This is a genomic window from Candidatus Vicinibacter proximus (assembly GCA_016713905.1).
Taxonomy (GTDB): Bacteria; Bacteroidota; Bacteroidia; order Chitinophagales; family Saprospiraceae; genus Vicinibacter; species Vicinibacter proximus.
On sequence record JADJOE010000003.1, the window covers coordinates 807,400 to 922,742 of the forward strand.

Consider the following 115,343-nt stretch of genomic DNA (forward strand, 5'->3'; position numbering starts at 1 on the left):
TATGGCAATTGAACAGGCCAAGGGGAGCTGTCTTTTGCATCAATTAAAAATCAGCGCTGAAGAAAAATATGTATTAATTTTTGGAAATGAAGTAAATGGTGTGTCTGATTCAGTTCTAAAATTGTGTGAAGCATGTATAGAAATACCTCAAATGGGTACGAAACATTCTTTAAATGTGAGCGTGGCTGCCGGAGTAGTAACTTGGCACTTTTTTTCTCACTTTCTTTAATATCTTCTCTTTTTACCTTTGTTTTTATTATACAATACTCTCAGGCCAAGGGTAATTTTTTCGTGCGAAAGTTCTGGAAAAGCTAATGTTTCCGGATGTTTATCAAAATGTCCTATTGAATACATTAACATTGGGGTTAATGTCAGATGATCCGAGATGCCAAAATCATTACCAAAACCCAGACCGGTATATAGTAGACCTATCTTTTGTTCTTCAGTGGCATAATTTCGTATATTGTACTGATATGAAAGATTTATGATCAGATGAAGTCCTTTTTTAAGAGTGTTTCCCTCTTTTTTGAAAGTTGGGCAATTACAGTCATTTTTAAAATCAAAAGGATAAAGATTTATAAGACTAAAAACTTGAGGGCCTGTAGATTTAAAATCTAAAGTAGGGGATTGATCATGGGGTAATTTACCTGACTCGTAGGATAATCCTACCCCTGGTAAAAATTCTAATCGATAATTTTTTAATCTAAAAAAATAATTCATACCCACAGACAATCCAAAATAATCGCTAGCTACCTCTGTAGAACTACTGGCAAGCAAAGCAGAAATTATATGCCTTTCTCCATGAATTTGTGCTCCCCATTGCCCTTTAGCATGTGCAAATAGGACTAAATTTAAAACTATGAAGCCTACCAATTGTTTCATCCTGATAATAACGTAAGCTTAAAAGCTTTAATATCTTTGCACAAATATTTTTTTTTGAAAACAAAAACTTATAAAAAGGAAAAAGTTCAATTGATTACCCTAGGGTGCTCAAAAAACCTTGTGGATTCCGAGAATCTCATTACACAATTAGATTATAATCAATATAAAGTAGAGCATAATCCTTCAAACACCGATCCAGCTTCAATTATTATTATCAATACTTGTGGATTCATTGATCGTGCAAAAGAAGAATCTATCGAAACAATTTTGGAATATGCCCACTTAAAAAATACCGGAATTGTATCCAAATTATACGTTACTGGTTGTCTGTCACAACGTTATAAAGATAATCTCGAGTCCGAAATTAAAGAGGTAGATGCTTTTTTCGGAACAATGGAAATGCCGGCATTGCTCGCAAAGTTGAATGCAGACTACAGGCATGAATTAATTGGGGAGAGAATAATCACGACTCCATCACATTTTGCATATCTGAAAATATCAGAAGGTTGTAATAGAACTTGTTCATTCTGCGCTATTCCTTTGATGAGAGGTAAGCACGTTTCTATCCCCATAGAGCAAATTCTTCTCCAAGCTCGTAATCTTGCTCAGCATGGGGTTAAAGAAATAATTTTGATAGCTCAGGAGCTGACTTATTATGGATTGGACATTTATAAAGAAAGGAGTTTAAGTAAACTACTTAACCTTTTATGTGAAGTTGAAGGTATAGAATGGATCAGACTGCATTATGCCTACCCTTCAAAGTTTCCAATGGATGTTATCCATACCATGAAAGCTCAAGATAAAATTTGCAATTATTTGGATTTACCCTTGCAACATGCTTCGGACCCAGTATTGGCCTCTATGAAACGCCAAATTACAAATGAAGAGACCCGTAGGTTAATTGGTGACATAAGAAATATTTTGCCTGAAATAACTTTAAGGACGACAATGCTTGTAGGCTTTCCTGGTGAGACAGAAAAGGATTTTAATGATTTGTGCACATTCGTAAAAGAGCACCGATTGGATAGATTAGGGGTTTTTCAATATTCACATGAGGAAGATACCTCAGCATACCTTTTTGAAGACAATGTTCCGGCTGAAGTAAAGGAAGAAAGGGCTGCCACACTCATGTCCATTCAGGAGGAGATTTCTCTTGATCTGAATAAGGCAAAGATTGGGAAAGAATTTAAAGTGTTGGTAGATCAAAAGGAAAAAGCTTATTACGTTGGTAGGACTGAAGCAGACAGTCCAGAGGTAGATAATGAGGTGCACATTTCTGTAAAGGATTATTGCAGGGTTGGAGACTTTGCAAGAGTTAAAATTATCCAGGCGGACCATTTTGATCTAATTGGAGAACTAATCCCTTGACTTTAATATGGAAATATATCAAAAGCTTAAAGATCAGCCACTTATTCAAGCGGTCATTTGCATTGTTTTGATGTCTTGTTTTGAAATATTTTTTTTTCTAACAAACTTTTTCAAATTTTCCTGGGTTGAAGTTTCTGATATTTGGTTGATTGGCACATCTCTCGTTTTGTTTTACATAATTTTGAATACCATTCTCGGTTTTGGCTCCAGGGATATGATGCGTTATTACAAGGATTCCATTTACGGATTTTTATTAGTAACTTCTTTCATGGTTTTTTCCGGTAAATGGCTAACCGGTAAATCTATTTTTGAAGTAAAAACATATTCTTGGATAATTTTCGTTTTTGTAATTGTATATCTGGTTTTTCTTAGCATACAAAGTCTAATGCGCAAAATAGTTTCAATAGCTCTAAAACAAGATAAAAAAATTCAGGATGAACAATAAATTAATCTTTATTCTATCTGCTTCCCTTACATGGGGCAGTATTTCATGCCAACCTAAATCTGTTCAAAAATCAGGGTCGGCTCAAATTATCGAAAATCAAGTAATTGCTGATACCAATATTGTCATTCCTGAAAAAGTAGATCCCATACAGAAAAGTGAGGAAGAATGGGCTAAATCTCTACCAGAAATGGCTCAATACGTCCTAAGAGAAAAAGGTACAGAAAGATCCTTCACTGGAAAATTTTGGGATCATCATGAGAAAGGAGTTTATGTTTGTTCCGCTTGCAAATTGCCATTGTTTAATTCAGACACCAAGTTTAATTCTGGAACAGGTTGGCCAAGTTTTTATCAACCCATTAGGCCTTATCTTGTTACAGAAAATAGGGATCAAAGTCATGGTATGGTAAGGGTAGAGGTAGTATGCAGTAGGTGTAATGGCCATTTAGGGCATGTTTTTGACGATGGGCCGGAACCAACAGGCCTGAGATATTGCATTAATTCAGTTTCGCTTGATTTTATAGGAACTAAAAAATTACCTAAATAGTAATTTCTATAATTTCATCCAGTCAAAATTAAATCCTGAAATGGCGCCAAATACAAGTAGGCAGATGGCAGAAATAAATATAATGCCCCACAATAAAGGAAAGTACCAATTTGGAATTTTTGATTTTTCTAGTAATTCGGCAATGACGCTGATGATCAATAAAAAAATACAAATTAGAAATAGTAGTCCGGAAATTAAACTTGCTACGAAATCATTGAAATACCATAAAGAACATAAACATAGTGCTACAATCAATAAAATTTCAAAAAGTGGAAATTTTATTGGGGAATTTGAATTATTCATTGGTTTTTTCTTTATGTGGATCTGCGTTAATTAATTTAATATGGAGAACAAATTTAAGTGTGTTTTATTGTTTTGTCTTTTTTTAGATTTTAGCTATGCTCAGAGTTTTGATACAACGGCATATTTAAAAAAATACAATGAAAGAATTAAAATGTCCAGAATTGATGATATCTATATCCCTAAAAATACAGAAGATGCCATGAAGGAACTCCTGCGTCTTACAGATCCGGATGGAAGAACTAAAATATTGTCCGTTCCGGAGGATAGTATTGCCAGTAAACTACATTTTAGTTTAGGACGTTGGATGCTCATTAATTGGGGGTTTGAAGAGGGAAGTAGGATAAGTCATTATTATAAAGAAAATGGGGTATCCAATTTCGATGATATGCTGGATCTTTTAATTCGGAGTTTTTATCGAACCTTAGCCCAAAAGCCAATTAAAGAGATGGAGCTTTTTGAATGGTACATTTCAAAAAGAAAAAAAGAACATGATGAGAAAATTAAGAAATCCAAAGTAATTAAAAACCTTGGACCGGTCAAAAAGCATATGGAATAAAACATATTTGCTAAAATGTTTTAATTATAAAAATGAAATTTCTTTAAAATAATTACATTTTAATCTATTATTCCTCTTTATCAGAATCAACTGGTTTTTGCGTTGTGTCTAGGTTGGGGCCATTCCTTTTACTACCCTTATATAATTCAAATTTAAACAATCTGCATTCTAAGGGACCATTGAACAATTTTATTTTTCTTGTTGGTCTAAGACCAAAATGCTTCAGCGCCTCTAAATTAGAACTGATCACCCAGGCGTTACAACCTGCATAAAAGTGCTTTAATCTTGTACCCATATTTTTGTAGAAATCAATAATTTGATCCACTTCGATCCGTTCACCGTAAGGAGGATTTATTATTACATGCCCTCTTTCACCATTGTAGGAGGTTTCGAAAAAATCCTTTTCTTCAAAGTTTATTAAATCTCTGACTCCAGCTCTTTCAGCGTTTTTAATAGCAATGTCTAATGCTTTTTTATCCATTTCTCCGGCAGTGATTTTTCCATTAAATGTTAAGGTCTGCGCATCTGCTTCATTTTTAATTTCTTGCCAAAGTTTTTCATCATAGTCAAGCCAAGTTTGAAAACCAAAGCTTCTTTTCTTACCGGGAGGGATGTTGTATGCATACATTGCTGCCTCGATAGCTATTGTCCCCGAACCACACATTGGATCCATAAAGTCAGATGTTCTATCCCAGCCAGAAAGTTGGATGATACCAGCTGCTAAAACTTCATTCATAGATGCTTCGGTTTGGTTCAGGCGGTAATTTCTTTTCGACAATATATTCCCAGAGCTGTCAAGAGAAACATGCACAACTTCATTAGAAATGTGAATATTGATTCTTACATCAGGATTCTCTGTATCTACAGAAGGTCTTATATTATATAGATCTCTGAATTGGTCAGCAATAGCATCCTTGGATTTCAAAGCTGCATATTTGGAATGCGTAAAGATCTCTCCGCTAGTACTGCCATCAATTGCAAATGTCATGTTTGGATTAAAGTATACGTCCCATTTTATTTTTTTTACATGATGATAAAGTTGATCCTCATTGAAAGCGCGAAAACTCTTAATTGGTTTTAGAATTTTAATAGCTGTGCGCAACATCAGATTACTTTTGTAAAGCAGAGCAAGATCTCCCCGGTATTGTACAGCCCGATTTAAAACAACAATGTCTTCTGCTCCTAAGATACGCAATTCTTCTGCAAGAATTTCTTCCAACCCAAATAAAGTTGTAGCGGTAATGTCGAATTTAAATGCCAAAATAATTTATTAGTTTAATGATTAATTGTTATTTTTCTTAAATAAAATATTTATATTTTTAGTTAAGGGTTTTTAGATTTTAAATAATACATTCAAATATGGAAGAAACATATAATAAAATATGTGAAAAATTACAGGAATATTTATTTTGAAAGCACATCTTAATAATGAATTATTCGAAGCTCATTCGGCCTTACAGACAATTATTTTAGATAGCCATTTCATATTTCTGCTGCCTCCTTTTAAATCCTTCGTGGATAAAAGTAAAATGCGATTATTCATATCTCCCACCATATTGCCATCCTTTTCTGTTACAATAAAAAGATTGTTTCCGATTTCTGTATTATATATTTCGTTGAAGGAGAAAACTATTTTATAGCCATCTGCTGCAACAAATAAGAAATAGAATTGGTTGAGATTACGAGATTTTTGATAATCATATTCTACACTATCAAGAACCGATTTTAATAATACAACTTTTACATTATTTGATCTCTCTTCATTTTTTGGTGAGCAACTGGTGTTTACATTATTTAGTATTTGATTGGGATATTTTTTTAGGTCCTCTAAGGTAATGCTTTTTTCCTTTTTTACTTTACCTTTTACTGTAAATGAGCTTGTAGGTGAAGATGGGCTTATCTGTCCAAAAATCTGCGAAGAAATCAGAAGTAAAAAAATAATGCGAAGTCCTTTCATTTTGTAATCGGTTAAAATTAATTTATATTTTTGAAATCAATATATTTAAATACCTACATATTTGGCCAAACGAAATGTAAAATTTTCTATTATGATATACACCAAAAACCTTATCTCGTAGTTATCAATTTTTCTTCTTATTCATTTCCATATAATCAAAAACAAGGTTACAAAAAGACGTAACTCCTGTTTTGAAAGCCTTATCGTCAATAAAAAATTCTGGAGTATGATGAGGTCCGGATTTGATTGGGTCTTTTCCTACAGGAAGTCCCCCAATGAAAAAATACAAGCCTGGAACTTTTTGCGCAAAAAATGAAAAGTCTTCCGCTCCTGTAATTGCAGGCTTCAAAATTACATTATCTTTTCCAACTGACTTGTATAAAGAAGGTAACATTGCCTCGGTAAGTCCTATGTGGTTATAGGTAACAGGGTAATGAACCGAGTATGGTATAGTTACCAAGGCCATAGCACCAGCCGACTCTGCGGTTTTTTCTGCGACTTGACGAATGCGTTTGTAAACGAAAGCTTCATCTTCATCACTTAATGTTCTTACGGTACCCATCATTTCTACCTGTTCGGATATAATATTGAACCGGTTCCCTCCATGGATAGAGCCAACTGTTACTACTGCTGGGTTATTAATAAGATTAACATTTCTGCTTACAATAGTTTGTAAATTATTGATAATTTGGGCTGCAACTACAATTGGGTCTATAGATTGCCATGGCGTAGAACCATGGGATGGTTTCCCTGAAACAGTTATTTTGAAATCAGAAGCTGCAGCCATAGTTCCTTCAGGACGGTAAGCGATTTTACCAACTTCCAAATCCGCTTTCATGTGTAATCCAAAAATCGCGTCTACCTTTGGGTTTTCAAGCACTCCTTCTTTTATCATTAATTCTGCTCCAAATTCTTCTCCTTTTGGGGCACCTTCCTCTGCAGGTTGAAAAATAAATTTGACGGTTCCACTTAATTCCTTTTTCATGCCACTTAAGATCTCGGCTACTCCCATAAGAATTGCAACATGGGCATCATGACCACATGCATGCATTACCTCTGTTTCTTTTCCATTGTAAGTGGTTTTTACTTTTGATGCAAAGGGAAGATCATTTTTTTCAGCTACCGGTAAAGCATCCATATCTGCCCTTAAAGCCACGACCGGTCCTGCCTTGTCACCTTTGAGTATTCCGACCACTCCGGTAACTGCTACTCCGGTTTTTACTTGAATGTCAAGTGATTCCAGGTGTTTGGCCACAATGGCAGAGGTTCTGAATTCTCTATTGGCGAGTTCAGGATTTTGATGAAAGTCATGCCTCCACTGGATGACTTTAGGCTCTAATTTATCTGCTTTTTGATGGATGATTTCCTTTAAATCCAATTTTTGAGCATATATTGATTGTAAGGAGCATAGGTAGATTACGCATAATTTTATTTTCATTATTTATGTTTAAAGTACGATCATTATTGTTTTTAAAGATACAAATTAAAAGATCAAAGTTAGTTTAATGTTAGGGACCGACATTGAGGTTTTAAAGATTCATTGGCTATTTTCTCCAACATAAGCAGAAATGTTATTGAATAAAGAATTAATTCAAGTTTTTACGACCCAATTCCCATGATTTTCCTTTCTTTTAGGGCAGGTGATAAAAGTCAACATACTTTTACAATTCCGTTACATCGTTTTACACGTCAAATTTAGCATTGGCTATGGTTGTATTTAGATTTGTTCTATTATTTCACTTTTAAAATTTATTATGCAAGTCTACTTTTTAGTTTTTTTACATTTACTGCAGTCTTTATTTAGTCCGTGTGATACACAATTTAATAACAAATCATCGTCTGCAAACCTGGTTTTTCAATCATTGGATGGTGGCAATACATGGAAAGATGTAAGTGGTAATTTGCCCAAAGGTATTGGAATAAACTCTGCTTTTGAAAGTCATGGAGAACTTCTTTTAGCGACTGATAAGGGGGTGTATGGCGGAGATGCTACATCCGAATTAATTCAGTGGAAGGTTGATCAGGTCCTTGGAAAAAGCATTAGCAATATTTCTAATGGTTGGGCTGGGCCTTACGCTATAAGTTATGGCAACGGTGTATACCAAAAAATTATTGGAACATCAATTTGGGTACCTATGGACAAATCTCTCGGCGACAAAATGGTTAGAACAATTCTTGAAATACCTGGAGGGATTGTATTTATAGCAAGTGACAATGGTATCTATAAATCTATGGATGGCCGAAAAACGTGGAAGAAGGTTTTTTCAGAAGGTATGGTCCTTGGTCTAATGGAAAATGATGGTGTGTTATTTGCCGCTGGTTTTAAAGGGGTCCTAAAGTCAGTGAATGGAGGAGAACAGTGGGATTGGGTATTTACAGAAGATGGCATGGCTTTTTATACAGGAATGATTGATGGTCGGTTAACAGCTATAACCAGTGGAATGGGCCCATGGGGAATGGAGAAATCAGCTCCATTTGGGATAAAAACAAACAGATTGCGCACGTCCGTTGATGGTGGAAGGACTTGGCAAAGAGCGGATGCTGGCCTTTCGAATGCTCTTTTTAATCAAGATTTATTAAAGAAAAATATGCAAAATGGTGTCCAATTCAGGCCTAGTGCGATTAAGGACATTGATCAATTAGGAGAGTATTTATATTGTAGTCTCGATGCAGGGCTTTTTAGATCTGCCGATCATGGGATTACCTGGCAGCTTATTTTTAGTGCAGATGACAATAAATCTTTTGAAACAGTAATCTTCGGAAAATCAATTTATGTGGTTTCCGTTTTTAGTGGATGCTGATAGATTCCTGAAAATACAAAATGAATCAAAATGTTTTAAAAAGAGTAGGATAAAATAAAATAGGGATTAATGTGATTTTGTTTCTAGTAGATAGAATTAAAATGTTCTGAATGGATTGATTTGAAATACTTGATTGTTAAAAAATATCCAAGTCAAAATTTAGATTTCTAAATTCCCAAATTACAATTAAAAAAATATTAATCCCTATTTTAAACTATTAAAAGATTGTAAATAGTAGATCATTTTTCAATTGTTTTGGCCTACTTTTTATTGAGTTCAATTACCGTTATTTCAGGCCAGATTCCCACTCTGCCAGCAAATGCAAGAAAACCAAAGCCACGATTTATATGAATAATTCTGCCAAATTCTTCCTTGAGTCCTGCCCAGTGTGGATAACGGAATTGAACTGGACTGAATTTAAATCCAGGAATTTCTACTCCCATTTGAGCGCCATGGGTGTGACCGGATAAGGTGAGATGTACGTTGGATGGGTGCATTTTTACTTCATTTTCCCAATGTGTCGGATCATGAGAAAGTAAAACCTTGAAATCCTTTGGGTTGGTTCCTTGAAGTGCTTTTTCGAGATTCCCTCTTTTGCCGAATCCTACTCCCCAATTTTCAACCCCCAGTAAATGAATTTTATCGCCTTCTTTCTCAAAAGGATGATTTTCGTCTTGGAGCAATTTGAATCCCATTTCTTGGTGATTTTTAATTAATTGCCGGAGATTGTTGCTTTTAGCTTCTGGAGATTGCCATTCAATATAATCCCCATAATCATGGTTTCCAAGAATGGAAAATTTACCATAAGGAGCATGAAGTGAGTTAAGCATTGCCTTATATGGATTTACCTCATCAGCCGTATTGTTTACAAGATCTCCTGTAAATACTATAACATCGCACTGTTGTTCCTGTAACAATTTTAAACCTTTCTCAACTTCCTGTGGGTCATCAAAACTGCCGGAATGAAAATCAGAAAATTGAGCAATTTTGAAGCCTTCAAAAGCAGTTGGTAAATCTTCAAAAAACAATTTGTGGTAATGTATTTTATAGTTGTATTTTCCCTTAGTCATACCATAAAGAAAGGACACAAATGGGACGCTTGCCACCATTAACCCAACTTGACTAAAAAATAATCGTCTATCTGGAAAAAAGGATTGTTCTTCTGTAGTGTTCTGGCTAATTAATTTTTGCCCTACCCCAAATAAAAACCGATAGATGTCTTCTGAAAAAAGAAAAAAGATGAAAAAGATTTTGGTAACCAGTAAGGTAACGAAAAAATTCAATGTCCAACGGGAAATCCATGTAAAATGATGGGTCTTTTTAAAGCCAAAGAAACCATAAATCATCATGAATACTAACCCCCAAGATATAATCCAAAACCCTATCGAGATTCCGGTCCTGAGGTAACTAGACGATAATCCGGCGGTAAGGATTTTTATTCCCTGGAATACATAAAGATCCAATCCAAGGAAAATGATAAACATAATAACAAAACCCATTTATTTGGAGATTTAGAAATAAGTAACGCTATAATGACAGCATTGGTTTATTAGAAAATGCCAGTGCAGTTACATAATTAGACCAGAGGCATAAAAGTTCCCATAAGGATGCCAAATAACTGGACAAACAATCAGAACAATCGGATTAGTGTTGGTTAATTAAAGAATATCCTGAGGTGTAAGATTCAGATTTACAATGATTTGTATGTTAATTTTAACTTCCTTTATAGGGTTAAGGTGTTCTGGAGTGGAAAAGCTCTAAATTTGCAGCAAATACCTCAATATGGGATTGTCGAAAGAAATATACGTTGATTCAGAAATCATGCCTTTGAAAAAAGTTATTGTCCATGCACCTGATGAAGGGATTGACAGAATCAGCCCCAAGCGAGCAGGGGAGTTGCTATTTGATGACATTGTTTACCTGCCAGCAATGCAAAGGGAGCATAAAATTTTTACCAATGTGTTAGGAATGTTTATTGGAGATGAGAATGTTCTGGAGACAGAGACTCTGATTAGGGAAGCTTTGGATGCCAGTGTACCACTTAAGGAGGAGCTTTTACAGAAGTTGGCTGAATGGGAAGAATTACCTGGCAGTGTCATCAAATCACTAAATGACATGGATCATGGTTTACTGGCAGAGGTTTTAATTTCAGGCTACAATTACCCGGAGGATCACATTTTGTTTGATCCAATACCTAATTTTATTTTTACGAGGGATATTGCATTGACCATTAAGGATCATGTGGTCATCACAAAGGCATCCAAATCAGTAAGGCATCGAGAGAACCTCCTTACACGTTTTTTCATCTATGCCCATCCACAGTTTTCTAACTTGCTAACGGATGACCGTCTGATAAACCTTAATCTAATCAATGATTTTCCGCCTTCACGAAAAGGGGAGCCTATTTCTATAGAAGGAGGAGATCTGATGCTTTTAAATGAAGACTATTTACTCATAGGTAGCAGTGAGCGTACAACGGATCATGCTTTGAATACCTTGAAGAAAATTCTATTTGACAGAAAATTGATCAAAAATATTGTAGAAGTAGATGTGCCCAAAGAACGCTCTTTTATGCACATTGACACACTATTTACGCAAATTGACCATTTAGATTTTGTAGGCTATAAACCCATAGTGAAGGACGGTCTTGGTTCATATGTAACTGTACATCGTTCATCTGGTGAAATGGTCGAGTATCCTTCTGTGTTGGATTTTCTTCATGCAGAAATAAGTCCTGAAATCAATTTTATTTGGAGTGGGGACGGTGAATCTCCTTATCAGGAAAGAGAACAATGGACCGATGGATGTAATTTGTTGACCATTCGTCCAGGCGTAGCATTAACATACGACCGTAATCCTAATACTGAGAAAGCCTTTCGCAATAATGGTTATTCAGTAATTCACGCAAATGAGTTTCTCCGCCAGGTGGAAGGGGGTAGCATTGAGCCATCTGAATTAAAGAAAACCATCATCACTTTGCCATCCAGTGAGCTTTCAAGAGCACGTGGAGGAACACATTGTATGTCATGTCCAGTTATCCGTCAAAAGATCAGCGAGTATGTTTAAACACCAGACACAAGTCAGGGTAAGGTATTCTGAGACCGATCGAATGGCTTATGTTTATTACGGAAATTATAGTTTTTATTTCGAAACCGGTAGGGTAGAAGCACTGCGATCTCTGGGTTTAAGCTATAAATCCGTGGAGGATGAATTGGGTGTTTTTATGCCGGTGATGAATATGAATGTAAGGTATCTGCGCCCATGTTACTACGATGAATTGTTGATCCTGGAAACTACCATCTTGCATTTGCCTGAACGAACCATTGAGTTTGAAACCAAAATTTTTAAGGAACAAAACGAATTAGCCAATCAAGGCAAGGTGACCCTTTGTTTTGTCGATATAAAAACCAAAAAACGGGTTAATGCTCCTGAAGTTATTGTGGACAAATTAAAATCATACTTTGATTAAGGGTGTATATAAAATAAAAAAGGCTTTGTTAGATTTTGGGCCGTTTGCACAAGTGATACAATGGTCAAAGACTCATTCTCTTCCTGGTTTTTATGGTGTAAGTATATATACGACCCTTTCTTTTATAAATTTTGAATTAAAGAAAAATGATCTGGAAACCCGCGCCAGTGCCATGTCGTATAATTTTTTTCTTGCCTTGTTTCCGACATTAATATTTTTGTTCACATTAACTGCATATTTACCAAAGAGTTGGGATTTCTTTACAACTTTAGAAAATTCTCTTAATTCTATAATGCCTGTAGGCGCTAAGGACTATCTTTGGAAAAATATTGTTGGGGCAATACGACCTAAGGCAAACAAAAGTTTTCTTTCAATAGGATTTATTCTGGCTGTTTTTTTTGCTTCTAATGGAATTCTTTCCATGATGAGCGGGTTTGACAAAACGTACCGAAGTAGCTTTCGCAAAAGAAGCTGGATTGAGAAACATTTGATAGCTTTATTGCTCACTTTTCTTTTGAGTATTCTATTGATCTTTTCTATAGTGCTGATCATAATGGGGAGTTATATATTTAATTGGTTATTTGGATTGCTAAAATTGGGAACTTTAGCCGCGCTAAGCATAAAGCTTTTGCAATACGTGATTATCATCTTACTCTTTTATACAGTTATAGATTTGATTTACCGATTTGGTCCTGCATTGCGTAAGCCGATGAAAGGGTTTTCTCCGGGTACAATTTTTGCTACAACAACATCGATTCTTACTTCTGTTGTTTTCGGGTACTTTGTTGAAAATTTCTCCTCTTACCATAAGATATATGGAGCCATATCTGCTCTAATAATAACTTTAGTCTGGATTAGAATAAATGTACTTATACTTATTCTTGGATTTGAATTAAATGCAGGAATCATCATCAATCGTGACATCAAAAGTGACATCGATGAAGCAGCTGCATTAGGATCAAACCAATGAATTTTCTAAAAATTCATTCATTGGCTTGGCATCTTTATACACCTTAAGGATTAACTTTTCTAATCCATCTTTTAGGATAAGTTCGGAATCAAAAGCACAAGTATAATAAAATGCTTTATTGTACAGTAATGGTTCAATGGCTGCTACTTCTTTAAATTCTTTTGATATTACTTTGTTCTTTTCTCCCCTGATTTCACCAAATCTTTCAATAAATGATTTGGATAAATAAAGCTTTTTAAATTCGTTAAGATGGGTAGCTATATAAGTTCTTATTTTATGTAGGATCTCTGGGCCTGGTTCATAAATTCCGGAATAGATGTGAAATCTATCCGCTCTAAACTCCAGATAAAAACCGGGAGCGCTTATCTCCTTCTTGCCAAAAGCAGTTATTAAAGCAGACATATGGGTTTTGTATGGAGATTTGTCCTTGCTGAACCTGACATCTTTATATATCCTAAAAATAGACTCTTTAGCTGTCATTTTAATTCTTGGATCCTCTTTTTGTAATAAAACAATCATTCTTTCAATAAATGTTTGAAATGGAGTCTCAACCTTAGTTTTAAACCTGTTCTTGTTTGCATTGAACCACTCCCGATTATTGTTCACTTCAAGATCGGCTAAAAAATTTAAAAAATCTACTTCAAAAAATATCATGACATTCCGTATTTTCACACAAGATAAGGAGTGTATGAAATTGTTATATACTACATGTTATTAAGCCTAAAAAAAATTACACCACTTGCACATTTATATCAATTGTTATTTTTTCTATATCGGTGACCAGATACATCTGACAGACAATCAAATCCATCCTCTCCAAATAAATTCACAATTTGTGTGCTGACCTATATAAACATTATGATAAATTAAAACCATTTATAAATTTCACCATCATTAACTAATTTTTTTTAGCATGTATTTTTCTTTCAAATCTTTTAAACCCTATGTCCATTCGAGTTCTTTTGTTCATCCTTTAGCTGCAATTACAGGGTGCGTAAGAATTGGCAAAAATGTATATGTAGGTCCGTTTGCTGCGTTGAGGGGAGATTTTGGAGAGATAGTGATTGAAGATGGCTGTAATATTCAGGAACATTGTATGGTGCATATGTTTCCGGGAATAACTGTGCACCTGGAGGAGAATGTGCATGTTGGTCATGGTGCTATTATCCATGGCGCAAGAATCGGAAGAAACTCTCTGGTTGGAATGAATTCCGTGATTATGGATGATTGTGAAATAGGGGAGGAATGTATAGTAGGGGCAATGAGTTTTATTAAAGAAAGATCCAATTTCGGTAGGCGAAGTTTAATTGTTGGTAATCCTGCCAAAAAAGTCAAAGATGTTTCTGACGAAATGATCCTTTGGAAAACCAAAGGGACCGAATTATATCAACAATTGGCGCATGATTGTTTAGAGCACTTGAAAGTAACTGAACCCCTTAGAGAAATGCCAGCTGATTGGAAAATTCCAAATGGTGAATTTAAAAGTTGGCGCCATCGGGATTAGATTTTTACCTTTGCTTTTGTGCATTAATTTGTAGTTATGAGTAATTATGTAAAGCGATACCGTCAAGACCAGCTTGAGATCATTGAATTTTTTACGGAACAAAGCAATTCTTTGCCTTCAGACATATTGAGTCAACTGGTAGATACCATTGACGACATATCTACAACTTCTGATTGTCCTATTATTCTGTTAAAAAGTGGCGGTGAAAAAGTATTTTGCGCAGGGGCTAGTTTTGATGAATTATCCTCTCTCCAAAATATGGATGCAGGCAAATCTTTTTTTATGGGCTTTGCCAATGTAATCCTGGCGATGAGGCGTTCACCAAAAATAATTTTAGGACGCATTCAAGGAAAATCAGTTGGTGGAGGGGTAGGACTTGCTGCTGGATGTGATTATGTTTTTGCAAGTAAATATGCATCGGTTAGACTCAGCGAATTGGCGGTTGGCATTGGGCCATTTGTGATAGGTCCTGCGGTGGAAAGAAAGATTGGCTTAGCTGCCTTTTCTCAAATGGCGCTAAATGCAACGGAATGGCAGACAGCACAATGGGCCAAGGATAAGGGTTTGTATCAGGAAGTTTTTGAAAATACAGAGCAGTTGGATGCTTACATCGACCATTTTTCCAAGCTTCTTTTAAGTTCAAATCCACTCGCATTAAATGAACTTAAAAAAGTGTTTTGGGAGAACACTGAACATTGGACAAAGTTGCTTCCCGCGCGGGCTGAAATTTCCGGCAGACTAGTTTTAAGTGACTACACCAGAGAGGCTATATCCAACTTCAAAAAAATGAACTAAAAACCTATTGTTTAATAACTTCCGACTTAAAAAAATATTTGTTATCGGCAATAGCATAAATAATATATGCGCCTTTAGGATAAGGATTAATGTGAATTACGGGCAAAGTATGGTCAGAATAGTTGTTATAAAATAATAGTTTTCCGTTTGGATCAATAAGCCAAACGGATAGTTGGCTCCAAGTCAGACCATCTATATTTAAAAGACATTTATCCTTAGCAGGATTAGGAGACACTCGAAATAATGCTTTGTTTGGAGAATGCTTTTGAATCCATTTACTGGAATTTGGGTTTGCATTTTTAATCATGTGTACTTTGAGTAAATATGGATTAGCTTTTGTCAAGTGGGCTTTATTATTTTGCCATGGATTCGGATCTGTTGTAGGGTTGTAAATTCCTCCGAAAATGGTACCTAAAAATACTGTGTCGTTTTTGATTTTATCCAAATCTACAATACCAGGAGCGTATAACGGAATATCACGATGAATTAAAAATTCAGAATTTGTACCAAGAAATCCCGGCATTTGGTTTGCATAAAATGATTCTTTATAACTTCCATCATTCAATTTACTTACTTTTGAAATGGTGCTTACAAATGGGACCAAAGGGTCTCTGGCTGAAATTCCAGTAGAATCGATAAAATATTCGGCCATTCCACCAAAAAAAATCTCTGACATTTCGGATGCAGAAAAGCTATAAACGCCCACTTTACTGCAGTGATAATGAGCAAATCTTTGGTTAAAATTCAAAACATCCTCATACCCATTCTTATCCAATAAAGCAATGTTCATGAATGGTCGATTTTCATTAATTAGAAAAACACCTGAGAATATCATTAATTTGACCAGACCCGGAGCAACTACAAATGGAACCATATTGTAATCTCGCCGATGAAAGTTGAATTCATCCCTGTATTCAAATTCAAAATTAACGCTTAAGGAATTAGCCCCCTTTATTAAGCTAAATATAGTGGCTAATTCATAATACTGTTGTTTAACTTGCCCTGAATTGCTTTTATATTCTCCTTCAAATAGGTTTCCACCAACTAGGTAATATTTACCATCCAAGTATTGCAATTGAGCTCCTGCCGTTCTGAATTTTGAATTTGAAATATGTTTAATGGCGTCTGTATAAACTCCCTGATTATTGACCACCTGATCCAGGATTTCCAAATCAATATGGATCAAGCTTGGGTAAGTATCATAAATTCCGGATTCTGACTGGCCATAACCGCCAATAATTACTAATTGGTTTTCATTTTGGACAAAAGAGGTTCCTGTTGCACTTAATGGTAATAATATGGAGTCAGGAAGTATAGATAAATCATAGTTTGAGATATGATTGCTCAGTGTATTCCAAACATATAATTTTTCATTGGCTCCACTTTTTTGGAATCCGGATTCTTTTTCGTGAATGCCATCCATCCTACCTCCAAAAATATACACCTTGTCTTGATATACGCCAAAACTGAAAGAATGCAATGCTGGCCAATCTGGAAGTCTAATTGTATCCACAGTAAATTCAAAAGTACTCTGGGCTTGAATTGCCATAGAATTTATCCATAGAAAAACCGTCAAACCAAGCATTTGAAGGTAGGAAAGATTAAAATGAGGCATAAATTAAATTTAACGAGCCTTGACTATTACCAACTTTCTTTGGGTAATTTGGTCATGCCGAACAATCTTCTAAAACTGTATCTACCTGTGCCATAAATGAGTACGTGAATGAGTCCGCCTATGATTGCAATGTTTTTCATAAAAAAAATGGAATGTAGATTTTGTTTGGCCGGAGGATCATCCCAAAAGGAATAAACTATAAAAGTCACAGGAACCCAATACATAAGTAACAAAGTAACCGCAAATGCTGGCCGGTAACCAATTAATAAAAATAAACCACCCACGGTCAGTGCAATAATGGTGCATATCAGTAAGAAGTCCTGATTCCAGAGAAGACCATACTCTGTCATGGTATCCTTGGTGCGTTCAAAAAACTTAAGGGAAGTAAAAGCTTCAAAAAGAAAAATAGCAGATAAAAATATCCTTGAGATCAGATCAAAAATGTCTTTCATTTGGTTTGGGATGCGGGCTGATTAGGCAGAGAATGACTGTCCGCAACCACAAGTATCTTTTGCATTTGGATTTACAAATGAAAAACCGCGATTGTTTAGACCTTCTACCCATTCGATTTGCATGCCGACAAGGTATAGTGCATGAGCCGGGTCCATGAACACTTTTATGCCATTGATCATATATTCCTGATCATTTTCTTTAAGAGTGTCAAAGCCAAGTACATAACTAAAGCCGGAACAACCTCCGCCTTTGACTCCAACTCTAAGTCCATGTACGTCAGGTATTTGTTGCTCTGTTTTAATTTTCTCTAACTGAATTCTTGCCGAATCTGTAATGATTACAGGCGTTTCTGTTAAGATTTCCATGTCTGCTTGTATTTCAAATATTAACACAAAAGTACAGAAAAATGTTCTCTTGTGTATAGAATAGGACCAATACTGTACCTTCGCATTTCAACTTTGATTATGGAGACTGTATTAGAAATTTTTAAATTAACTATTCCTGCCCTAACAGTTTTTGCGGTGGTATATTACATGTTGAGGCAGTATTTTGAATTCGAAAGGTTTAAGCGTATTTCTGAGACAAAATCTGCTAATGGTGCCCAAAGCCTGCCCATCAAACTTCAGTCTTATGAGCGTTTGGCTCTTTTTCTAGAAAGAATAAGGTTGCAAAACCTGGTTATGCGCTTTTCCACTAAAGATTTTACGCCTGAATTATGGATTAAGACTCTAATGATCAGCGTACATCAGGAATTTGAACATAATATGGTGCAACAGATATATGTCAGCGACAAATTATGGGAAATAATCCTTTTTGCGAAGAATGAAGTGCTTTATGCATTAGACTCATCCATAAATGAGAACACAAAAAACTTGGAGATTTCACAATTTTCTCAAATCCTTTTAGACCAAAAAAATGAAACTGCAGAAGTCGGAATTCAAACGGCTCTGAATGCAATCAAAAAGGAAATACAGTTAATTCTTTGATTTTACTGACACATCAACACTATCCAATCACTAAACTCGTGATTACTTTCGTGGCCGGCACGATCCTTAATGTAAAGCTCGTATCTAATAGAGTCAACAGGAAATTGAGTTGGGTTAGAACAAGGAGGTATGTTATTTGGGAAAAGACAACAAGTTGTAAAAATAAGAATAGATGCATTCCCACTTATTGGTTTTCCACCAGCTTCCGGCAAATCCGGGATCTTAAACGCATCTTGGAGTTGGTTGGTGCGCGTGTCGATAAGGAAAATGTCCTGGTTCCCACTACTTGAGCCAAATCCTAGGTCTCCGTCTCCATCCGAAAAACTAAAGTTCAGCCATATGGAATCCTGATTCAAATCACCTTGTCTCATGATTATCTTATTCGTACTGAGGTATTTTATAGTGGGGATGTCTGAAGTTTGTCCTTCATCCTTACAAGCTATCCATCCACTAAGAATCAACGTAAGCCAAAAAAGAACTTTTAGTTTATTCATTGCCTAAAATTAAATGATTTGGCCAATTTTATACTAAATACGATAAAACTTAACCATCCGAAAGTGCAAGTTTGTATACTTCAAGACATCTTTTTCGAGATTCTGCATGGTTAACTATTGGATTCGGATAGGCTGCAGTGTTGAATTCTGGTACCCACTTTTGAATGTATTCAAATTTTGGATCAAATTTTTTTTGCTGTGCCTCTGGGTTAAATATTCTGAAATATGGGGCCGCATCCGTCCCGCAACCTGCTGCCCACTGCCATCCTCCGTTATTGCTGGCCAAATCGAAATCAAGCAGTTTATTTGCAAAATAAGCTTCCCCCCATCTCCAGTCAATAAGTAAATGCTTTACTAAAAAACTTGCCGTGACCATTCTTACCCTGTTATGCATAAATCCTGTAGCGTTCAATTCCCGCATTCCCGCATCAACCAAAGGATAGCCTGTCTTGCCTTCGCACCATAGATTAAATTCTTCCTCTGAGTTCAACCAGTTAATGCGGTCATATAAAGGCTTAAACGCATGACCTACTACATTTGGGTATGCTTGTAATATCATGGAATAAAAGTCGCGCCAGATAAGTTCACTTAGAAAAGTTTCTGAAATTTTAAAAGCTTTGCGAGCCACCTCACGGATGCTTATAGTCCCAAATCGCAAATGAATCCCAAGCCTGCTTGTGCCATCCACTCCAGGAAAATCTCTTTGTTTAGAATATTTAGACAGGACTCTTTGCCAATCCTTTGCTTCAGGGATATATAGGTCCGAGGGAATAAAACCCATGAATTCCATGGAAGGTAAGGGGGTTGGTTCCAAAGGGAAGAAATGACGACCTTCCATTTCAACAGGGTAATGGATAAAAGCTTCAGAATCGCCAATTTGATTTAGCTTTTCTAACCATTTTCTTTTATAAGGAGTAAAAACTGTGTAAGTCGTTTGATCCTCTTTAAGCACCTCGCTTTTCTCAAAAAGAACGTGATCCTTATAGGCTTTTAATATAATTCCCTTTTTATGGCATATTTCATTTAGTAAATCATCTCTTTGAACTGCATAAGGTTCATAATCCCGATTTAAAAAAATTGTCTCAATATCGAATTGTGTAATCCATTTAATCCAGGCCTTATCCGGGTAATCGTAGGCAATCATTAGGTCAGAACCTATGTTGTTTAATTGTAATTTAAGCTGCCTTACTTGCTGAAAAATAAAATGAATCCTTGAGTCTTTTTTATCAGGCAAACCGTTCAATATGTTGCGGTCAAAAATGAAAAAACAAAGAACTTTTTTGCCGGACTTAATAGCTTCATAAAGTCCATGATTGTCAATAAGCCTTAAGTCCCTCCTGAACCAAAATGCAGATATTTTCATGTGTAAGAAAACAGCATCAAACGCTACATGTTTAAATAGTATGTTAATTTGTAAGATATTGACTATAAATGAGTTGAATGTTTTAATTTTGCTTTAAATACTTTCTTATGCATAAAGCTTTGATCATACTGTTTATACTGGCTTCTATATCATGGTCTTGTAAAAAATCTTCTGGTATCCATGACCCGGCATTGGCAGGTCTTGAAAGTAGTTTTAATACCACACCTAATGAAGAAAATTACGAAAAGCTGGTAACAAAATATCTCGAAATCATACAGACCGTACAGAAAAATACAGATGTAAGTGAAATTTTACTCAAAGCATCAAACGCCAGTGAAAAAATGGCAAAGAAAGATCAACAGGTAATATTTTTAAATAACCTTGTAAAAAATTATCCTGACAGGCCTGATACTAAGGACAATGTATATAAAATGATAAATCTACTCCACGCAACGGGAAGGCATGTTACAGCAGATGTTATGTCCCTTAGTTATTTGAAAACGTATTCCGGTGATGCCAAGACAGAAGAGTTGAAATCAAAATTACCAAAGGTAGTATCGCCAGAAGACTACATTCTTGATATTGGAAGATCAATTTTTGCAGACACTGCTACGGGTTTTAACCAACGAAATGCCATGAATTATGTCGATGCTTGTGAAGCATATGCAATGGTAATGCCTAAAGATCCACAGACACCTGAATTTATCTTTAAAGCTGCTGAGACTTCCAATACCCTCCGAACATTTGAAAAAAGTTTTGCGTTGTATGATTGGTTAATTGAAAAATACCCTAGCCACGAACGATCTCCGGTTGCTTTATTTATGAAAGGGTTTTTGTTTGATGGAACTCTTCACGATTCAGCAAATGCTGCAAAATATTATCAGGAATTCCTAGATAAATATCCCGAAAATCAGTTTGCCAAAGACGCAAAGATGTTGCTCCAGAATTTAGGAAAAACAGATGAAGAAGTTTTAAAAGACTTGATGGAGAAAAATAAAGAAAATAAATAAGGTCAATGGTCAATTTTATTTTGGCCCATATACCAATACCTTAGATCCCACATCAAGCATACCAAATTAAACCATTTTCAAAATTGAACACTCGAAGACCATGAGTAAGGTAGAAGTTTTCAAAGAATTTACCATTGATTGTGCTCACCGACTACCCAATGTTCCTGCAGGACATAAATGTCAGAATGTGCATGGCCATACATACAAGATAAAAATTGTAGTAGAGTCGGAATTAGACCCTCATTTAGGATGGGTAATTGATTTTCAAGATATAAATAAAGCCTTTCAGCCTGTCAAGGATACTTTGGATCACAAATTTCTTAACGATATAGTGGGGCTCGAAAATCCAACTGCAGAACATATTGCCATATGGATATGGAAGCAAATCAAAAAAGAAATAACATTCCTTAAAGAAATATGGGTATTTGAGACCCCTAGTAGCGGATGTGTTTTTAGAGGGTGAGATGGACTTTAGGTAGAAAAATGGATCATTTTAATTTTTCCAATACTTGAATATCCACTGCAGGAACCATCGAGTCTTTGATCTCTGCAAGTACTTCTAAAAAATATGTGGACTGAGTTCCACGTATCATTCTGATAACTCCGGTTAATGGTTTTAGCATCAAATTTTTATCTTCTATTTTATCTAAACCGGACTTGACTTTTTCATAGTTTAATGAATATGGGATGATGATTTGTTCATTTGCTCCAAGGTGAAAAGGTTCATTGATGTACATTTCGCCAAGAATGAATTCTTGGTTTCTTGAATGCCTACTTCTGCCGGAATTGTACTTTTCTTTTAAAACGATCTGGACGTTAAGTATGGTTGACGGGTTTATTGTACTGATAGAAAGACTGCCTATTAGTTGTTTGTCATCATTCAAAACTTCCTTTTGAAACTTTATCTTGGGCCCTTCTATTCCTAGCCAATTTTTAATTCTCTTAATCATGAATCAAAGATCTGTCAAAATGGATAAAAATGGATTTTAATTTCGACAGATTTAGTTAACTGCACTATTAAATAAATCTCTTCTGCCATGAATCTTTTAATGGGACGAGCCAGTTTTCTATAAACTGCCTTTTATCTTGCACCAAAGTATTAAAAAACAAAGTGGAATCATTAATCTTTCCGTTTTGGTACCATTCTGACATTTGCATTGCTGCAACTAGTTTAATTTCTTCCTGATCGATATAATAAAAATTCAATCGGTTAAAAAAATCTGTGTGATAAATTGTTTCAAGATTTTTTATAAAGGATACGGATTCATCAATAGAACACCCGGAGGCCGAAACTTCGGATTCATCAACCACAAGAACAACAAAATAATTATGAAGGATTCCGCCTGTGGCTCTCAATGACTTCTGATGACTTACCCATTGCGCGGTAAATGTTTGTATTCGCAATTGAATGTCCTCTAGTAAGTCATCTTCAAATCTATTGTCAGAAGGATAAATCCAGATTTTGGCATTATCGGGAAAAGATATCAAATCCATCATTCTTGCATTTTTTCAACGATTAGCTCAGAAAGATCATAAACCATAATTTCATCCTGTTGATCTTTGGATTTGATTCCATCTTGTAACATGGTTATACAGAAAGGACAATTCGCAACCACTATGTTAGTTCCGTTGGCAATCACTTCTTCAATTCTTTCTTCATTGATTCTTTTGCTGCCTGGTTCATCTTCTTTGAACATCTGACCACCTCCTGCACCACAACATAAACCATTTTTTTTGGATCGTTTCATTTCACGTATATCCATCTTTAATTGATGAATTAATGATCTTGGTGCTTCGTATTCATTGTTGACCCTTCCAAGATAACAGGAGTCATGATAACTAACAGTTTCCGAATTTGTTTCTTTCAATTTTATTCTTCCCGACTCAATCAGTTCGTCAAGATACTGAGTATGGTGCAAAACCTCATAGCTGCCACCAAGTTCTGGATATTCATTTTTCAAAGTGTTGAAACAATGAGGACAAGTACAAACAATTTTTTTAACCTGATATTGATTGAGTGTCTCTATATTTTGAAGAGCAAGAATTTGAAATAAAAATTCATTTCCTGCACGTCTTGCTGGATCTCCAGTACACTTTTCTTCTTCGCCGAGAATTGCAAATGAGATTCCGGCTTTTTCTAAAATCTGAGCAAAGGCCAATGAAACTTTTTGGGCCCGTGCATCATAGGATCCTGCACAACCTACCCAAAATAAAACCTCAATGTTCTTACCTTGTGTTGCAACTTCCGACAAACGTGGTATTTGTATCATAATTTATTTTCGTTGTAATTGTTTATGAAAGGCTCATGCTTTAGTTGTCCAGGCATCTCTTGATTCAGGGAGCTGCCAAACTGATTGGTTATTTTCCAAACTATTAAACATCGGTAACCAATCAGAAGGACCTCCTGAATTCATAAGAATGTCATAGCGTCTCAGCTGAAGGATAGGATCCATAGGATTGATCAATATGGGACAGGCTTCCACACAGGCATTACATGTAGTACATGCATAAATTTCTTCCTTACTTATATAATCAAATAAGGATTTTCCATCATCATAGGAGGTTGCTTTTTCCATCTTATTTAACTTTATATTGCGCCCAACCTCCTCTAATCTATCGCGGATGTCCATAACAATCTTCCTTGGACTAAGTTTTTTACCAGTTATATTGGCTGGACAAACAGAGGTGCATCTTCCACATTCTGTACAGCTATAGGACGCTAACAATGTCCGACGATCAAGATCAAAAATGTCTTTAGCGCCAAATGATTCAGAAGCTTCAATTTGATCATTTTGTTTCAGTCCAAGCATACCTCTTGCTTCATTTTCAATAACAGGAATGTTTGATATTTTTCCTCGAGATTCCAGATTACTGAAATAACTATTTGGAAAAGCAAGAAAAATATGAAGATGCTTTGAATAAGGCAGATATAGGATGAATCCGTAGATAACAAGCAAATGAAGCCACCATCCAGCCCTTTCTAAAATAACCAGCAATCCTTCAGATTGGGCTTGAAAAACATTCTCTGATAAAATTCCTGAAAGAAATAATGTTCCTGTACTAGGGTAGTGGGAAGGGTTGATTTGTTGCAACAATTGATCTGTTGAATTCATGGTAAATATTCCGGTGATCAATAATATTTCACCAAATAGAATCAAGTTGGCATCCAAGCTTGGCCATCCAATTAGTTCAGGTTTCCTAAAGCGCAGGACTTTAATTATGTTCCTTCTGAACAAAAACACAAACGTAGCAACAAAGGCTAATACAGATATTAGTTCAATGAAATTTATCAGAAAAGTATAAAAGCCTCCAAGAAAGCTGGCAAACATCCTGTGTATTCCAAAAAGTCCATCCAACAAAATCTCAATTAACTCCAACTGAGTGAACAGAAAAGCCACATAAATGAATAAATGGAAAATCCCAGAGACTGGACGTGAAAACATTTTTTTTTGGCCTAATGCAAACAATACCATGTTTCGAAGTCTTTCAGACGATGACCCTCCAGTGGGTTGTGGTTTACCCAAATTAATATTTTGATAAATTTCATAAAACTTACCTGTAGCTTTATAAAATACATAAACACTGATGATGAGGAAAATCAGAATTTGAATCATAATTGCAGTTTACAACGTATTTTTGAGCAAGTTAACCGGGTTACTTTAAGCGCTCAAAATAACATGATAATTTTAAATAAGCAGCAAATAGAGAAAAAAATTAGAAGAATGGCAATGGAGGTTTATGAACGCCATGCCGACCAAAAGTCAATTGTGTTGGCGGGTGTAAACCAAAAAGGCTATTTTTTAGCCAGGATGCTCCAAAAGGAATTACAGGATCTATGTAACCTTTCTGTAATTCTCGCCCGACTAAAAATTAATGCAGCAGCCCCGCTTCAGGAAGAAGTGGAGTTAGATATAGATAAGAATGTAATTGGCAAAAGTGTGTGCATTATTGTGGACGATGTAAGCAACTCCGGCAGGACGATTTTTTTTGGTTTTAAAGCATTTATGTCCACAATTCCTAAAAAAGTAGAGGTATGCGTACTCGTAGAACGGATGCATAAACAATTTCCGATTAGTGTGGATTATTTTGGCCTTCGATTGGCTACTACCATTAAACAAAATATTGAAGTCAAGTTCGAAGATGAATGCGCTTCACTTGCAGAGATGTACTGATGGATAATCATCAAAACTACTTAAACTATTTTGCCTTAGGGATTACAGTGGATGACTTTAATGCATCCATCGTGGCTTTGTAACCCAATTCGTATAATTCGTTACTGAAACTAAGTTCGAAGCGGTTGTATTTGTTGATCAATTCCGATTCTATCAGGATGTCCGCTTTAAGTTTCTCAACATTGGTGTTATTGCTGATTGTGACCTCAAGAACTCTGGTCATTATGTTGCCAAAACTGCTTAAATCATCATCGCTCCTGGGTACTAAAGGAAACAGATTTGAGGCTATAATCATGTCACAGCGATCGATTAAAGGGCTAACTGGAAGATTCATAACAATTCCACCATCAAGATATTTGCTCCCATTCATTGAAACCGGTCTAAACAAAACAGGTACCGAACATGAAGCCATAATCGGCTTATGCACTTCACCTTTTTCAAATATTTCCAAGGCCCCGGAATTCATATTTGTGGCAGTCACCAAGAAGGGAATTTTTAAATATTTGAATTCATTTTCTGGAATATACCGGTTTAACAGATTTTCAAGAAATCCCAGATTAGTAATGCCATCTTTTGCGAAACTTGTAGTTAATAGGTTGTACCACTTGACATTATTTGCCACTTCAAGAATCTGTAAGGGTTTTACGCCAGCAGCATAAAGTGAACCAACCAGGGCTCCTGCACTTGTTCCGGAAATTATGCAAGGCTCGATTTTCAATTCATCAAAAGCGGCCAACACACCGATATGAAATGAACCTCTTGAACCTCCTCCGGATAAAGCCAATCCAATTCTCACAGATTATTTTTGAATCAATAATTTTAGGGAATAACTAATGTTTTGGCCTTTCACCTTTAAAAGATATACACCAGAATCCAAAATAGTTTCAATCTCTGGTTTAAACGCTTGAATGGAAATCAACTTTCCTGTAAGGCTATAAATTTCAATGACTTGTAAATCTTCTGTTTTTCCCTCCAATCGGACGAAGTTATTAGATGGTTGTGGCGTTAAACGGATGTCGTAATTGATTTTTTGATCGTCTGTAGACGTTGTAAAACTCAAATCTTTTTTATACCTTGGATATATAAGATAATCACTGTCAAAAGGAGAATTGCTGTCAAACTGACTACCTAAACCAATTACACTCACTCTGTTTCCGAGTGGTTTGGTATTAGAAATATCTGTATTGTCATCAATCCTCATGACAAAATCTTCAATTCCATTAGAAAGCCTTACGCTAAAACTAGTCCCGTTGCCCAACCATTCAGAAGGATCAACAATGGCAAGATTAGTTAATTTTACTAAATCAGACTCTGTTGCTTCATTGAGGTCAGTTACGTTTTTCGGGCTATTCAAAGTATTGCCGGAAGATACTTTCCATATACTGTCCAAAGTAATTTGGGTCAATCCTCTAAACTGGTCAATTTTACCTTGTACTATTACCTCATCACCCTCAATAACCGTGTAGCCATAATTATTGGTAGTTGAAAATACCCCCACACCTCCGGTACGATCGATAATGGTAAACTGCAATCCACTGTTTCCATTAAAATCTATACCATAAACAGTACCCTTAAGCTCACATTTTACGCCAAGGGAATCGGCAATCCCCATACTATTGTTCCCTTTTACGTTAGCTATATCAAGTCGTCTGTAAAACTTACTCGCAGGCAAATAAGGGCTGATGTCCTGGATATATCTTGGCCAAATCTGATACCCTTCAAGGAATGGTGATGTGTTATCGTTCTGAGACCCTAGTCCTGTAATATCAAAAGTCCCGGAAGGGGCTTCTTTGCTAACCAATTCACAATCATTATCAATGCGAACATCAAATGTATTTAGCCCATTGGTAACCTTCACTGTAAAACCCAATGGATTGTTAGACCATTGAATTGGATTAACCAATTGGACATTTCGGATCTTAACCAACTGAGATTCTGTGTCTTCATTTAGACTAGCAATGACCGAAGGGGGAGAAAGTGTATTGTTTTGGCTGATCCGAATAAGAGTATCCAAATTCATTTGTAACAGGCCATTAAATTGTCCTATTGATCCGCGAATGACTACTCTGTCACCTTCCGAAACAGTGTATGAATAGTTCTTGTTTGCACTGAATACCCCAATACCATCGCCAAAATTATCTATAATCGTAAATTGAAGCCCTGCTGGTCGATAATTGATTCCATATACCAGTCCTTCCAACTGACATTTTACATTTAACGAATCGCCAACCCCGCTTGCATTAGTGGATGTCACCTGTGCAACTAAATACGACGGATAAAGGATGTCATTTGGTTTTACAGTGATTCTACCTTTCATTTGATTGGAATGCGGATCACACTGATATTGATATTCGCCGATTTTATCAAATTTCTTTATGTAGCTCCAAAGACTTCCTGAAGGAATTCCATTTCCAAAACTTTCAGGGTTAGTAGGGTAAGTGGTTTGTGATCCATTGATGTTATGGGTTCCACCCAGATTAGTCCATTCAATAAACTCACCAACATTAATGGTAATATCAGCCGGATTAAATTTAAAATTGGATACTTCTATAGAGTGTTCAGCACATTCCACATTATTTGCCTGTCCGGGAGAACCCTTTAATTCATACCCTTCAATAAATCTACCGGTTACCCTGGTTGAAGGTTTCCAATACTCAAACATTCTATTGTCAGCAGAGGATCGACATAATTCCAGAGATGGACCAAATCCATCAGCAGCTGTTGGCCAGCCATTTACGTCTGAATACCTTACACTATCAACCACTGCGCCATTCTGATCCAATAAAGTAATTACTTCAGAATCGTTTCTAAGCGCTCCCGAGGTCCACTGTAAGGCCTTAAAGCCAAAAGCAGTATCAAAGCTGAGGGTATTTACACAAATTACAAAATAACTTTTAGCCTTGATCACGGTATCTGGAAACACAATATTTACAGCATCGGAGATGGAATAATCTTTGAGCGATAAATTGCTGTTGCCGGTGTTATAAAATTCAATATATTCTAATTTGTCTGTTCCGGATTCCGGAGGATTGTAACTAATTTCATTGATTATAATCTGAGCATTAGCAGAACAGATAAATAAAACAGTAAGGAATGCAATTTGTAGTAGTAATTTTCTCATTTTCAATACTTTGATATGCAAATATACAATGCTTGTCTTACCTGTCTATCAGTGTTTACCCTGATTTTTTTAAGTTCTCATGTTAATTAATGATTACCACCTTGCTAAATGCAATCCTGAATAATGAATTTAAAACGAGTTGCTTAGTAATAGATAAGTCTTCGAAAGTAGCATATTTTGTACCTTTGCTTTAGTAAAAGAGAGATCAATTAACCATACTTCAAGTGCCAAAGAAGAAATCCAGAGTTTTGTTTCAGGAAGATCAACTCCAGAGGACCATAGATCGTCTTTGTTATCAGTTAATCGAAAACTATGGCGATTTTAGTCAGAGTTGCATCGTGGGCATTCAGCAAAAGGGAGCTTTCCTGGCACAAAGAATTCATCTCAGACTTCAGGAATTGGTGAAGCCTCAACATTTTCCTTTAGGAAAGTTGGATATTACTTTTTTTAGGGATGATTTCAGATTGAACAATAAGATCCTTGTACCTCATCATACAGAGCTAGATTTTCTTGTTGATTCGCTCAAAGTCATCCTTGTAGATGATGTTTTGTATACAGGAAGGACCATACAAGCTGCACTACAGGCATTATCGCAGTATGGCAGACCGGCTTCTGTGGAACTATTAGTATTAATCGATCGAAGATTTAATAGAAGTTTTCCTATCCAAAGTAATTATTCCGGGCTCAAAGTAGATGCCCTGGATCAGGCTTATGTCAAAGTGGAACTTAAAGAAGAGGGTGGAAGAGATAGGGTTTTATTATTTGATCCGGAAACCAATGAAGAATGACCGATAAAACCTTATCAACTGAGCATTTAATTGGAATTAAGCCTTTGAATGTGGAGGACATTGAATTGATTCTCCATACAGCCATGGAATTTAAGGAGGTTCTCCAGCGACCGATTAAGAAAGTCCCTTCTTTGAGAGATATTACTATCGCAAACATGTTTTTTGAAAACTCAACCAGAACAAAATTGTCCTTTGAGTTGGCGGAAAAGCGTTTATCGGCTGATATCATTAATTTTTCATCTTCAGGTTCTTCCGTTAGCAAAGGCGAGACTTTACTGGACACTGTTCAGAACATACTTGCCATGAAAGTCGACATGATTGTCCTGAGACATTCTTCTGTGGGAGCTGCTGCATTTCTTTCGGAAAGAGTTAAGGTACAAGTTATAAATGCAGGTGATGGAACGCATGAACATCCCACTCAGGCTTTATTGGATGCTTTTTCTATTCAGGAAAAACTGGGGTATCTGAAAGGCGCAAAGATTGCCATAATTGGAGATATATTACATAGTCGAGTTGCACTTTCCAACATCATTTGCTTGAATAAACTTGGGGCAAAAATCAAAGTTTGCGGTCCTCCAACTTTGATTCCAAAGCATATTGAATCTCTTGGTGTATCGGTGGATTATAATCTCAATAGTGTATTAAATTGGTGTGATGTAGCTAACGTGTTGAGGATCCAAACAGAACGAATGGAGTTGCAGTATTTTCCATCTGCTAATGAATATGCTCAGTTTTATGGCATAACAAAAGCAAAATTAGATAATTTGGATCATAAAATAATTTTGATGCATCCTGGTCCAATAAATAGGGGAGTGGAGTTGAGTTCGGATGCCGCTGATAGTGCCCATTCCATCATTTTAGACCAGGTTGAAAATGGTGTAGCAATTAGAATGGCTGTTTTGTTCTTGCTGGCAAATAAAAGAAAAAAATAAGCTATTTCGGAACTTTAGTCCCATTTCATGTATTTATAATTTACTTAATATTAATCCGTTATTTTAGGATAATGGAATTTTGAGCCTATGAACATAAAAGTCTTATTCCTGAACGTTTTATCTATCCTCTGGTTAGGAGGCACTTTTGGTATTGCCCAAGGATATGAAATAAAAGTGAGCATTAAAGGATATACAAATGATACACTTTTACTTGGCTATCATTACGGAGACAAACAGTACATTAAGGATACGAGCGTTTCTAAAACTGGTAGTTTCGTATTTAAAGCGGATACTTTATTGGAACCAGGAATGTATTTAATTGTTCTCCAGCCAGATCATCAGTTCTTTCAAATTTTAATAGATAGGGGAAAGCAAAAATTTTCAGTTGAATCTGATACCTCAGATCTGTCAGGACACCTTAAGTTCAAAGGTTCTTCACTCAATTCTGATTTTAATAAATATATTGATTTTATCAGTGATAATCGACTCAAAGCTGATTCGATTGGTCGGTTAATCAATGAAAAAACAAACAAGGAAGAAATAACTAAGCTAAAAAAATTGTTGGAAGACATTGATAAGGCTGTAAAAGCCAAACAGAACCATATTATTGAGGCACAACCAAATAGTATTCTGAGTTTGCTTATCAGATGGACACTTGATGTTGAGCTTCCCGAATTTGATGGAACTGAAGAAGAAAAGAATGAAAAAGCCTTTTATTATTATAAGAACCATTATTTTGATTATGCCGACTTTCTGGACGATCGTTCTGTGAGGTTACCACTTTTCAGCAGTAAGCTGGAACGGTATATGCAAAAACTAACGGTACAAATTCCAGATTCAATCAATTCTTCGCTTGATTATATATTGTCCAAATGTAAGTTGGGTTCAGATTTATTTAAATATGTACTCTCTACTCAGCTAAACAACTATGCCAATTCTAAGTATGTCGGCATGGATGCGGTTTATGTTCATTTGGTGGAAGATTATTATGGAAAGGGTAAGGCACCATGGATTGACCCAGAATCATTGGCTAAAATGTCTTCGGACGCAAAGGCTCTTAAACCTTTACTGATAGATAAAATTGCACCTAATATCACCGTGTATAAACAAGATTCGACTCCGATTTCCCTACATGATGTTAAGGCCAATTATACCATATTGCTAATTTGGGCGCCTGACTGTGGCCATTGCAAACAATCTATGCCAAGTATTAAAAAATTTTATGACGAATATAAATCCAAAGGAGTTGAAATCTTTGCTGTTTGCTCAAAGACTGGTCCGGATGAAAAATCATGCTGGGACGGAGTTTCTCAGCTGGGGATGGGCGATTGGATAAATACTTCAGACCCACAACATAAATCCAAATTTCGACTGATTTATGATGTTAAAACTACCCCACAGGTTTACTTTTTAGACAAAAACAAGAAAATATTGACCAAAAAAATTGCTGGGGAGCAATTTAAAGAGGTCATGGACAAAATAATTGCATTAGAAAAAAACGAAGCGAAATAGCCGGCTGGAAGTTGCAAAAATAATTTTATATCAAATACTAACATATTACAAATAATCGTAATATATTTGTATTGATTTTGATTATTTAGATTTAAAAACACAGCCAATGAAATTTTTAAAGACCTACTCCTGGGGATTCTATGCCCTCGTCGGAATGATGCTTATAACTTCTTGTCAAAAGGAAGTTCCGGTAGTTCCATCCCAAAATCTTGATATTGCCGACAATTCTTTTGTCCGCGAATGGTATGGGCTCAGTGTCGATCTCAGTTCTAAATGTAATGGTTATGCTGAGCCAATTGTTGCCAGATCAATGAGTTACATTTCATTTACCATGTATGAAACCTTAATTCAGGGCTTGAATGGGTATCAATCTCTACAGGTGAAATTGGATGGATTTAAGGTAACCTTACCACAAGCTGAGCCTGGAAAGAAGTATAATTGGGGTATTGTTGCCAATGAAGCCACAAGCTTAATGGTGAACAGGATGTATTTACCTTCTGGTTCTTATCTATCTCAAGTGGAAGTGCTTCATAAAAAGTTTGCAGAAAAGTTCTCTTTGGGTGAAAGCCAAGAAATTATTAACCAGTCGGTAGAATTAGGGAAAGCAATAGGAAATGCGATCTGGGATTTCAGTCTAACGGATAATCAATCCGAAGCTTATTTAAACAATTATCCAAGCTCATACATTTTACCAACCGGACCAGGTCAATGGATTCCGACCTCACCGGATTATGCGCCAAGACCATTATTGCCATTTTGGTCTAAAGTAAGACCGATACTTAATAATAATGTTTACAACACTGGTCTCAGCAAGAAATTAATTTACTCTGATGCACAGAATTCAAATATCTATGCCGAGGCTGTTGAAGTGTATAATCTGAGTGAGGCGCTAAGTATTGACCAGAAGGAAAGTATTGGTTACTTCAACAGAGAGATGGATCAATCCGCTAATCCTTTAATTCATAATTTTTTACTGGCCCTTCAATTAGCGAAAGAACAACAACTAAATCTTCCTAAAACATTGGAACTTATGACTTGTCTTTCATTTGCAGCACACGACAGCTATGTATCTTCTTGGAAATTTAAATATGACCAGAATTTACTTAGAGTGTCATCCTATATCAGACAACACTTGAATCGTTTTTATATACCTCAAATGGGATCATTACCTGTACCGGAATTTGTTTCCGAATCTGCAGTGTTGTATAGTTCATCTGCAGAAATTTTATCGAAATATTTTGGGTATAGATTTCCTTTTATGGATTATACTCAAAAAAATAGAAGTGACCTTAGATCTAAAGTGAGAAGATTTGAATCTTTTACAGATTTTGCTAAAGAAGCTGCTTATACAGATATCTTCGCAGGCGTTCATTTCAGAACGAGTATCGACGCTGGTTTTGATTTAGGTTATGATATCTCAAGAAATATTTTAAATATTCAATTTCAGGTTAAAAAATAATACTTGTAGCTGTTGTAAATTAACCTGAAGTGTCCCCTGGTATTTGCCGGGGGATTTTTTTTTATGAATACCAGCAATTACGAATTTAAATAAGATTCCATATGTAATTGACTTAAGTGTTTGAAAAATCCTTTTCTTTGCATTATTTCCAGCATTATGCAAGTATTCAAATTTGGAGGAGCCTCAGTTAAAAATCCCGATGGGATTAAAAATGTAGGCAATATCATAAAACATTATGGCCTTGGCAAACCACTGATGGTGGTGGTATCTGCTATTGGAAAAACTACCAATCAATTAGAAAAAGTGGTTTCTGCTAAATTCACAAATATTGACTTAGCAAAAGGTTTGTTAGATGAAATCCGGTTATCACATGAATCATTTATAATTGATTTATTTGGGAATTTTCCAGTCGTTTTAGAGGATGAGCTTAATGAACATTTCACAGAAGCAGAATGGGTGATTGAAGAAACGAGGGAAATGTCCTATGACTATGTTTATGATCAAATTGTATCATTAGGAGAATTAATTTCTTCCAGAATATTGGCAAATTGGTTAATTCATGAAGGTGTAATTGTGGATTGGTTGGATGCAAGATCGTTAATCATAACGAATGATACCTGGCGAGAAGGCCGTGTGCTTTGGACAGAAACTAATGAAAGGATTAGAACGGAAGTGTTACCAATTATAACTTCCGGAAAAGTAGTTTTGACACAAGGATTTATCGGTTCAACTAAAGAGAATAATACTGTAACCTTAGGTAGAGAAGGATCAGATTATACAGCTGCAATTATTTCTGCTGCATTGGATGCAGAGGCAATGATCATTTGGAAAGATGTTCCTGGTGTATTGACAGCTGACCCGAAAGTATTTGATAATGTGACAAAAATTGATCGGCTATCTTATACAGAGGCTATTGAAATGACGTATTATGGAGCAAAGGTCATTCACCCTAAAACTATTCAGCCATTAGAAAATAAGAATATCCCACTTTTTGTAAAATCCTTTTTAAAACCTGAGGCTGAGGGTACTTATATTTCTGCAGATCCTGATCCGGAATATCCTCCTATAGTTGTAGTAGAAAAATCACAGGCTTTGATTCACTTTTCTTCCAAAGATTTATCATTCATTGCGGAACATCACCTTGCGAGATTGTTCAACCTATTTGAAAAACACAGAATTAAGGTTAACATGATGCGAAATACAGCCATTTCATTTACTATATGTTCCAACCACGATTCCGTAAAAATTAAAAATCTTTTGTTAGAACTAAAGGATGAGTTTAAAGTGGTTGTTGACCCGGACCTTGAACTATATACAGTAAGACATTATAGTGATGCCATGTTGCCAAAATTATTTGAAGAGAAAATAATACTCCTTGAGGAAAGAATTAAAAGTACTGTACAATTGGTTGTAAAATATGCCCCAGCAATCATCCACAGAAAATCAGAACACAGTAATTAAATTCTTTCAAAAGGAATACTATTATCTAATAGTATGTTTTCCGCTTCACATGATTCAACAATTGCTACATTGATTATCTTGGCGTCAGGATCTTCAAGGTTACACAAGGTTTCTGAAGCACAAACTTGATCGAGTAATAATAATAACTCTGTCTTTGCATCCGGATGTAAAGCTATTTCTGATTTCAGAATTTCATCAAATCTATTTATAATTAGAAGAATATCCTGTTCTTCTATCCATGATAAATCTAACAAGCAATCATATAATGCATCCATATTATTTCCAAAATATTTGGGAAATAAAAGGACTTTAGAAAATTCGTCAAATAAAGCTGGAAATGTATCACAGTGATTTCCTTCTATCATTCCTATGAAAGAATATTCGAAATCAAGCTTGTCGAGATGATCTCTAAATTCAACTAATTTCAACTTTGGCATTAGATGCTAATGAATATTTTTCGTTATGGATGCGGATAAATTTTAGTAAAGGTACGATAATGATTATTAGTATAGTAAGCAGTGCCATTAGACCCTGTGATTAATCTTTCCGGACCACGACTTCTTCCTTTTATTTTTGGATAGATATCCCATTCCCGGTAAATAATGGTGTCATAAACTGTTTTTGGCAATTTATTTTCACGATTATAAAATAACCTACCACCCACATATCCAGGCATCGTCCGGTTATTATCTTTTATATAATCTAGTACGATGTAGGCTTGAGCCGGAATCCCGAACTTTCGCTTAAAGTATGTTCCTGATTGATTTAGAGAATCACCGGAGACAATACCAGAATGAGTTTTTTCCTGGGGTGGAGCAACATCCGTTATGGCTTTATCATGTTTGCATGAATAAAAAAACAAAAAGGCCGATAGCCAAAAACAAATTTTCTTTAAATAATTGCTGATATTCACCGATTGTCTAACGTGATAACGTCTTGCGGAACCAAGCTCTGGTATTGTATCCCAGCATATACATGGTAGGTACAATGAGCAATGTAAGAAACGTTGATACTATCAAACCAAAAATTATAGTCCAGGCAAGTGGACCCCAAAACACTACGTTGTCCCCTCCTAAGTAAAACTTTGAATCAAAGTCTGTTAATAGACTACCAAAGTCCATGTTAAGTCCTACTGCTAAAGGAATCAAACCGAGTATTGCAGAAATTGCCGTTAATATTACTGGAGTAAGTCTGGTGGCACCTCCCTCAACGACTGCTTCTTGTACATCCATACCTCTTAATCTTAACTCATCAATAAACTCTAAAAGTAAAATTCCATTTCTCACAACTATTCCGGCAAGTGCAAAAATTCCGACCCCGGTCATAACTACACTTAAGGTGATTTTAAATATTCCAAAACCTAAAGCAATACCAATCAAAGAAAATAGAACTGTACTAAATATAATGAATGGCTTTACCACAGAATTAAATTGAGTGACAAGAATCAGAAACATTAATGCAAGTGCTGCACCAAAGGCTAGACTTAGAAAATCCATTGTCTCTTTTTGTTGTTCTAATTCACCAGTAAAATCTACCTCATACCCTTCAGGAATATCCATTTGAGCAACAACGCTCTGAATTTTTGAAACCACGTCGTTTGGGTTAAACCCGGGATTGACATCAGAAGAAAGATTAATTAATCTCTTCTGATTTTTACGATTAATTGTGCTTATTGAGTTTCCATATCTTACTTTAGTCAATGAAGATAATGGAACTTGCTTGAATTGTTGGGTAGCCATGTCCATAAATGCGATGTTAAGATTTAACATGCGCTCTACATTGTTACGGTCTTCTTCCCTCAATCTTAGTTGGATAGGAGCGTCGTCATTTTTATCTCTAAATTTTGAAACTTCTTTTCCAAATAATGCGGTCCTGATTTCTACAGCAACCTGTGCAACCGAAATACCTTCTCTTTGCGTTTTCTCTTCATCAATATCGATAATGATTTCAGGTTTGCTGATTTGAAAATCCGAAATAAGTTGATCCACTCCCGGGATATTGGCTACTTCAACCTCATCTTTTATTTGTTTGGATAATTTTACCAATACATCAAAGTCATCACCACTAATCTCCATATTGATCGCTTTTCCAACGGGAGGACCATTTCTTTCTTTTTCCACTGTAATTTCAGCACCAGCAATGCCATGTTTAAATTCTTCCTTTAAAGACTTCAACACCTCAGTGGTTGATTTTCCATTTCGCTCAGCAAATCTCACAAAGGCAACTGAAACCTTACTTTTATGCGGGGTAGCCACACGATCTGGATTATCAGGGTCTCCTGCCCCTAAACCAACATTTGAAATTACAGAAGTGACAATTGGATTGCTGTGCCCTATAGTATTGAGTACTCTTCCTTCAATAATTTTAGTTACACTGTCCGTCACCGTTGCATCTGTCCCCATAGGCATTTTACAATAGACGAAGGCAAAATTTGGTTCCCCATCAGGGAAGGTTTCTATAGGAGGATTAGTAGATAAGTATCCAACCCAAGAAATAATCAAAAATGCAAAAACACCCAAAACTATAAACAAGGGTCGCCATCCCTTTATAAAAATGACAAGTGTGTTTTTATAAGAATTTATTACAACTGGCCAAATTTTATCCTGAAACAAAACAATAATTCTTTCAAGAATAAAGTGGTAGAGTAAGATTAATATTATACAGAGCAATGCAAAATTTCCTAATCCTTTGCCTACACCAAAGTAACCTACAAGTGCAGTGCAAATCAAAAAAATAAAAGAATTCTTGTAGGATAACAGAGAAGTCTTTTTATTCGGTTCATCCCTCTTCATGAAAGAGACCGCAAAAACAGGATTCATGACAAATGCCACAAACAAAGATGCTCCTAAGGTTATGATTAAAGTGACCGGTAGATTACTCATAAATTTACCAATAATGCCTGGCCAAAAAAGTAAAGGCACAAAAGGCATTAGAGTAGTAAGCGTCCCGGTGAGTACAGGTATAAAAACTTCACCTGCAGCCAAATTGGCGGCTTTTTGAATGGTTAAATCTTTGTATTTATTGAATATCCTATGTGTGTTTTCAATAACTACTATTGCATCATCTACGATAATCCCTAACGCCAAGAGAAAAGAGAACAAAACAATAACATTCATGGACATATCGAAAACGGGCATTACCAAAAATGCAACAAGACAAGAAAGAGGTACAGCCAAACCAACAAAGAATGCGTTGGTAAATCCCATGAAAAACATGAGAACAAATACCACAAATATAAATCCTAAAATTACTGTATTGATCAAATCATGCAATTGCACCCTGGTATTTTCAGAAGTGTCGCCTGTTACTTTAACGGTGATCCCTTCAGGAAATTTATTCTTCTTAAAATCTTCAATAATCTCATAAATTTTGTCTGTTGCATTGATTAGATTTTCACCACTTCTTTTAATAACATTCAAAGTCAACACAGCCTTATCATCTAATCTTGCAAAGTCTTGCTTTTCTTTAAAATTGTCTCTAACCTCCGCTATATCTTTAATAAATACTTGCGTTCCGGTAAAAGATCTGACAACAATATTCTCTATGTCTGAAGGTTTGCTGAACTCACCAGTGATTCTTAGATTTCTTCTCAGGTCTTGAATCTTTAATTCCCCACCGGAAATATTAAGATTTTGTCTCTGCAAAGCACCTTCAATATCATTGAAAGTTACACCAGAAAGATTCATTCGGTACATATCTACGTTAACCTGAATTTCTCTTTCAACCCCCCCAACAATATCAACACGAGTAATTTCTTTTAGGGTTTCAATTTTATCTTTTAATAATTCAGAATAACCTTTTATTCTGTCCAATGGAAAATCGCCAGCAATATTAATGTTCATGATGGGTAACTCACTAAAATCAAACTCCTGAACCTGTGGGTCATCTTTCAAATCGTTCGGGAGATCTTTTTTAGCCTTGTCAACCGCATCGGAAACCCTCTGTTTACATACTTTTGGGTCTTGATCAGTATTAAACTCAGCGATAACAAGTGAAAAATCTGAAACGGAATTACTGCTGATTTTTTTAATTCCGTTGATTGACTTTAGTTGTTTTTCAATGGGTTTGGTGATTAGATTTTCTATGTCTTGTGGGCTGGCACCGGGATAAATAGTTGCAATGGAAACTGTTGGAATTACAATATCTGGAAAAAGTTCTTTGGGTGTTTTATTGTAGGCTACAAAACCTGCAAAACAAATCAGGATCGTAATTACGTAAATACTGGTCGAATTCTTAATACACCATTTGGTGAATCCCAATTCTTTAATATTGTTTAGTTCCATAAGATTAAATTGATAGTGAGGCCAATCGTTTAATTCTGGATCATTTGCCCATCAACAAGTTCTGAGTATCCAACGGTAATCAATCGATCACCTTCTTGAAGTCCTGACATTATTACAGATTGACCATTATACTGACTTCCTGCCTTGATGATACGTTTTTTGGCTAATAACTGACCGTCTTTTTCCTCAGCTACCAATATATAGTCCTCGCCATTGATGCTTTTTTGTATAATATTGGTTGGAACTACCAGAACATTTTTCTGAATTCCATTATTTATTTTCAATTTAACCAACTGATTTGTTTTTATTGGCAATTTATTCGGTGGAAGATTTGACTCAACAGTAATAGTTCTGTTGTTCATATTTACAGTTTGTCCAATAAAATCTATTTTACTGTTCAACTCTTTTTCTAAATCAGGGAAGTAAAGTCCTACTTTATCTCCTTTGTGAATTTTTGCAGAGTAAAGATCACTGATTTTTGCACGAACCGTTAAATCACTGTTATTGACTATACGGATTCCAGCAAAACCAGGAGCTGCTATCTCTCCAATTTTTACTTTAACTTCATCAACTGTACCATTAACCGGAGCTTTAATGTAAGTCATATTCAATTGTGCCTGAACAGATTTTAATTTCTCTTCTAATTGCTCTTTTTGATTTTTTGCCTGCAAATATTGAGCCTCTGAACCAATGTTTTGTTCCCACAAGGATTTTTGTTTGAGGAACATGGTGTTGGCCATTTCCAATCCTGTTTTAATTTCTTGCATGCCTTGACGAATTGTGCTTCCATCAAGGACAGCTAAAATTTTACCTTTCGTCACGTAATCTCCCTCCTTGACCAAAATAGATGTCACTATAGCAGGCATTTGCGGAGCAACTAAAATATTCAATTTAGCATCTACAACACCTTGAACATCAATATATTCATTAAAATTTTGTTTTTTTAAAGTATCCAATCCAACCAGCTTGGATTTAGATTTTTTGGTTTGAGCAGTGTCGGAACTTGCAATTTGCTTTTCTAACTCTTTGATTCTCAAGTTGTATTCACCCACAAGTTTGTGCAGTTCGGCAAGTTCTGACGAAGGGTCTTTGGATTGTTTTTCTTTAGGATTGCTACACGAACCGAAAAAAAGGATAGAAATGCTTACAAACGAAATGGATAATAAGTTTTTCATAAAAATCAGAGATTATAAGGAACGAAACATAAACGTCTTAAATAAATAATGGTTTTAATTCTGCAGGAATTAATTCAAAAGTCGATTATATGATCAGATTTTAAAGTGATTTTAGGAATCTATTAACAATATTATTAGGGCTATTTAGAAAGAGGATGGAACTTAATACCAAAATTACTCATCAGAATCATCAAAGAAAATAGGATCAAGCATTGGCAGACCAATGTAAATATTTTCGTCGGAATTCACAGACATCATTCTTAAAAAACCACCGGAAGCTTTTGCAATATGTTCGGCATAGGACAAAAGACTATCATAAATTTGAGAAGCAAGTTGAATATTAAGCTTTGCAAGAATGGGGTTTAATTGACTTAACTCTTTTGAAATCAATTGATTCCTTTTTTCTGTATTTTGAGGAAATCTTTGAATAGTACTTTCCAGTAATGAAGAAAAATTTAACTCCAATTCTTGATAAAGTGGCTTTAAATCAATAGTATTTGCAAAGGATCTAATTTTTACAATCTTATTTGCCCATTCTTTTTCTTTAAGGTCAATTTGACCATCCGCTCCAGCAATCAATACTGCTACAAGAGGGACGGAATTAATGAGCAAATTATATTCATTATCTGATAAAGATCGGAAAGCGCCTGATTTTGTCATTGTCCTTTTAATTAATGAAGCTCAAATTTAATAAAAACAGCAGATGTACCAAGGTAGTGGTATTTTTTTTTGAATATAAAATATTTATATACATGTACACCATATCTTTGTCCTAAAGCCTTAAATTGTGGCAGAACAAAATTTACTTTTCGAGGTAAAGACATTGACTCCTTTAATGGAGCAATATTATTCTATGAAGGCTAAGCACCCGGATGCTTTGCTGCTTTATCGTGTGGGAGACTTTTACGAAACATTTGGTTCTGACGCTGAAAAAGCGGCCCAAATACTTGGAATAGTTTTAACCAAACGCAACAATGGAGGAGTCGATATCGAACTTGCCGGATTTCCATACCATTCACTCGATGCTTATTTGCCTAAATTAGTCAGAGCCGGATTAAGAGTAGCAATTTGCGAGCAATTGGAAAAACCTTCAAAGGGTAAAAAAATAGTGGATAGAGGAATAACGGATGTTATAACCCCAGGAGTGACGTTGGATCAAAAAATATTGGATCAGAAAAGAAATAATTTTTTGGCAGCCGTATATTTTGGGGAATCTAAACCTTGTGGAGTTTCATTTGCAGATATTTCAACAGGTGAATTTTATACAGCAGAAGGTGATCAAGAATATTTAAATAAATTACTTCAAAACTTTCAACCATCAGAAGTACTACTACCTAAATCGAAGAAGAATATTTTTGATCAGTTATTTACCGATCATTATTATACCTATGCACTGGAAGATTGGGTATTCAGTCAAGAATATGCCTATAAAAAATTGTTGCATCATTTTGAAGTTAACAATCTGAAAGGATTCGGTGTCGAGAATTTAATATCCGGTCAAATCACCGCTGGAGCGATATTGTATTACTTAGAAAACACTGAAAACAAAAATCCAAAGCATCTTTCCCATTTGAGTAGATTAAATAATGAGGACCACGTTTGGATGGATAGGTTTACAGTTAGGAATTTAGAATTACTTGATCCCATACATCCGGAAGGAAAATCCTTGCTGAACATACTTGACGAAACATACACTCCAATGGGTTCGCGTCAATTACGCAAATGGTTAAGTATGCCACTTTTAGAAATTGGAGAAATTTTATCCCGACAGATGGCAGTTGAACATTTGATATCTCAGGATGAATTTGCAGATTTGCTTAAACAAAATCTAAAATTATTTGGAGATCTTGAACGACTGGTTTCCAAAATTCCCTTAAAGAGAATAAATCCAAGAGAATTAAAATTTATTCAAGGTACTTTGTCAAAAGTGTACAAAATAAAATTAGCACTTAAAGATTTTTCTAATGGTTTATTAAGTAAAATTGAACAAGCCTTAGACCCTATTCAAGAGTTGTATGAAACCATTGACAGTCAAATTTTTGATGACGCTCCCCATACTGTAAATAAAGGAGGAATCATCAAAGATGGATTTAATTCTGAATTGGACGATTTACGTTATGTGTTAAAAAACAGTAAAGATTTGCTTCTGGATATTCAAAAGCAAGAGTCAATTAACACCGGAATAAATAATTTAAAAATAGGTTATAATTCGGTTTTTGGTTATTTTCTGGAAGTGACCAATAAGTATAAGAATATGGGAATGGTCCCGGAACATTGGATCAGAAAACAGACCATGTCTACAGGGGAGCGTTACGTTACGGATGAACTTAAAAAATTAGAATCAAAAATTCTTGGCGCTGAAGAACGTATTTTACTTTTGGAAGAAGAGTTATTCTCTCAATTGGTATTACACCTTCAACAATTCGTTTTGCCACTACAAAAGAATGCTCATTCTATTGCAGAATTGGATTGTTTATTAAGTTTTGCAGAGGTTTCTAAAAAATATAATTACACAAAGCCTGATGTAAATGATTCCTTTAGGTTAGAAATTATAGCGGGCCGACACCCTGTAATTGAAAGGCAAATGAATCCTGGAGAAGCTTTCATTCCAAATGATGTTTGGATTGATCCGGATGAACAACAGGTACTTATCATAACAGGACCTAACATGTCGGGAAAATCTGCCATTCTGAGACAGACTGCCATCATTGCACTTATGGCCCAAATTGGTTGTTTTGTTCCTGCCCAATCAGCCAAAATAGGCATTATTGATCGCATATATACAAGAGTAGGTGCCAGTGATAATATTTCTTCCGGAGAATCTACTTTTATGGTTGAAATGAATGAAACCGCTTCAATTCTAAATAATTTATCTGCAAGATCTTTAATCCTATTGGATGAAATAGGAAGAGGAACAAGTACATATGATGGAATTTCTATAGCATGGTCGATTGTAGAATATCTGCATAGTAATGTACATAGGTCAAAAACTTTATTTGCTACCCATTATCATGAACTAAACGAGCTTACTAATGAGCTGCCTAGAGTAAAAAATTATCATGTTGCAACGCAGGAATTTGACAAAAAAGTCATTTTTTTGAGAAAATTAGTTCCTGGAGGATCTGAGCATTCGTTTGGAATTCATGTTGCTAAAATGGCAGGCATGCCAGAAGAGATAATTTCCAGATCAGAAGAGATCTTAACTAGTCTGGAATCCCAGCGCGGGTCAAAAAAAACTATGGATTCTTCAAATGATTTTGAAATAACCAACAATAGGCAACTAAGTATTTTACAAATTGGTTTTAATGAAGAAAAGGATATCTTAACCGAACTAAAAAAACTAGACGTATCTGCGATGTCACCAGTAGAATGTCTGTTAAAATTAATGGATTGGAACAAAAAAATAAACAATATCTAAATTCTTAGCCTCAAACCAAATTGCCACGCGGTAAAACAATCCCGAGCATCTTTGCCTAGCAAATTTGTAAAGTCTTGTTGAAGTACAAATCCATACTTTTTATATCCAACCAAGTACTCTATACCAAATGATATTGGATGTACTCCAATATGATTCCTATAAATAAGCTGACTTTTATTTACTACTGAATTATCAAAATTAAAGACCTGTTTGGAAAGCATCAAAAGTTTCATATAACTGTTTACATTCAACCATAATTTATTAATTCTGACATCTAAGCCAAAAGGTATTTTTAAATAAGACCCTGAAATTTTTATTTTATCAATACCCATACCAGTAACATCTAAAAACATAGGATTTTTGCCTGCCTCATTAAGCGACAATCTGGCTAAATTAGTTGTCTGTGTCATTGAAAAATAATTAAATAGAAAACCATAGGATAATCCTATTTTACTATTTGTGGAACCAATTCTTGTCCTAATCATTAAACCAATGTCTTGAGGAATGCGCACACTATGCCAAAGATTAGTGTTTGGATTCAATCCAATATTACTTTTCCCTCCCTTTAAAAATGAGCTACCTATTCCTAAAATAATATTCCAACTCGATCTTTTTGAGTCGGACCCGGATAGAATTTTGGTTGCTGTCATTACAGGATTAAATTTTTTCTTATTATCGAATTCAAAAGCAGGATCTTCCTTTTTACTGTTATCTTCCGGAAGTTCGGAAATGATTTCATTAATTGTTTGGTTTTGCACTGAAGAATCAACAAAAACAGCTTCTTTATTGGCAAGATAAATGGAATCTAAAATGGGTAAAGCCTCATTGTAAATGTATGCACTAAAATAATTAATTTGATCACTCAACCTGCTCATTGCAACTTGATATTCCACATTGTTTATTTTCTTTTGCTCGAACTGATCTTCAAAAAAAGAAATGCTGTCTGCAAATAGCTTAATCTCTTTACTGTAAATTCTAATTTGATCCACCGAAGACTGGGCTTTAATAGAAAATAACAAAAGCAATTGCGCCAAAACAAGAACTACCGTAAATTTTATAGTTTTAGAAATCATCATACCCAAAGATATGTATTTAATCTATCGAAATTCAAAATTAAGCTTTTTTACATCCTGGGAAAAGGGTTAAGGATAGTAGTGCCGGATGGTCAGAAAACAAAAAGGATAATTAAAAACTTATATAATAATATATAATATATGTTTAGATTTGCAAAAAATCCGCAATCCATATGGAAGCCTACCACAATTTACTCCGTAAAGTATTAAACGAAGGAGTATTAAGGTCAGACCGCACTGGAGTAGGTACTAAAAGTATTTTTGGATATCAGATGAGGTTTGATTTGACTGAGGGTTTCCCACTGGTCACTACTAAAAAGTTGCATTTAAAATCAATTATTTATGAGTTGCTTTGGTTTTTAAAGGGGGATACCAACATAGCTTATCTTAATAGAAATAATGTGTCTATATGGGATGAATGGGCGGATTCAAACGGTGATCTTGGGCCAGTATATGGGAAACAATGGAGGGCATGGGAAAAAGCAGATGGTTCTACCATCGATCAGGTTGAACAACTGGTCAGCCAGATTAAGAAAGACCCGAATTCCCGCAGGTTAATAATTTCTGCCTGGAATGTTGGTGAACTGTCAAAAATGGCCTTAAGTCCATGTCATTGTCTTTTTCAGTTTTACGTAGCAGAGGGAAAATTATCTTGCCAATTGTATCAAAGAAGCGCTGATGTTTTTTTAGGAGTTCCTTTTAACATTGCTTCCTATGCCTTGTTAACTATGATGATAGCTCAGGTTTGCAATCTGGAGGTAGGGGAGTTTGTCCATACTTTTGGGGATGTCCATTTGTATACAAATCATTTTGAACAAGCAAAGGAGCAACTCACTAGAATCCCACACAAATTGCCAAATATTATATTAAATAAAAATATTAATAATATATTAGAATTTGATTTTGAAGATTTTACGCTTGAAAATTATCAATATTATCCGGCAATTAAAGCCCCAATAGCCATATAAATTTAACAGTGTTTTAACGATGCAAAAAGTAATAAGTGGAACTAAATTTAAATTTTTACAAAAATTTGATTCGAAACTAGGGGGTAATTTTTTGAATTTTGGTTTTTCGGATTACTTTTGCACCAAAGTAAGTGCGAATATTTAACTTTTAAGTTTTATAAATTTGTATTCATCTATTTTTCAATATCTTATGAGCTGCAAAAAGGTTCTTAACGCATTCTTTATCTTGTTCTTCACTGCTGCAGTTCTTCAAGCTGCACCAGATATTGAACTTGGTAAAACCTCCTTTAAAAACAATTGTGGTAGCTGTCACAATAAAAATATGAAGGACAATCTCACCGGACCCGCTTTGGCAGGGGTGAGTGAACGGTGGGCTGCCTACCCGAAAACTGATCTCTACAAGTGGATCAGAAATTCTCAGGGAATGATTGCCTCAGGTCATCCAAAAGCGGTTGAGCTTTGGAGTAAGTACAAGCCGGTAATTATGACCTCTTTTCCCAATCTGAGTGATGATGAAATAGAAAGTTTACTTCTCTATATTGATGGAGTTGCAGCAGGAACATATCCTCCTAAAACTGCAAATGCTTCCGGTACAGGCACAGGTACTGCTGCAACCGGGCCTGTATCCAATGTTTGGTTGTATCTCATTTTCGCACTTTTGATAGTTTTATCCCTATTTCTCTGGAACTTAACCAGTGAATTGAATCACACGAAAAATGTCTCTTCGGTTGGCTCAGATTCAAAAAGAGTTACCCTTTGGGATCAACTTATCAGCAAATCTGTTATCACTTTTGTATTGTTTGGATTAATTCTTTTTGGTGGTTATACTACCGTGAATAATGCAATATCACTTGGAAGACAGCAAAATTACGCTCCTAAACAACCAATAAAGTTCAGCCATCAAACCCATGCCGGCCTGCATAAAATTGATTGTAACTATTGTCATGACGGCGCCAGAAGAAGTAAGCATAGCGTAATTCCTCCCGCAAGTACTTGTATGAATTGTCACAAGGCCATTAAAAAAGGGTCTAAATATGGGACTGCCGAGATAACTAAGATATATGCATCCATAGGCTTTGATCCAACCACCGACAAGTACATTGATAATTACTCTTCATTGAGCAATGAGGAAATTGAAAAGATTTACACAAAATGGATTGGTGATGAATACAAAAAGGATAATAAAACAGGTTCTTTAGGCCCAGATGCCATACAGGAAGTCCAAAAACAATGGTCTGATATAAAAGAATCCTTAACTCATGAAGCAAAACCTAATGTTTCAGGTCCAATTGAATGGATAAGGATCCATAATCTTCCAGATCATGTTTACTTTAACCATTCTCAACACGTTTCAATTGGCAAAATTGAGTGTCAGAAATGTCATGGGAAAGTTGAAGAAATGGAATTGTTGCGTCAATATTCTCCATTATCTATGGGATGGTGCATTAATTGCCATAGACAAACAGATGTAAAGTTTCAGGATAATGCCTACTATAATAGCTATAAAGCTTACCATGATGAAATTAAAAGTGGAAGCAGGTCATCCGTAAAAGTTTCCGATATCGGAGGTTTAGAATGTCAAAAATGTCATTATTGATTTTAATGTAAGATAAATGAAGAACCACAATCAAATCACCTGGGTAAGTGACAAGGATCTTATAAATGATCCAGTGTTTTTGGCCGAAACTGAATCAGAAGTAAATCAAGTGGCCATTGATACACTTTTGGAGGATGAAAGGACTCCTGAACTTACTGCAAACAGAAGGGATTTTCTGAAATTATTAGGATTCGGAATTAGTGCAGCCACTATGGCTTCCTGCGAAATCCCAGTAAAAAGAGCCATTCCTTATGTGATTGCTCCCGATGAAATTGTTCCAGGAATAGCAAATTATTATGCCTCGTCTTTTGTAAATGGCGGAGATTATTGTTCGATTTTGGTTAAAACCAGAGAAGGAAGACCAATCAAAATTGAAGGAAATGCTTTATCCTCTATTACAAAAGGAGGAACATCAGCCCGTGTTCAGGCTTCTGTTCTTTCCTTATATGACATAAACAGGTTACAGTTTCCTGCTGGTTTTGATGGGACTACACTTAAAGAACTAAGTTGGCAAGATATAGACAAAGAAATAATTGGTAAACTTAATCCCGCTTCTAAAATAAGAATTTTAAGCGGGACAATCATGAGCCCATCAGCAAAACGTGCTGTTCAAGATTTCTGTGCTAAATTTCCGGCTTCCAAACATATTTCTTATGACCCTATTTCAAGTGCTGCACTCTTGCAGGCTACACAGGATTGTTTTGGTGAAAGGGTGGTGCCAGAATATCGATTTGATCTTGCCGAAACAATTGTAAGTTTCAATGCTGATTTTTTAGGTACCTGGATCTCACCAATTGAATATGCAGCCCAATATGTTACGAGAAGGACAATCAATCCTGAAAATCCTAGCATGTCAAAGCATTTTCAGGTTGAATCTCAAATGTCCCTAAGTGGCTCTAATGCCGATAACAGAATTTTAGTAAAACCATCTGAATTAGGTGCTGCAATTGCATTTTTATACAATGAAATTGCCTCAAAAACTGGTGGAACCGCCACAAGCGGACCTGCCTTAAATGAAAAAGCTAAAAAAGCCTTATCGATAGCCGCAGATGCGCTTTTGTCTAATAAAGGTAAATCATTGGTGGTCTCGGCTTCTAATAACGTTGCCGAACAAACTCTGATTCACGCAATTAATCAATTGTTAGGAAATATAGGATTAACGGTCAATTTTTCCAATGCATCTTATCAACGACAAGGCAATGATTTGCAACTTAGTGAGTTGATTAACGAAATGAATGCAGGTTCGGTAGATGCATTATTTGTTTGGAATTCCAATCCTTGCTATGATCTCCCAATGGCAGATCGATTTAAGAGTGGTATGGAAAAAGTTGCCTTAAAAGTTAGTTTCAATTCTCTTTTAGATGAAACTACCTCGCTTTGTAATTATATAGCCCCTGATCATCATTTTCTAGAGTCATGGGGTGATGTAGAGCCAAAAAGAGGACATTATTCTTTAATGCAACCTGCCATAAATCCCATCTTTAATACACGTCAAGCAGCACATTCGTTATTGGTTTGGGCATCAAGTTCAAATTTATCTACGACCTCTGAACAACCCTATTATGATTTTGTAAAATCCACTTGGCAAACCCAAATTTTTCCTAAAAGTGGTTTTTCAACATTTCAATCTTTTTGGGATAAGTGCCTTCATGATGGGGTTTTTGAATTAAAAACTTCAAGTTCTATTGCACCTAATTTTGCTGGCAATGCAGTTGTCGCAATAGGTATGGTATCCAATCCTTCTTCAAATCCACTTGAAATTTCCTTTGTTGAAAATGTTGGCGTTGGGGCTGGTCAATATGCAAATAATCCATGGTTGCAAGAATTAGCTGATCCTATTACCAGGTGTTCCTGGGGTAATTATGTTGCTGTGCCAGTTAGTTTTGATGGGGATAGAAATTTTGTGACATTCAACGATTTTAAAGAAAATGGAGAACTAGCTGATTTAACATTTGGCTCTTCAGTTTTAACAGTGGGTGTTATTAAGCAATTTGGACAAATGTCAGGAACACTATCCATTCCATTAGGTTATGGTAGAAAAAGTGCAGGAGTATGTGGTACCGGTGTAGGAACTGATGTTTTTCCTTACCTTCAAACTGATTCCAAAGGCTATTTCCAATATTATAATGTTGATGTAAACTTAGGAAAAAGTAAAGGAGACATTGAGCAAAATTTCGCTTGTGTTCAACATCACCATACACTTGGTGTTACTGCTATTGAAAAGAGTTCAGGCAATAAAATAAACGCAGATGAAGCTGCCCTGGTTGACGATGCTTTCAAAGGATTGACTAAAGGGTATCAAGGGTCTCTTACAAAGAGATCTATTATCAGGCAAAGCAATTTCAAAGACTTAAAAGAGAATATTGCTAAATTAGAAGAAGAAAGAAAGGATCATCAAAATCTAAATTCTAAAACACTTTACCCCGGTCATGACTATTTGTATAATAGCGGACATCATTGGGGAATGCATATTGATCTAAATGCATGTATTGGTTGTGGATCCTGCGCAGTTGCATGCATGGCAGAAAACAACGTTCCCGTCGTGGGAAAACGCGAAGTTTCAAGGCATCATGAGATGACTTGGTTGCGAATAGATCGATATTACTATGGTGATGTAGAGAATCCAAATGTGGTATATCAACCAATGATGTGTCAACATTGCAATAATGCACCATGTGAGAATGTATGTCCTGTGAATGCCACTAATCATTCGTCTGACGGATTAAATCAAATGGCTTATAACCGTTGCGTAGGAACCAGATATTGTGCAAACAATTGTCCTTACAAGGTTAGGAGGTTTAATTGGTTTGATTTTACCGCTGCAGATTTGTTCCCTTTAAATCAACACAGTATCGCAGGAGAAGGAAAGAAACCTTACTACGCGGAAAATTTAGTTAGAATGGTATTGAATCCTGATGTGACAGTCAGATCAAGAGGAGTCATTGAAAAATGCTCATTTTGCATCCAACGAATCCAGGAAGGAAAACTCAATGCGAAGAAAGAGGGAAGAACTTTGTTAGATAATGATGTCAAAACTGCTTGTCAAACAGCTTGTCCTACCGGAGCTATTACATTTGGAGACATGAATAATCCTGAAGGAAAACTATCCAAAAAACTTGAAAATCCGCTTAATTATATTGTGTTAGAAGAGATCAACGTGAAATCTGTGGTAAACTATACCATGAAAGTGACTAACAGAGATGAAAATCTTGATGTTTAAAAATTAAAATTAAGAAAAATGGCAGGAGGATATATTGCGCCGGTAAGAAGACCCTTAGTCGAAGGGAACAAAACTTATCACCAGATAACGGAAGATCTATGTTCACCGACAGAACGAACCCCTAGCAAAGCTTGGGTTATTGCCTTTCTGATTTCGGTGACCGTTTTGGCGTATGGACTTTTTTGTATTGTTTGGACAATTTGGATGGGTACCGGGACCTGGAATCTAAACAGGACCATTGGATGGGGTTATGACATTACAAACTTCGTTTGGTGGATTGGTATTGGTCATGCTGGGACTTTGATTTCTGCCATATTAATGCTGTTTAGACAAAGATGGCGTACCGGTGTAAACCGTGCAGCTGAAGCGATGACGATCTTTGCAGTAATATGCGCGGCATTATTCCCAGTTATTCACGTAGGTAGAGTGTGGGTTGTGTTTTACTTTTTCCCTTATCCTAACACAAGAGGATCCTTATGGCCTAATTTTAACTCCCCTCTACTTTGGGACGTTTTTGCAATATCCACCTACTTCTCAGTTTCATTGTTGTTCTGGTATACCGGATTAGTTCCCGATTTCGCAACGGTCAGAAACAGAGCAACGGGATTTCGTAAAAAAGTTTACAATTTCCTATCATTTGGATGGACAGGATCGGCAAAGCACTGGCAAAGATGGGAATCCTTATCTCTAGTATTGGCAGGACTTTCTACTCCTTTAGTGCTTTCTGTGCACACTATAGTAAGTTTTGACTTTGCTACTTCTGTTATTCCTGGATGGCATACAACTATTTTTCCGCCATATTTTGTTGCTGGAGCTATATTCTCTGGGTTTGCAATGGTTCAAACGCTTATGGTAATTACTAGGAAAATTTTAAAATTAGAGGAATATATTACCCTTGAGCATATAGAATCCATGAATAAGGTAATTCTCGTTACAGGAACCATTGTTGGAGTAGCCTATTTAACAGAGTTGTTTATTGCATGGTATTCTGGATATGTTTATGAGCAATTTGCATTCTTCAACCGGGCAATGGGAGTATACTGGTGGTCTTATTTTGGAATGATGGCCTGCAATGTTATTTCCCCTCAGATATTTTGGGTCAAAAAATTCAGACGTTCAATTTTTGTCACGTTCTTCATGTCCATATTTGTAAATATCGGTATGTGGTTTGAAAGATTTGTAATTATAGCAACCACATTGGCAAGAGATTATCTGCCATCCTCATGGAGTTATTATACTCCTACGTGGGTAGAAATTGGCATATTCATAGGCACAATTGGTTTGTTTTTTACTTTTTATATGATTTTCACGAGAGTTGCACCGGTTGTGGCTATTGCTGAAGTAAAACATATTTTAAAAGTAGGTGGAGATCAATATATTGGGGATAAAGCGCACCATGGAACTTCACATTCTTTGGAATCAACTAAACACCATGATCATTAATTTTAAAAAGTTCTGAACTTATTGATATGAGGCAATATAATAAAGAAGTAGTCTACGGAATCTACAGCGATGAAGAAGATTTGCTAAGGGCTGTAAGAAATGCCAGAAGCAAACACTTAGAGATAATGGATGTTTATACACCATTTCCGGTGCATGGTTTAGATCAGGCAATGGGCTTAAGCGAATCAAGGCTTCATCAGGCTGGATTTGTTTATGGTGCATTAGGTACTTTAACTGCATTTTTGGGAATGAGTTGGATTTTTACCCGCGATTGGCCCATCATTTTTGGTGGTAAACCTTATTGGCCGGTACCATCCTTTATTCCCATTACTTTTGAGTTAACAGTATTGTTTGCAGCTTGGGGAATGACCATTACATTTTACACAATATGTGGTCTTTGGCCGGGTGTAAGTAATCCTCAATTGGATTTAAGAACAACTGATGATAAATTTTGCCTCGCCTTTAATTGCGCAGATGTTTCTGAATTAGAGGCCAAGTCATTTTTTAATGAGACAGGTGCGGATGAAGTAAACAGCAAAATGATTTAAGATGAAGAAATTACTATACCTCAGTATATCTATAATAGTTACTCTGTTTGTTTATTCTTGTTCACCTGCCGAAGGAAACAAATCAGGGCATGAATACATGCCTGATATGGCGCATTCTGTTGCTTATGAAGCAAATGTTGATAACTATTATTATTATCACACTTGGGATTCAAAAGAAACTTACCACAATTACAGTAAGCCAAAAGAACCAGTTGCGGGAACTATAGCAAGAGGTTACAGTGGCTATGGCAATACTGATTCAAGTTCAATGTCTGAGTTCAAATCCACGATGAAGGGTACTTTGACCAATAATGCCATTAGTACGCCTAAAAACGGACATGTAAATTACTATTATAAGGATACTCCAGAGGACAGAATAAGGGCAAGTAAAGAAATTACAAATAATCCTTTTAATATTACGAAATCGGGATTAGAAAAGGGTAAATTAAATTATGATATTTATTGTGGTATCTGCCATGGTGCTAAAGGTGATGGTGCAGGTTACTTAGTTAGAGATGATGGCGGAGTATATCCGGCCCAACCCGCAAATTTTCTTAAAGATGAATTCATTGCTTCTAATGAGGGTAGGTATTATCATGCTATAATGTATGGTTTAAATGTTATGGGAGGATATTCTGATAAACTTTCTTACGAAGAGCGATGGGATGTTATCCATTATATCAGATCTCTCCAAGCTGCATCAAAGAATTTGAAATATTCGGAGTCAGAAAATTCGTTTACAGGATCTCAGGCAATTGCAGATGCCAAAAAGGTGTCTGCTGCTGTTGCTAATACAGCTTCAACTGCTCCTAAAAAATAATTGAAGTACTTTCAAAGAAAAACAAGAGAAAAAATGAGCTCAATTCAATTACCATCAAAAGATAAAACCATACTTGGTATTTTGGGAGCAATAGGAGTGATATCTCTTATTGTTATTTTTCTGAATGATGATGAATTTCATACCAGGCTTTGGACTAATTTACTTCATAATGGGGTGTTTTTTACACTCATTTCCTTGATGGCCATATTTTTTATTTGTATTTCTGTTACTGCTTATGCAGGCTGGAATGTTGTTTTTAGAAGAGTTTGGGACGGAATGTCTCAATTTCTCATCATTGGATTAGTATTGATGGGCGTAATTGCTTTGGGTGTTTATTTTGGATGGCACCATTTGTATCATTGGGCCGACCCTGAAACAGCAGCAAATGATGAAATAATAAAAGGTAAATCAGGATTTCTTAATAAAAACTTTTACACTTTTGTTGGTCTCGGTATACTTGCCACCTGGTTGTTCTTTGCTCGAAAAATGCGAGGTTTGACCATTGCAGAAGATGATCACGGAGATAACAAATGGGAGCATTATAAGTCCATGAAATTTTACGCTGCATTATTTCTTCCTATAGCGGGATTTTCAAGTGCTGCAGCCATTTGGTTATGGTTAATGTCTGTCGACCCACACTGGTATAGTACTATGTTTGCATGGTACACTGGCGCAAGTTGCTTTGTGAGCATGATTGCTTTAACCATCTTATTGTTGATTTATCTTAAAAGTAGGGGGTACTACCACAATGTGAATTCCGAGCATTTCCATGATTTAGGAAAATTCCTTTTTGCATTTTCTGTTTTTTGGACTTATTTATGGTTTTCCCAATACATGCTCATTTGGTATGGAAATATTGGGGAAGAGACAGTTTACTTTCAAACAAGGATCCAGGAATATCCGGTTCTGTTTTATGGAAATTTGATAATGAATTTCGTTTTGCCTTTTTTAATTTTAATCCGTAACGATACTAAACGCAAGTATGGCACACTAATTTTAGTAGCTATTATTGTGTTTTTTGGACACTGGATTGACCTTTTCCAAATGGTTAAACCTGGTGTACTTCATACAGCACATGAATTAGCTGGTCATGCAGCAAATGCCGCTGTTGATCATTCAGCTCAGAATGCAGCCCATGGAGGACATGAAGTGTCAGGCTTCAAGGCAGGTGATACCTTACCCGGTTTACCTGAATTGGGTTTGATGTTGGGTTTTTTGGCTTTGTTTTTTGCTACTACTTTACATTTTCTATCTAAAGCAGCCTTAACGCCAAAAAAGGACCCATTTTTACAAGAGAGTTTACATCATCACGTATAATTGAAAAACACGAAAAATGACGAGTTTAATCATAATTTTATCTGTTATACTCCTTGCGGTGGTTTTGGTGCAATTGGCCAAAATAAATGAAATTAGTGACCAGTTAAAAGGGGAGGAGGCTGTAAAAGTCAGTGAAGCAAATACACATGCAAAATGGCTTTTGGCCTTTTGTGTGCTTCTCTTTGGTGCTTTCATCTGGGGCTCTTTGCATTATGCAAATGTAATGCTTGGTTATGGGCCGCATACTGCTGCATCTCAGCATGGGTCAAAGATTGACTCAATGTTTAACGTTACTGCTTTTTTTACAATCATAGTTTTTATTATTTGCCATATAGCATTGTTTTGGTTTGCCTATAAATTCAGATATTCTCCTGGAAGGAAAACTTTATTCTTACCTCATGACAACCGTCTTGAAATGATTTGGACGGCAATACCTGCTTTTGTAATGGTTATTTTGGTAGTCAAAGGATTGGTCGCCTGGAATGATATCATGGCCGATATTTCTGAGGGAGAAGACTATATTGAAATAGAAGCTACAGCATGGCAATTTGCATGGAACCTTCGCTACCCTGGGCAAGATGGAAAATTGGGAGTAAAGGACTTTAGATTAATTAAAGCAGGTAAGAATGATTTAGGTCAGGATTGGCATGATGAAAGGAATTTAGATGATTTCAATTCTGACGAACTGGTTTTACCTAAAGGTAAAAAGGTTAGAGTTAGAATAATTGGTCGAGATGTTTTACATAATTTCTATTTGCCTCACTTTAGAGTAAAAATGGATGCTGTACCCGGGATACCAACCTATTTTATTTTTACGCCAATAAAAACCACAGAAGAATACCGTCAGGAACTTAGAAAATATCCGGAGTATAATGTTCCGTCTGACCCAACGGATCCTAACAGCCCACCAAAATGGAAAACGTTTAATTATGAACTTGCTTGTGCAGAATTATGCGGTAAAGGTCATTACAGCATGAGAAGATTGGTTAAGGTTGTATCTCCTGAGGAATTTGAAAAATGGAATTCTGCGCAGAAATCTTTCTATTTAAGCAGTGTACGAAATACGGATGAAGATCCTTTCAAAGGCAAACCTATAGGAATTGAGCTTCAGATGAAAGCCAAAGAATTTGAGACTGCCTTAACTAAAGCTTTGGATACTTCTAATACTAATCAAGCAGACAGATTATTGCGGTTGGACAATATTTATTTTGCAACTGGTTCTGCGGAATTGACTGGTGATTCTGAACCTGCTCTTAAAGTTATGGAAGATGCTTTTAATAAATATCCAAAACTAAAAGTTGAAATTAGTGGGCATACAGATAATGTCGGTGATGCAGGTACTAATCTTGAATTATCTAAAAAAAGAGCAGAGTCTGTTAGAAATTATTTAGTTGGAAAGCAAATTGAATCTTCAAGAATAACTGTAACCGGTTTCGGAATGAATAAACCAGTTGAAAGTAACGATACCGAAGAAGGAAGATATAAGAATAGGAGAATTGAATTTAAAATTTTATCATTTTAATAATAAAATAAAGGATTATGTCAGGTAGTCACCATAATGGTAAAGAAACCGATGTTTTAATTGAAACACAAGGTTACGACGACCATTTCCATGAACATCACGAAGGAGATAAATACCAATTCAGTTTTATCTCTAAGTATATATTTAGCATGGATCACAAAATCATCGCTAGACAATTCTTGATAACTGGAATGTTTTGGGCGGTCGTTGGCGCTGCCATGTCCATAATTTTTCGTCTACAGTTGGGGTTTCCTGACGCAAGCCTTGCATGGTTAAAACCTATTCTGGGACAATGGATAACCATAAATGAAGCTGGAGTTGGTACATTGGAATCAGAGTTCTATTATGCCTTGGTTACGATGCATGGTACTATCATTGTATTTTTTGTATTAACGGCGGGTTTAAGTGGTACTTTCAGTAACTTATTAATTCCATTGCAAATCGGCGCCCGAGATATGGCATCTCCTTTTCTTAATATGTTGTCATACTGGTTTTTCTTTCTTTCCGGAGCTGTTTTATTGTATTCATTGTTTCTTAGTACCGGGCCATTTTCAGGTGGATGGACAGCATACCCTCCATTAAGTGCATTGCCTCAAGCTTCTATTGGTTCAGGGGCTGGTATGACACTTTGGTTAGTTTCCTTGGCCTTGTTTGTAGTTTCTGTACTTCTTGGGGGAATGAATTACATCACAACAGTTTTGAACTTACGAACTAAAGGGATGAGCTTATGGAGAATGCCATTAACTATTTGGGCATTTTTAGTTACAGCCATTCTTGGACTTCTCTCATTTCCTGTACTTTTCTCTGGATTCTTGCTCTTGATTTTTGATCGAAGCTTAGGAACTAGTTTTTACATTTCTGATATTTTTATTAATGGCGCAGCCTTGGACAGAATAGGTGGTAGTCCCATTTTATACCAACATATTTTTTGGTTTTTAGGCCATCCGGAAGTTTATATTATTATTCTTCCTGCTATGGGAATTGTTTCAGAAGTTATGTCCGTACATGCACGGAAACCCATTTTTGGGTATCGGGCAATGGTATATTCTATACTGGCAATCGCATTCCTTTCATTTATTGTTTGGGCACATCATATGTTTATGTCTGGTGTTAACCCTTTCATTTCTAATTTCTTTGTTGTTTTTACATTGATCATAGCAGTTCCATCAGCCGTAAAAGTTTTTAACTGGATAAGTACTTTATATGGTGGAAATATTCGGTTAAATACACCTATGTTATTTTGTATTGGATTTGTTTCCATGTTTATCTCCGGCGGTTTAACTGGAATATTTCTAGGAAACTCTGCAATTGACATTCAGCAGCATGATACATACTTTGTAGTCGCGCATTTTCATATAGTCATGGGTGTTGCCGCATTTTATGGAATGTTCGCAGGTGTTTACAATTGGTTTCCAAAAATGTTTGGAAGGTTTATGAATGAGACATTAGGAAAAGTTCATTTTTGGATAACTACAGTAGGAGCGTATGCGGTCTTTGGCCCAATGCACTTTATAGGAATGGCTGGGGTACCTAGAAGATATTACAGGTTTGATAGTTTTGAAGCATTCTCCGGTTTTGATGACATGAATAAATTTATCACCATAGCCGCTATAATTACTTTTTTTGCACAGATTATGTTTGTAGTTAATTTCTTTTGGAGTATGTATAAAGGGAAGAAAGTTGAATCTCAAAATCCATGGGGATCGAATTCACTTGAATGGACTACACCAATCGAAGCTGGCCATGGTAATTGGCCTGGTAAAATCCCAACTGTTCAAAGATGGGCATATGATTATGGTAAAGATGGTATTGAATTTACACAACAACATATTCCTCTTCGGGAAGGAGAAGAACAAAGTAGTCATTAATTTAAATTAATTTTTCAATCCATTGAGATCTTTTCAAACATATACCCTCCAATTGAAGCATGTATTTGCGGATCTTGGCTTACTGGTTAAATTTAAACTTAGCCTAATGGTTGTGTTTTCAAGTTTGGCTGGTTACATCATTTTTGCTCGGGAGCAATTCGATTGGTTAAATTTTATCTTATTGGGTTTGGGAGGAATGTTCATAACTTTTTCAGCCAATGCTATCAATCAGGTTTTAGAAAGAGATTTTGATAAATTGATGATTCGTACAATGAACCGACCGCTAGCAGATGGTAGAATGACTATTTCATTTGCGGTTTTATTAGCTGGTTTATTTGCCACATTTGGCGCTTTGTTCCTATTTGTTATTAATTCTCTGGCAGCTACGCTAGGTATGCTTTCATTGGTTTTGTACGCGTTTGTATATACACCTTTAAAACGTTATTCAACCTTAGCCGTTCCGGTAGGGGCTATTCCAGGTGCATTACCGGCATTGATCGCAGGTGTGGCCGCACAGAATGGGTTAACTAATGAGGCTTTATGTTTGTTTGGAATTCAATATTTATGGCAATTTCCGCATTTTTGGTCAATAGCCTGGTTAGGGCATAAAGACTACACTCAAGCTGGTTTTAAATTGATAAAAGATAATAATGGATCACCTGATCCTGCTTTTGGGCTATATTCTGCTTTCTATGCACTGCTTAGCATTTTATTCTTATTGCCTGCTTTATACAACAGTACTTTAAGCATTTCCTATTTTCTTATTCTGGTCATTACCATTTTTATTTATTCATTTTTTGGTTTTCAGCTCTTCAAAAAAAATGATCGCAATTCAGCACGACAATTGATGTTTGTTTCCATAATTTATTTACCAGTTGTATTAATTGTGTTTATTCTTAACAATTATATGAGTTAACATGCCAATAATACAAATGATCGAGAAAGAATTGCCACCAAACAGAGCTCAGGCGCTCAGATTCGGTTTGTGGATTGCTATGGCATCTATATGTATGTTGTTTGGGGCTTTTACAAGTGCTTATTTGGTAAGAAAACCTGTTGGGAACTGGTACGAATTTAAACTTCCTGTACTTTTCTTTTACAGTACCATTGCAATAGTTTTTTCCTCTATATTTCTTGAAATGGCCTACAGGTCATACAAAAAAAATGTAGTAACAGGTTTCCAGAGAAATTTATCCATTGGATTTCTCCTTGGTATAAGTTTTATTGTATTGCAGGTTTTAGCTTGGAAAGCAATGGTTGGGCAAGGGCTCTTTATTGATCTCAATGTGTCGGTTTCCTTTTTATATGTTATATCAGGAATTCATGCATTACATGTGATTGGAGGATTAGCTGCTTTTCTCATCAGTGTTTTAATACATTTTACTCGTCCATTTGCACCGGACTCAATGAAGATTCTTAAGTTGGATTTATTAAGGCAATACTGGCATTTTGTCGGTATACTTTGGATATATTTATTGGTATTTTTAATCTTACAATAACAAGGAATTCTAATTAAATGGCTACAGATCATTCAATAGACGCGCACACTGCTTCATCCGGTTCAACCTGGTCAGGAGCTAATGAACCTTTTAAAGCCAGCTATGGAAAATTAATGATGTGGTACTTTTTGCTGTCAGATGCCTTTACTTTTTCTGCATTTCTGATTGCTTATGGTACATTACGATTTAGTATGCCCACGTGGCCTGTACCGGATTTTGTATTTTCATCCCTTCCAGGTGGAATACATCACATGCCGCTGGTATTTGTAACCATCATGACTTTTGTTTTGATTGTTAGTTCAGTTACGATGGTAAGGGCGGTACAAGAGGGACATAGAGAAAATAGAAAAGGAGTAGTTTTCTGGATGTTCCTAACCATTTTAGGGGGTCTTACTTTTCTGGGTTGTCAGGCTTGGGAATGGACTACTTTAATCAAAGGTGAAAATATGTCCGTAAAGCAAAATCCATTTGGCACACACACCGAAAATGGTACTTACCTGGAGGGCGATGGACACGACATCAAAGAAGGTGATAGTTTTAAAAAAGGACAATCCTATTTGATCCATTCACATGATGGTCATTTTAAGCCACTAAAGTTTAAAACTGAGTCTGGTGAGATAAAAGAGCAAACTCTTGGACCTAAAGCTTTTGGAGCATTGTTTTTTTGTATTACTGGATTTCATGGATTTCACGTTTTCAGTGGAGTTGTATTCTTATTGATTATTATGCTTAATGTAGCAAGTGGACTTTACGCAAAAAGAAATAATGGGTACGAAATGGTTGAAAAAATAGGACTTTACTGGCATTTTGTAGACCTTGTTTGGGTATTTGTATTTTTAGTATTTTATTTACTCTAATTATCGGGTTATTATCATGGGACATTTAAGTTACGAGGAAGGAAAAAAAGTTGTTTTTAAAGGTTTAATACTGTTAGGTGTAATTACGCTTATTGAGGTATTCATTGCCTTAATCGGAAAGGGTTATGTTATACATGGATTTCATCTACCCGTGTGGTTAATGTATTTATTAATGATTGGATTTAGTCTGTATAAAGCTTATTTCATAGTCTACGAATTTATGCACATGAGATATGAAGTACCTGGATTAGTCCGAAGTGTTTTATTACCAACAATGCTATTAATTTGGGCAATGATTGCTTTCTTTTCAGAAGGAACCACTTGGTTAAATTGGCGTGCAAAAACAAATGACAGGCCTATCTCAAGCCTACAATCGAATATTGGACATACACAAGGTAAAGAAGCTAAAGAGGATGAACACAATGCAAATCATCAACAAATACAAGCCAAAGCTGGTGTAGATACAATAAATTCTGACACTACTTCACATTCTTTGCCAGAAAGCCATTAGTTACTGGCAATGCCCCGCTGGTTTAAGATTCTTCTGGTTCTGGTCATTCTTGTTGGGATGCCTTTATTTGCTTGGTATTTTCTAAATAAAGGGACCCAAATGAGAAAGGAAGCAATGGCCTTGCTTCTGCCAAAAGAAACTATATCCAGTTTTCAAAGTGTTACCGACACTGATAAAGTTTATTACTCAGATTCGTTATTTGGAAAACGTTGGTTGATTGCCATTTTAGGTGCCGATGAGACCAGAAAGAAAAGTGCAGAGATTATTGAGAGTCTTTATAAGCAAACATCAATAGATTTTGAATTGAATGTGTTTACTATTTCGGGTTTATTTTTTGGAGAAAAAATGTCTGAAATAAGTCAAAAACTCCATTGGCCATCATCTAATAAAAATTGGATAAACACATTTATGGCGCAAGACCATGTTTATCCTTTTGCGAACAGTATCTTTGTTATTCCCGAAAAGTACCAAAATAAACCGTGTGTCGTACTTTTAGATGAGAACAGTAAAGTAAGAAATTATTACAACCTGACGGTTGAATCAGATGTTAGATCTTTAGTAAGGCATTTACCTGTTTTTCTAAGTTTAAAAAATTAATTTTGAATAATCAGAAACAAATAAGAACCCTCAATTTGGGAGCATCTATTTTGAGTGTTTGTGTGTTGTTGGTAGTAGTTCTCATGAGGAGAATTCATCTTGAAACTTCGTTCGATTTTGGTTTTCTTCCACCACTTTATTCATCTCTAAATGTTTTTAGTGCCATATTATTGATCATTGCTTATTGGCATATTAAAAATAGAAGGATTGTTCAGCATCAAAAAATAATGACATCAGCAATGTTGACTTCGTTTATTTTTCTTTTATGTTATGTTCTATACCACATTACTACACCTGAAACAATGTATTGCAAAGAGGGAGTAATTAGGTATGTTTATTTTTTTTTATTAATTAGCCATGTCATACTAGCTGCCATCAGTTTCCCATTTGTTTTATTTACCTTTGTAAGAGGGTATACAAGACAAGATGAGGCCCATAAAAAAATGGCTCGTTGGATTTTTCCCATTTGGTTGTATGTATGTATAACAGGCCCGCTTTGTTATCTTATGTTATATCCTTGTTACAAATGAAATGTAATTTAATATGACTAAAGGCATAGTTTTCCTGGCTCTATTTATACTGATTGTAAATCATCCTGTAATCAGCCAATGCCCAATGTGTAAAATGGCAGCCGAAAGTAATCTTAAAAGTGGAGGAGCCGCTGGGCAAGGCTTAAATACTGGAATTCTCTATTTATTAGGGTTACCATATTTGATAGTTGGCACCATGATTTATTTGTATAGAAAGAACCGGAAAGTATCCAAGATTTAACTATCCGGGTCAACCACATCGTGTTCTTCAAATACTTTCTTTAAGCTTAAATAGTTGACTTCTAAATTTTAATTCTTTTTCGGATTCCCTAAATTAAATTGTGAGTCTGAGCCTTATACTTATAGAGAGGATTAGTTTTTAAAAAACGAATTTAATGATCTTTAATCATCTTATAATTTTCCTGAAAAGTTCTGAAAGGGGTATTTTTATTATAGTTTCCTCCAAAGTAATTACTGATCATTTCGAAGGTTGGGGCATCCAGGTAACCAGCTAAAGGCTGTATAGTGTTTAAATTCTCATCCATAAAAACAATTGTTGGATAGGATAATTGGCCCTGAGTTATCTCAGCTGCCAATTCATGATAACCACGACTTCCTTTTGAAACATATTTAAAAACTCTATCCTTAAAATTTATGTCTTCCCGTTGTTCCGCATTAAACTTTACAGCGTAATAATTCTTGTTTATTGCTTTAACAACATTGGGGTCCCTAAAAGTAGTAGACTCCATTCGTTTACACCAGGTGCACCAATTGGTATAGACATCCACAACAACTTTTTTCTTCTGACTTTTCATTTGGATTTCCATTTGTTCCCAGGTAATCCAGTTAATTTGACTGGATTGGCCATATAAGAGGGTGGCCATTCCCAGGAAAAAGAATATCGTCATTAATCCAGATCCTAATATTTTGATTCCAAGACAATTCATGTGGTCATAGACTTTTAAATCAAACTACAAATTAACAATGATAATAGTATTTGTTCAAGTCAAGAGGGGTAGGAAAAGCCTATTTTAAATTATATTTAACTTAAACAGCATTATTATTGGTTAAAATACATATGGAATCATTTTTTAATGTAAATTTTGAATTACAATACCCCTTTACGACTGGAGCAGCTAAGCCTTCTTTAAGTTCAAGAATTGAATTTGTAATTATCCTAGCTTCATCCCAAAGATTTGCATCTATTAGGCTTTTATGAACTAGGCTACCTCCCTCGACAAGTAAAGTTCCGATGTTTTCTTTAAGAAATAATTCCGTCATAGACTTTTCAATAGGGATGGTTGAGTCAAGAATAATGGGAGATGGGGGATTAGAAGAAATTTTATTATTGGATAAGTTGTAGTTTTTCATTTGACCAATAACTATTTTTTTAGGATTTCTTCCGATCCATAAACGATTGTTTAGACTTGGGTTATCTATCTCCAAAGTGCGTCTCCCAATTAAGATAGCATCCGATTCATACCTCCATTTATGAACTAATATATCGGTATATTTATTAGAGATCTTAGTTCCTCCTGCCAAATCCGCAACAAAACCATCTAGACTTTGCGCCCATTTTAAAATTATGTATGGCCGTTTTCTTACAATATTTTGACAAAAAGATCGGTTGACAGCTTCCCATTTTTGTTGGGCTATGGGGCCTTCAACTTTAATACCGGCATTTGCCAAAATTTGGATACTTTTTCCAGACATTATTGGATTTGGGTCCAACGCTGCAATTACCACGTGTGGTATGCCAGAATGAATGATGAGATCCGTGCATGGTTTAGTTTTACCATGGTGATTACAGGGTTCCAGGCTGACATATAACGTTGATTCCTTTAAGAGGGGTTTGTATTTAGATGGTAAATTATGTATGGCAACTGCCTCAGCATGGGACCCTCCAAACTCTCTGTGCCAGCCTTCACTTATTACCATTCCATTATGAACGATCAATGCGCCGACTCTAGGATTAGGAGACACCATAAAATGCGCCCTAAGTGATATATCTAAACAATAATCAATGTATACTTCCTGAGATTCATGCATTATATACTAAATTCGTACTTTTAAGTTTAAAAGTCAAACAAAAATAGCCAAGATGAAAAAACTATTGGTAGAATTTATAGGTTCATTTTTTCTCATGTTGAGTTTTTCTTTATGTTTAATACCTACCCAAAACAATCTGACCCCATTAGCTGTAGGTGGTATGTTGATGGCATTGGTTTACTCTGGTGGACATGTTTCTGGTGGACATTTTAATCCTGCAGTCAGTTTGGCAGTTTTTCTACGAGGAAAAATCAGTTCTATTGAGTTACCTGGATACATTTTAGTCCAATTTGCAGGAGCTGCGTTTGCATCTTTAGTAGCTTCTGTGTTTTTGTTACAAAAGGGTGGGGCAGGTATGGATCTTACTAATGTCGCCGGGCAAGCTATTACAGTGGAATTATTAGGTACCTTTTTGTATTGTTTTGTAGTTTTAAATGTTGCCACTTCAAGGGCTACTATTGGCAATTCATTTTATGGAATTGCTATAGGTTTTGTTTATATCTCTTGTCAATTAATTTTCGGCAAAATTTCAGGAGCCGCATTAAACCCTGCAATTTCATTAGGTTTTGGCATCAGCAATATTTCGGGATTCGGAAATATTTGGATTTATTGGGTTGGCGAAATTCTTGGCGCAATTGGCGCTGCTTATTTATTTTTATTCATTAATGGCAAGGAACAGTGACAGGTTAAATTAAATTTAATTTAAATCACTGTGCATAACCGATGTAACTGGTCGGGGTAATGGATTTTAATTCCAATTTTAAACTATCCTTTACATCCAGATTATCAATAAAAATAATTAAGTCTTCCTGGCTTATGGATGTTTTTCCTCTTGTAAGCTCTTTTAATTTTTCATAAGGTTGATCATAACCTTCGCGTCTCAATACAGTCTGAATTGCTTCAGCAAGAACTATCCAATGAGAATTTAATTCTTCAAGAACTTTTGTGCGATTTACCTCTAATTTGCTTAATCCTTGGGCAATGGACTGGAATGAAATTAACATATGGCCGACAGGAGTGCCCACATTTCTCAATACTGTGCTATCCGTTAAATCTCTTTGCAATCTGGATATTGGCAACTTTTCTGCTAAAAAACTCAACATAGCATTTGCAAAAGAAAGATTCCCTTCCGCATTTTCAAAATCAATAGGATTAACTTTGTGAGGCATTGCAGATGAACCAATTTCTCCTTTTATAATTTTTTGTTTGAAATAATCCATTGAAATGTAAGTCCAAATGTCTTTACAAAAATCCAACAACACTGTATTTATTCGGATCAATACATGGCACCATTCTGCTATCTCATCATAATGTGCTATTTGGGTAGTAGTTTGTTGTCTTAAAATTCCCAATTTTTCATTTAGAAAAACATTACACCATTCAGGCCAGTTTATATTTGGAAAAGCAACTTTATGTGCATTGAGATTGCCGGTTGCGCCACCAAATTTTCCACTGAAATTTAATTTTTTAAACCCTTTTAATTGCGCTTCCAACCTTTCTACAAATACGCTGATTTCCTTCCCTAATGTTGTTGGACTAGCAGGTTGTCCATGTGTTCTGGCAAGCATTGGTAAGTGCCCGATTTGTTCAATAAGTTTAATTAAGTCATTTATTAAAGATTCAACAAATGGAATAACAACAGCTTCGCTTGCATCTTTTAACAGTAAAGGAAAAGCTGTGTTGTTGATATCCTGAGAAGTTAAGCCAAAATGTACAAACTCAACAAACTTATCAAGTCCGAGTACCTGTAGTTTTTCTTTCACAAAATATTCAACAGCTTTTATATCATGCTTCGTCGTTTTTTCAAATTCTTTAATTTTTTTAGAATCCTCAACGGTGTAATTTTGATATACAAAGTTTAACTTTTGTTCTAAAACTTTATCTAAGTTAATATTTAGAACACCGGTTTTTATCAGTTGAATAAAATAGAGAATCTCTACCTTAACTCTATACTTAAATAATGCATGTTCTGAAAAAAAGGGCTCAAGACTTCTTGTTTTTTCAAAATACCTTCCGTCGATGGATGAAATGTTGGTGAGCAAATTAATTTGTTTATTTATTTATTAGCAAATTGAATTTGAGTCTACTGAATAAATAGTATAAACTCCCTATAAAAATTGATCCAATAATCTCAAATCCATAAATATGATATGGAAACCCACCAGTAACTAAAGGGTTGTCAACCTTGGGTGGATCACATAAAAATATATAGTTAGAACCAAGGTAGTAATTTATAAGTCCTACAGTTCCCAGAATTATATTTCCCAAAATGAATACCTTAAGCCAGGATCCTTCTCTAGGACGTATTTTGTCCACAAAAAAATAATACATTGGCATAAAGATGATTAGTCCATGGCTTAGATAGTAATCAAAGGCTAAAAAGGGATGATAACCATGGGTCATTTCCGGGGTAATAAAACTCATGGAAGCACCAACCATACCTAATAGAAGTACAAATTCGTACAAGATTGGAACAAATTTAAATAAACAAATTAAGGACATGATGTAGGATATATTACACAAGTGTAAGGGTAGCGAATCTTTTAAACTAAAAACACCAGTATAAATATAATATCCATGAATTAAAACCTCCCTGATAGCAAATACGCCAAATAATACATTTTTATATAATCTTTCTGTTCCCTTCTTGCGAAAATAAAGCCCTAGTTTAGCCAGGCTAAAATAAAAAGCAAATGCTCCAATTATTCCAAACCACCAGATAAAAGAAAACATTGGTACAAGAAAATGCTCATGCATACTTTGGCTTTAATTTCTATTCAGATGATTTTTCGCCTACAAAATGATGTTCCTTATATTTAAATAGTATATTAAATGTTGTGAGGCTACCGTAAATTCGGGTAATATATTGCTGTAAATTAACCTTTTCTTCATCCGTAAGTTTACTGGCATTTATTCTTTGTTCCATAACCCTTAATCTATCACGGGTCATTATAATTTTATGAAAAAAGGCCTCAATTGGTATTTCCTTTTCTTTAATGGAGCTGTCTTCAGATCTTAGAATCATTATTCCATTTTTCCATTTATCATTTAAAGGAACAACTTCTGATATGTCTGACCAGGCCCTTAAAATCTTTACCAGTGATTTTTCAGCTTCATTGAAGGATACAGCTTCTTCGGGTTCGATTTTATCTATAATTTCCCAGGAATTATAATCTTTCCCAACCAATTTGATTCCGAACTGCATAAAACAAACTCTATATGCAGCTATATCCGATTCAATCACAACACCATCTCCAAACGCCGGATGCTTAACCCTTGATCCGACACCTAAATATTTATCTTGACTCATAAGTACATTGAATTTGAGTCAAATATATTAAAAATTGTGAATCTGTTTCAGACGGAAGAGGAAATGTATAAAATTGCTTATCATCTTACAATTTTATAGCCCGTGTCACCTCTCTTTTTCCAGCAGGGCCCGGAAGGGACTCAACCGTAAATCCTATAGATTTCAAATTTCTTTTGAATTGCCCCTTTGCGCAAAAAGTAAGTAATACCCCACCTGAATTCAATATTTTGTATAGTTTTTCCATACTTTCAAAAGACCATAAGGAGGGCTGAACTTCAGGGCCAAATGCATCAAAGTAAATTATATCGAATGCGGCATCTGAGACATAGCGATCCCAGTTCATATAGAATTTAGTGAGCTTAAAATTTTCCGAAATTACGCTTTCAATATCCCAGGGAGTTTGGTGAATCGCTTTAAAATACTCAATAGATGAACCAAATGGAGTTGGAACTTGTGGATAATTAAGCATACCCCAAGTTTCTTCTAAGAGTGGCATATTCTCGATTGAATGAAAATTAACCGATAAATTAAATTGGTTGGCAAATAAAAGAGATAAATAGACATTAAGCCCTGTTCCAAAGCCTAATTCAAAGATTTTCAAGTTCTTTTGATTATTGCTTTTGTACATAAGCCCATATTCAATATAGACTTTAAGGCTTTCGGAAATGGCCCCGTATTTCGAATGATAACTGGAGTTCCAAAAAGGATGGATCAAACTATCTGAACCATCTGCTGAATTAAAAATGACAGGTTTATCCATAAAAAAGACCAGTCCCAATAACGGAACTGGTCTGATAATATCTTGAAAGATTTATTTAAAAGAGAATTGAAACCAACTTTAATGCTGTATCGGCAATATTTACAATAAAACTATCCAGACTAAAATCATAAGGACAACCATATCCTCGATTACAAGATGTCATAGAAATAAGTAATAAAACGATTACAACAGGGTAGGTTGATGGATTTCTTTTGAATTTCATGGCAGTAAGTTTAATATTGAAAAACTGATGTCAATAAAACGCTGCGCAAAGTTACATTATTATATTAAATTATTCTAAGTTTGGGTCGAATTATAAAATTTTGTAATATGAACCAGAAGATACACCTAATAGCTATTGGAGGGAGCGTTATGCATAATTTGGCACTCGCATTACACCAGGCAGGTTATTTGATTAGCGGATCTGACGACCAGATTTATGAACCAGCTAAGTCCAGGTTATCAAGTGTTGGAATTTTACCCCCCAGGGAAGGTTGGTTTCCAGAGAAAATAGACTCGAGTTTGGACCTGGTCATTTTGGGAATGCATGCCAAAAATGACAACCCAGAAATTCAAAAAGCGCTTGAATTAGGTATAAAATTGTTTTCATTTCCAGAATATGTATATAATCAATATAAGGATAAGCAAAGATTGGTAATTGCTGGTAGCCATGGCAAAACTACCACGACATCTATGTTAATGCATGTGCTGAAAAGTTTGGGTAGAAAATTTGACTATTTGGTAGGAGCTCAATTGGAAGGTTTTAACGAAATGGTTTCCTTTTCAGATGCTAATCTAGCCATAATTGAGGGAGATGAATATCTCAGTTCATGTCTGGACAATCAACCTAAATTTCTACATTACAAGCCTCAAATTGCCATAATAACAGGAATTGCATGGGATCACTACAATGTATTTCCTACTTATGATTCATACAAAAAAGCATTCTCAGATTTTATTTTGTCGATTCCTGAGGGTGGGCATTTGATTTACTTCAGTAAGGACATTGAATTGTCCAGGTTAGTTATGAAGTTTGGCACCCATCTTAATTGCATTCCCTATAGTGAAGCACCCTATGTTCAAAAAGAACTGGATACCTTTCTTATTGGAGAAAAAGCATGTCACAAATTAAATGTTTTTGGTAAGCACAATCTTCAAAATATCCAGTCCATTTTATTGGCAAGTCAATTATTAGGTATTCCTGAAGGGATCAGTTCAGAGGCAATCGGTAATTTTAATGGAGCTTCCAGGAGGTTAGAACTACTTGAAGCAAATGAAAACAGATGGATTTACCAGGATTTCGCCCATGCTCCTTCTAAGGTAAAAGCAACTTTAGAAGCCATTAGAGAAAAATTTAAAAATAATAAAGCGCTGGTTGTCTTAGAGTTGCATACATATAGCAGCTTGAATAAGGATTTTATTCCTCAATATTTGGGCACCTTAGACCCGGTCGATTTTGTAATTGTGTATTATGATGAAAAAGCACTAGAAATAAAACGAATGCCAGAATTGGATCCTAATTTTATATGTTCGGCATTTGGTAGGACAGATATATTAGTCTTAAAAAATTCAAATAGACTGAAAGAACAAATTTTAGATTCCTCAAGACTTGCTGAAGTTATTTTATTTCTAGGGTCTGGAAACTTTGGAGGCCTGAATATCAGGAGTTTAGCAAAAGAAATAATGCTTAAGCAGTGATTTTATTACCTAGGTATGGATTCGATAAGATGCTTCGTATAATCTGTTGTGGGATGATTTAAAATTTGAAATGGCAAACCTTCTTCAACAATTTCCCCATTTTTCATTACCATTATACGGTCAGCTATAAAATTTACTACTGAAAAATCATGTGTAATAAAAAGATAGCTTAATTTAAATTTCTCTTTGAGTTGAGTTAAAAGGTTTAAAACCTGAGCTTGAATAGAAACATCCAATGCGGAAACAGATTCGTCAAATATGATAAATTTTGGTTTTAAAGCTAAAGATCTTGCGATGCAAATTCTCTGTCTTTGGCCACCCGAAAACTGAAATGGATATCTGTCAAAATGCTCAGGCCTAAGTCCAACTTCCATCAATAGTTCAATGGCAGCATCTTTTCTTTCTTTAGCGTTATTAAAAAGTCTATGTACTTTCATCGGTTCAACAATTGCATCACCAATTTTTTTTCTAGGATTTAAGGATGAAAATGGATCTTGAAAAATAATTTGCATTTCCTTTCTTAAAGCTTTCCATTCCCTTTCACTATAACTTGTACAGTCAATTCCTTCATATTTAATTTGCCCGGCTTCAATCTGAATCAAATTTAAAATCGCTTTTCCAATGCTTGATTTGCCACTTCCTGACTCGCCTACAAGTCCAACAGATTCTCCTGGCCTGATTGTAAAACTAACATTTTTTACGGCTGTAAATTTTTGAGTAACCTTGCCAAAAATATTTCTTTGTAACGGATAGGATATGCCAAGTTCGTTAATTTCTAAAATTGGCTTACATTGGTTAAAATCTTCCGCTTTTCGATTTTGTTCTAAACTAGAAATGATCATTGTATCATTATACCATTTGTTCTTTTCGCTCCCTTCGAGAAAATCCTGAACGGTTGGTAAATGTCTTAGTTTACAATCCAAAGGAGGTTTGCAATTTATCAATCCCTTTGTATATGGATGAGTAGCTTCCAAGAAAATTTTTTGTGTGGTATTTGACTCTATGATTTGACCATTTTGCATCACTATTACCCGATCGCAAACATTACGTATAACCCCAAGATCATGAGAAATAAAAATAAGTGTTAAATTCATTTCCTTGCGAATCTCCTCAAGTAATTCCAGTATTTTTTTCTGGATAGTTACATCAAGTGCAGTAGTCGGCTCATCAGCAATAATGACCTTCGGTTCACAGCACAAAGCAATAGCAATCAAAACTCGCTGAAGTTGCCCGCCACTTAACTGATGGGGATATGCGTCGTACACCCTTTCAACATCTTTTAACCCTACCTTACGAAACCAATATTCAACTTTAGAACGATATTCTGATTTAGGCCCTATTTTATGGGCAGCGAGAGCTTCCTTTACCTGAAATCCACAAGTTAATAAAGGATTCAATGCAGACATTGGCTCCTGAAAAATCATGGCAATTTTTCTGCCCCTGTAAAGTCTTATATCGTTTTCTTCTAGCTTTATAAGGTCTACAACTTTCCCTTCATCTTCCTGAAAAAAAATTTTGCCAGAATCGTATTTTGCCCGGGAACCCAATAATTTCATAATACTTAATGAAGTAACAGATTTGCCACTTCCTGATTCGCCCACAATTCCGAGTGATTCACCCTCAAAAACACTAAAATTAATTTCCTTTATGGCCTGTTGCCATATTTTTCCTGAATAAAAAGAAACACTTAGATCCTGAATTTCAAGTATTTTCACCATGCAAATTAAACTAAAATCATTCATTTGGGGTTAAAATTTGTATCGTCCTTCAATTTTTTATTTCCTAGGCCGTTAATTTTTTTAAAGTATCCGTATGAACAGTAAACTAAAGTGGTTTTTAAGATTGATAGGTATTTTTGTTTTGGTGATAATCCTATTGACAATTCTAGTTCCCGTCTTGTATAAAAAGGAAATTAAGGAAAAATTGAAACAAGGTATAAACCAGGAGATTAATGGAAATTTTGATTTTGCGGATATTTCACTTTCAATTTTAAAGCACTTTCCCAGATTAAGCCTTAGTATTGAAAACCCTGTAATACTATCTTATGAACATCAGGATACAACGATGTTATTTAGATCTGAAAAATTGGATCTGGATTTTGATTTTTGGAATGTTATTTCTAAAAGTGAAGTTTTAACCATAAAAGCATTTTATTTAATTAAACCCGAGATTAATTTAATTTCCTTCCCTGACTCAACTGCCAATTTCAATTTACTAAAATCAGACCCAAATGTTGAAAAACAAAATGAAAGTCCATTAAGACTAATTTTAGATCATTACGAAATAAAGTCGGGTGAAATAGTTTTAGACGATAGACTGAATAGAATAAGTGTAGAAGCTAAAAATTTTAATCATGCTGGAAGTGGAAATTTTAAAAACAATCTGGTAAGCTTAAAAACCAAAACAAATATCGAAGCTCTATCTTATATTTCTTCAAACTTGACTTTGCTCAGAAATTGTAAAATTCTTTCAGAATTGGACTTAGAAATTGATCAGGACAGTTCCATATATTCAATCCAAAAGGGTGATTTTTCCATAAATGCTTTAAAAGTCCTCATAAATGGAAACTTAAAATTAAATGTTGATGGTTCAAATAGTTTAAATTTAAGTATAGAAAGCCCAGGGACAGAATTCAAAGAGTTATTTTCACTTATTCCAAATGCGTATAAGGGAGATTTCAAAGACCTACAATCCACCGGACATTTTAATTTAAAAGGAAAAATAGCAGGAATACTTAATACCAAGCAAAATGTCTTCCCGGATTGGGATTTTATGATAAAAGTTATCAACGGTGGAATTCAATACCCAGGGATGTCAGTTTCTTTAGAAAAAGTAAACATGGATTTAACAACATCCAATAGGGGACCGGATATGGATAAGGCATATATTAAGATCAATCCTTTCAACTTTGAATTAAATAAAAATCCAATTCATGGTTTTCTGTTCCTAGATCAACTAATGGGAAATACACACTTTTTGGGTGAAATAAAAGGAGTATTTTCATTGGATGATTATAAGAAGTTCATGCCCTTAGATGAACAAGTCCAATTAAGTGGCAAGTTAGACTGTGATTTTAATTTTGATTTAGACAAACAAATGATTGATCAAGCAACTTATGATAAAATGAAGGTGGCAGGATTTCTTAAGATAAATTCACTGATCTATAAAGACCCATCCATGCCAAGTATTGGTATCCCAAATATGGAATTGCAATTTGATAATAGTTCTTGTGTAATTAAACAAAGTAAGATTTTATTTGGCAAAAGTGATATAGAATTAAATGGTATACTGACAAATCCATTTGCACTCATAATTGATAAAGGCTACAGCACAGGAAAGATTAGCTTTAACGGAAAATACTTAGATGTCAATGAATGGATGGAAGAAAATGCCCCTATAGGTGATCAGAAAAATAATATCTATGCGATTCCTGACACCTCATCTTTTGTTCTTGATTTAATTCACAAATTAGAAATATCATTTATTGGAACCTATAATAAAATAGTTTATGATTCTTACAAAATTGAAAATGCCTATTTAGACGGCGAACTTAAACGCGATAGGATAGTTTTGCATTCATTAAAAATTTCAGTTAACAATAACCCAATGAGTGTTACAGGCGTTTTGGAATCACCTATGGCATATGCCATGCAAAACAAGACATTGAAAGGATCTCTACAAATTAATGGAAATAGATTTGATTTAGTTTCATTTATGGGTGATGAAGCTCCGCAAGGAAATTCAGTATCAAATGGCGAACCTACATCTGAGCCGTTTGTAGTTCCAGAAAATATGGATTTAGATTTATTGTTTGATATTGGCACATTGGTGTACGATAAATGGCAACTGGATAAGGCTAAGGGATTAATAGAAATATTGGATAATGAAATGCAGATTCATAATTTTCAGACATCAACGCTTGGAGGCAATATGGTTTTGAATGGAATTTACAATACTTCAAACCCACAAAAACCACATTTTGACATGAAATACGACATGACTAAATTGAAATTCTCTAAGGCTTACGAATCCATAGTTAGTTTTAAAATTCTGGCACCAATAGCAAAATTTATTGAAGGGAGTTTTAATTCATCCATAGTTTTTTCTGGAAATATGAATAAAGACATGATGCCGGATTTCGCTTCATTGAATGTAAATGGGATAATTGAAACCCTTGACGGAGTCATTAAAGGATATAAACCATTGGAACAAGTAGCGGAGAGACTAAATATAAAAGAATTAAAAAGTGTGAGTCTCCAAAATACAAAAAACTGGTTTAATATAGAAAACGGATCAGTTTATTTAAAGCCAGCCACTAAAAAAGTAAATGATGTAGAAATGATTTTCTCTGGTTCTCACAAAATTAGTGGACCTATGGATTATGATTTTACATTTAAAATTCCGAGATCAAAATTTCAGAACAATTCTATAGGCTCTGCTGCTGAAACAGGAATATCATTTCTTAAAAATCTAGCTTCAAAGACAGGCTATAACCTTGATATAGGAAAAAACGTGAACGTCTTAGTAAATTTTAGTGGAAAACTATTAGATCCAAAGATTAATTTTAAACTATTGGGCACAGATGGTAAAAGCCTAGAAGATGAAGCAAAAAATACCATGAATGATGCCGTAGACAAGGCAAAGGACTCTTTAATGCGAAAAGCTGAGTCTGAGTTAGAAAAGGAAAAGCAAAAAGTTATAAAGGAGACAAAAAGAATAGAAGATAGTATAAGGGTTGCAATTTCTAAGAAAACAGAGGAAGAGAAGAAAAAAATATTGGAAAAAGCAGCAAAAGAAGCCGAAAAATATGTGGATTCTAATTTGCTCAATAAAGGCAAAGATGTTTTAAATGAAAAATTAGGGAAAGAGGCTGATAAAATATTAAAGGAAGGCGGACAAAAAGAGGTGGAACAAATTAAGGACAAGGTTCAGGAATGGAACCCGTTCAAAAAGAAAAAATAATTTATAATACCAGCTTCAAACTTCTATTTGTTTATTGGAATTTTTTATAATCATTACTTAAGATGGAAATTGTAAAGTTTATTTTTAAAATATTTTTACTATTCCTTTTATTGGTTTCGAAGGAAGGTGTCTATGATGCATTTAGGTTGCCTGATTTATTTTACTCCCCAGTAATTAAATCTATGCATCAATTTCTTCTCTTTTGGTTATCTATTAATCTAATTGTCAGATTTAACCAATTTGTTTATAGAAAAAGAAAAAAATTGGGGCATAAGTACTCGGACAATGTTATTGTAGGTCTCCAGAATATATATTACCTTTTGACAACCTTGGCTATTATCGTAATGATAGTTGGTTTCTTTGGTATTGAATTTTCTAAATTTTTAACAGCTTTATCCATAGTGGCTGCAGCTATAGCGATAATATCCAAAGATTTGGTAAGTGATATTTTGACCGGCATTTTACTTTCTTTTTCAAAGGATATTGCATTAGGAGATTATGTACGAATAGGCGATTATAAGGGTCGGGTAATGGATATTAATATATATAAGATCATTTTGCATAATGAAGATGATGACATTATATATATCCCTAATTCAAAAGCATATTTTTCAGATATTGTAAATTATACTCAAAAGGAAATTCGAAAATATAATGTTGAATTTTCAATACCTACAGATAATGACGTTACTTTAGACGAGTTAAAGAGGACAATGGATAAAACTTTTGTTGATTATAAAAATTATCTTGATCCAAATTCAGAAAAATTGAAAATTACTGCGATTAATAAAGATGATTTTAGATATAAAATTCAGTTCAAGTTAAATCAAGTAAACCCTAAGATTGCTGAAGAAATAAAATCCCGGATACTAACAGAAATACTTAAAAAAATACAATTGATGAGTTAATTTTTAAGCTTTATGCTTTCGATACTCTGAATAATTTAAAATAAAAACTCCAAAAAGTGTAAATATCGCTCCATATATAATTCTGTAGGTGAATGGTTCGTTCAAAATAAAGTACCCAAGAAACATGGCAATTATTGGATTGATATAACTTTGAATACTGACTACTGTAGCTGGTAAATGTCTGAGCGCATAGATATAACAACTGTATGCCACCAGCGAACCCATAACGATCAAGTATAACCAAATATAAAACATCTCCTTGGTTAAGGAAAAATTCGAAAGTTCCTCAAAGGAAACACATAAAAACGCCATTGGTAATCCACCAAAAAACATTTGGAAACCTGCGGCCATAAGAGGGGAGTAGGGATAAGTTTTAGTTTTGCTAATTACAGATCCTACACCCCAGGCACCGACTGATACAATGGTTAGGATAAATCCTATAGCTGTCGTGTTCTGACCAATCGGCCATGAAAATTTATCAAAACAAATAAAGATTAGTCCAACAAAACCAAGAAAAATACCAAACCAACCTAATGAACTCAATTGATCAGATGGTCTAAAATAAATGGTGAGCAATGCAATAATGATTGGTGAAAGCGAAGCCAGGATAGCTGAAATTCCGCTATCAATATAGCTTAAGCCATAAGTACCTATTCCATTACCTAATGTAATTAATAGGAATGCAAGCAAGACTTGAAATAAAATGTATTTTTTTGATGGCAATGGTGCTCTCTTAATCAAAAAAATATAAACTAAAATTATCGTACCTGAAACGATCTGTCTTACAGAGGTAAAAAAAAAAGGCGGAATCCTTGTTACCCCCAATTTATTTACGAGATAAGTTGTTCCCCAGATTAGACAAGTTAGAATTAAAGCCAGATAAGCTTTTGAATGTACCCCTTTCATAGTTTAAAGTGGTGCAAGCTTTACTTTTAGATGATTGGTTTCATCATTTAATTTAATCTGACAAGCTAAACGGCTGTTATTAGTAGATAAAGGAAGTTGATCCAGCATTAAAGCTTCTTCATCATTCATTAGTGGTAATGTATGGTTTGAAAGTATTAACACATGACATGATCCACACAAAGCCATTCCACCACATGTCCCATCCACTGGCAGGTCAGCGGCTTTACATAATTCCATTAAATTCAAACCACTTTTTGTTGGAATATTTAATGCATGTTCTAAATTTTCTCTGTCAACTATAATAATCTCTAATTCTTCCATCTATATAATAAATTATTCAAACCGATTTATTCCCGTGACAGTTGTATATTTAAAACTGGGCTTTTTCCCTCCGTTTACGATTTTAAAAGCAGATTGCACCATTAAGGCAGCCTCATGAAAACCACATAGAATCAGCTTTAGTTTTCCAGGATAAGTATTGACGTCTCCTATGGCAAAAATTCCGTCGATATTTGTTCCAAAATCAGTTGTATTTACTACAATTGCATTCTTATCCAGATTTAATCCCCACTCTGCAATGGGACCTAATTTAGGAGTCAGACCAAAAAGAGGAATAAAATAATCACAGCTTAGAGTAAGCATATCAGACGTTGGGGTTTTGATTACGACCCTTTCCAGTTTATTTTCTCCATCCAATTCAAACACTTCAGACTCTGTCAATAATTGAATCTTGTTTTCATGCACATAGGCCAATAATTTTTGAACAGACTCAGGTGCACCTCTAAATTCTGTTCGTCTATGAACCAAAGTAACAGAAGCGGCAACATTTACCAGATAAAGAGCCCAATCTAATGCAGAATCCCCACCACCAGAGATAACCAAACGCTTATTTCTATACTTTTCCGGATCTCTGATTATGTAGTCTATACCTCTATCTTCAAAGTCCTCAATTTTGTCGATGTTTGGTTTGCGTGGTTCAAAACTACCCAAACCACCTGCAATAGCAACAACAGGAGCCTCTAAAACTGTCCCTTTATTAGTTGTAACTTCGAAACTATGATTTTCAAGTTTCTTAATTAAAGTAGCTGTTTCTCCAAAAGTAAAATTAGGTTTGAAAGGTTCAATTTGTTTTATTAAATTATTAACCAAATCTGATGCAAGTATTTCGGGATAACCAGGAATATCATAAATTGGTTTTTTAGGGTATATTTCATTCAGCTGGCCGCCTGGACCTCCCAGTGAGTCTACCAAATGACATTTCAAATTGAGTAGTCCCGCTTCAAATACAGTAAATAAGCCACAAGGGCCAGCACCAATAATCAAGATATCTGTTTTAATTTTAGAATCCATACAATAACACAAGTATGGATACAAAATTATTGCAGAAGAACATTATAATATACATTATTGACGTTTTATTCACTAATTAATAGCAGCTATTTCTCTAAAAGCACTACAAGTGAGTCATTGTCACCAGGAAGCTTTTCAATTAACTCATCAATAAATGACCAACCATATTGCATAAAATATTGAAATCCTGATTCCTTTCTTTCTTGAAGGTTATTATCAGGAAAAAGTGATTCTTTTATTTTTTGCACTTTGGTTAGATCAGTTTCGAATTTCAACTTTTCATCCTTTTGCAATTTATGTAAAAGTTTATCCAGGATGTTTTCCATTTTTTTTATTTCAGCCAATAAGCCTGTATTATCGCCCTTAATTATATTTTTTGAAAGTTGAATCAATTTTTCATATCCCAGGGATATTTCATTTCCAATTAATTCGAGTTCCTGGGGAAAGTTTGATTTCAGTTTGATCAATTTTTCTTCTATTTGAGAAATAGGCTCTAGAAAGTCAAAGTTATTTAACCCGAGATTAGCAATTTTATTTTGTGCATTTTCACCAATTAAAACTACCGAAGCCCTTCTTTTTAGCATTGGAAAAGTGATTGTACAATAGGCGAATATATCTTTAAGCTGCAACCAATATGCTATCTCAGCACCTCCACCAATGAACATTAAATTTGGTAATAGGGTTTCTTGAAATAATGGCCGAATTAATACATTAGGACTGAAATTTTCAGGATTACTATTTAACTCTTCCAATATTTCCTGACTTGTCCAATTATACTTTTTATCAATTGTAGAAAATATTTTATTTTCTAAAACTATTCTACTTCTGTACTGTGGTGCTAAATAAAATATGTTTATATCCCTGGGATTAGCCTGAATAGGGTAGGTTAATGATTCTAAGCCTTTAATTTTACTTGAAGTATGCTCCAATACCATATGTTCTGTAAGCTCTTTTGACAAAATCGGGATCAATATTTTTTTTGCCTCTACTTGATCGGGATTAAAGTAAACAAGCCCATAAGAGCCAAAAAGAAAATGTACAAAATGCATCATAAATCCCTCATAACACTCAGCCTCTTCCTTCAAAGCCTGAATCGAACATATTAGCTTTTTTGCCTCTTCGTCATTGGTAAAAAAGGATAGAATTTCTTCAAACAATTCATTCATTCCATCCAAACTCATTCTGCCTACAGGACCTGTTTGCAAAGTGTTCCAAGCTAACTTCTTATTAAAGATCCAAAGATGATTAATTTCATCAAAATCATGATCTTCATTTCCGGAGTAATAGACAGGAATGAAATGATATTGAGGATATTGAATATTTAACTCTCTGGCAATTTTAATGGTATGTGCTATCTTAATCCACCAATACAAAGGCCCTCCCAACAGACACGGCTGATGAGCACATGTTACAGCGAAGGTACTCTCACTTTGGAATTTATTTATTTGTGCATGTATAGGATCAGATCGATCGATTTTAGAATATTGCTTTTTAAGTATTTGACACCAATTATCTCTGTTGGTATAATTTAAAATTTTCTGACTTATCTGATTTGGAATGTTTTTAAAAGATGGAGGTTGATTAACAAATTCAATAAATTTTTCAGGATGCATCCAATAATTGAGATCCAACTTTCTGAATTGAGTTAAAACATCTGGAGAGATTAATTTTTGGGATGAGCTGTATTGTTCCAAAATCTAGAATTAAAGTTTACAAAATTATACGATTTATGCTAATACCAAAATTTAAAAAAAAAAAATTCAAATATCAAACATCGAATTGGAAACGATTTTGTCCAAATAATGTCTAATTTAGCCCAATTATTAATATCATTACATTAAATAATGATTTTTAGTACCAGTAGCTGATTTTATGTTTTTTTATATCATAAAGCGAATAATACTAGGAATTTTAGCTGTTTTATCAGTCTCATCGTTGGTTTGCGTTATTGTATATTTCGCCCCGGTAGATCCAGCCAGAATGAGTTTTGGTCAACGATCAGATGAAGAAACCGTCCATACTTTTAAAAAGAAATATTTTCTAGACAAAGGTATTGGTCTACAGGTCTTTCACTACTTTGAAGATTTAAGTCCAATTCAGTGGGTTTCATTAAATGATAACAGATTGGAGGACTATGAATATAAGATCATCCACAAATCATATTCTCACCGACTTATAGTCAAATATCCGTATTTCAGGAAATCTTATACAAATGGAAAAGATGTTTGGGACTTAGTTACAGAGGCATTACCAGGCACTATAATCTTAGCTTTTACCTCAATGTTTATTGCTATAATTTTTGGTCTATCTCTTGGTTGGTGGTGTGCATTACAAAATCAAAAATTAGCAGACAAGATAATTTTGGCAATTTGTACTTTTTTATATGCAATTCCTAGTTATATATCAGCAATACTTTGTGCAGTTATTTTTGCATTTTTTCTTGGACCATTAACGGGGCTATCCATCCAGGGCAGTTTATGGGAATTCAATGATTTTGGTGAAGTTGGATTGCATCTTAAAAACCTCATATTGCCAACGCTTGCTTTAGGAATAAGGCCAATATCAATGATATGCCAAATGTCACGAGCTTCTATATTGGATGTTATGGAATCAGATTACGTTAGAACTGCCAGAGCTAAAGGTCTATCCCAATGGGGGTACTTTACCAAACACATCTTGCCCAATTCAATAAATCCTATCCTTACTACCATTAGTTCCTGGTTTGCATCCTTACTTACAGGTGCATTTTTTGTGGAATATGTTTTTAATTATAAAGGGCTAGGAATGCTTACAATAACCGCGATTAACCAATTTGACATTCCTGTGGTTATAGGTTGCTGCATAATAACAGTTATCATTTTTGTATTTGTAAACATTATTACAGATATTCTATATGGATTTTTTGATCCAAGAATATCAAATAATTAGAATTTGAGCCCCAGTGTTGCAATAAGTCTTGAAGGGCCTTTGTCAAAGGCATATTTAGTTCCATTAAAATTAATATGCTCTCCAAATTTTGTAAAGTTTCCCTCATACCTAAGATCAAACATTATTTTACTTAGATCGAAACCAATTCCCATCTGATACCCAAAAGTTGCTGTTTGAAATTTCGATTCATAACCATTAAGATCAGTAAGCTCTGATTTATTATTTATAAAAATATGCGCTACAGGCCCTGCATTAAACCTAAGAATCCCTAATTTTAATCCCAACATCAAAGGAATATCAAGATACTGGTAACGCTCTTTAAGAAATAATGTATCATAGAATTGTGCAGATTTGAATTTTTTGTACTTAAAAGTTGTTCTGTTGGAATTGAAAACCAATTCAGGTTGGATATAAAAAGATTGAATGGAAATCCTGACGAAGCCGCCAAAATGAAATCCATAGTCAGCATTGTCAAAAGCAAGAGAAAAAGAATCCAGCTTGTTTTTGTCTGTAATATTTAAAGTTGAGGGTTTAATATCAACACTAGAAATTCCTCCTATTAATCCAAAATTAAATTGCGCATCTAATTGATTTTCAATAAATAAGAAGGGAATAAGTGCAAAAAACAATTTTTTCATACAATTATATTTTTACAAAAATAACGCAATTGAACCACAAGTTTTTATACCTTACCTTTCATTAAGATAAACTTAACTTTAAATGAAGATTAGAGACGTCCAGTTTCTTGGATCATTTCCAAAATTCTCCAAAATACCAATTTTTGATAAGCCTGAATTTTGTTTTTGGGGCAGGTCTAATGTAGGAAAAAGTTCTATGATCAATTATCTTTGTGACCGTAAGGATTTAGCTCGAACTTCCTCGACACCTGGAAAAACAATAAGTTTTAATTTATATCAAATCAATCAGGAGTTGACCTTTGTTGATTTACCCGGTTTTGGTTTTGCCAGAGTTGCTAAGTCCGTGAAGGAAAAATGGGATGGTCAAATCAAGCATTACATAAAAGAAAGAAAAGATTTAGTTTGTGTTTTTTTATTAGTGGATATTTCTATTCCAATTCAAAAAAACGATTTAGAAAAAATCAATTTTTTTGGTGATGAACAAACTCCATTTTGTATCATTTTTACAAAATCAGATCGATGTAAGAAACTAGAACTAAAGAAAAATATTGAGACATGGGAAAATAAACTATTAGAAAAATGGGAAGTGCTTCCGCCAAGAATTCTTTCCAGTGTTGAAAAGCGAATAGGCAAAGAGGAAATTCTATTGGAACTAGATAAAATCGTAGCTTTAAGTGAGCAATTGGAATAATTTATTTAGTTTTAATAATTTTGATTATTATAATTTTTTGAAAAATTTAAAAATTGGGTAAATGGATCAACAATATCCACATATTCTTAAGGAAATTTCAGATTGGCCAGTATATAAATTAAGTCAGAAAAGAAAAGAATTTGTACATGTTGTTGAAAATGATGTATTGAATCATTTTGACAACCTTTCAAAAGAAGAGTTAGATCAGATCCTGGCCAAAACAATTTATCAGGAAAAACAGAGAATAAAATCAAATCCATGGAAAGCTGATCCTCCTAACGAAATGCAATTTTTCAGAAAGTTGCAAAAGGAATACAATGATAATCATTCTGAAGGAAATACCTATGAACGTACAAGGGAATCTGTATTTCGTTTAATCAAAAGGTATACTGAAGAGATTTCCGGACACTTTAATGTAAATACCTTTTATTTTGCCAGAAAGGCGCTGACGATGTTTTTTACTTGTATGTTTTTTCCAATCGGATGGAACATTTTTTCTTCACAAAGTAGCAAGAAGAAAAGACTTACCGAAGCCATGATTCTTAAAGGTGAAGTGGAATCTGTAAGGAAATTATGTTTAGATCACACCATAATTTTAGTGCCAACTCATTCTAGCAACCTAGACTCTATTTTAGTCGGGTATATGGTCGATGCAATGGCAGGTTTGCCAGCTTTTTCTTATGGTGCGGGATTAAATTTATTCGATTCAGAATTTTTTGCATTTTTTATGAATAGGCTAGGGGCTTATAAAGTTGACCGTAGGAAAAAGAATCAAATTTATTTACAAACCCTTAGTTCCTATTCAAAACTCATTGCCATGGAGGGGGTTCACTCCATCTTTTTTCCAGGTGGCACAAGATCCCGGTCAGGAGAAGTGGAAAGCCGCTTAAAACTTGGATTATTAAATTCATTGTTATTGGCTCAGCGAAATTTAATTCAACAAGAAAACGAAAGGAAGATTATTTTGGTACCGGCTATACTTTCCTATGAAAGTGTTCTTGAAGCTAGGTCTCTTATCATACAACACTTAAAGACTACGGGGCAAGAAAAATTCACAACAAGAGAACCCTCTTTTTCCTTATGGCAATATATTACTTTCCTTTACAGGTTTGTAAAAAAATCATCTAAAGTATACATGACACTTGGTAGTCCCATGGATGTCTTTGGCAATTCAGTAAATGTTTCAGGAGATAGCATTTCACAAACCGGAACTATAATTAATCAAAGGGATTATTTTCTACGTAATGGTAAATTAGTTTGGGACACTCAACGGGAAAGTATTTACACAAAGGAATTGTCTGAGAAGATAATTGAGCAATATAAAAAATATAATTATATACTACCTTCTCATCTGGTTGCCTTTGCGGCATTTAGACTACTATCCAAGCTAAATCCAGGTCAGGATATTTATAATTTGGTTCAGTTGCCTGAAGAGGAAATGTGTTTTCCTGAAATTGGATTCAGGCAATTATGCATTGAAATAAAACGAATACTAAATGACTTATCTGAACAGGGGAGACTAATAAAATCAGAAGAAATTCAGGTGGACATAGATCTTTTAATTGACAAAGGCATTAATGAATTGGGTGTTTATCATAGCAAAAGGCCTTTAAAGAGAGATGAGCATGCCAGGTTGGTAAGTGAAGATTATTTGGCATTGTTGTTTTATTCCAACAAATTGGCTAATCTTGAAATTGAGGACTTAATTCAATGGGAAAATATTAATCTTCAAATTTAGTCCTGCTTTTTGAATGAAGTTTTTAATTTTTGACTTGGAAGCAACATGTTGGGAATCACATGTTAGTCATTTATATCAACAGGAAATTATAGAAATTGGAGCGTGTATTATGAACCATTATGGGGAGATTGAATCCACTTTTACCAGTCTTGTAAAACCAAATATTCATAAATTTTTATCCCCTTACTGTAAGAATTTGACCCAGATTGATCAGTCTGAAATCAATAAAGCAAAGACCTTTCCTGAAGTTTTAGATCGTTTTTTCGATTGGGCAGAAATTCCAGATGAAAATTATGGATTTTGTGCATGGGGGAGTGCGGATTATAAAATGATTTTAACTGACTGCCAACTACATAATATTGAAACTGATTGGCTAATTCCTTATATTGATATAAAGTCCCAATATCACAAAAACAAAGATTTAAAGAAACTTATGAGTTTAGAAAAAGTTTTGCAAAAGAATGGATTAGAATTTGAAGGACAGCGTCACCGTGCGTTGCCTGATACTTTGAATCTGGCAAAATTGGTTTATAAATATCGAGATAATTGGGGCATATAAAACCATTATTTTATACTTAAACAATATACAAATCGTTATTAAACATTATAAAAACAAAATATGAATAATTTAAATTTTCTCAGTTGGTTTATTTGCGCTATTTCGTTTTCATTCACAGGGTTAGCTCAACCTATACAAACTGCACATATTAAATACGAAATGTCTCTTAATGCTGATGGCCAGGAGGAAATGAAGCAAATGGCCGCCTTAATGGGAAATTCTATAATGGATGTTTATTTTACTGAATGGAAGCAAAGAGTAGATATGAGTATGATGGGTGGAATGGTTGTTACAAAGATGTTTTATGATAAGCAGATGAATAAAAGCATCATGTTGCAGGAAATGATGGGTCAGAAGTTTAAAATTAAACTAGACGATCAAAAGATTCAGGATTCTAAAAGAAAAGATTCAGACAGTCCAAAATTAAGCCCAAAGGTAACATTGGATAAGAAAGATCGTAAAAAAATACAAGGTTATGACTGCTATAAAGCTACAGCAGCCATTGAGAACAATGGACAAAAAGTCTTAATTACATGTTACATAACGGACCAAATTAACAGCCCGCACAGCATCATCAAAGAAGCCGATGAAATTAGTTTTGGTGGATTTCCGCTGGAATACACCTTAGATATGGCAACAATGAAAATATTAGTTACCGCTAAAGAAATAGACAAAAATGTAAATTCAAGTATTTTTGAAGTTCCCACATCTGGTTATAAAGAAATGACCCTTGAGGAATTTACTCATAAAATGGGTGGGGCAGGCCTTGGTTTTTGAATAAAAACAGATGTCGATTGAACTAATAAATGCAGAGAATTTTGTATCACTTAAAAAGAGTCATCCGGTTTTAGATGTCAGATCACCATCTGAATACAACTGTGGTCATATTCCTGATGCCATAAATTTTCCATTATTTTCAGATGAAGAACGAAGTATAATAGGTACTACGTATAAGAAAAGTGGTGCCAGATTGGCCTTAATGACTGGGTTAGAGATGGTAGGCCCCAGATTGTCCAATTTTGTTTTGAGAGCTGAGGATCTTAATGTAAATGGAACTTTTTTAATGCATTGCTGGAGAGGTGGAAAAAGAAGCTCAAGTTTGGCTTGGTTACTATCCAATGCAGGATTTGAAATTAAATTGCTTATGGGTGGTTATAAGGCTTACAGGACCCTGGCACACAAGATTTTTGATCAACCTGACTGGAAGTTTTTTGTTTTAGGAGGAAAGACTGGTTCTATGAAATCAAAGGTTTTAACCCACCTTTCAAATCAATCAGAACAAGTTATCGATTTAGAAAGCCTTGCCAGCCATAAAGGATCTGCCTTTGGTTGGATTAATGAATCTGCACAACCCAGTACTGAGCAATTTGAAAATCTCTTATTTGAAAAACTTATTACTTACAATTCAGAAAAACCTATTTGGTGTGAAAATGAATCCAAGACAATTGGAAAAGTTTACATACCAAATTCAATATGGAACCAAATTCAGAAGGGTATTTTGTTTCATTTAGAAGTAGATTATAACATTCGATTGAACCACATTCTTTCTACTTATAATTTTAATAATGGTCCGGACTTAATTCTTTCTTTTGAAAAAATAAGAAAAAGGCTTGGCCATATGGCAACTGATCAAGCAATCAAGCATATTCAGAATAATCAAATAGAAGAAGCTGCAAAGATTGGGCTGGATTATTATGATAAGTTTTACGATTATGGCTTGAATAAGAAAATTTCCTCCATGGTATTTAAGCTAAAAATTGAGAACGATGATGTGAATAATATTTGTGATTCTCTTGTACAATTCAAAAATCAAATAAATATACATGAATACTTTTCGTCTAACTCAATTTAGTCATGGGGCTGGTTGTGGGTGTAAAATCAGTCCTGCAATTTTGGATGAGATTTTAAAATCTGAAAATAAAATTTTTTTTCCTGATTTGTTGGTTGGTTACCATCAAAAAGATGATGCTGCTGTATTTGATCTTGGAAATGGAAAAGCGATGATAAGTACTACAGACTTCTTTATGCCTATTGTGGATGATGCATTTGACTTTGGACGAATAGCGTCTGTAAACGCAATAAGCGATGTATATGCAATGGGCGGCAAACCCCTTATGGCTATTGCAATACTTGCATGGCCGGTTGACAAAATACCAATAGAATATGCAAGAAAGGTTATTGAAGGCGCCAGAGCAATTTGTTCTGAAGCTGGAATCCCATTGGCCGGGGGACATAGTATTGATTCCATTGAACCAATTTTTGGCTTGGCTGTATCCGGTGAGATTCAAGTGGAAAGCATAAAAATGAATTCCGGTGCAAAAGCGGGAGACTTAATTTATTTGACAAAAGGACTTGGGGTAGGAATATTAACCACGGCAGAGAAGAAATCAATTCTTAAAGAAGAACATCGAGATATTGCCAAAATTTCAATGCTAAAGTTAAATAATGTTGGCGAAAAATTAGGTAATCAAAAATTTGTACACTCTATGACCGACGTAACCGGGTTTGGATTGTGCGGACATTTATTAGAAATTTGCGAGGCTTCCTCTTTAAAAGCCAGAATTGATTATGTTAAGTTGCCTTTTCTAGATCCTTGTGTATGGCAATATATTGAAGAAGGGGCGATACCTGGAGGGACCCACCGGAATTGGAGTTCTTATGGACATAAAATCCGACTTGAAGACAACTCGTGGTTTAAAATTTTAGCCGATCCTCAGACCAGTGGCGGATTATTGATTGTGATAGATCCTCTGCATCAAAATCATTTTGAAGAATTTTTGAAAAGGGAGAATATTCCTGTTCATCAAATAGGTAAATTCGAATCTGCTGACAAAATTGGGGAATGCCTGGTTGAAGTAGTCAGGAGTATTTGAACCATCAAATCAACTTAACATAATATAAATTATGGGAAAAGGATTAGGGTGTTTTTTTAATAAAAATATCCCTCAATAGTATTAACTTTGTAATAATCAATTTAGTTAAAATGGGTTTAGTCAATTGGTTTAGAAAGTGGTTTGAAAAACCTGATTCGGATTTTGTCCCAAGCCAAAATCCAGTCAGGAATACAAAAGCCGATACTTATGAAAAGTTTGAACTAAATTCAAAAGAAGAAATTAAGCATGATGTTGAGTTAGATAATACAGATTTGGGAACCAAAGCAAAAGAATTTATCCAAGAAACAGGAAAAGAAGTCGCGGATCAGGGTTCCTATCTTTGGAATGAACTTAAAGAAAAAGTTCATGAGCTGGATGATAATACCAAGGAAGTTCGAGAAAAATTAAAGCAAAAAGCGAATCAGACACTTGAGCAAGTTGAAAGTTTTATAGACAAGTCCATAGAAAAATCAAAGGCAATGGATGCTGAGGAAGCTAAAATTGATCTAAATCAAGATGGATTGGCTGATAAACCAGCAGATTTTGGAGAGGCTTTGGAAACAAAACACAAAGGATTCTTCGACAAAGCGGAAAAATGGGTAGAAAGTCAAGAAAAAGAATCTAACTCAGGAGGAGCATCCCCTATTTCAGAATCAAATCCATCTTCAAAATTACCTACCTTGGAATTACCGAAAGATGAATAATATTAATTAACCACTAATCAATTGATAATGAGTATTTTAAAGAAGTTATTTGGAAATCTTTTTGGAACCGCAAAAGAACAAGCTGTAAATGTAAAGGATAAGGCCGAAGATCTTGCAGCGAGGGCAAAAGAAGAAATTAAAGAAACCATCGGAGAAATTAAAGAATCTGAAACTTTCAAAAAAGCTAATGAAATGGCACAATCTTTTGCCGATAAGGCTAAAGAAGAATTTGAAGAGGCAAAGACTGAGGCTTCAGAAGGTTATCAAAAGGCCAAGGAATGGGTGAGTGAGGCAAAAGATGAAGTTGTTGAAACCATTCAAGAAATAAAGGAATCTGAAACCTATAAAAAGGCCTCTGAGGTTGCAGATCAGGTTTGGGACAAAACAAAGGATCTTGCCCAGAATATTGGCGAAAAAGTAGAAAATACAGCCAAGGACTTAGCCGATAAAGCTGGAGAAATGTATACATCAACAAGAGATAAAGTACAGGACTCTATCGACAATGAAACTAAGCCAAATGAAGCAAACCCTGAACAAAAGGATGTTTAAAACGACATTCAAGGGTCTCTTACTACTTTGCTTCTTGATAGCTTGTACATTCGAGTATAAACCTTACTCGTTTACTCAGAATGACGAGATCATTGAGTTGCAGTTCGGAAGAAAAATGAATAAAAATTTATTAGATTCCCTGCAGAAAGTATTAAAAAATTCTGGCATAGAACTGAAGTACACAGAGTTAAAATATGATGGGGATAAACTCAGTCGTTTAGCGTTTCAAGTTGAATATAATGGGAATGCAGGTAATGCAAAAACAAATTTTGTAAATAAAGGTAAATCCTTTGGTTTTAGAATTGAACCTAAAACCAATCGTATGATAGTGGGCGAACTCAATCCAAAATAATAATCAGATAGCTTTTGTTAAACCCAATTCTTTTGCCTTATCCAGCATTAATTGAAAGGCAGGTTCATATGCATTAGGAATTATCCCATCCAGAATGGATTCCCTGATGGCATTCTTAATAAATCCTATTTCCTTTCCTGGTTTGAGGTTAAATGTCTTCATTATTTCTTCTCCACTGATCGGAGGTTGCCATTCTCTAATTCTATCCTTTTCTTCAACCTCTGAAAGCCTTTCCCGCACCTTCGAATAATTATTTAAATATCTTTTAACCTTATCTGAATTCTTAGAAGTAATATCGGCTTCGCAAAGCATCAAAAGATCTTCCAAATCTTCACCGGCATCGAAAAGTAATCTTCTTAAAGCTGAATCAGTAATGAGTTCCTGGGTAAGTGCTATTGGTCTCAGATGTAACCTAACTAGTTTCTGAACATATTTCATCTTATGGTCAAGGGGCATTCTCAAATTCTTGAATATCCTAGGCAGCATTGCAGCGCCTAAAGCTTCATGACCATGAAATGTCCAACCAAGTTCTGAATCATACCTTTTTGTCTGAGGTTTAGCAATATCATGCAATATAGCAGCCCATCTTAACCATAATTTATCTGTCTTTTTGGACAAATTATCCAGCACTTGTAAGGTATGATAAAAATTGTCTTTATGACCTTTTCCATCTTGGTATTCCACACCGTGCAACATACAAAGTTCAGGAAAAAAAAGTTCTAATAAACCAGATTTAAACAATTTATCAAAACCTATTGAAGGGACCTGACATAAGATAATTTTTTCCAGCTCAGCGCTAATTCTTTCCTTTGAAATAATTCTTATTCTCTTGGCATTATTCAAAATACCTGTCCATGTACGAGGTTCTATTTCATAATCCAATTGTGTGGAAAATCGTATAGCCCGCATCATCCTTAAAGGATCATCTGAAAAAGTAATATCAGGATTCGCAGGAGTTCTGATTATTTTTTTTTCCAAATCCTCGAGTCCATTAAATGGATCAATAATCTCACCAAAATTATCCTGATTCAGACTTATAGAAATAGCATTAATGGTAAAATCTCTTCTGAGTTGATCATCTTGAAGTGTACCCGGACTGACAGTTGGTTTTCTTGATTCGCTGCTATAAGACTCTTTCCTGGCACCAACAAATTCAATTTCAAGGTCATGATGTCTGATCATGGCGGTTCCAAATCGCTCATAAATATTGATGTTTGGGATTGGTCTAAATTTACTCGCAACTTCCTGAGCTAACTTTATACCATCCCCCAAGCAGACGATATCAATATCTTTAGAAGGCCTTCCTATTAGCCGATCCCTTACAAAACCACCTATAGCAAAGACAGGATAGTTTAATTGTTGACCACAATCCGAAATTATATCTAAAATTTTTCGTTCGGCTGTATTCAGTTTAAAAATTAACTGATTATCCATTACGCAAATTCAAGACTTTGTATTCCCGAAAATTCCGATTGAATTTTTTCAAGAATTTCAAACAATATCGGTGGTTCCAATTCTGTGACCAATTTTGCTCTATATTCTTTAATTCCCGGAAGACCTTTAAAATAGTTTGTGTAGTGTCTTCGCATTTCCAACACGCCAAGCCTCTCCCCTTTCCATAGGATGCTATTTTTTAAATGATTGGCTGCTGCATCAACCCTTTCTATCAGATCTGGAGGCGGAAGAATTTCACCGGTTTTAAAAAAGTGTTTTATTTCTCTGAAAATCCATGGATAGCCAATACTTGCACGTCCAATCATGATTCCATCCACATCATACTTATTCTTAAATTCTAAGGCTTTTTGTGGAGAATCTATGTCCCCATTACCAAAAATTGGAATATGAATTCTTGGGTTATTTTTCACCTTAGATATCCAACTCCAATCGGAATGACCTTTATACATTTGGGCCCGTGTTCTGGCATGTATTGTTAGAGCTTTAATACCAATATCCTGAAGCCTTTCTGCTACTTCTTCGATAAATATAGAATTTTCATCCCAACCAAGCCTTGTTTTTACTGTAACAGGAAGATGAGTAGATTTTACTACAGCTTCAGTAAGTCTTACCATCTTAGGGATATCTCTTAAAATACCTGCTCCGGCTAATTTGCAAACTACTTTTTGAACAGGGCATCCATAATTAATATCGATTAATTCAGGTTTTGCTTCTTCTACTATTTCGGCTGCCCTCATCATAGAATCATACTCTGCTCCAAAAATTTGAACACCTATAGGTCTCTCCTCTTCATAAATATCTAATTTTCTAACACTTTTTTCCGCATCCCTTATAAGCCCTTCAACAGAAATAAACTCAGTATACATCATGTCACAACCTTGAGTTTTGCATAAAGCCCTAAAAGGAGGATCACTAACATCCTCCATAGGAGCCAGCAACAACGGAAATTCCGGCAACACGATCTGACCTATCTTAATATTACTCATTTCACGGCAAAATTAATTCTATCCTTCATAAAATTCCCCTAATCCAAATAATTTCATTGGTTTGATATGTTTTACGCATGAAACAACCCAATTCCATCCATTTAATTAAGCATAATTAAATATGCTTGTACATTTGTAATGAAATTAACAAAAACATGCGCTTTATTTACTTATTGCCTTTGCTTTTAAACTTTATGCCTTCCGTCTATGGTCAGAAGACCCCTTATGAAAAGTACTATTCTGCAGCTGAATGGCGATTAGTTGGTCCATTTAGAGGAGGAAGATCTTGCGCGGTAACAGGTATTCCAAATCAGCCGAATGCCTATTTAATGGGGTCGACAGGAGGCGGTATTTGGAAAACTTCGGACTCAGGTAAAAATTGGAAAAACATCTCTGACCCATTTTTTGGTGGGTCAATCGGAGCTATTGCAATCTCGGAGTCGGATCCTAATATCCTGTTTGCAGGCACTGGTGAAGAAACAGTTAGAGGCAATGTTTCGTCCGGTGAAGGTATTTGGAAATCTGAGGATGCAGGCAAAACCTGGTTCTTTGCCGGTTTAAAATACACAAGGCATATTAGCAGAATAAAAATTCATCCCAAAAACTCTAACCTCATTTACCTTGCAGCAATGGGGGATTTATATCAACCAAATCAAGAAAGAGGAATTTTTAAATCTGTGGATGGTGGAAAAAATTGGAATAAGGTACTTTTTGTAAATGACTCTGTTGGTGCAATAGATCTCATTTTTGATCCTGGTTTACCTCGAATAATGTATGCTACGACTTGGAAAGTTCAAAGAACACCATATAGTTTGAACAGTGGTGGAAATGGCTCATCCATGTGGAAGAGTTTAGATGGTGGGGAAACATGGAAAGAAATCGGTAAGAATAAGGGTTTACCAACGGGTCTTTGGGGAATATCATGTCTGACTATATGCCCTTCTCAAACTGAAAGGCTTTATGCGATGATTGAGAATGAAAATGGTGGACTGTTTAGATCTGATAATGGCGGAGACACATGGGAAAGAGTCAATGAAAGCAGGGACTTAAGACAAAGGGCATGGTATTTTAGCAGGTTATTGGCTGACCCATTAGATCCAAATACAGTTTATGTTCTTAATGTTTCACTGCATAAATCAACGGATGGTGGAAAATCCTTTAAAACCATCCCAACACAACACGGTGACAATCATGATATCTGGATTAATCCAGGAAATCCTTCCAACATGATAGTAGCAAATGATGGTGGAGCCCAGATTTCTTTAAATGGTGGGGCAAGCTGGTCTTCTGTACACAATCAACCTACTGCACAATTCTATAGAGTATCTACAGACAATTCTTTTCCATTCAGAATCTATGCTGCACAACAAGACAATAGCACAGTTAGAATTTTGCATAGAAATACAAAAAACAGAATTGATGAAGGGGATTGGGAATCAACTGCAGGAGGCGAATCGGGCCATATTGCAGTAGATCCTGATAATCCTGACATAGTTTATGGAGGAAGTTATGGCGGCTATCTGACAAGGTATGATCACAAAAATCAGCTTTCTAGAAATATTCATGTTTGGCCTGATAATCCTATTGGATATGGTGCAGAAGATTTAAAATATAGATTTCAATGGAATTTTCCAATTTTGTTTTCAACACACAAACCAAAAAAGTTATATACTGCATCCAATTACCTTCATGTTAGCTATAATGAAGGGCAAAGCTGGGAAACAATTAGTCCTGATTTAACAAGAAATGATCGTGAAAAATTGAAACCTTCAGGTGGCCTTATTACAAAAGACAACACGTCAGTAGAATATTATTGTACAATATTCGCAGTTGCAGAATCTAAAATAAAACAAGATTTAATTTGGGTAGGTAGTGATGATGGCTTAGTGCATATTACCGAAAATGGTGGAAAAAACTGGACAAATGTTACTCCTTCAGAACTTCCAGAATGGTGTATGATTAACTGCATTGAAGCTGATCCATTCCATGCGGGCGGTGCCTACATTGCCGCCACTTCATACAAATCAGGCGATTATAAGCCATACTTATTTAAGACGGAAGACTATGGAAAAAATTGGAAAAAAATTATTTCAGGAATTTCCGAGGAACACTTTACCCGTGTGATCCGAGCTGATCCTATTTCTAAAGGATTATTGTATTGTGGGACAGAAAGAGGCGCCTATATTTCTTTTAATGATGGAAAAAGATGGTATGACTTTCAAATGAATTTGCCTATTGTTCCAATTACAGATTTACTCATTAAGGATTACTCGCTAATTGCTGCAACCCAAGGTAGAAGTCTTTGGATGATCGATGATCTTACACCATTGAGAGACATCAAGGAATCTGAAAAGGAAAAATATTTTTTATCAAAGCCAAAACCGGCTTATAGAATAAGTGGAAAAATGGACAAGTCGGTTTCTAATTCAGGAATAAACCACCCGTCCCAAATAATGCTATATGTTTACCTGGACAGTTTTAATGTGAAAGATTCTGTTGAAATAAATTTGATGAATTCTAATGATAAGTTAGTTACCAATCTGTCTACATACCATAAAGATAAAAATTATAAGATCGAACTCAACTCAGGCTCCAATCTCATTTTGGTTCCCTTTAAGTTGGAGCCTGCAAAATCTGTAGAAGGGATGATTATGTGGGGTGCTTCATTAGAAGGCCCTCTTGCCCCACCGGGAGACTATAAGATAATTTTCAAATCAAAAAAATTTACTGATTCGACAAAATGCACAATTATCAGAGATCTTAATTATCCAGTCGAAGATAATGATGTAACCAGACTCTATAATTTTATTAAACTATCCAGAGATAAAGTGGATGAAGCACACAAAACAATAATAAATATACGTGACGTCCGTAGACAACTTTTTGATTTCAGTACCAAGATTGAAAATAACGAACAGAATAAGCCATTTTTCAAGCTAAAAACACATATAGACAGTATTTTGAGTTCAATTGAAAATGAATTGTATCAAACCAAAATGCAAAGTGTCCAAGATCCTATAAATTATCCTATAAAGCTAACCAATAAACTTGCGCATTTAATTGCTTTATACAACGGTGCATCCTATCCTCCAACCAATCAGGCGGAAGAATTGGGTAAATATTTGTCTGCCCTCATTGATGCGGAAATTTTGCGTTTTAAAAATTTACAAAATAATGAGCTTAAAGAAATTAATCAATTGATTCGAAAGGCAGAATGGGAGATAATTTCACCAAACAAAGTTGAAAAGTAATCCTCTTTTTTGGTGAAAAATCTTTGTTACTTCGCTGCATACAAACCCTATGGGATGATTTCTCAATTTACTCCGGAATGTGAAGGAGACATTACGCTTTCCTCCTTATTTTCATTTCCAAGTGATGTCTATCCTGTAGGAAGGTTAGATAAAGACAGCGAAGGACTGTTGATATTGACAAATGATCCTAAAATCAATTCGACAATATTAAATCCATTAAATAAATGCGTTAAAACATATTGGGTTCAGGTGGATGGTAATGCCGATGATGATTTTATCAAAAAGATTTCACAGGGTGTAAAAATTAAATTGAAAGATAAATTTTATAATACCCTACCCTGTGAGGCAAAAGTAATCCAGGGCGACATAAAAGTTCCTGAAAGAAACCCACCGGTAAGAATCCGGAAACAAATTCCAACAACATGGTTGGAAATTAAGTTAAAGGAAGGCAAAAACAGGCAAATCCGAAAAATGTGTTCATCTCTTGGTCACCCAGTGCTAAGGATTATCCGTATTGCCGTTGGAAATTTAAATCTTGGAAATTTACTACCCGGAGAAACCAAACCATTGTCCAGGCCTGAAATCTTTGCAAAATTGACATAAACAATGCTTACATCTAAAGAAAAACAAGCTTGGTCTAAATACTTAGACTCCCCTTTTTAAAATGAGTATCTTTGCACTTAAATAAATTAAACATTCATGTCTACTCTTATATTCTTGATTATCAGTTATTTACTTTTATGTTTGAGCTTGTATTGGTTATTTCCTAAACTGGGCATTGAAGCGGTAAAAGCATGGATTCCGGGAGTCAATTTTGCCGAATGGTGCGCCGCCATTGGACATAAGAAAACTCATGCACTGTGGCTTTTATTTCCAATCGTCAATATTTTTATTCTGGCAGGAATGAGTGTAGATTTGGTCAGATCATTTGGAAAAATGAAATTTTGGCACTCCGCTGTTGCTGTAATTTACCCACCGGCAATTTTTACCTTGATTGCCAAAGACCCTACTTGTCAATTTATTGAACCTGCCTATTTAAAAGAAAAAGAATATCTTAATGAATTGCATCTTGCACAAAAATCCAAGGACAGCGGAAAGTTTGATAGATTGCAAAGGCAAAGTCCCTATCATAAATCTGCAGCCAGAGAATGGGTAGAATCCATTGTTTTTGCAGTTTTTGCTGCTGCTTTCCTACGGATGTTTATTCTTGAAGCTTATGTTATCCCTACCCCATCTATGGAGGGTTCCTTAAAAGTTGGCGATTTTTTACTGGTTAGCAAAGTGCATTATGGAATCCGAACGCCAATGACCATTGCCATGATTCCTTTACTACATAATACTATTCCGGTGATTGGCTCAGAGTCTTACTTCAAAAAACCAAGTCTTCCATATTACCGGTTACCTAAATTGACTGAGATTAAGCGAAATGACCCGTTTGTTTTCAACTGGCCTGTTGGCGACAGTGTTTATTTGGGCAAAACCAGATCCTGGGCTGCCTTTCAGAAATCTAATAGCCCATATGCAGATGAAGATACAAACGGTGCTGAGTTACGAGTAAGACCTTTGGACAAAAAAGATCATTATATAAAAAGGTGTGTAGGGATGCCCGGTGACAGCATTCAGGTTATTAACCGACAATTGTACATCAATGGTCAACCTGGAGAAAACCCAAGACATATGCAATATCTGTATATTGTCAAATCCACAACTACGAATATTAACCTTAAAAAACTTGGTGAATGGGGCGTAAACATTTATGATACAAATGCAAAATCAGGATTACTTTACCTGGATCAGGAGCAATTGGGTAAAATTAAGGCTATGGGGTCTGACATTGAAATAATGCCCTACCCAACCCAGGATAATTCTGTATTTCCAAATGACAGAAAAGACTGGAATTTTGATAACTATGGTCCTGTCTGGATTCCTAAAAAAGGTGCAACTGTAAATTTGAGTTTAGAAAATCTAAGTCTTTTCGATCGGGTAATTTCAGTTTATGAACACAATATGCTTGAAGTAAAGAATAATCAAATTTACATTAATGGCTCGCAAGCTCAAACTTATACTTTCAAGCAAAATTACTATTGGGCAATGGGCGACAACAGACATAATTCAGAAGATTCAAGAGCCTGGGGGTTCGTTCCTGAAGATCATATTGTTGGTAAGCCATTACTGATCTGGTTCAGCTTAAAAAATGCAAGTTTGAAAGAAGGAATCAATTGGAAGAGGATTTTTCGATCAGCAAGTGCTCAATAAAGTATTTATGTATGAACCACTTTTTATTCTTTAAATCCTGCCTTTGCTGTTTATTGTTTTATCAGATTTCAGAAGCACAGTTACCAACATGCAATTTATATAAAGCGGATATCCATGATTTGAACGCTTCTAAGTGGCATTTCAACAAAATTAGTTTTTTAAGTAGTTTTAATTCCAATGGTTACAATAATCAACCATTTCAGATTGACGAGAATCATTTTCTGGCAACCATTAAAACAAAACAGGAGGAAAGCACTGAAATTTACTCATTCGATTTGATAAAAGGAAATTATACCCGTTTGATTACAAATTCCGGATCAGATTATTCACCTAGAATTAATTCAGGGATGAATAATGAAATCACCTGTATTCATGTACCTAAAGATGACTCTACCCAAAAATTAGTTGCATACGATAAGTATACAGGCGAATTTAAAAGAACAGTCTTGGGAGACCAGGGAAAAATAGGTTATTACAGGAATCTTGGAAAGAATAAGTGGGTTTGTTTTATTCTAGATGATCAGAACATCATGGCAATTTGTGAGGAGAACAGATTATCCAGAAGAGTATTTGCCGCTAATATTGGGCGTACTTTTGAAGCAACTTCTGCAGATGAAATCATCTTTGTTCATAAAATTTTAAATGATAAATGGCTATTGAAATCTTATAGTTTAAGTAAAGAAAAACTGATAACTATAGCAGAAATGCCTAAAAATGTTGAAGACTTTGCAGTATTGGAAAATAACAGAATTATTTGTGCTCATGACTCCAGAATTTTGCAACTTGAACCTGGTTCTCAAAACTGGAAAGAAGTAGCTGATCTCTCTCCACTAGGAATCCGGAACATCAACCGTCTCAACATTTATAAGAATTCACTAATTTTTGTTACTATAATTCCGTAAGTAGTTGCTAAAAACCTATTTAGATCAAACAGGTGAATTTGTCGATTTAATAAATGCCCCTGTAAGAATTGTTTCTTTGGTGCCTTCACAAACTGAATTATTGTCTGCCCTGGGTTTGGATAATGAAGTTGTAGGAATAACGAAATTTTGCGTTCATCCAAAGCAATGGTACATGTCAAAAACAAGAATAGGAGGAACAAAAACACCCAATATTGAAAAAATTCATAGGTTAAAACCGGATTTAATTTTAGCAAATAAAGAAGAAAACAATAGAGAAGATATTTTAAAACTAAGGCAGCATTTTCCAGTATGGGTCAGTGATATACACAATCTTGAGGATGCAATTCAAATGATCCATTCTGTAGGATTGATGACAAATAAAAGTTTGTACGCAGAATCAATTACTAAAAAAATAAAACTTGAGATAGATCGTTTGAAAACTGAAGAAAACCAAGATAAACCACTGCGTGTTTGTTACTTAATTTGGAAAAAGCCATATATGAGCATTGGTTCTGATACTTTTATCCATGATATGATTGCTCAATTAGGGTGGCAAAATGTTTTTGAACATAAATTAAGATACCCAATAACAGACCTTGAGGAAATTATGTCCTTACATCCCGATCGAATTTTATTGTCATCCGAGCCTTATCCCTTTAAAGAAATCGACATTGCTGCATTCAAACCAATTCATGGATTATTGGTAGATGGGGAGTGCTTTTCATGGTATGGAAGCCGATTGACCCATTCTTTTTCGTATTTTCGCAATCTCAAAGCGCTTATTCTTTCTGCATGAAAAAATTACTCCCCATATTATTATTGCTATTAGGTATTAAATTGACCGCCCAGATTATCCCTCACCAATATCTGGTAAAATACACATCCCCCCAAGACTTTTCTATCCATTTAAGATCAAGTTCAAAAGAGACCATTCTTGTTAAAGAACTGGCTGGCAACTACAATGTAGCACTTATAGAATTTCCTGCATCTTATACGAAGGATCAAGAAATCCAACTTTTAAAAAATCATTCTTCTATTTCTGCTTACCAATGTAATCACATACTCTCGCAAAGAACATGCCGCCCAAATGATCCAGAGTTCAGTCAGCAGTGGAATTTTTCAAAAATGGGTTTCGAAGATGTTTGGTGCTACGAGAATGGGGGGATCAGTCCTCTTGGGGATACTTTAGTAATCGGAGTAATTGATAATGGATTTGATTATGGTCTAACCGAATTAAAACCGAATCTGTTTGTTAACCATAAGGAAATTCCAGACAACAAATTGGACGATGATGGAAATGGGTATGTGGATGACTATTATGGCTACAACTCAGTAAGTTTCAATGGTGGGGACAATCACCCGTTGAACAATCATGGAACCAATATTTTAGGTCTTGTGGGCGCTCTAGGAGATAATGGAATAGGAATTACCGGAGCGAATCAGCACATCAAAATGTTACTTTGCTCAGCCTCCAATGATGCTCATCTGGTCGAATGTTATACTTATTTTCATAAAATGAAAGACCAATACCTGAAGAGTAATGGGAAATCAGGAGCATATATAGTTGCCAGCACCATTTCTTTAGGTTACGACAATGCGTTTCCTGATGAATTCCCACTTATATGTCCGTTGTATGATTATCTCGGTGAAGTTGGCATATTGAATGTTTGCGCAACAGTTAACAAGTCTGATCATGACGTTTCTATCAAAGGAGATGTTCCGTCTTTGTGCCCGAGTCTATTTTTAATAACAGTGACCAACACAGACATCAATGACAAAAAAGTGGATGCCGCAGGATTTAGTAAAATACATATAGATATTGGAGCAAGCGGCGAAAACATACCGGTCCTTGAAGCTGGAGGATCTACCGGATATTCGGCAGGATGCTCTTTATCTGCCCCCCAAGTTGGAGGAGGAATTGCTCTTCTTAACCAATATTGTGAAACCTATGCAAATCTTGTGAAAGCTTCACCTAAAGAAGGATTATTGCTGATGAGAGATTTTGTACTAAACTGTGGAGATCTGAATGAGAGCCTTCAAGATATAACCTCTTCGGGCCGTAGATTTAATGTTCAAAAGTCCCTGATTTGTTTGGAGAAGTTTTGCAACAACTTAGTGGAAATTGAATTTATTGAAATACGTCCTAATCCAGCAATAGGAGATGAATTAAATATTGTGTTGGGATTTGAAAGGTTTGCTAAATATAACCTAGAGATTGTCAATCCTTTAGGGCAACGAATCTGGCATCAAGAATTAAATTATCACCCTGGCGTAAACAATCGTCAATCTATAAATATAAGCAACTGTAATACAGGGATTTATTACGTTTTTGTTAAGTCTGAGCACGGAAGTCTTTCCAAAGCATTTATTAAAAAATGATTAGGATAGTTAAATATTTAAAAAAATGCTTTTATCTTTGCACCCTAAATTTCAAAGGCTCCGTAGCTTAACTGAATAGAGCACCTGACTACGGATCAGGAGGTTTCAGGTTTGAATCCTGACGGAGTCACCAGGTGTTATAAAAAGAATGAATTATGTCAAAAGTATGTGATTTAACCGGTACGAGGCCATTATTTGGCAACAAAGTCTCTCACTCCAATAGAAAAACCAAGAGACGTTTTAATCCAAATCTTCAAAAGAAGAGCTTTTACGTGCCGGAGACCAATGAATGGGTTGAGCTTAAAGTGACCGCGAAAGCACTCAGAACTATTGACAAATTAGGTCTTTTCGATTATTTAAAAAAGCTTGACAAAAAAGCTAATTCCTAATCTTTAATTTTAAATTGAGATGGCAAAAAAGAGTAAAGGCAACAGGCAGCAAATCATTCTTGAGTGTACTGAGCACAAAGCAAGTGGAAGTCCTGGCACCTCCCGTTACATTACAGAAAAGAACAGGAAAAATACTCCGGACAGATTGGAGTTAAAAAAATTCAATCCTATTCTCAGAAAATATACTGTTCATAAAGAAATTAAATAGTTATGGCCAAGGTATCCAAAAACGCAAAGGTTGCACAACGTGCAGCTAACGTAGGTTCCGGAAGGGACTTTGTGAAGGTTATAAAATCTATCAAAGACCCTGTTACTGGAAAGTATACGTATAAAGAACTAATAGTACACAAAGACAAGGTAAAAGAATTCTTCGAACAATCTAAGTAATTCATTTTTAGCCTGTTAAAGAAATAATGAGAGGTTCTTGTTAAAGGACATCTCATTTTTTATTTTGAAAATATAGCAACATGGGCTTTTTTGATCGATTTTTTAGTAAAGAAAAAAAGGAAGACCTCGAGCAGGGTTTGGAAAAAACCAAGACTGGTTTTTTTGAAAAGATCACAAAAGCCATTGCGGGGAAATCAAGTATAGATGACGAAATTCTTGATGAGTTAGAACAAGTCCTGATTACTTCAGATATTGGATTAGAAACAACAGTTAAAATCATCGATCGCTTACAAGATCGAGTTGCTAGAGATAAATATTTGAGTACATCTGAACTTAGTGAACTACTGAGAGAAGAAATAAGTCTTCTTCTTGCAGAAAACAAAACAGAAGATCTTGACGACTATTACACTGGAAAAACCCACCCACATGTCATTTTGGTTGTCGGGGTTAATGGTGTAGGAAAAACTACCTCCATTGGTAAACTTGCCCACCAATTTAAACTAAAAAGTAAGAAAGTATTGATTGCTGCCGGAGATACATTCAGGGCTGCTGCTGAGGATCAATTAAAAATTTGGTCAGAACGAGTAGGATGTGATTTCTTCACAAAAGGAATGGGAGCCGACCCATCAGCTGTCGCCTATGAGGCTACTCAATTTGCCGTAAAACATGGACATGACATTGTCATCATTGATACAGCCGGAAGATTGCACACCAAGACAAATTTGATGAACGAATTAGGTAAAATATATCGTTCCATCAATAAATCAATGCCCGGGGCGCCACACGAAGTGCTCCTTGTTCTGGATGCAACAACTGGACAAAATGCAATTGAACAATGTCGCTTTTTCACAGAAACGACACATCTTACAGGTTTAATTCTCACTAAACTAGATGGCACAGCTCGAGGGGGAGTAGTTTTGGGTATTTCGGATCAATTTAAAATCCCGATCAAATATATTGGTGTCGGTGAATCCATAGATAAATTTCAGATCTTTAATCGCAATGCCTTTATTGACTTGTTGTTCAAAAAGTCAGATTCAAGCTTCTAACACAAATTTTTAAGACTTAATTGTCTTAACTTATCTTAATCTAGGTTAACAAATTCATCAATTTAAGTTAATGTTTTAGTGGCTGAGATTTAATGCATAAATTTATCATAAATAGGTACTTGTGTATGAATAAAATGTATTTTTTGTTGGCTGTGCTCTTTTCGGGGATACTGTTATTGGGTTACTCTGATAATCCTCCAAATGGATATACTGGCGCCCCGGGTGATGCTATGTGTACGAGTTGTCATACACCGGGCGGTCATGGCAATCTTAGCGGAAACGTTGAAATTTTAGGTTTACCCTCAAGTATTACACCTGGAAATGCCTATACAATTACCGTAAGAATAAACAACAATACCTCTCCCCCTACCGATGCAGAAAGAGGTGGATTTCAATTGGTAGCATTAGATCAGTCCAATAACAATATTGGAACCTTTTCAAACCCAAGTTCCAGTTCAGTCATTACACCTTCGGGTGGCCGTTCATATTGGGAACACAACCCAGCCAAAAATTTTTCAGGAGGAAATCAGGTGAATTGGACGGTTACCTGGACTGCACCGAATATGGCAGCCGGGCAAGTGGTAACCTTGTATACTGCAGCCATTATTGCGAATATTCCGAACGGCAATTCAAATGATCTTATGGACCTAAGTCAAGTTTCCGGTAACATGCCTGGTCCCCCACCCCTCGGTGCTTCTATTACTCAATTTAAGAATATTAGTTGTAATGGATTTGCGGATGGAAGCATAACTGTTACGCCCACGAATGGAGTCCCTCCTTACTCCTACAACTGGTCAAATGGATTGAATGCAGCGATGGTAAGTGGGTTAACCGCTGGAGCATATTCTGTTACTGTCTCAGACAACATTGGCTCCTCAGTTATCCTGAATAAAACTTTGACGCAACCTACTGCCATAAATTTGAGTTGGGGGGGTAAATTTATTCTCAATTGTGCATCAGATCAAGACGGATTAATAAATTTAACTGTATCGGGAGGAGTAAGCCCGTATACTTATAATTGGTCTAACGGACTAAAAACCAAGAATGTCAATAATCTTAAAAAAGGAGATTATTCTGTAACCATAACAGATAACAGTGGGTGTGATTTGATTAAAAGTTTTACAATTGATGCTCCTGAAAATATAACCATCCAAAATTTATTCAGCAAGTACCCAGCATGCCCAAAAGAAGCGAGTGGTGATGTTGAGTTAATTAGTAGAGGTGGGACAGAACCTTATGTTTATAATTGGAATAGTGGAGAAAAAGACAACCGAATAAGGAACAAAGTACCTGGAACTTATAATTGCACCATTACCGATAAGAATAATTGTGTCAAGGTACATTCTGTAGTAATCACAGTGCTGGACACTTTCAAGCCTATTGTAAACAGGAATCCTCTTCAGAAAATATATTTAAATTCAAAAGGTATTGCAGTAATTAATCCTGGACTGTTTGTGAATAATGTATCGGACAATTGCGACACAGGAATTGTCCTGACTTTATCCAGAGATTCGTTTACTTGCAAGGATTTAACAACTTCTGAAATGTCCATTTCAGTAAAAGATTTAGCTGGGAATACTGCCAGTGGTTTAGTCTCCATTGAAATCCTGGATACTCTAAGACCGGTCATTTCTGGATGGGAAGATAGTATAAGTTACCGTTGTAATTTAAAAGTTCCAATGACCATTGCGGCGGACAATTGCAACATATCAGAATTCAAACAAATTTCCGGACCTCTCACAGATGAAATTTTTCCTATTGGAAAGTCTGTTCTAAGTTTTTTTGCTAAAGACCAAAGTAATAATTTCACTAATTACAGTTACGAGGTGCAAATTAAAAATCCATTGGATATAAAAATTGATACCATTCTTTATGATAAATGCACCGGTCGTTATCCTGAGTTATTCGTACAAACTTCTCATGTTCTACAAGATACTTATAGGTTGTTTGTTCAAGATAGACTAATTGGATTATTCGACAGTTCCTTAAATCATATCATTAAAGAACTAAATGTAAATGATACATTATTGAGAATTGAGGATAATTACAATTGTGGTGATGAAGAGATTTTCAAATTTATTTTTCCAGACACACTAATAAGTTTAAAATCTGTAAACATCACAAATGCATCTGGCTGCCAGGAGTCAGATGGCAAAATAAAGTTGGAATTTAACAATTCGAATCTATTTGGTTATTGGTTTGATGAAAATTTACAAATTAAATTGCCAAATCAGAATCCTGATCAATTTAAGATTGGCAAATATTCTTTTATTGCTTCTGACAAACCTGATGGCGACAGCATGGCATGTATTTTTAAATTTGGACCTTTCGAAGTTAGTTGTAATGTTAGAAATAAAAACACATCAATAAGTGAAATTAATATCTTTCCAAATCCATCTAATGGAACACTCACTATTCATTCAGGTGATGATGAAATTATTAATTTAGTAATCCAAGACCTTCAAGGTCATCATTACTTTATTAATTCGGATGTTAATTCAACAAGAATTAACCTAGATTTCAATACCTATCCGAATGGCTTATATTTATTATCTATACAAACTTACAAAGGAATTGTGCAAAAAAAATGGATACTAAATAAACTTTAAGTCAAATAATTTATGTTTTTGAAACTAACAAAAATACTTTTAATGAATAGAGTTATTATATTTAATGCCCATCTTTTTATAAATAAAATGTAATAACCAAGCTGGTCCTATTAGTAAAAATTGAAGATCCTCAAAAAAAGAAGGACGCTTTCCTTCAATTTTATGTCCTACAAATTGACCTATCCAGGCCAAAACAAAAATCAGAATCATAACTAAAGTTGCATTCCAATTGTTAGAATTGCAAAATTCTATCAGCATCTGGTTACCTTTAATTAAAAAGACAGAGATAATCATAAAGCCTATAAAAAATGGTATGGATAGTCTGTAATAATATACTAATGCTAGCGCGAGGACAAGTACTGCCCAATTCAATGATTTAAAGTTTACAGGAAATGGAATTTGCATTATTAATCCTACCAAACTAAGCATAATTAACGGAACACATATCCAATGAATTAATTTATTTGTCTTATTGGTGTGGCTTTCACCATATTTTGAAAGCAATTCATCAATATTTTGCATAACGGACTTTTATAAATACATTTTGTAAGAAATTTTTATCCTTTATTTTCAGATATTTTTGCCCATGAATCTTTTAATGAAACTATCCTGTTAAAGATTAATTTATCTGTTCGAGTATCACTGTCCAGACAAAAATAACCCTTACGAATAAATTGATAGCGCGTTTCATGGTTTGCGTCCCTCAAATAAGGTTCTACTAATGCATTGGAAACTGTAACAAGAGACTCTTCATTTATCATTGTCTTAAAATCCTCATCACCGGAATTGGGTTCTGGAACATTAAACAATCGGTCATATAACCTTACTTCGGCTTTCAGAGCGGAACTTTGTTCAACCCAATGAATAGTGGTTTTTACTTTAAGTCCAGAGTGGTCATTTCCACTTTTACTTTCCGGAAAATAGGTACAAAGGAGATGATCTATTTCACCATTTATATTTTTAATAACTTCATCACATCGAATAATGAAAGCAGATTTTAATCTTACCATGGATCCAGGAGATAGTCTAAAATACTTAGGTGGAGGCAACTCCATAAAATCTTCCTTCTCTATGAAGAGATTTTTCCCGAATGGCACTTTTCGGGTCCCTGATTCTGGAGATTCAGGGTTATTTTCCATCTCCAATATTTCTAACTGATCAGGATAATTTGTCAATACAATTTTAATGGGATCCAAAATTGCCATTACCCTTTCAGAAACTTTGTTTAAATAATCCCTAATGGTATTCTCAAGTCTAGGCAATTCAATAAGATTTTCGCGCCTTGCGACTCCTACTTCAGTTGCAAATTGTCTGAGTGCGGCTGCGGGATATCCTCTACGACGCATACCACTTATCGTAGGCATTCTTGGGTCATCCCACCCGTTAACAATCCCGTCGTTTACAAGTTGTAAAAGTTTTCTTTTACTCATTACAGTATATTCCAAATTTAGTCGGGCAAATTCAATTTGCCTGGATGGAAAAATCTGTAACTCTTGAATAAACCAGTTGTACAATGGTCTATGATTTTCAAATTCAAGTGTGCATATAGAGTGTGTAATTCCTTCAATAGAGTCACTTTGCCCATGAGCAAAATCATAGGTCGGATAGATACACCAAGTAGTGCCTGTCCGGTGATGAGGGGTGTACAATATCCTGTAAAGTATAGGATCGCGTAAATGCATATTCGGAGAAGACATATCTATTTTAGCACGCAGAACCTTTTCCCCTTCCTTGAATGCTCCATTTCTCATCTCTTCAAACAAGTTTAGATTTTCTTCAATTGTTCTATTTCTAAAGGGACTTACCATTCCTGGAGCAGTAGGAATGCCTCTCATTTTACTGATTTCTTCAGCAGTCGAATCATCTACATAGGCTTTGCCAGATTTTATAAGCTGAATGGCAAATTGGTAGATCTGAGGAAAGTAATCAGATGCGTAATATTCTCTGCCTTCCCAATCAAATCCTAACCATCGTATGTCGTTTTTTATGGATTCAATATATTCAACTTCTTCAGTGACCGGATTGGTATCGTCAAACCTCAAATTGGTCTTACCATTATACTTTTGCGCCAGCCCAAAATTCAAACAAATGGATTTCGCATGACCAATATGTAAATACCCATTAGGTTCCGGAGGAAATCGAGTATGGATTCTTCCACCATGTTTATTGTTCTTAATGTCCTCTTCAATAATCTCTTCAATAAAGTTGAAATGTTCGTTATTTGATGCTTCTGACATGTTGTATTTATTTTATTACATTCGATCCGGCATTGGAATTCCCAGACAATTCATTCCGTGTTCCAAATGTTCACTAAAAATTTTACAGATTTGTAATCGCCATAATTTTATTTCTTTCGTTTCTGCATTAAGTATCCGGTATTCATGATAAAAGCGATGAAAGTCTTTTGCCATTTGGTAAAGATAGTTTGCTAAATGTGACGGATCAAATTGTTGTGCAGCTTCCTGCATAACCTTAGGATAATTTAAGCAAAGACTAATCAAATCTTTTTCTCCACTTGTAACATTTAATGCAGGAAATAATTCTAGATCCGGCTCTTGTCTGCGTAATATGGACTTAATCCGAACAAATGCATTCACTACATATGGACCGGTATGTCCTTGCATATCCACAGATTCTTTTGGATCAAAAATCATTCGTTTTTTTGGATGCACTTTTAATAAAAAATACTTTAACGCTGACATCCCTATTTTGGTAATGAGTTCATTTTTTTCCAATTCACTGATTCCAGATAATTCTCCCCGTTCCATCGCTGACTCCCCTGCTTCATTAATCACCTCTGCAATAAGATCATCTGCATCCACCACTGTTCCTTCTCTAGACTTCATTCTACCAGATGGCAATTCAACCATACCATATGATAAATGGTGCATACCCTTAGAATATGGTTCTTCAAGCTTACGCAGTGTTTCAAACAAGACTTGAAAATGGTAATCCTGCTCATCCGCGACAACATAAATATAGTGATCCGCGTGATGCTCCTGATGCCTCATCTGAGCTGTACCCAAATCTTGAGTAATGTATACGGAAGTCCCATCACTTCTTAATACAATCTTTTTATCCAATCCGGATTCTGTTAAATCAATCCAAACAGATCCATCTTTTTCTTTGTAAAAAACTTCCTTTTCAAGTCCCTGCTTAATGATGTCTTTTCCTAACAAATAAGTATTAGATTCATAATAGACAGATTCAAAAGATACCATAAGTTTTGCAAAAGTTGCATCAAATCCTTGATATACCCATTGGTTCATTTTTTTCCAAAGTCCTATTACATCTTCATCACCTGATTCCCATTTTCGCAGCATCTCGCCTGCAGCTTTTCCCAGTGAACTATATTGATTAAAATATTCATTCTTAAATTTGGCATAAAATAGTTCTTTAGTTTCATCCTCTTTCTTTTTCGATTGCCAAATCTCAAAAGCTTCGGTGCTCTGTTGCCAGTTTATATATTCTTCTTTGAATTTATTTTCAAATAATACATAATAATTACCTACAAAGTGATCTGGTTTTTGAGCCTGACTTTCTGGAGTTTTACCCTCTCCAAATAATTTCCAGGCTAACATACTTTTACAGATGGCAATTCCTCTGTCGTTTATAATTTGTGTAGTATGTGCTTCATGTCCAACAGACATTAGGATTCGGTATACTGACCATCCCAAAAGAATGTTGCGAATATGACCCAAATGCAGAGGTTTATTGGTATTCGGTGAGCAATATTCTATAAGATATTTTTCAGGTTTTGATATTTTAGATCTTTCCTCAATCTTTTGTGATGTGAGGTTTTTCAATTCATTAACCCACCAGGAATCCTTCATTCTGAAATTCAAGAATCCTTTGATCAGATTAAAAGATTGAATCAAATCTTTTTCCATTAATCCGGTTCCAATAATTTGGCCTAGAGATTCCGGGTTTTTGCCTGTTTTTTTTGACCAATTGAATAACACAATAGTGTAATCTCCTTCAAACTCTTTTTTGCAAACAGTTATATTAAAATCCTTTGAACAAGTATCAAGACTGAATTCAGATTGAAAAAGACTTACTAATGCTTTATGTATATCATTTAAATAATTCATGTTTTGTAGTATAATATTAGATGAATTTAATCATCAAGTTTAAGCACATCAAGGAATGCTTTTTGAGGCACGTCTACTGAACCAATCTGGCGCATTTTTTTCTTTCCTTCCTTTTGTTTTTCTAATAATTTTCGCTTTCTCGAAATATCCCCACCGTAACATTTAGCAGTAACATCTTTTCTGAGTGCTGAAATTGTTTCTCTTGCTATTACTTTTCCTCCTATAGCAGCTTGGATTGCGATTACAAATTGGTGCTGGGGCAATATTTCTTTTAATTTCTTACACATCTTCCTCCCTACCGCATCCGCCTTAGATCTGTGCACAAGAGCTGTTAATGCGTCTACATTATCTCCATTCAATTTTATATCCAATTTAATAAGGTCTGATTTTCGATAATCCAAAGGGTGATAATCGAATGATGCATAACCTTTAGTGGAGGATTTAAGTCTATCATAAAAATCAAATACAATTTCGGCTAGCGGCATATCAAAAGTAAGCTCAACTCGTTCCGGTGTGAGATAGTGTTGCTTTACTAAAGTTCCTCTTTTCTCCATTCCAAGCTTGATAATGGTCCCAATATATTCTGGTTTGGTAATAATTTGGGCGCGTATATAAGGTTCTTCAACATATTCAAGATAATTTGGCTCCGGCAAATCATTGGGTGTGTTTATTTTTAGAATTTCTCCCTTGGTTGTTTCTGCGATATAGGAAACGTTTGGAACTGTGGTGATGACTTCCTGATTAAATTCCCTAGATAATCTTTCCTGAATTATTTCCAGATGCAACATCCCTAAAAAGCCACATCTGAAACCAAATCCAAGAGCTACTGAAGTTTCTGGTTCATAGACCAAAGAAGAATCGTTCAATTGAAGCTTTTCCAAACTGTCCCTTAGGTCTTCAAAATGCTCATTTTCAATCGGATAGATTCCCGCAAAAACCATTGGCTTTACTTCTTCAAATCCTTTAATAGCTTCTTGACATGGATTTGCAGTGGCAGTAAGAGTATCTCCAACTTTAATTTCCTTAGCATCTTTAATACCTGTAATCACATAACCTACATCACCACATTTCACTTCAGGCATTGGCATAAGAGTCATCTGCAGGTAACCTACCTCCTCAGCGTCGTACTCTTTACCAGTATTGAAAAATTTGATTTTTTCGCCTTTTCTAATGATCCCGTTGAGTACTCTGAAGTATACTATAATACCTCGAAAAGAGTTATAAACTGAATCAAATACCAATGCTTGCAATGGGGCTTTTGGATCGCCTTTTGGCGCAGGAATCCTCTCTACAATAGCCTTCATTAAATCAGGAACTCCGGCACCGGTCTTTCCACTGGCTAGAACAATGTCCTCTTTATCACATCCGATTAGATCAATAATCTGATCAGACACCTCGTCAATCATTGCATTATCCATATCTATTTTATTGAGAATCGGAATGATCTCGAGATTATGCTCAATGGCCAGATATAAATTAGAAATGGTTTGTGCCTGAATTCCTTGAGTAGCATCAATCAGCAACAAAGCGCCTTCACAGGCTGCTATTGATCGGCTCACTTCATATGAAAAATCTACGTGGCCGGGTGTATCTATCAGATTGAAAATATATTTCTGACCATCGGTATGCAGGTATTTTAATTGAATGGCATGCGCTTTAATAGTTATTCCACGCTCTCTTTCAAGATCCATATCGTCCAGAGCCTGATTTTGCATATCTCTTTCAGATATAGTTTTGGTATATTCCAACAAGCGGTCAGACAATGTACTCTTGCCATGGTCAATATGTGCTATTACACAAAAGTTTCTGATATGCTCCATTGTTATATTAAGTTTTCGCGCTGCAAAAGTACCTAAGTTACCAGCCTTTAGCCAATTTTGAACTAAAAATTATTAAAAACTACTGTGTATACCTACTTAAAATGCAAGATCTAAGATCAGATACCCTCCAGAGCTTGATTCCAGTCCAAAATCAGATCGTCTATTGTTTCCAAACCAACAGATAACCTAATTAAACCATCAGTTATGCCATTTTTTAACCTGATATCCTTTGGCACTTTTAGATGTGACATTGTAGCCGGGTGAAGTATCATTGTATCTGTTTCTCCCAAAGAAGGTGCAATGGCACATAGTTTAATCTTTTTCAAAACATTAGATACTTCTTCAATACCGCCTTTAATCTCAAAACTTAATATAGCCCCATAACAATGCATTTGTTTATTGGCTATAACATGATCAGGATGACTCATTAGACCTGGGTAATTGACCTTATTGACCTTAGGATGTTTTTGCAAAAATTCAGCTAATTTCTGAGCATTAGAGGATTGGGCTTGCATTCTAATTTCAAGGGTCTTAAGGCCAAGGTGCAATAAAAAGGCTTCGAAGGGACTTGCGACACTCCCAATCAACTTTAGAAAAACCCATAACCTATTATTTATCAGTTCCTTATCAAAGCTTACTATAGCGCCTCCAGTAGAGGCTCCATGCCCATGTAAAAACTTTGTAGTAGAGTGAATGACTACATCAGCACCAAGGGACAAAGGACGCATTCCATATGGCGTAGAAAAAGTATTATCTACAATTACTCTTACCCCATGAAGCTTGGCAATTGAGGAAACCATTTGAATATCTGTACTTTTTAGAACAGGATTAGTTGGTGATTCAAGATATACCAAAACCCTACCACTATGTTTTCGTATGGCAAAATCAACTTCTTCTGGAGTTTTGAATTCCAGAAATTCTATTCCTACCTGATTTTGGCCAAATACAGTTTTAAACAACTCAGTTGTCCCACCATAAAGGTCACTTTGTGTCAAAATAACATCTCCAGGTTTCAAAAGGGTCTGCAACACACAATGAATTGCCGCCATTCCTGAAGAGGTTAACAATCCATAACTTTGTTGATCTGATCCAAATCCCTCAAGGTCAGCAATCTTTTGGGCAACTGCCTCCACAGTTGGATTACCATATCTGCTGTAAACATGGGCACCAGGTTGATGTTGGAATATTTCAATCCCTTGCTCAATGTTCTGAAATTCAAAGGCTGCAGTAGCGTAAATAGGTAGTTGGTGAGGAGAAGTTGTTCTCGTATCATTAACTGTTTTTAACAATACAGTACCGAAGTGTTTTATAGCTTTGCTCTTCATTAGTTTAATTTTTACAAAAGTAAGTCCTCACCTTGAATTCAGAACAAGATATACAAGCTCAAAAAGATCAAATTGTTGATGATAACGAGTTTGAGGTTATCCAGTTTGCTGTTGATCCCGGACAAGGCCCCGTGCGGTTGGATCATTTTCTTAATGAGAAGATTCCTAAGGTATCCAGAAATAAGATACAAAATGCCATCACTGCGGGTATGATTACGGTGAATCAGAAGTCATCAAAATCCAATTATAAAATAAGGCCATTGGATGTGATTGATGTGGTTTTTCCAAAATTTCATGAAAATGAAGACATCATTCCAGAAAATATACCACTGGACATTTTATACGAAGATGATGATATTTTATTGGTAAATAAAAAACCGGGTATGGTGGTCCACCCTGCTGGGGGTAATAGTTCTGGCACCCTGGTTAATGCGCTTGCAGGTTATTTTGGTATTGACCCAAATGTTGAAAAAAAGCCTAGATATGGGCTTGTCCACAGAATTGATAAAGAAACCTCAGGAATACTTATTGTGGCTAAAACAGATTTTGCACACGTTGCATTATCCAAGCAATTCTATGACCATACGATAGAACGGGAATACATTGCTTTAGTATGGGGAGATCCTGATCCTGCTTTAGGCACCATTGTTGGAAACGTTGGAAGAGATCCTAAAAACAGGCAAAGAATGTTTGTTTTTGAGGATGGCACAGAAGGGAAACATGCCGTTACACACTATGAACTCATAGAATCCTTCTATTACGTAAGTTTAATCAAGTGCAGACTGGAAACCGGTAGAACACATCAGATTAGAGTACATATGAAATTTGCAGGTCATCCGCTCTTTAATGATGAACGCTATGGCGGTGATCGAATTGTTAAGGGTACAGTATTTACTAAATACAAACAATTTGTACAAAATTGTTTTAAACTCATGCCAAGATTTGCCTTGCATGCACGAAGCCTTGGATTCATACATCCTGTAAGTGGCGAAAAAATGTTCTTCGAAATAGAACCACCGGAGGATTTTACTCAATTGGTTGAAAAATGGCGTCATTATCTTTCCTTTCGAAAAGAAAAAGTAGATGAAGATGATGTGGATGAGATGAATTAATAAAGTGTTTTTTACATCTAATATTTTTTAAATGTCCGTTCATAAATTCATATCGACTTTCAGCAGATTGGGAGAAGCGATGACTATATCAACCGAAGCAAAAAAAATAGTATTCCAAAAGGCAGAGAATACCAATGCCTGGTTTACAGAAAAGGAAATCAACCGAATGGTCGATCATCTTGTCAAAAATTATTTTAATAGTGAGAAGCTTGCGACTTGGATAGATAAGTATACATTTCCTGCAAATCATCAACCTAAAATTATAGGATTAATTTCAGCAGGAAACATTCCATTGGTTTCCATGCATGACTTGATGTGTATTATATTAGCCGGCGATATAGCGCACATTAAACTTTCAGAAAAAGATACAGTTCTATATCATTGGATGTTCTCACTTATCGAACAAATTGACCCAGACATTTTTAGTCGTGTTCATATTGTTGATCAGGTAAAAAACTATGATGCGGTGATTGCTACCGGTGGAAACCTAGCAGCCAACCAGTTTAAATATTATTTTCAGCACAAACCAAACATGATCAGAGGTCATCGAAATTCAATTGCTGTGTTGAATGGCCAGGAAGACAATGATACACTAATATCCATTGGACAAGATATATTCTCCTATTATGGAATGGGTTGCCGAAATGTGAGTAAAATTTTTGTACCTCTTAGTTATAACTTTGATCATTTTTTGGGCATCCTGGACAAAGAATTTAATTACGTAAGAAATCATCATAAGTTTCAGAATAATTATGACTACCAATTGGCACTTTTTCTATTGAACAAAGTAAAATTCTTACAAGCCGAAAGTATTTTATTATTAGAACACGAAGGAATAGCTTCCCCTTTGGCTTGCTTATATTTTGAACGATATGAAAGTTTAGATGAGGTGTATCAATTTAACTTAAAACATAAAGATGCCATACAGTGTGTAATTAGTCAAGAAAAAATAAACGACCTTGTAATTACACCGCCAGGAATGTCACAGTATCCCGAATTATCTGAATATGCGGACATGAATGACACTTTGAAATTTTTGTTTATGCTAAATTAAGTACCAGTTGTGAATAAAAAGGATAAAGCACTTTTAATTCAGAAAATCCTTGACAAATATTTTCCGATAGTTGAAGTTCCTCTCCAACATAAAGACCCATATACATTATTAGTAGCTGTTCTACTCTCAGCACAATGTACTGATGAGCGGGTAAATAAAGTTACACCAGAATTATTTAATTTGGCAGATAATCCACAACAAATGAAGAACATTCCTGTGGAAAAAATCCAATCGATAATTCGACCTTGTGGACTTTCAGCCAATAAGGCTAAAAACATTCAAACGCTTTCTAAAATATTGTCGGAAGAATACAACGGGGTTGTCCCATCAGATATGGAATTACTTGAGTTACTCCCTGGAGTTGGACATAAAACTGCTTCAGTGGTGATGTGTCAGGCTTTTAACATTCCGGCATTTCCTGTAGATACACATATACATCGTTTAGCATGGAGATGGGGACTGACTAGTGGCAAAAATGTTGTTCTTACTGAAAAGGATCTTAAAAAACTATTTCCTGAGAAAGATTGGAATAAACTTCATTTACAAATAATATATTTTGGGCGAAAATACTGTCCAGCAAGAGGCCACATTATTGAGACATGTCCAATTTGCTCTTTAATTGGTCGCAAAAAAAAGGGATAAACTATGTATACTGTAAAATATAGAATTTTCAAAATTTATTTAAAATGAAAAGAATAATTTGTTATTGGATATTACTCTTCACTTTGTATTCCTGTACAGAAAAAAAACTACCTGTTTTAGGAAATTATTCTATCGAAAATGGAGATACTATTTATTCCAAAATTCCAGATTTTAATTTATGGACTCAGGACAGTGTTCCATTTACTTCTCAAATGCTTGAAAACAAAATTCACCTTGCTGCATTTTTCTTTACCTCTTGCCCTACGATTTGTCCTAAAGTTATGAGGAATATGATGAGAATTGAAGAAAATTTTTCTAAGGAAAAAGACATACTTTATTTATGCTATAGTTTGGACTTTAAAAAAGACAGCATACCAAGACTCAAGGAATATGCTAGCAAATTAGGCATTGAAAATTCTAATTTTTATTTTCTACAGGGTAGACAAAAAGAAGAC

General features: G+C 35.2%; 109 protein-coding genes and 1 tRNA gene (2 of these 110 only partly in view). 67 read left to right on the plus strand and 43 right to left on the minus strand.

What is annotated here, in order from left to right; translation table 11 throughout:
- On the plus strand, positions 1-229 hold the 3' end of the coding sequence (locus IPJ83_11660; protein ID MBK7881201.1) for a TrmH family RNA methyltransferase. The gene continues 305 nt to the left of window position 1, outside the view; 229 of the gene's 534 nt are visible here — the last part of the coding sequence; its start codon lies beyond the left edge, outside the window; its stop codon occupies positions 227-229.
- Here the strand turns inward: IPJ83_11660 and IPJ83_11665 are convergent.
- Positions 226-882, minus strand: a complete 657-nt coding sequence (locus IPJ83_11665; GenBank protein ID MBK7881202.1) for a hypothetical protein — start codon at positions 880-882, stop codon at positions 226-228. The two genes, IPJ83_11660 and IPJ83_11665, sit on opposite strands and share 4 nt — an antisense overlap.
- 54 nt (positions 883-936) lie before the next feature.
- On the opposite strand from IPJ83_11665, the gene rimO reads away from it, so the two are divergent.
- The 4 genes from rimO to IPJ83_11685 all read left to right on the plus strand — a co-directional run bounded on the left by rimO (position 937) and on the right by IPJ83_11685 (position 4,098).
- The gene (rimO, locus tag IPJ83_11670) at positions 937-2,250 is read left to right on the plus strand and encodes a 30S ribosomal protein S12 methylthiotransferase RimO (GenBank protein ID MBK7881203.1); all 1,314 of its coding nucleotides are present in this window, start codon (positions 937-939) and stop codon (positions 2,248-2,250) included.
- A gap of 7 nt (positions 2,251-2,257) precedes the next feature.
- Positions 2,258-2,695, plus strand: a complete 438-nt coding sequence (locus tag IPJ83_11675) for a hypothetical protein (protein ID MBK7881204.1) — start codon at positions 2,258-2,260, stop codon at positions 2,693-2,695.
- A complete protein-coding gene (gene msrB, locus IPJ83_11680) occupies positions 2,685-3,239 on the plus strand; it encodes a peptide-methionine (R)-S-oxide reductase MsrB (GenBank protein ID MBK7881205.1) in 555 nt (184 codons plus the stop codon). Before IPJ83_11675 ends, msrB begins: the two co-directional genes overlap by 11 nt.
- A 343-nt stretch (positions 3,240-3,582) precedes the next feature.
- On the plus strand, positions 3,583-4,098 hold the full coding sequence (locus IPJ83_11685; protein ID MBK7881206.1) for a hypothetical protein: 516 nt from the start codon (positions 3,583-3,585) through the stop codon (positions 4,096-4,098).
- Between the two features lie 67 nt (positions 4,099-4,165).
- On the opposite strand, the gene IPJ83_11690 is transcribed toward IPJ83_11685, so the two are convergent.
- The 3 genes from IPJ83_11690 to IPJ83_11700 form a co-directional block, all read right to left on the minus strand.
- Complete coding sequence (locus tag IPJ83_11690) at positions 4,166-5,359, minus strand: class I SAM-dependent RNA methyltransferase (GenBank protein ID MBK7881207.1); 1,194 nt, start codon at positions 5,357-5,359, stop codon at positions 4,166-4,168.
- Positions 5,360-5,542: 183 nt separating this feature from the next.
- Positions 5,543-6,055, minus strand: a complete 513-nt coding sequence (locus tag IPJ83_11695; protein ID MBK7881208.1) for a hypothetical protein — start codon at positions 6,053-6,055, stop codon at positions 5,543-5,545.
- Between the two features lie 124 nt (positions 6,056-6,179).
- A complete protein-coding gene (locus IPJ83_11700) occupies positions 6,180-7,493 on the minus strand; it encodes an amidohydrolase (protein MBK7881209.1) in 1,314 nt (437 codons plus the stop codon).
- 316 nt (positions 7,494-7,809) lie between these two features.
- On the opposite strand from IPJ83_11700, the gene IPJ83_11705 reads away from it, so the two are divergent.
- The gene (locus IPJ83_11705; protein MBK7881210.1) at positions 7,810-8,856 is read left to right on the plus strand and encodes a hypothetical protein; all 1,047 of its coding nucleotides are present in this window, start codon (positions 7,810-7,812) and stop codon (positions 8,854-8,856) included.
- 260 nt (positions 8,857-9,116) lie between these two features.
- On the opposite strand, the gene IPJ83_11710 is transcribed toward IPJ83_11705, so the two are convergent.
- The gene (locus IPJ83_11710; protein MBK7881211.1) at positions 9,117-10,340 is read right to left on the minus strand and encodes a metallophosphoesterase; all 1,224 of its coding nucleotides are present in this window, start codon (positions 10,338-10,340) and stop codon (positions 9,117-9,119) included.
- A gap of 298 nt (positions 10,341-10,638) precedes the next feature.
- Between IPJ83_11710 and IPJ83_11715 the strand changes: the two genes are divergently transcribed.
- The 3 genes from IPJ83_11715 to IPJ83_11725 are packed head-to-tail and all read left to right on the plus strand — an operon-like array spanning position 10,639 to position 13,295.
- Complete coding sequence (locus IPJ83_11715; protein ID MBK7881212.1) at positions 10,639-11,922, plus strand: arginine deiminase; 1,284 nt, start codon at positions 10,639-10,641, stop codon at positions 11,920-11,922.
- Positions 11,915-12,325: an acyl-CoA thioesterase gene (locus tag IPJ83_11720; protein ID MBK7881213.1), complete on the plus strand. Its 411-nt coding sequence runs from the start codon at positions 11,915-11,917 to the stop codon at positions 12,323-12,325. Before IPJ83_11715 ends, IPJ83_11720 begins: the two co-directional genes overlap by 8 nt.
- The gene (locus tag IPJ83_11725; GenBank protein ID MBK7881214.1) at positions 12,318-13,295 is read left to right on the plus strand and encodes a YihY/virulence factor BrkB family protein; all 978 of its coding nucleotides are present in this window, start codon (positions 12,318-12,320) and stop codon (positions 13,293-13,295) included. Before IPJ83_11720 ends, IPJ83_11725 begins: the two co-directional genes overlap by 8 nt.
- On the opposite strand, the gene IPJ83_11730 is transcribed toward IPJ83_11725, so the two are convergent.
- A complete protein-coding gene (locus tag IPJ83_11730) occupies positions 13,284-13,949 on the minus strand; it encodes a DUF2461 domain-containing protein (protein ID MBK7881215.1) in 666 nt (221 codons plus the stop codon). The two genes, IPJ83_11725 and IPJ83_11730, sit on opposite strands and share 12 nt — an antisense overlap.
- 259 nt (positions 13,950-14,208) lie before the next feature.
- On the opposite strand from IPJ83_11730, the gene IPJ83_11735 reads away from it, so the two are divergent.
- Both IPJ83_11735 and IPJ83_11740 read left to right on the plus strand, forming a co-directional pair.
- Positions 14,209-14,799, plus strand: a complete 591-nt coding sequence (locus IPJ83_11735) for a transferase hexapeptide repeat family protein (GenBank protein MBK7881216.1) — start codon at positions 14,209-14,211, stop codon at positions 14,797-14,799.
- Between the two features lie 36 nt (positions 14,800-14,835).
- On the plus strand, positions 14,836-15,594 hold the full coding sequence (locus tag IPJ83_11740) for an enoyl-CoA hydratase/isomerase family protein (protein MBK7881217.1): 759 nt from the start codon (positions 14,836-14,838) through the stop codon (positions 15,592-15,594).
- Positions 15,595-15,598: 4 nt separating this feature from the next.
- On the opposite strand, the gene IPJ83_11745 is transcribed toward IPJ83_11740, so the two are convergent.
- From IPJ83_11745 to IPJ83_11755, 3 genes are read right to left on the minus strand one after another with little or no spacing between them, the layout of a single operon-like run.
- Positions 15,599-17,209, minus strand: coding sequence for a hypothetical protein (locus tag IPJ83_11745; GenBank protein ID MBK7881218.1), 1,611 nt, complete (start codon positions 17,207-17,209; stop codon positions 15,599-15,601).
- Positions 17,210-17,235: 26 nt separating this feature from the next.
- Complete coding sequence (locus IPJ83_11750; GenBank protein MBK7881219.1) at positions 17,236-17,661, minus strand: DoxX family protein; 426 nt, start codon at positions 17,659-17,661, stop codon at positions 17,236-17,238.
- A gap of 21 nt (positions 17,662-17,682) precedes the next feature.
- Positions 17,683-18,027, minus strand: a complete 345-nt coding sequence (locus tag IPJ83_11755; GenBank protein ID MBK7881220.1) for an iron-sulfur cluster assembly accessory protein — start codon at positions 18,025-18,027, stop codon at positions 17,683-17,685.
- Positions 18,028-18,126: 99 nt separating this feature from the next.
- Here IPJ83_11755 and IPJ83_11760 point away from each other — a divergent pair, with 99 nt between their 5' ends.
- On the plus strand, positions 18,127-18,648 hold the full coding sequence (locus IPJ83_11760) for a hypothetical protein (GenBank protein MBK7881221.1): 522 nt from the start codon (positions 18,127-18,129) through the stop codon (positions 18,646-18,648).
- A gap of 2 nt (positions 18,649-18,650) precedes the next feature.
- On the opposite strand, the gene IPJ83_11765 is transcribed toward IPJ83_11760, so the two are convergent.
- Both IPJ83_11765 and IPJ83_11770 read right to left on the minus strand, forming a co-directional pair.
- Positions 18,651-19,142 carry a hypothetical protein gene (locus IPJ83_11765; protein ID MBK7881222.1) on the minus strand — a complete coding sequence of 164 codons (492 nt, stop codon included), beginning with the start codon at positions 19,140-19,142 and terminating at the stop codon, positions 18,651-18,653.
- A gap of 49 nt (positions 19,143-19,191) precedes the next feature.
- Entirely contained in the window at positions 19,192-20,505 is a 1,314-nt protein-coding gene (locus tag IPJ83_11770) for a deoxyribodipyrimidine photo-lyase (GenBank protein MBK7881223.1), read from the minus strand.
- Between the two features lie 107 nt (positions 20,506-20,612).
- Here IPJ83_11770 and IPJ83_11775 point away from each other — a divergent pair, with 107 nt between their 5' ends.
- Positions 20,613-21,515 carry a tetratricopeptide repeat protein gene (locus IPJ83_11775; protein MBK7881224.1) on the plus strand — a complete coding sequence of 301 codons (903 nt, stop codon included), beginning with the start codon at positions 20,613-20,615 and terminating at the stop codon, positions 21,513-21,515.
- A 100-nt stretch (positions 21,516-21,615) separates the two neighbouring features.
- Complete coding sequence (queD, locus tag IPJ83_11780; protein MBK7881225.1) at positions 21,616-21,978, plus strand: 6-carboxytetrahydropterin synthase QueD; 363 nt, start codon at positions 21,616-21,618, stop codon at positions 21,976-21,978.
- A 25-nt stretch (positions 21,979-22,003) separates the two neighbouring features.
- Here queD and IPJ83_11785 read toward each other — a convergent pair whose 3' ends face one another.
- The 4 genes from IPJ83_11785 to IPJ83_11800 all read right to left on the minus strand — a co-directional run bounded on the left by IPJ83_11785 (position 22,004) and on the right by IPJ83_11800 (position 25,129).
- Complete coding sequence (locus IPJ83_11785; GenBank protein MBK7881226.1) at positions 22,004-22,465, minus strand: hypothetical protein; 462 nt, start codon at positions 22,463-22,465, stop codon at positions 22,004-22,006.
- A gap of 67 nt (positions 22,466-22,532) precedes the next feature.
- Positions 22,533-23,012, minus strand: a complete 480-nt coding sequence (locus IPJ83_11790) for a hypothetical protein (GenBank protein MBK7881227.1) — start codon at positions 23,010-23,012, stop codon at positions 22,533-22,535.
- Positions 23,009-23,782 carry a (Fe-S)-binding protein gene (locus IPJ83_11795; GenBank protein MBK7881228.1) on the minus strand — a complete coding sequence of 258 codons (774 nt, stop codon included), beginning with the start codon at positions 23,780-23,782 and terminating at the stop codon, positions 23,009-23,011. The genes IPJ83_11790 and IPJ83_11795 overlap by 4 nt, the downstream gene beginning before the upstream one ends.
- Positions 23,783-23,818: 36 nt before the next feature.
- Positions 23,819-25,129: a (Fe-S)-binding protein gene (locus tag IPJ83_11800; protein ID MBK7881229.1), complete on the minus strand. Its 1,311-nt coding sequence runs from the start codon at positions 25,127-25,129 to the stop codon at positions 23,819-23,821.
- Between the two features lie 63 nt (positions 25,130-25,192).
- Between IPJ83_11800 and IPJ83_11805 the strand changes: the two genes are divergently transcribed.
- A complete protein-coding gene (locus IPJ83_11805) occupies positions 25,193-25,687 on the plus strand; it encodes a phosphoribosyltransferase (protein ID MBK7881230.1) in 495 nt (164 codons plus the stop codon).
- A gap of 25 nt (positions 25,688-25,712) precedes the next feature.
- Here IPJ83_11805 and IPJ83_11810 read toward each other — a convergent pair whose 3' ends face one another.
- Together IPJ83_11810 and IPJ83_11815 are read right to left on the minus strand one after the other, a co-directional pair.
- Complete coding sequence (locus IPJ83_11810) at positions 25,713-26,483, minus strand: patatin-like phospholipase family protein (GenBank protein MBK7881231.1); 771 nt, start codon at positions 26,481-26,483, stop codon at positions 25,713-25,715.
- A gap of 3 nt (positions 26,484-26,486) precedes the next feature.
- A complete protein-coding gene (locus IPJ83_11815; GenBank protein ID MBK7881232.1) occupies positions 26,487-28,808 on the minus strand; it encodes a lamin tail domain-containing protein in 2,322 nt (773 codons plus the stop codon).
- Between the two features lie 248 nt (positions 28,809-29,056).
- On the opposite strand from IPJ83_11815, the gene pyrR reads away from it, so the two are divergent.
- From pyrR to IPJ83_11840, 5 genes are all read left to right on the plus strand, one after another.
- Entirely contained in the window at positions 29,057-29,596 is a 540-nt protein-coding gene (pyrR, locus tag IPJ83_11820; GenBank protein ID MBK7881233.1) for a bifunctional pyr operon transcriptional regulator/uracil phosphoribosyltransferase PyrR, read from the plus strand.
- The gene (locus IPJ83_11825; GenBank protein ID MBK7881234.1) at positions 29,593-30,528 is read left to right on the plus strand and encodes an aspartate carbamoyltransferase catalytic subunit; all 936 of its coding nucleotides are present in this window, start codon (positions 29,593-29,595) and stop codon (positions 30,526-30,528) included. The genes pyrR and IPJ83_11825 overlap by 4 nt, the downstream gene beginning before the upstream one ends.
- Before the next feature lie 87 nt (positions 30,529-30,615).
- Positions 30,616-32,040 carry a redoxin domain-containing protein gene (locus IPJ83_11830; protein MBK7881235.1) on the plus strand — a complete coding sequence of 475 codons (1,425 nt, stop codon included), beginning with the start codon at positions 30,616-30,618 and terminating at the stop codon, positions 32,038-32,040.
- A 106-nt stretch (positions 32,041-32,146) separates the two neighbouring features.
- The gene (locus tag IPJ83_11835) at positions 32,147-33,499 is read left to right on the plus strand and encodes a hypothetical protein (GenBank protein MBK7881236.1); all 1,353 of its coding nucleotides are present in this window, start codon (positions 32,147-32,149) and stop codon (positions 33,497-33,499) included.
- 156 nt (positions 33,500-33,655) lie between these two features.
- Complete coding sequence (locus IPJ83_11840; protein ID MBK7881237.1) at positions 33,656-34,960, plus strand: aspartate kinase; 1,305 nt, start codon at positions 33,656-33,658, stop codon at positions 34,958-34,960.
- Here the strand turns inward: IPJ83_11840 and IPJ83_11845 are convergent.
- The 5 genes from IPJ83_11845 to IPJ83_11865 all read right to left on the minus strand — a co-directional run bounded on the left by IPJ83_11845 (position 34,957) and on the right by IPJ83_11865 (position 41,078).
- Positions 34,957-35,325, minus strand: a complete 369-nt coding sequence (locus tag IPJ83_11845) for a barstar family protein (protein MBK7881238.1) — start codon at positions 35,323-35,325, stop codon at positions 34,957-34,959. The genes IPJ83_11840 and IPJ83_11845 overlap by 4 nt on opposite strands.
- A gap of 95 nt (positions 35,326-35,420) precedes the next feature.
- Positions 35,421-35,822: a ribonuclease gene (locus IPJ83_11850; protein MBK7881239.1), complete on the minus strand. Its 402-nt coding sequence runs from the start codon at positions 35,820-35,822 to the stop codon at positions 35,421-35,423.
- Positions 35,823-35,880: 58 nt separating this feature from the next.
- Positions 35,881-39,243, minus strand: a complete 3,363-nt coding sequence (locus tag IPJ83_11855; GenBank protein MBK7881240.1) for an efflux RND transporter permease subunit — start codon at positions 39,241-39,243, stop codon at positions 35,881-35,883.
- A 29-nt stretch (positions 39,244-39,272) separates the two neighbouring features.
- Entirely contained in the window at positions 39,273-40,418 is a 1,146-nt protein-coding gene (locus tag IPJ83_11860; GenBank protein MBK7881241.1) for an efflux RND transporter periplasmic adaptor subunit, read from the minus strand.
- Positions 40,419-40,592: 174 nt separating this feature from the next.
- Positions 40,593-41,078 carry a hypothetical protein gene (locus IPJ83_11865; protein MBK7881242.1) on the minus strand — a complete coding sequence of 162 codons (486 nt, stop codon included), beginning with the start codon at positions 41,076-41,078 and terminating at the stop codon, positions 40,593-40,595.
- Positions 41,079-41,253: 175 nt separating this feature from the next.
- On the opposite strand from IPJ83_11865, the gene mutS reads away from it, so the two are divergent.
- Positions 41,254-43,836: a DNA mismatch repair protein MutS gene (gene mutS / locus IPJ83_11870; GenBank protein MBK7881243.1), complete on the plus strand. Its 2,583-nt coding sequence runs from the start codon at positions 41,254-41,256 to the stop codon at positions 43,834-43,836.
- On the opposite strand, the gene IPJ83_11875 is transcribed toward mutS, so the two are convergent.
- On the minus strand, positions 43,833-44,912 hold the full coding sequence (locus IPJ83_11875) for a hypothetical protein (protein MBK7881244.1): 1,080 nt from the start codon (positions 44,910-44,912) through the stop codon (positions 43,833-43,835). The two genes, mutS and IPJ83_11875, sit on opposite strands and share 4 nt — an antisense overlap.
- A gap of 170 nt (positions 44,913-45,082) precedes the next feature.
- On the opposite strand from IPJ83_11875, the gene IPJ83_11880 reads away from it, so the two are divergent.
- From IPJ83_11880 to IPJ83_11955, 16 genes are all read left to right on the plus strand, one after another.
- On the plus strand, positions 45,083-45,877 hold the full coding sequence (locus IPJ83_11880) for a thymidylate synthase (GenBank protein MBK7881245.1): 795 nt from the start codon (positions 45,083-45,085) through the stop codon (positions 45,875-45,877).
- Between the two features lie 190 nt (positions 45,878-46,067).
- A complete protein-coding gene (locus tag IPJ83_11885; GenBank protein ID MBK7881246.1) occupies positions 46,068-47,474 on the plus strand; it encodes a c-type cytochrome in 1,407 nt (468 codons plus the stop codon).
- Between the two features lie 16 nt (positions 47,475-47,490).
- Positions 47,491-50,694 carry a 4Fe-4S dicluster domain-containing protein gene (locus tag IPJ83_11890; GenBank protein MBK7881247.1) on the plus strand — a complete coding sequence of 1,068 codons (3,204 nt, stop codon included), beginning with the start codon at positions 47,491-47,493 and terminating at the stop codon, positions 50,692-50,694.
- Between the two features lie 18 nt (positions 50,695-50,712).
- Positions 50,713-52,137: a polysulfide reductase NrfD gene (gene nrfD, locus IPJ83_11895; protein ID MBK7881248.1), complete on the plus strand. Its 1,425-nt coding sequence runs from the start codon at positions 50,713-50,715 to the stop codon at positions 52,135-52,137.
- 26 nt (positions 52,138-52,163) lie between these two features.
- Positions 52,164-52,685, plus strand: a complete 522-nt coding sequence (locus IPJ83_11900) for a DUF3341 domain-containing protein (GenBank protein MBK7881249.1) — start codon at positions 52,164-52,166, stop codon at positions 52,683-52,685.
- A gap of 1 nt (position 52,686) precedes the next feature.
- A complete protein-coding gene (locus IPJ83_11905) occupies positions 52,687-53,505 on the plus strand; it encodes a cytochrome c (GenBank protein MBK7881250.1) in 819 nt (272 codons plus the stop codon).
- 33 nt (positions 53,506-53,538) lie between these two features.
- Positions 53,539-54,822, plus strand: a complete 1,284-nt coding sequence (locus IPJ83_11910; GenBank protein MBK7881251.1) for a hypothetical protein — start codon at positions 53,539-53,541, stop codon at positions 54,820-54,822.
- A gap of 16 nt (positions 54,823-54,838) precedes the next feature.
- Positions 54,839-56,344, plus strand: a complete 1,506-nt coding sequence (locus tag IPJ83_11915) for an OmpA family protein (protein MBK7881252.1) — start codon at positions 54,839-54,841, stop codon at positions 56,342-56,344.
- Positions 56,345-56,361: 17 nt separating this feature from the next.
- A complete protein-coding gene (locus IPJ83_11920; GenBank protein MBK7881253.1) occupies positions 56,362-58,212 on the plus strand; it encodes a cbb3-type cytochrome c oxidase subunit I in 1,851 nt (616 codons plus the stop codon).
- Between the two features lie 22 nt (positions 58,213-58,234).
- Positions 58,235-59,128 carry a protoheme IX farnesyltransferase gene (locus IPJ83_11925; protein MBK7881254.1) on the plus strand — a complete coding sequence of 298 codons (894 nt, stop codon included), beginning with the start codon at positions 58,235-58,237 and terminating at the stop codon, positions 59,126-59,128.
- Between the two features lies 1 nt (position 59,129).
- Positions 59,130-59,711, plus strand: coding sequence for a cytochrome oxidase subunit III (locus IPJ83_11930; GenBank protein ID MBK7881255.1), 582 nt, complete (start codon positions 59,130-59,132; stop codon positions 59,709-59,711).
- 17 nt (positions 59,712-59,728) lie between these two features.
- Positions 59,729-60,568: a cytochrome c oxidase subunit 3 gene (locus IPJ83_11935; GenBank protein ID MBK7881256.1), complete on the plus strand. Its 840-nt coding sequence runs from the start codon at positions 59,729-59,731 to the stop codon at positions 60,566-60,568.
- A 16-nt stretch (positions 60,569-60,584) separates the two neighbouring features.
- The gene (locus tag IPJ83_11940; protein MBK7881257.1) at positions 60,585-61,079 is read left to right on the plus strand and encodes a cytochrome C oxidase subunit IV family protein; all 495 of its coding nucleotides are present in this window, start codon (positions 60,585-60,587) and stop codon (positions 61,077-61,079) included.
- 99 nt (positions 61,080-61,178) lie between these two features.
- Positions 61,179-61,676: a hypothetical protein gene (locus tag IPJ83_11945; GenBank protein MBK7881258.1), complete on the plus strand. Its 498-nt coding sequence runs from the start codon at positions 61,179-61,181 to the stop codon at positions 61,674-61,676.
- Between the two features lie 83 nt (positions 61,677-61,759).
- Positions 61,760-62,206 (plus strand): DUF420 domain-containing protein, encoded by a 447-nt coding sequence (locus IPJ83_11950; GenBank protein MBK7881259.1) that lies wholly within the window; start codon positions 61,760-61,762, stop codon positions 62,204-62,206.
- A 13-nt stretch (positions 62,207-62,219) separates the two neighbouring features.
- Positions 62,220-62,447 (plus strand): hypothetical protein, encoded by a 228-nt coding sequence (locus tag IPJ83_11955; GenBank protein ID MBK7881260.1) that lies wholly within the window; start codon positions 62,220-62,222, stop codon positions 62,445-62,447.
- Between the two features lie 151 nt (positions 62,448-62,598).
- On the opposite strand, the gene IPJ83_11960 is transcribed toward IPJ83_11955, so the two are convergent.
- Together IPJ83_11960 and ribD are read right to left on the minus strand one after the other, a co-directional pair.
- Positions 62,599-63,153 (minus strand): DUF255 domain-containing protein, encoded by a 555-nt coding sequence (locus IPJ83_11960; GenBank protein ID MBK7881261.1) that lies wholly within the window; start codon positions 63,151-63,153, stop codon positions 62,599-62,601.
- 100 nt (positions 63,154-63,253) lie between these two features.
- Positions 63,254-64,255, minus strand: coding sequence for a bifunctional diaminohydroxyphosphoribosylaminopyrimidine deaminase/5-amino-6-(5-phosphoribosylamino)uracil reductase RibD (ribD, locus tag IPJ83_11965; GenBank protein MBK7881262.1), 1,002 nt, complete (start codon positions 64,253-64,255; stop codon positions 63,254-63,256).
- Positions 64,256-64,307: 52 nt separating this feature from the next.
- Here ribD and IPJ83_11970 point away from each other — a divergent pair, with 52 nt between their 5' ends.
- On the plus strand, positions 64,308-64,937 hold the full coding sequence (locus IPJ83_11970; protein ID MBK7881263.1) for an aquaporin: 630 nt from the start codon (positions 64,308-64,310) through the stop codon (positions 64,935-64,937).
- 25 nt (positions 64,938-64,962) lie between these two features.
- Here IPJ83_11970 and purB read toward each other — a convergent pair whose 3' ends face one another.
- The 5 genes from purB to IPJ83_11995 all read right to left on the minus strand — a co-directional run bounded on the left by purB (position 64,963) and on the right by IPJ83_11995 (position 68,548).
- Positions 64,963-66,297: an adenylosuccinate lyase gene (gene purB / locus IPJ83_11975; GenBank protein MBK7881264.1), complete on the minus strand. Its 1,335-nt coding sequence runs from the start codon at positions 66,295-66,297 to the stop codon at positions 64,963-64,965.
- Between the two features lie 10 nt (positions 66,298-66,307).
- Entirely contained in the window at positions 66,308-67,012 is a 705-nt protein-coding gene (locus tag IPJ83_11980; GenBank protein ID MBK7881265.1) for a TIGR02206 family membrane protein, read from the minus strand.
- A 16-nt stretch (positions 67,013-67,028) separates the two neighbouring features.
- Positions 67,029-67,565, minus strand: a complete 537-nt coding sequence (locus IPJ83_11985) for a hypothetical protein (protein ID MBK7881266.1) — start codon at positions 67,563-67,565, stop codon at positions 67,029-67,031.
- Positions 67,566-67,650: 85 nt separating this feature from the next.
- Positions 67,651-68,325: a tRNA (5-methylaminomethyl-2-thiouridine)(34)-methyltransferase MnmD gene (gene mnmD / locus IPJ83_11990; protein MBK7881267.1), complete on the minus strand. Its 675-nt coding sequence runs from the start codon at positions 68,323-68,325 to the stop codon at positions 67,651-67,653.
- Positions 68,326-68,380: 55 nt separating this feature from the next.
- Complete coding sequence (locus IPJ83_11995; GenBank protein ID MBK7881268.1) at positions 68,381-68,548, minus strand: hypothetical protein; 168 nt, start codon at positions 68,546-68,548, stop codon at positions 68,381-68,383.
- 107 nt (positions 68,549-68,655) lie between these two features.
- On the opposite strand from IPJ83_11995, the gene IPJ83_12000 reads away from it, so the two are divergent.
- Positions 68,656-70,023 carry a peptidoglycan synthetase gene (locus IPJ83_12000; GenBank protein MBK7881269.1) on the plus strand — a complete coding sequence of 456 codons (1,368 nt, stop codon included), beginning with the start codon at positions 68,656-68,658 and terminating at the stop codon, positions 70,021-70,023.
- Between the two features lie 5 nt (positions 70,024-70,028).
- Here IPJ83_12000 and IPJ83_12005 read toward each other — a convergent pair whose 3' ends face one another.
- Complete coding sequence (locus IPJ83_12005) at positions 70,029-71,741, minus strand: ABC transporter ATP-binding protein (protein MBK7881270.1); 1,713 nt, start codon at positions 71,739-71,741, stop codon at positions 70,029-70,031.
- 94 nt (positions 71,742-71,835) lie between these two features.
- Here IPJ83_12005 and IPJ83_12010 point away from each other — a divergent pair, with 94 nt between their 5' ends.
- Positions 71,836-74,985 (plus strand): hypothetical protein, encoded by a 3,150-nt coding sequence (locus tag IPJ83_12010; GenBank protein ID MBK7881271.1) that lies wholly within the window; start codon positions 71,836-71,838, stop codon positions 74,983-74,985.
- A gap of 62 nt (positions 74,986-75,047) precedes the next feature.
- Positions 75,048-75,893: a mechanosensitive ion channel gene (locus tag IPJ83_12015; GenBank protein MBK7881272.1), complete on the plus strand. Its 846-nt coding sequence runs from the start codon at positions 75,048-75,050 to the stop codon at positions 75,891-75,893.
- Between the two features lie 3 nt (positions 75,894-75,896).
- Here IPJ83_12015 and IPJ83_12020 read toward each other — a convergent pair whose 3' ends face one another.
- The 4 genes from IPJ83_12020 to bshC form a co-directional block, all read right to left on the minus strand.
- Positions 75,897-76,799 carry an EamA family transporter gene (locus IPJ83_12020; protein MBK7881273.1) on the minus strand — a complete coding sequence of 301 codons (903 nt, stop codon included), beginning with the start codon at positions 76,797-76,799 and terminating at the stop codon, positions 75,897-75,899.
- A gap of 3 nt (positions 76,800-76,802) precedes the next feature.
- The gene (locus tag IPJ83_12025; GenBank protein ID MBK7881274.1) at positions 76,803-77,120 is read right to left on the minus strand and encodes a 2Fe-2S iron-sulfur cluster binding domain-containing protein; all 318 of its coding nucleotides are present in this window, start codon (positions 77,118-77,120) and stop codon (positions 76,803-76,805) included.
- A 12-nt stretch (positions 77,121-77,132) separates the two neighbouring features.
- The gene (locus IPJ83_12030; protein MBK7881275.1) at positions 77,133-78,149 is read right to left on the minus strand and encodes an NAD(P)/FAD-dependent oxidoreductase; all 1,017 of its coding nucleotides are present in this window, start codon (positions 78,147-78,149) and stop codon (positions 77,133-77,135) included.
- 86 nt (positions 78,150-78,235) lie between these two features.
- A complete protein-coding gene (bshC, locus tag IPJ83_12035) occupies positions 78,236-79,843 on the minus strand; it encodes a bacillithiol biosynthesis cysteine-adding enzyme BshC (protein ID MBK7881276.1) in 1,608 nt (535 codons plus the stop codon).
- 286 nt (positions 79,844-80,129) lie between these two features.
- Between bshC and IPJ83_12040 the strand changes: the two genes are divergently transcribed.
- Positions 80,130-81,077 (plus strand): ABC transporter permease, encoded by a 948-nt coding sequence (locus IPJ83_12040; protein MBK7881277.1) that lies wholly within the window; start codon positions 80,130-80,132, stop codon positions 81,075-81,077.
- Here IPJ83_12040 and IPJ83_12045 read toward each other — a convergent pair.
- The gene (locus tag IPJ83_12045; protein ID MBK7881278.1) at positions 81,074-81,715 is read right to left on the minus strand and encodes a PorT family protein; all 642 of its coding nucleotides are present in this window, start codon (positions 81,713-81,715) and stop codon (positions 81,074-81,076) included. The genes IPJ83_12040 and IPJ83_12045 overlap by 4 nt on opposite strands.
- An 82-nt stretch (positions 81,716-81,797) precedes the next feature.
- On the opposite strand from IPJ83_12045, the gene IPJ83_12050 reads away from it, so the two are divergent.
- The 9 genes from IPJ83_12050 to IPJ83_12090 all read left to right on the plus strand — a co-directional run bounded on the left by IPJ83_12050 (position 81,798) and on the right by IPJ83_12090 (position 89,181).
- Positions 81,798-82,406, plus strand: a complete 609-nt coding sequence (locus IPJ83_12050; GenBank protein MBK7881279.1) for a YihA family ribosome biogenesis GTP-binding protein — start codon at positions 81,798-81,800, stop codon at positions 82,404-82,406.
- Between the two features lie 61 nt (positions 82,407-82,467).
- Positions 82,468-84,144, plus strand: a complete 1,677-nt coding sequence (locus IPJ83_12055) for a 1-acyl-sn-glycerol-3-phosphate acyltransferase (GenBank protein ID MBK7881280.1) — start codon at positions 82,468-82,470, stop codon at positions 84,142-84,144.
- Between the two features lie 13 nt (positions 84,145-84,157).
- Positions 84,158-84,703, plus strand: a complete 546-nt coding sequence (locus tag IPJ83_12060; GenBank protein ID MBK7881281.1) for an exonuclease domain-containing protein — start codon at positions 84,158-84,160, stop codon at positions 84,701-84,703.
- A gap of 60 nt (positions 84,704-84,763) precedes the next feature.
- On the plus strand, positions 84,764-85,480 hold the full coding sequence (locus tag IPJ83_12065; protein MBK7881282.1) for a DUF4412 domain-containing protein: 717 nt from the start codon (positions 84,764-84,766) through the stop codon (positions 85,478-85,480).
- Positions 85,481-85,490: 10 nt separating this feature from the next.
- Positions 85,491-86,555: a tRNA 2-selenouridine(34) synthase MnmH gene (mnmH, locus tag IPJ83_12070; GenBank protein ID MBK7881283.1), complete on the plus strand. Its 1,065-nt coding sequence runs from the start codon at positions 85,491-85,493 to the stop codon at positions 86,553-86,555.
- Positions 86,527-87,576 carry a selenide, water dikinase SelD gene (gene selD / locus IPJ83_12075; GenBank protein MBK7881284.1) on the plus strand — a complete coding sequence of 350 codons (1,050 nt, stop codon included), beginning with the start codon at positions 86,527-86,529 and terminating at the stop codon, positions 87,574-87,576. Before mnmH ends, selD begins: the two co-directional genes overlap by 29 nt.
- Before the next feature lie 110 nt (positions 87,577-87,686).
- A complete protein-coding gene (locus IPJ83_12080; protein MBK7881285.1) occupies positions 87,687-88,280 on the plus strand; it encodes a hypothetical protein in 594 nt (197 codons plus the stop codon).
- Positions 88,281-88,307: 27 nt separating this feature from the next.
- Positions 88,308-88,829 (plus strand): hypothetical protein, encoded by a 522-nt coding sequence (locus IPJ83_12085; protein ID MBK7881286.1) that lies wholly within the window; start codon positions 88,308-88,310, stop codon positions 88,827-88,829.
- A 115-nt stretch (positions 88,830-88,944) separates the two neighbouring features.
- Positions 88,945-89,181, plus strand: a complete 237-nt coding sequence (locus IPJ83_12090) for a hypothetical protein (GenBank protein ID MBK7881287.1) — start codon at positions 88,945-88,947, stop codon at positions 89,179-89,181.
- 3 nt (positions 89,182-89,184) lie between these two features.
- Here the strand turns inward: IPJ83_12090 and IPJ83_12095 are convergent, their stop codons facing one another.
- Positions 89,185-90,615 (minus strand): HD domain-containing protein, encoded by a 1,431-nt coding sequence (locus IPJ83_12095; protein ID MBK7881288.1) that lies wholly within the window; start codon positions 90,613-90,615, stop codon positions 89,185-89,187.
- Positions 90,615-91,622, minus strand: a complete 1,008-nt coding sequence (gene dusB / locus IPJ83_12100; protein MBK7881289.1) for a tRNA dihydrouridine synthase DusB — start codon at positions 91,620-91,622, stop codon at positions 90,615-90,617. Before dusB ends, IPJ83_12095 begins: the two co-directional genes overlap by 1 nt.
- 155 nt (positions 91,623-91,777) lie before the next feature.
- On the opposite strand from dusB, the gene IPJ83_12105 reads away from it, so the two are divergent.
- From IPJ83_12105 to IPJ83_12160, 12 genes are all read left to right on the plus strand, one after another.
- A complete protein-coding gene (locus IPJ83_12105) occupies positions 91,778-94,873 on the plus strand; it encodes a glycosyl hydrolase (GenBank protein ID MBK7881290.1) in 3,096 nt (1,031 codons plus the stop codon).
- Between the two features lie 12 nt (positions 94,874-94,885).
- Positions 94,886-95,476, plus strand: coding sequence for a pseudouridine synthase (locus IPJ83_12110; GenBank protein MBK7881291.1), 591 nt, complete (start codon positions 94,886-94,888; stop codon positions 95,474-95,476).
- 96 nt (positions 95,477-95,572) lie between these two features.
- The gene (gene lepB / locus IPJ83_12115) at positions 95,573-97,129 is read left to right on the plus strand and encodes a signal peptidase I (protein ID MBK7881292.1); all 1,557 of its coding nucleotides are present in this window, start codon (positions 95,573-95,575) and stop codon (positions 97,127-97,129) included.
- An 11-nt stretch (positions 97,130-97,140) separates the two neighbouring features.
- A complete protein-coding gene (locus tag IPJ83_12120; protein MBK7881293.1) occupies positions 97,141-98,031 on the plus strand; it encodes a hypothetical protein in 891 nt (296 codons plus the stop codon).
- Positions 98,032-98,035: 4 nt separating this feature from the next.
- Complete coding sequence (locus IPJ83_12125; GenBank protein ID MBK7881294.1) at positions 98,036-98,827, plus strand: ABC transporter substrate-binding protein; 792 nt, start codon at positions 98,036-98,038, stop codon at positions 98,825-98,827.
- Positions 98,824-100,410, plus strand: a complete 1,587-nt coding sequence (locus IPJ83_12130) for a S8 family peptidase (protein MBK7881295.1) — start codon at positions 98,824-98,826, stop codon at positions 100,408-100,410. Before IPJ83_12125 ends, IPJ83_12130 begins: the two co-directional genes overlap by 4 nt.
- Positions 100,411-100,466: 56 nt before the next feature.
- Positions 100,467-100,543 (plus strand) — tRNA-Arg (locus IPJ83_12135).
- A 22-nt stretch (positions 100,544-100,565) separates the two neighbouring features.
- A complete protein-coding gene (gene rpmB, locus IPJ83_12140) occupies positions 100,566-100,799 on the plus strand; it encodes a 50S ribosomal protein L28 (GenBank protein ID MBK7881296.1) in 234 nt (77 codons plus the stop codon).
- Between the two features lie 19 nt (positions 100,800-100,818).
- A complete protein-coding gene (gene rpmG / locus IPJ83_12145) occupies positions 100,819-101,007 on the plus strand; it encodes a 50S ribosomal protein L33 (GenBank protein MBK7881297.1) in 189 nt (62 codons plus the stop codon).
- A gap of 2 nt (positions 101,008-101,009) precedes the next feature.
- Positions 101,010-101,186 (plus strand): DUF4295 family protein, encoded by a 177-nt coding sequence (locus IPJ83_12150; GenBank protein MBK7881298.1) that lies wholly within the window; start codon positions 101,010-101,012, stop codon positions 101,184-101,186.
- 80 nt (positions 101,187-101,266) lie between these two features.
- Positions 101,267-102,235 carry a signal recognition particle-docking protein FtsY gene (gene ftsY / locus IPJ83_12155; GenBank protein MBK7881299.1) on the plus strand — a complete coding sequence of 323 codons (969 nt, stop codon included), beginning with the start codon at positions 101,267-101,269 and terminating at the stop codon, positions 102,233-102,235.
- Between the two features lie 125 nt (positions 102,236-102,360).
- Complete coding sequence (locus IPJ83_12160; protein MBK7881300.1) at positions 102,361-104,844, plus strand: T9SS type A sorting domain-containing protein; 2,484 nt, start codon at positions 102,361-102,363, stop codon at positions 104,842-104,844.
- 39 nt (positions 104,845-104,883) lie between these two features.
- Here IPJ83_12160 and IPJ83_12165 read toward each other — a convergent pair whose 3' ends face one another.
- The 5 genes from IPJ83_12165 to IPJ83_12185 form a co-directional block, all read right to left on the minus strand.
- Complete coding sequence (locus IPJ83_12165) at positions 104,884-105,366, minus strand: DUF962 domain-containing protein (protein MBK7881301.1); 483 nt, start codon at positions 105,364-105,366, stop codon at positions 104,884-104,886.
- 35 nt (positions 105,367-105,401) lie between these two features.
- Positions 105,402-107,081 (minus strand): glutamine--tRNA ligase/YqeY domain fusion protein, encoded by a 1,680-nt coding sequence (locus tag IPJ83_12170; protein MBK7881302.1) that lies wholly within the window; start codon positions 107,079-107,081, stop codon positions 105,402-105,404.
- A gap of 15 nt (positions 107,082-107,096) precedes the next feature.
- Positions 107,097-108,935: an arginine--tRNA ligase gene (locus IPJ83_12175; protein MBK7881303.1), complete on the minus strand. Its 1,839-nt coding sequence runs from the start codon at positions 108,933-108,935 to the stop codon at positions 107,097-107,099.
- Between the two features lie 26 nt (positions 108,936-108,961).
- Positions 108,962-110,755, minus strand: coding sequence for an elongation factor 4 (gene lepA / locus IPJ83_12180; GenBank protein MBK7881304.1), 1,794 nt, complete (start codon positions 110,753-110,755; stop codon positions 108,962-108,964).
- 116 nt (positions 110,756-110,871) lie between these two features.
- Complete coding sequence (locus IPJ83_12185; GenBank protein ID MBK7881305.1) at positions 110,872-112,080, minus strand: aminotransferase class I/II-fold pyridoxal phosphate-dependent enzyme; 1,209 nt, start codon at positions 112,078-112,080, stop codon at positions 110,872-110,874.
- Between the two features lie 32 nt (positions 112,081-112,112).
- Here IPJ83_12185 and IPJ83_12190 point away from each other — a divergent pair, with 32 nt between their 5' ends.
- The 4 genes in view from IPJ83_12190 to IPJ83_12205 are tightly spaced (at most 44 nt apart) and all read left to right on the plus strand, a layout consistent with a single transcriptional unit that may run on beyond the window.
- Complete coding sequence (locus IPJ83_12190) at positions 112,113-113,192, plus strand: RluA family pseudouridine synthase (GenBank protein MBK7881306.1); 1,080 nt, start codon at positions 112,113-112,115, stop codon at positions 113,190-113,192.
- Between the two features lie 31 nt (positions 113,193-113,223).
- Complete coding sequence (locus IPJ83_12195) at positions 113,224-114,246, plus strand: acyl-CoA reductase (protein ID MBK7881307.1); 1,023 nt, start codon at positions 113,224-113,226, stop codon at positions 114,244-114,246.
- Positions 114,247-114,255: 9 nt separating this feature from the next.
- Positions 114,256-114,888, plus strand: coding sequence for an endonuclease III (gene nth, locus IPJ83_12200; GenBank protein MBK7881308.1), 633 nt, complete (start codon positions 114,256-114,258; stop codon positions 114,886-114,888).
- Between the two features lie 44 nt (positions 114,889-114,932).
- A protein-coding gene (locus IPJ83_12205; protein MBK7881309.1) for an SCO family protein crosses the window boundary here: on the plus strand, positions 114,933-115,343 show its 5' portion. The gene runs 195 nt beyond the window's last position; the window shows 411 of its 606 coding nt (coding positions 1-411); its start codon is at positions 114,933-114,935; its stop codon lies off the right edge, out of view.

What these genes read in the sequence shown, in the direction of transcription:
- IPJ83_11890 (MBK7881247.1), top strand. Translation starts at nt 47,491, where the DNA reads ATGAAGAACCACAATCAAATCACCTGGGTAAGTGACAAGGATCTTATA.
- IPJ83_12040 (MBK7881277.1), top strand. Translation starts at nt 80,130, where the DNA reads ATGAGTTTTGGTCAACGATCAGATGAAGAAACCGTCCATACTTTTAAA.
- IPJ83_11900 (MBK7881249.1), top strand. Translation starts at nt 52,164, where the DNA reads ATGAGGCAATATAATAAAGAAGTAGTCTACGGAATCTACAGCGATGAA.
- IPJ83_11845 (MBK7881238.1), bottom strand. Translation starts at nt 35,325, where the DNA reads ATGATAGAAGGAAATCACTGTGATACATTTCCAGCTTTATTTGACGAA.
- IPJ83_11995 (MBK7881268.1), bottom strand. Translation starts at nt 68,548, where the DNA reads ATGAAATTCAAAAGAAATCCATCAACCTACCCTGTTGTAATCGTTTTA.
- mnmD (MBK7881267.1), bottom strand. Translation starts at nt 68,325, where the DNA reads ATGGATAAACCTGTCATTTTTAATTCAGCAGATGGTTCAGATAGTTTG.
- IPJ83_11980 (MBK7881265.1), bottom strand. Translation starts at nt 67,012, where the DNA reads ATGCATGAGCATTTTCTTGTACCAATGTTTTCTTTTATCTGGTGGTTT.
- ftsY (MBK7881299.1), top strand. Translation starts at nt 101,267, where the DNA reads ATGGGCTTTTTTGATCGATTTTTTAGTAAAGAAAAAAAGGAAGACCTC.
- IPJ83_11945 (MBK7881258.1), top strand. Translation starts at nt 61,179, where the DNA reads ATGAGAAAGGAAGCAATGGCCTTGCTTCTGCCAAAAGAAACTATATCC.
- IPJ83_12080 (MBK7881285.1), top strand. Translation starts at nt 87,687, where the DNA reads ATGGGTTTAGTCAATTGGTTTAGAAAGTGGTTTGAAAAACCTGATTCG.
- msrB (MBK7881205.1), top strand. Translation starts at nt 2,685, where the DNA reads ATGAACAATAAATTAATCTTTATTCTATCTGCTTCCCTTACATGGGGC.
- IPJ83_12170 (MBK7881302.1), bottom strand. Translation starts at nt 107,081, where the DNA reads ATGTCAGAAGCATCAAATAACGAACATTTCAACTTTATTGAAGAGATT.
- IPJ83_11815 (MBK7881232.1), bottom strand. Translation starts at nt 28,808, where the DNA reads ATGAGAAAATTACTACTACAAATTGCATTCCTTACTGTTTTATTTATC.
- IPJ83_11755 (MBK7881220.1), bottom strand. Translation starts at nt 18,027, where the DNA reads ATGGAAATCTTAACAGAAACGCCTGTAATCATTACAGATTCGGCAAGA.
- IPJ83_11905 (MBK7881250.1), top strand. Translation starts at nt 52,687, where the DNA reads ATGAAGAAATTACTATACCTCAGTATATCTATAATAGTTACTCTGTTT.
- IPJ83_11765 (MBK7881222.1), bottom strand. Translation starts at nt 19,142, where the DNA reads ATGAATAAACTAAAAGTTCTTTTTTGGCTTACGTTGATTCTTAGTGGA.
- IPJ83_12120 (MBK7881293.1), top strand. Translation starts at nt 97,141, where the DNA reads ATGAACCACTTTTTATTCTTTAAATCCTGCCTTTGCTGTTTATTGTTT.
- mutS (MBK7881243.1), top strand. Translation starts at nt 41,254, where the DNA reads ATGGAGCAATATTATTCTATGAAGGCTAAGCACCCGGATGCTTTGCTG.
- IPJ83_12015 (MBK7881272.1), top strand. Translation starts at nt 75,048, where the DNA reads ATGGAAATTGTAAAGTTTATTTTTAAAATATTTTTACTATTCCTTTTA.
- IPJ83_11835 (MBK7881236.1), top strand. Translation starts at nt 32,147, where the DNA reads ATGAAATTTTTAAAGACCTACTCCTGGGGATTCTATGCCCTCGTCGGA.
- IPJ83_11910 (MBK7881251.1), top strand. Translation starts at nt 53,539, where the DNA reads ATGAGCTCAATTCAATTACCATCAAAAGATAAAACCATACTTGGTATT.
- IPJ83_11880 (MBK7881245.1), top strand. Translation starts at nt 45,083, where the DNA reads ATGGAAGCCTACCACAATTTACTCCGTAAAGTATTAAACGAAGGAGTA.
- IPJ83_12055 (MBK7881280.1), top strand. Translation starts at nt 82,468, where the DNA reads ATGGATCAACAATATCCACATATTCTTAAGGAAATTTCAGATTGGCCA.
- rpmB (MBK7881296.1), top strand. Translation starts at nt 100,566, where the DNA reads ATGTCAAAAGTATGTGATTTAACCGGTACGAGGCCATTATTTGGCAAC.
- IPJ83_11740 (MBK7881217.1), top strand. Translation starts at nt 14,836, where the DNA reads ATGAGTAATTATGTAAAGCGATACCGTCAAGACCAGCTTGAGATCATT.
- IPJ83_12185 (MBK7881305.1), bottom strand. Translation starts at nt 112,080, where the DNA reads ATGAAGAGCAAAGCTATAAAACACTTCGGTACTGTATTGTTAAAAACA.
- IPJ83_11920 (MBK7881253.1), top strand. Translation starts at nt 56,362, where the DNA reads ATGTCAGGTAGTCACCATAATGGTAAAGAAACCGATGTTTTAATTGAA.
- IPJ83_11760 (MBK7881221.1), top strand. Translation starts at nt 18,127, where the DNA reads ATGGAGACTGTATTAGAAATTTTTAAATTAACTATTCCTGCCCTAACA.
- IPJ83_11970 (MBK7881263.1), top strand. Translation starts at nt 64,308, where the DNA reads ATGAAAAAACTATTGGTAGAATTTATAGGTTCATTTTTTCTCATGTTG.
- IPJ83_11685 (MBK7881206.1), top strand. Translation starts at nt 3,583, where the DNA reads ATGGAGAACAAATTTAAGTGTGTTTTATTGTTTTGTCTTTTTTTAGAT.
- IPJ83_12000 (MBK7881269.1), top strand. Translation starts at nt 68,656, where the DNA reads ATGAACCAGAAGATACACCTAATAGCTATTGGAGGGAGCGTTATGCAT.
- IPJ83_11715 (MBK7881212.1), top strand. Translation starts at nt 10,639, where the DNA reads ATGGGATTGTCGAAAGAAATATACGTTGATTCAGAAATCATGCCTTTG.
- selD (MBK7881284.1), top strand. Translation starts at nt 86,527, where the DNA reads ATGAATACTTTTCGTCTAACTCAATTTAGTCATGGGGCTGGTTGTGGG.
- IPJ83_11775 (MBK7881224.1), top strand. Translation starts at nt 20,613, where the DNA reads ATGCATAAAGCTTTGATCATACTGTTTATACTGGCTTCTATATCATGG.
- IPJ83_11940 (MBK7881257.1), top strand. Translation starts at nt 60,585, where the DNA reads ATGGGACATTTAAGTTACGAGGAAGGAAAAAAAGTTGTTTTTAAAGGT.
- IPJ83_11805 (MBK7881230.1), top strand. Translation starts at nt 25,193, where the DNA reads ATGATAATTTTAAATAAGCAGCAAATAGAGAAAAAAATTAGAAGAATG.
- IPJ83_12050 (MBK7881279.1), top strand. Translation starts at nt 81,798, where the DNA reads ATGAAGATTAGAGACGTCCAGTTTCTTGGATCATTTCCAAAATTCTCC.
- IPJ83_12005 (MBK7881270.1), bottom strand. Translation starts at nt 71,741, where the DNA reads ATGGTGAAAATACTTGAAATTCAGGATCTAAGTGTTTCTTTTTATTCA.
- lepA (MBK7881304.1), bottom strand. Translation starts at nt 110,755, where the DNA reads ATGGAGCATATCAGAAACTTTTGTGTAATAGCACATATTGACCATGGC.
- IPJ83_11785 (MBK7881226.1), bottom strand. Translation starts at nt 22,465, where the DNA reads ATGATTAAGAGAATTAAAAATTGGCTAGGAATAGAAGGGCCCAAGATA.
- IPJ83_11915 (MBK7881252.1), top strand. Translation starts at nt 54,839, where the DNA reads ATGACGAGTTTAATCATAATTTTATCTGTTATACTCCTTGCGGTGGTT.
- IPJ83_12060 (MBK7881281.1), top strand. Translation starts at nt 84,158, where the DNA reads ATGAAGTTTTTAATTTTTGACTTGGAAGCAACATGTTGGGAATCACAT.
- IPJ83_12045 (MBK7881278.1), bottom strand. Translation starts at nt 81,715, where the DNA reads ATGAAAAAATTGTTTTTTGCACTTATTCCCTTCTTATTTATTGAAAAT.
- IPJ83_12105 (MBK7881290.1), top strand. Translation starts at nt 91,778, where the DNA reads ATGCGCTTTATTTACTTATTGCCTTTGCTTTTAAACTTTATGCCTTCC.
- IPJ83_11855 (MBK7881240.1), bottom strand. Translation starts at nt 39,243, where the DNA reads ATGGAACTAAACAATATTAAAGAATTGGGATTCACCAAATGGTGTATT.
- ribD (MBK7881262.1), bottom strand. Translation starts at nt 64,255, where the DNA reads ATGCATGAATCTCAGGAAGTATACATTGATTATTGTTTAGATATATCA.
- IPJ83_11830 (MBK7881235.1), top strand. Translation starts at nt 30,616, where the DNA reads ATGAACATAAAAGTCTTATTCCTGAACGTTTTATCTATCCTCTGGTTA.
- IPJ83_11935 (MBK7881256.1), top strand. Translation starts at nt 59,729, where the DNA reads ATGGCTACAGATCATTCAATAGACGCGCACACTGCTTCATCCGGTTCA.
- IPJ83_12030 (MBK7881275.1), bottom strand. Translation starts at nt 78,149, where the DNA reads ATGGATTCTAAAATTAAAACAGATATCTTGATTATTGGTGCTGGCCCT.
- IPJ83_12150 (MBK7881298.1), top strand. Translation starts at nt 101,010, where the DNA reads ATGGCCAAGGTATCCAAAAACGCAAAGGTTGCACAACGTGCAGCTAAC.
- IPJ83_11730 (MBK7881215.1), bottom strand. Translation starts at nt 13,949, where the DNA reads ATGATATTTTTTGAAGTAGATTTTTTAAATTTTTTAGCCGATCTTGAA.
- rpmG (MBK7881297.1), top strand. Translation starts at nt 100,819, where the DNA reads ATGGCAAAAAAGAGTAAAGGCAACAGGCAGCAAATCATTCTTGAGTGT.
- IPJ83_12095 (MBK7881288.1), bottom strand. Translation starts at nt 90,615, where the DNA reads ATGGATAATCAGTTAATTTTTAAACTGAATACAGCCGAACGAAAAATT.
- IPJ83_11700 (MBK7881209.1), bottom strand. Translation starts at nt 7,493, where the DNA reads ATGAAAATAAAATTATGCGTAATCTACCTATGCTCCTTACAATCAATA.
- IPJ83_12010 (MBK7881271.1), top strand. Translation starts at nt 71,836, where the DNA reads ATGAACAGTAAACTAAAGTGGTTTTTAAGATTGATAGGTATTTTTGTT.
- IPJ83_11735 (MBK7881216.1), top strand. Translation starts at nt 14,209, where the DNA reads ATGTATTTTTCTTTCAAATCTTTTAAACCCTATGTCCATTCGAGTTCT.
- IPJ83_11950 (MBK7881259.1), top strand. Translation starts at nt 61,760, where the DNA reads ATGAGGAGAATTCATCTTGAAACTTCGTTCGATTTTGGTTTTCTTCCA.
- IPJ83_11875 (MBK7881244.1), bottom strand. Translation starts at nt 44,912, where the DNA reads ATGATGATTTCTAAAACTATAAAATTTACGGTAGTTCTTGTTTTGGCG.
- IPJ83_12025 (MBK7881274.1), bottom strand. Translation starts at nt 77,120, where the DNA reads ATGGAAGAATTAGAGATTATTATAGTTGACAGAGAAAATTTAGAACAT.
- nrfD (MBK7881248.1), top strand. Translation starts at nt 50,713, where the DNA reads ATGGCAGGAGGATATATTGCGCCGGTAAGAAGACCCTTAGTCGAAGGG.
- IPJ83_12195 (MBK7881307.1), top strand. Translation starts at nt 113,224, where the DNA reads ATGTCCGTTCATAAATTCATATCGACTTTCAGCAGATTGGGAGAAGCG.
- IPJ83_11705 (MBK7881210.1), top strand. Translation starts at nt 7,810, where the DNA reads ATGCAAGTCTACTTTTTAGTTTTTTTACATTTACTGCAGTCTTTATTT.
- IPJ83_11825 (MBK7881234.1), top strand. Translation starts at nt 29,593, where the DNA reads ATGACCGATAAAACCTTATCAACTGAGCATTTAATTGGAATTAAGCCT.
- IPJ83_11770 (MBK7881223.1), bottom strand. Translation starts at nt 20,505, where the DNA reads ATGAAAATATCTGCATTTTGGTTCAGGAGGGACTTAAGGCTTATTGAC.
- IPJ83_12090 (MBK7881287.1), top strand. Translation starts at nt 88,945, where the DNA reads ATGAATAAAAATTTATTAGATTCCCTGCAGAAAGTATTAAAAAATTCT.
- IPJ83_12160 (MBK7881300.1), top strand. Translation starts at nt 102,361, where the DNA reads ATGAATAAAATGTATTTTTTGTTGGCTGTGCTCTTTTCGGGGATACTG.
- IPJ83_12165 (MBK7881301.1), bottom strand. Translation starts at nt 105,366, where the DNA reads ATGCAAAATATTGATGAATTGCTTTCAAAATATGGTGAAAGCCACACC.
- IPJ83_11665 (MBK7881202.1), bottom strand. Translation starts at nt 882, where the DNA reads ATGAAACAATTGGTAGGCTTCATAGTTTTAAATTTAGTCCTATTTGCA.
- IPJ83_12175 (MBK7881303.1), bottom strand. Translation starts at nt 108,935, where the DNA reads ATGAATTATTTAAATGATATACATAAAGCATTAGTAAGTCTTTTTCAA.
- IPJ83_11865 (MBK7881242.1), bottom strand. Translation starts at nt 41,078, where the DNA reads ATGACAAAATCAGGCGCTTTCCGATCTTTATCAGATAATGAATATAAT.
- IPJ83_11960 (MBK7881261.1), bottom strand. Translation starts at nt 63,153, where the DNA reads ATGAATTGTCTTGGAATCAAAATATTAGGATCTGGATTAATGACGATA.
- IPJ83_11985 (MBK7881266.1), bottom strand. Translation starts at nt 67,565, where the DNA reads ATGAGTCAAGATAAATATTTAGGTGTCGGATCAAGGGTTAAGCATCCG.
- IPJ83_11695 (MBK7881208.1), bottom strand. Translation starts at nt 6,055, where the DNA reads ATGAAAGGACTTCGCATTATTTTTTTACTTCTGATTTCTTCGCAGATT.
- IPJ83_12065 (MBK7881282.1), top strand. Translation starts at nt 84,764, where the DNA reads ATGAATAATTTAAATTTTCTCAGTTGGTTTATTTGCGCTATTTCGTTT.
- IPJ83_11745 (MBK7881218.1), bottom strand. Translation starts at nt 17,209, where the DNA reads ATGCCTCATTTTAATCTTTCCTACCTTCAAATGCTTGGTTTGACGGTT.
- IPJ83_11710 (MBK7881211.1), bottom strand. Translation starts at nt 10,340, where the DNA reads ATGTTTATCATTTTCCTTGGATTGGATCTTTATGTATTCCAGGGAATA.
- IPJ83_11720 (MBK7881213.1), top strand. Translation starts at nt 11,915, where the DNA reads ATGTTTAAACACCAGACACAAGTCAGGGTAAGGTATTCTGAGACCGAT.
- IPJ83_12085 (MBK7881286.1), top strand. Translation starts at nt 88,308, where the DNA reads ATGAGTATTTTAAAGAAGTTATTTGGAAATCTTTTTGGAACCGCAAAA.
- IPJ83_11840 (MBK7881237.1), top strand. Translation starts at nt 33,656, where the DNA reads ATGCAAGTATTCAAATTTGGAGGAGCCTCAGTTAAAAATCCCGATGGG.
- IPJ83_11860 (MBK7881241.1), bottom strand. Translation starts at nt 40,418, where the DNA reads ATGAAAAACTTATTATCCATTTCGTTTGTAAGCATTTCTATCCTTTTT.
- mnmH (MBK7881283.1), top strand. Translation starts at nt 85,491, where the DNA reads ATGTCGATTGAACTAATAAATGCAGAGAATTTTGTATCACTTAAAAAG.
- IPJ83_11955 (MBK7881260.1), top strand. Translation starts at nt 62,220, where the DNA reads ATGACTAAAGGCATAGTTTTCCTGGCTCTATTTATACTGATTGTAAAT.
- IPJ83_11800 (MBK7881229.1), bottom strand. Translation starts at nt 25,129, where the DNA reads ATGATTCAAATTCTGATTTTCCTCATCATCAGTGTTTATGTATTTTAT.
- IPJ83_11885 (MBK7881246.1), top strand. Translation starts at nt 46,068, where the DNA reads ATGAGCTGCAAAAAGGTTCTTAACGCATTCTTTATCTTGTTCTTCACT.
- dusB (MBK7881289.1), bottom strand. Translation starts at nt 91,622, where the DNA reads ATGAGTAATATTAAGATAGGTCAGATCGTGTTGCCGGAATTTCCGTTG.
- queD (MBK7881225.1), top strand. Translation starts at nt 21,616, where the DNA reads ATGAGTAAGGTAGAAGTTTTCAAAGAATTTACCATTGATTGTGCTCAC.
- IPJ83_11930 (MBK7881255.1), top strand. Translation starts at nt 59,130, where the DNA reads ATGCCAATAATACAAATGATCGAGAAAGAATTGCCACCAAACAGAGCT.
- IPJ83_11790 (MBK7881227.1), bottom strand. Translation starts at nt 23,012, where the DNA reads ATGATGGATTTGATATCTTTTCCCGATAATGCCAAAATCTGGATTTAT.
- IPJ83_11675 (MBK7881204.1), top strand. Translation starts at nt 2,258, where the DNA reads ATGGAAATATATCAAAAGCTTAAAGATCAGCCACTTATTCAAGCGGTC.
- IPJ83_12020 (MBK7881273.1), bottom strand. Translation starts at nt 76,799, where the DNA reads ATGAAAGGGGTACATTCAAAAGCTTATCTGGCTTTAATTCTAACTTGT.
- IPJ83_12130 (MBK7881295.1), top strand. Translation starts at nt 98,824, where the DNA reads ATGAAAAAATTACTCCCCATATTATTATTGCTATTAGGTATTAAATTG.
- lepB (MBK7881292.1), top strand. Translation starts at nt 95,573, where the DNA reads ATGTCTACTCTTATATTCTTGATTATCAGTTATTTACTTTTATGTTTG.
- IPJ83_11750 (MBK7881219.1), bottom strand. Translation starts at nt 17,661, where the DNA reads ATGAAAGACATTTTTGATCTGATCTCAAGGATATTTTTATCTGCTATT.